111 protein-coding genes and 2 pseudogenes (1 of these 113 running past the window's edge) are annotated in these 113,045 nt (G+C 55.7%); 66 read left to right on the plus strand and 47 right to left on the minus strand.

Annotated elements, in window-relative coordinates; translation table 11 throughout:
• Window positions 1-155 precede the first annotated feature (155 nt).
• On the minus strand, window positions 156-944 hold the full coding sequence (locus BUC32_RS04450; RefSeq protein ID WP_073249894.1) for a helix-turn-helix transcriptional regulator: 789 nt from the start codon (window positions 942-944) through the stop codon (window positions 156-158).
• Between the two features lie 71 nt (window positions 945-1,015).
• On the opposite strand from BUC32_RS04450, the gene BUC32_RS04455 reads away from it, so the two are divergent.
• The 10 genes from BUC32_RS04455 (at window position 1,016) to BUC32_RS04505 (ending at window position 12,872) form a co-directional block, all read left to right on the plus strand.
• Complete coding sequence (locus BUC32_RS04455) at window positions 1,016-4,231, plus strand: 2Fe-2S iron-sulfur cluster-binding protein (RefSeq protein ID WP_073250478.1); 3,216 nt, start codon at window positions 1,016-1,018, stop codon at window positions 4,229-4,231.
• A gap of 75 nt (window positions 4,232-4,306) precedes the next feature.
• Window positions 4,307-5,167, plus strand: coding sequence for a crotonase/enoyl-CoA hydratase family protein (locus BUC32_RS04460; RefSeq protein ID WP_073249897.1), 861 nt, complete (start codon window positions 4,307-4,309; stop codon window positions 5,165-5,167).
• 264 nt (window positions 5,168-5,431) lie between these two features.
• Window positions 5,432-6,361, plus strand: coding sequence for an ABC transporter ATP-binding protein (locus tag BUC32_RS04470; RefSeq protein ID WP_073249901.1), 930 nt, complete (start codon window positions 5,432-5,434; stop codon window positions 6,359-6,361).
• Window positions 6,358-7,119 carry an ABC transporter permease gene (locus BUC32_RS04475; protein WP_073249903.1) on the plus strand — a complete coding sequence of 254 codons (762 nt, stop codon included), beginning with the start codon at window positions 6,358-6,360 and terminating at the stop codon, window positions 7,117-7,119. The genes BUC32_RS04470 and BUC32_RS04475 overlap by 4 nt, the downstream gene beginning before the upstream one ends.
• A gap of 109 nt (window positions 7,120-7,228) precedes the next feature.
• Entirely contained in the window at window positions 7,229-8,026 is a 798-nt protein-coding gene (locus tag BUC32_RS04480) for a S49 family peptidase (protein WP_073249905.1), read from the plus strand.
• A gap of 171 nt (window positions 8,027-8,197) precedes the next feature.
• Window positions 8,198-9,148 carry a calcium/sodium antiporter gene (locus BUC32_RS04485; protein WP_073249907.1) on the plus strand — a complete coding sequence of 317 codons (951 nt, stop codon included), beginning with the start codon at window positions 8,198-8,200 and terminating at the stop codon, window positions 9,146-9,148.
• 352 nt (window positions 9,149-9,500) lie between these two features.
• Window positions 9,501-11,375: an excinuclease ABC subunit UvrC gene (gene uvrC, locus BUC32_RS04490; RefSeq protein ID WP_073249909.1), complete on the plus strand. Its 1,875-nt coding sequence runs from the start codon at window positions 9,501-9,503 to the stop codon at window positions 11,373-11,375.
• 132 nt (window positions 11,376-11,507) lie between these two features.
• A complete protein-coding gene (gene pgsA / locus BUC32_RS04495) occupies window positions 11,508-12,167 on the plus strand; it encodes a CDP-diacylglycerol--glycerol-3-phosphate 3-phosphatidyltransferase (protein ID WP_073249911.1) in 660 nt (219 codons plus the stop codon).
• A 5-nt stretch (window positions 12,168-12,172) separates the two neighbouring features.
• Window positions 12,173-12,424 carry a molybdopterin converting factor subunit 1 gene (gene moaD, locus BUC32_RS04500; protein WP_073249913.1) on the plus strand — a complete coding sequence of 84 codons (252 nt, stop codon included), beginning with the start codon at window positions 12,173-12,175 and terminating at the stop codon, window positions 12,422-12,424.
• Between the two features lie 4 nt (window positions 12,425-12,428).
• Window positions 12,429-12,872, plus strand: a complete 444-nt coding sequence (locus BUC32_RS04505) for a molybdenum cofactor biosynthesis protein MoaE (protein WP_073249915.1) — start codon at window positions 12,429-12,431, stop codon at window positions 12,870-12,872.
• 296 nt (window positions 12,873-13,168) lie between these two features.
• Here the strand turns inward: BUC32_RS04505 and BUC32_RS04515 are convergent, their stop codons facing one another.
• From BUC32_RS04515 to ubiA, 8 genes are all read right to left on the minus strand, one after another.
• Window positions 13,169-13,450 (minus strand): hypothetical protein, encoded by a 282-nt coding sequence (locus tag BUC32_RS04515; protein WP_073249920.1) that lies wholly within the window; start codon window positions 13,448-13,450, stop codon window positions 13,169-13,171.
• Window positions 13,451-13,526: 76 nt separating this feature from the next.
• Window positions 13,527-14,642: an alanine/ornithine racemase family PLP-dependent enzyme gene (locus tag BUC32_RS04520; RefSeq protein ID WP_073249922.1), complete on the minus strand. Its 1,116-nt coding sequence runs from the start codon at window positions 14,640-14,642 to the stop codon at window positions 13,527-13,529.
• A complete protein-coding gene (locus tag BUC32_RS04525) occupies window positions 14,639-15,838 on the minus strand; it encodes a DUF1611 domain-containing protein (RefSeq protein WP_083599249.1) in 1,200 nt (399 codons plus the stop codon). The genes BUC32_RS04520 and BUC32_RS04525 overlap by 4 nt, the downstream gene beginning before the upstream one ends.
• 835 nt (window positions 15,839-16,673) lie before the next feature.
• Entirely contained in the window at window positions 16,674-17,027 is a 354-nt protein-coding gene (locus BUC32_RS04535; protein ID WP_073249924.1) for a hypothetical protein, read from the minus strand.
• Window positions 17,024-17,329 (minus strand): hypothetical protein, encoded by a 306-nt coding sequence (locus BUC32_RS04540; RefSeq protein ID WP_073249926.1) that lies wholly within the window; start codon window positions 17,327-17,329, stop codon window positions 17,024-17,026. Before BUC32_RS04540 ends, BUC32_RS04535 begins: the two co-directional genes overlap by 4 nt.
• Window positions 17,330-17,771: 442 nt before the next feature.
• On the minus strand, window positions 17,772-18,095 hold the full coding sequence (locus BUC32_RS04545; RefSeq protein WP_073249928.1) for a hypothetical protein: 324 nt from the start codon (window positions 18,093-18,095) through the stop codon (window positions 17,772-17,774).
• Window positions 18,082-20,079: an OmpA family protein gene (locus BUC32_RS04550; RefSeq protein WP_073249930.1), complete on the minus strand. Its 1,998-nt coding sequence runs from the start codon at window positions 20,077-20,079 to the stop codon at window positions 18,082-18,084. Before BUC32_RS04550 ends, BUC32_RS04545 begins: the two co-directional genes overlap by 14 nt.
• A 59-nt stretch (window positions 20,080-20,138) precedes the next feature.
• Window positions 20,139-21,116, minus strand: coding sequence for a 4-hydroxybenzoate octaprenyltransferase (gene ubiA, locus BUC32_RS04555; protein WP_073249932.1), 978 nt, complete (start codon window positions 21,114-21,116; stop codon window positions 20,139-20,141).
• 12 nt (window positions 21,117-21,128) lie between these two features.
• Here ubiA and BUC32_RS04560 point away from each other — a divergent pair, with 12 nt between their 5' ends.
• From BUC32_RS04560 to BUC32_RS04575, 4 genes are all read left to right on the plus strand, one after another.
• Window positions 21,129-21,854, plus strand: a complete 726-nt coding sequence (locus BUC32_RS04560; protein ID WP_073249935.1) for a 16S rRNA (uracil(1498)-N(3))-methyltransferase — start codon at window positions 21,129-21,131, stop codon at window positions 21,852-21,854.
• The gene (locus BUC32_RS04565) at window positions 21,851-22,726 is read left to right on the plus strand and encodes a GNAT family N-acetyltransferase (RefSeq protein WP_139280634.1); all 876 of its coding nucleotides are present in this window, start codon (window positions 21,851-21,853) and stop codon (window positions 22,724-22,726) included. The genes BUC32_RS04560 and BUC32_RS04565 overlap by 4 nt, the downstream gene beginning before the upstream one ends.
• The gene (locus BUC32_RS04570) at window positions 22,723-23,232 is read left to right on the plus strand and encodes a hypothetical protein (RefSeq protein ID WP_073249939.1); all 510 of its coding nucleotides are present in this window, start codon (window positions 22,723-22,725) and stop codon (window positions 23,230-23,232) included. Before BUC32_RS04565 ends, BUC32_RS04570 begins: the two co-directional genes overlap by 4 nt.
• 66 nt (window positions 23,233-23,298) lie before the next feature.
• Window positions 23,299-24,669, plus strand: coding sequence for a glutamate--cysteine ligase (locus BUC32_RS04575; RefSeq protein WP_073249941.1), 1,371 nt, complete (start codon window positions 23,299-23,301; stop codon window positions 24,667-24,669).
• A 53-nt stretch (window positions 24,670-24,722) separates the two neighbouring features.
• Here BUC32_RS04575 and BUC32_RS04580 read toward each other — a convergent pair whose 3' ends face one another.
• The 7 genes from BUC32_RS04580 to BUC32_RS04610 form a co-directional block, all read right to left on the minus strand.
• A complete protein-coding gene (locus BUC32_RS04580; RefSeq protein ID WP_073249943.1) occupies window positions 24,723-25,265 on the minus strand; it encodes a DUF805 domain-containing protein in 543 nt (180 codons plus the stop codon).
• Between the two features lie 134 nt (window positions 25,266-25,399).
• On the minus strand, window positions 25,400-26,008 hold the full coding sequence (plsY, locus tag BUC32_RS04585; protein ID WP_139280635.1) for a glycerol-3-phosphate 1-O-acyltransferase PlsY: 609 nt from the start codon (window positions 26,006-26,008) through the stop codon (window positions 25,400-25,402).
• Window positions 26,005-27,282 carry a dihydroorotase gene (pyrC, locus tag BUC32_RS04590; protein ID WP_073249945.1) on the minus strand — a complete coding sequence of 426 codons (1,278 nt, stop codon included), beginning with the start codon at window positions 27,280-27,282 and terminating at the stop codon, window positions 26,005-26,007. Before pyrC ends, plsY begins: the two co-directional genes overlap by 4 nt.
• Window positions 27,279-27,830, minus strand: a complete 552-nt coding sequence (locus BUC32_RS04595; protein ID WP_073249947.1) for an aspartate carbamoyltransferase catalytic subunit — start codon at window positions 27,828-27,830, stop codon at window positions 27,279-27,281. Before BUC32_RS04595 ends, pyrC begins: the two co-directional genes overlap by 4 nt.
• The gene (locus tag BUC32_RS04600; RefSeq protein WP_245815131.1) at window positions 27,827-28,267 is read right to left on the minus strand and encodes a hypothetical protein; all 441 of its coding nucleotides are present in this window, start codon (window positions 28,265-28,267) and stop codon (window positions 27,827-27,829) included. The genes BUC32_RS04595 and BUC32_RS04600 overlap by 4 nt, the downstream gene beginning before the upstream one ends.
• The gene (locus tag BUC32_RS04605; protein WP_073249949.1) at window positions 28,264-28,824 is read right to left on the minus strand and encodes a hypothetical protein; all 561 of its coding nucleotides are present in this window, start codon (window positions 28,822-28,824) and stop codon (window positions 28,264-28,266) included. The genes BUC32_RS04600 and BUC32_RS04605 overlap by 4 nt, the downstream gene beginning before the upstream one ends.
• 101 nt (window positions 28,825-28,925) lie before the next feature.
• Window positions 28,926-29,882 carry an aspartate carbamoyltransferase catalytic subunit gene (locus BUC32_RS04610; RefSeq protein ID WP_073249951.1) on the minus strand — a complete coding sequence of 319 codons (957 nt, stop codon included), beginning with the start codon at window positions 29,880-29,882 and terminating at the stop codon, window positions 28,926-28,928.
• Window positions 29,883-30,067: 185 nt separating this feature from the next.
• Between BUC32_RS04610 and BUC32_RS04615 the strand changes: the two genes are divergently transcribed.
• From BUC32_RS04615 to BUC32_RS04635, 5 genes are all read left to right on the plus strand, one after another.
• Window positions 30,068-30,850 (plus strand): uracil-DNA glycosylase, encoded by a 783-nt coding sequence (locus BUC32_RS04615; RefSeq protein WP_073249953.1) that lies wholly within the window; start codon window positions 30,068-30,070, stop codon window positions 30,848-30,850.
• Entirely contained in the window at window positions 30,847-31,134 is a 288-nt protein-coding gene (locus tag BUC32_RS04620; protein ID WP_073249955.1) for a hypothetical protein, read from the plus strand. The genes BUC32_RS04615 and BUC32_RS04620 overlap by 4 nt, the downstream gene beginning before the upstream one ends.
• A gap of 9 nt (window positions 31,135-31,143) precedes the next feature.
• The gene (moaB, locus tag BUC32_RS04625) at window positions 31,144-31,686 is read left to right on the plus strand and encodes a molybdenum cofactor biosynthesis protein B (protein WP_073249957.1); all 543 of its coding nucleotides are present in this window, start codon (window positions 31,144-31,146) and stop codon (window positions 31,684-31,686) included.
• Between the two features lie 93 nt (window positions 31,687-31,779).
• Window positions 31,780-33,243, plus strand: a complete 1,464-nt coding sequence (locus BUC32_RS04630) for an efflux RND transporter periplasmic adaptor subunit (RefSeq protein WP_073249959.1) — start codon at window positions 31,780-31,782, stop codon at window positions 33,241-33,243.
• A 6-nt stretch (window positions 33,244-33,249) separates the two neighbouring features.
• The gene (locus BUC32_RS04635; RefSeq protein WP_073249961.1) at window positions 33,250-36,651 is read left to right on the plus strand and encodes an efflux RND transporter permease subunit; all 3,402 of its coding nucleotides are present in this window, start codon (window positions 33,250-33,252) and stop codon (window positions 36,649-36,651) included.
• Here the strand turns inward: BUC32_RS04635 and BUC32_RS04640 are convergent, their stop codons facing one another.
• A complete protein-coding gene (locus BUC32_RS04640; protein ID WP_073249963.1) occupies window positions 36,652-37,458 on the minus strand; it encodes a protein-disulfide reductase DsbD domain-containing protein in 807 nt (268 codons plus the stop codon).
• Between the two features lie 179 nt (window positions 37,459-37,637).
• Here BUC32_RS04640 and BUC32_RS04645 point away from each other — a divergent pair, with 179 nt between their 5' ends.
• Window positions 37,638-38,192 carry a YqgE/AlgH family protein gene (locus tag BUC32_RS04645; RefSeq protein ID WP_073250491.1) on the plus strand — a complete coding sequence of 185 codons (555 nt, stop codon included), beginning with the start codon at window positions 37,638-37,640 and terminating at the stop codon, window positions 38,190-38,192.
• 75 nt (window positions 38,193-38,267) lie between these two features.
• On the opposite strand, the gene BUC32_RS04650 is transcribed toward BUC32_RS04645, so the two are convergent.
• Window positions 38,268-39,254 (minus strand): L-threonylcarbamoyladenylate synthase, encoded by a 987-nt coding sequence (locus BUC32_RS04650; RefSeq protein WP_073249965.1) that lies wholly within the window; start codon window positions 39,252-39,254, stop codon window positions 38,268-38,270.
• A gap of 77 nt (window positions 39,255-39,331) precedes the next feature.
• Between BUC32_RS04650 and BUC32_RS04655 the strand changes: the two genes are divergently transcribed.
• The 5 genes from BUC32_RS04655 to BUC32_RS04675 all read left to right on the plus strand — a co-directional run bounded on the left by BUC32_RS04655 (window position 39,332) and on the right by BUC32_RS04675 (window position 43,462).
• Window positions 39,332-41,050: an acyl-CoA dehydrogenase gene (locus BUC32_RS04655; RefSeq protein ID WP_073249967.1), complete on the plus strand. Its 1,719-nt coding sequence runs from the start codon at window positions 39,332-39,334 to the stop codon at window positions 41,048-41,050.
• Window positions 41,047-42,093 carry an MBL fold metallo-hydrolase gene (locus BUC32_RS04660; RefSeq protein ID WP_073249969.1) on the plus strand — a complete coding sequence of 349 codons (1,047 nt, stop codon included), beginning with the start codon at window positions 41,047-41,049 and terminating at the stop codon, window positions 42,091-42,093. The genes BUC32_RS04655 and BUC32_RS04660 overlap by 4 nt, the downstream gene beginning before the upstream one ends.
• Before the next feature lie 6 nt (window positions 42,094-42,099).
• Window positions 42,100-42,561 (plus strand): DUF6173 family protein, encoded by a 462-nt coding sequence (locus BUC32_RS04665; RefSeq protein WP_073250493.1) that lies wholly within the window; start codon window positions 42,100-42,102, stop codon window positions 42,559-42,561.
• An 85-nt stretch (window positions 42,562-42,646) separates the two neighbouring features.
• Window positions 42,647-42,781 carry an aa3-type cytochrome c oxidase subunit IV gene (locus BUC32_RS04670; RefSeq protein ID WP_073249971.1) on the plus strand — a complete coding sequence of 45 codons (135 nt, stop codon included), beginning with the start codon at window positions 42,647-42,649 and terminating at the stop codon, window positions 42,779-42,781.
• Window positions 42,782-42,814: 33 nt separating this feature from the next.
• The gene (locus BUC32_RS04675) at window positions 42,815-43,462 is read left to right on the plus strand and encodes a hypothetical protein (RefSeq protein WP_073249973.1); all 648 of its coding nucleotides are present in this window, start codon (window positions 42,815-42,817) and stop codon (window positions 43,460-43,462) included.
• 12 nt (window positions 43,463-43,474) lie between these two features.
• On the opposite strand, the pseudogene BUC32_RS04680 reads toward BUC32_RS04675, so the two are convergent.
• Window positions 43,475-43,801 (minus strand): annotated as a pseudogene (locus BUC32_RS04680) (AzlD domain-containing protein).
• A pseudogene (locus tag BUC32_RS21200) lies at window positions 43,798-44,410 on the minus strand (AzlC family ABC transporter permease). The pseudogenes BUC32_RS04680 and BUC32_RS21200 overlap by 4 nt, the downstream one beginning before the upstream one ends.
• Before the next feature lie 152 nt (window positions 44,411-44,562).
• Here BUC32_RS21200 and BUC32_RS04690 point away from each other — a divergent pair.
• From BUC32_RS04690 to BUC32_RS04705, 4 genes are read left to right on the plus strand one after another with little or no spacing between them, the layout of a single operon-like run.
• On the plus strand, window positions 44,563-45,456 hold the full coding sequence (locus tag BUC32_RS04690; RefSeq protein ID WP_073250495.1) for a formate dehydrogenase accessory sulfurtransferase FdhD: 894 nt from the start codon (window positions 44,563-44,565) through the stop codon (window positions 45,454-45,456).
• Window positions 45,457-45,504: 48 nt separating this feature from the next.
• Window positions 45,505-46,122 carry a molybdenum cofactor guanylyltransferase MobA gene (gene mobA, locus BUC32_RS04695; protein ID WP_073249976.1) on the plus strand — a complete coding sequence of 206 codons (618 nt, stop codon included), beginning with the start codon at window positions 45,505-45,507 and terminating at the stop codon, window positions 46,120-46,122.
• A 3-nt stretch (window positions 46,123-46,125) separates the two neighbouring features.
• Complete coding sequence (gene mobB / locus BUC32_RS04700) at window positions 46,126-46,617, plus strand: molybdopterin-guanine dinucleotide biosynthesis protein B (RefSeq protein ID WP_073249978.1); 492 nt, start codon at window positions 46,126-46,128, stop codon at window positions 46,615-46,617.
• On the plus strand, window positions 46,614-47,873 hold the full coding sequence (locus BUC32_RS04705) for a molybdenum cofactor synthesis domain-containing protein (protein ID WP_073249980.1): 1,260 nt from the start codon (window positions 46,614-46,616) through the stop codon (window positions 47,871-47,873). Before mobB ends, BUC32_RS04705 begins: the two co-directional genes overlap by 4 nt.
• 83 nt (window positions 47,874-47,956) lie before the next feature.
• Here the strand turns inward: BUC32_RS04705 and BUC32_RS04710 are convergent, their stop codons facing one another.
• Both BUC32_RS04710 and greA read right to left on the minus strand, forming a co-directional pair.
• On the minus strand, window positions 47,957-48,979 hold the full coding sequence (locus tag BUC32_RS04710) for a hypothetical protein (protein WP_073249982.1): 1,023 nt from the start codon (window positions 48,977-48,979) through the stop codon (window positions 47,957-47,959).
• A gap of 24 nt (window positions 48,980-49,003) precedes the next feature.
• Window positions 49,004-49,474, minus strand: a complete 471-nt coding sequence (greA, locus tag BUC32_RS04715; RefSeq protein WP_073249984.1) for a transcription elongation factor GreA — start codon at window positions 49,472-49,474, stop codon at window positions 49,004-49,006.
• A 256-nt stretch (window positions 49,475-49,730) separates the two neighbouring features.
• On the opposite strand from greA, the gene BUC32_RS04720 reads away from it, so the two are divergent.
• From BUC32_RS04720 to BUC32_RS04730, 3 genes are all read left to right on the plus strand, one after another.
• Window positions 49,731-51,380 (plus strand): electron transfer flavoprotein-ubiquinone oxidoreductase, encoded by a 1,650-nt coding sequence (locus BUC32_RS04720; protein ID WP_073249986.1) that lies wholly within the window; start codon window positions 49,731-49,733, stop codon window positions 51,378-51,380.
• A gap of 158 nt (window positions 51,381-51,538) precedes the next feature.
• A complete protein-coding gene (locus tag BUC32_RS04725; protein ID WP_073249988.1) occupies window positions 51,539-53,248 on the plus strand; it encodes a tetratricopeptide repeat protein in 1,710 nt (569 codons plus the stop codon).
• Window positions 53,238-54,083, plus strand: coding sequence for a 4-(cytidine 5'-diphospho)-2-C-methyl-D-erythritol kinase (locus BUC32_RS04730; protein WP_073249990.1), 846 nt, complete (start codon window positions 53,238-53,240; stop codon window positions 54,081-54,083). The genes BUC32_RS04725 and BUC32_RS04730 overlap by 11 nt, the downstream gene beginning before the upstream one ends.
• A gap of 74 nt (window positions 54,084-54,157) precedes the next feature.
• Here BUC32_RS04730 and BUC32_RS04735 read toward each other — a convergent pair whose 3' ends face one another.
• Window positions 54,158-55,159 (minus strand): polyprenyl synthetase family protein, encoded by a 1,002-nt coding sequence (locus BUC32_RS04735; RefSeq protein WP_073249992.1) that lies wholly within the window; start codon window positions 55,157-55,159, stop codon window positions 54,158-54,160.
• A 55-nt stretch (window positions 55,160-55,214) separates the two neighbouring features.
• Here BUC32_RS04735 and BUC32_RS04740 point away from each other — a divergent pair, with 55 nt between their 5' ends.
• The 3 genes from BUC32_RS04740 to BUC32_RS04750 all read left to right on the plus strand — a co-directional run bounded on the left by BUC32_RS04740 (window position 55,215) and on the right by BUC32_RS04750 (window position 56,537).
• Window positions 55,215-55,430, plus strand: a complete 216-nt coding sequence (locus BUC32_RS04740; RefSeq protein ID WP_073249994.1) for a putative signal transducing protein — start codon at window positions 55,215-55,217, stop codon at window positions 55,428-55,430.
• Between the two features lie 5 nt (window positions 55,431-55,435).
• Window positions 55,436-56,203, plus strand: a complete 768-nt coding sequence (locus tag BUC32_RS04745) for a tRNA1(Val) (adenine(37)-N6)-methyltransferase (RefSeq protein ID WP_073249996.1) — start codon at window positions 55,436-55,438, stop codon at window positions 56,201-56,203.
• Window positions 56,204-56,372: 169 nt separating this feature from the next.
• Entirely contained in the window at window positions 56,373-56,537 is a 165-nt protein-coding gene (locus BUC32_RS04750; protein WP_073249998.1) for a YdcH family protein, read from the plus strand.
• Here BUC32_RS04750 and yddG read toward each other — a convergent pair whose 3' ends face one another.
• Both yddG and BUC32_RS04760 read right to left on the minus strand, forming a co-directional pair.
• A complete protein-coding gene (gene yddG / locus BUC32_RS04755) occupies window positions 56,538-57,401 on the minus strand; it encodes an aromatic amino acid exporter YddG (protein WP_073250000.1) in 864 nt (287 codons plus the stop codon).
• Entirely contained in the window at window positions 57,398-58,345 is a 948-nt protein-coding gene (locus BUC32_RS04760) for a transcriptional regulator GcvA (RefSeq protein ID WP_073250002.1), read from the minus strand. The genes yddG and BUC32_RS04760 overlap by 4 nt, the downstream gene beginning before the upstream one ends.
• A 108-nt stretch (window positions 58,346-58,453) precedes the next feature.
• Between BUC32_RS04760 and BUC32_RS20625 the strand changes: the two genes are divergently transcribed.
• Window positions 58,454-58,612: a hypothetical protein gene (locus BUC32_RS20625; protein WP_175556897.1), complete on the plus strand. Its 159-nt coding sequence runs from the start codon at window positions 58,454-58,456 to the stop codon at window positions 58,610-58,612.
• Between the two features lie 175 nt (window positions 58,613-58,787).
• On the opposite strand, the gene phbB is transcribed toward BUC32_RS20625, so the two are convergent.
• From phbB to BUC32_RS04775, 3 genes are all read right to left on the minus strand, one after another.
• Window positions 58,788-59,510, minus strand: coding sequence for an acetoacetyl-CoA reductase (phbB, locus tag BUC32_RS04765; protein WP_073250005.1), 723 nt, complete (start codon window positions 59,508-59,510; stop codon window positions 58,788-58,790).
• A 191-nt stretch (window positions 59,511-59,701) separates the two neighbouring features.
• Window positions 59,702-60,880, minus strand: coding sequence for an acetyl-CoA C-acetyltransferase (locus BUC32_RS04770; protein ID WP_073250011.1), 1,179 nt, complete (start codon window positions 60,878-60,880; stop codon window positions 59,702-59,704).
• A gap of 148 nt (window positions 60,881-61,028) precedes the next feature.
• Entirely contained in the window at window positions 61,029-61,871 is an 843-nt protein-coding gene (locus tag BUC32_RS04775; protein WP_073250497.1) for an EAL domain-containing protein, read from the minus strand.
• Window positions 61,872-61,982: 111 nt separating this feature from the next.
• On the opposite strand from BUC32_RS04775, the gene BUC32_RS04780 reads away from it, so the two are divergent.
• Entirely contained in the window at window positions 61,983-62,567 is a 585-nt protein-coding gene (locus tag BUC32_RS04780) for a DNA-3-methyladenine glycosylase I (protein WP_073250014.1), read from the plus strand.
• 4 nt (window positions 62,568-62,571) lie between these two features.
• Here BUC32_RS04780 and BUC32_RS04785 read toward each other — a convergent pair whose 3' ends face one another.
• The 4 genes from BUC32_RS04785 to BUC32_RS04800 all read right to left on the minus strand — a co-directional run bounded on the left by BUC32_RS04785 (window position 62,572) and on the right by BUC32_RS04800 (window position 66,052).
• Window positions 62,572-63,501, minus strand: coding sequence for a sterol desaturase family protein (locus tag BUC32_RS04785; protein WP_073250017.1), 930 nt, complete (start codon window positions 63,499-63,501; stop codon window positions 62,572-62,574).
• Window positions 63,498-63,887, minus strand: coding sequence for a hypothetical protein (locus BUC32_RS04790; protein WP_073250020.1), 390 nt, complete (start codon window positions 63,885-63,887; stop codon window positions 63,498-63,500). Before BUC32_RS04790 ends, BUC32_RS04785 begins: the two co-directional genes overlap by 4 nt.
• A gap of 160 nt (window positions 63,888-64,047) precedes the next feature.
• Window positions 64,048-65,217: an aminotransferase class V-fold PLP-dependent enzyme gene (locus tag BUC32_RS04795; RefSeq protein ID WP_073250022.1), complete on the minus strand. Its 1,170-nt coding sequence runs from the start codon at window positions 65,215-65,217 to the stop codon at window positions 64,048-64,050.
• 238 nt (window positions 65,218-65,455) lie between these two features.
• Window positions 65,456-66,052 carry a TlpA disulfide reductase family protein gene (locus tag BUC32_RS04800; protein ID WP_139280637.1) on the minus strand — a complete coding sequence of 199 codons (597 nt, stop codon included), beginning with the start codon at window positions 66,050-66,052 and terminating at the stop codon, window positions 65,456-65,458.
• Window positions 66,053-66,078: 26 nt separating this feature from the next.
• On the opposite strand from BUC32_RS04800, the gene argH reads away from it, so the two are divergent.
• The 4 genes from argH (at window position 66,079) to BUC32_RS04825 (ending at window position 72,538) form a co-directional block, all read left to right on the plus strand.
• Entirely contained in the window at window positions 66,079-67,470 is a 1,392-nt protein-coding gene (gene argH, locus BUC32_RS04805; RefSeq protein WP_073250025.1) for an argininosuccinate lyase, read from the plus strand.
• Window positions 67,471-68,185: 715 nt separating this feature from the next.
• Entirely contained in the window at window positions 68,186-68,503 is a 318-nt protein-coding gene (locus BUC32_RS04815) for a DUF2834 domain-containing protein (RefSeq protein WP_073250501.1), read from the plus strand.
• A gap of 170 nt (window positions 68,504-68,673) precedes the next feature.
• The gene (gene lysA, locus BUC32_RS04820; protein WP_073250031.1) at window positions 68,674-69,939 is read left to right on the plus strand and encodes a diaminopimelate decarboxylase; all 1,266 of its coding nucleotides are present in this window, start codon (window positions 68,674-68,676) and stop codon (window positions 69,937-69,939) included.
• 31 nt (window positions 69,940-69,970) lie between these two features.
• Window positions 69,971-72,538: a TIGR02302 family protein gene (locus BUC32_RS04825; protein WP_073250034.1), complete on the plus strand. Its 2,568-nt coding sequence runs from the start codon at window positions 69,971-69,973 to the stop codon at window positions 72,536-72,538.
• Between the two features lies 1 nt (window position 72,539).
• Here the strand turns inward: BUC32_RS04825 and BUC32_RS21295 are convergent, their stop codons facing one another.
• Window positions 72,540-73,802: a zinc-ribbon domain-containing protein gene (locus tag BUC32_RS21295; protein WP_245815132.1), complete on the minus strand. Its 1,263-nt coding sequence runs from the start codon at window positions 73,800-73,802 to the stop codon at window positions 72,540-72,542.
• A gap of 152 nt (window positions 73,803-73,954) precedes the next feature.
• On the opposite strand from BUC32_RS21295, the gene BUC32_RS04835 reads away from it, so the two are divergent.
• Genes BUC32_RS04835 through BUC32_RS04850 form a run of 4 tightly spaced genes read left to right on the plus strand, consistent with a single transcriptional unit; the run spans window position 73,955 to window position 76,866 of the window.
• Window positions 73,955-74,632, plus strand: coding sequence for a cell division ATP-binding protein FtsE (locus BUC32_RS04835; protein WP_073250037.1), 678 nt, complete (start codon window positions 73,955-73,957; stop codon window positions 74,630-74,632).
• Window positions 74,629-75,534: a cell division protein FtsX gene (locus tag BUC32_RS04840; RefSeq protein ID WP_073250040.1), complete on the plus strand. Its 906-nt coding sequence runs from the start codon at window positions 74,629-74,631 to the stop codon at window positions 75,532-75,534. The genes BUC32_RS04835 and BUC32_RS04840 overlap by 4 nt, the downstream gene beginning before the upstream one ends.
• Window positions 75,534-76,274 carry a lysophospholipid acyltransferase family protein gene (locus BUC32_RS04845; RefSeq protein WP_073250043.1) on the plus strand — a complete coding sequence of 247 codons (741 nt, stop codon included), beginning with the start codon at window positions 75,534-75,536 and terminating at the stop codon, window positions 76,272-76,274. Before BUC32_RS04840 ends, BUC32_RS04845 begins: the two co-directional genes overlap by 1 nt.
• Window positions 76,261-76,866, plus strand: coding sequence for a pyridoxamine 5'-phosphate oxidase family protein (locus tag BUC32_RS04850; RefSeq protein WP_073250045.1), 606 nt, complete (start codon window positions 76,261-76,263; stop codon window positions 76,864-76,866). Before BUC32_RS04845 ends, BUC32_RS04850 begins: the two co-directional genes overlap by 14 nt.
• A 16-nt stretch (window positions 76,867-76,882) precedes the next feature.
• Here the strand turns inward: BUC32_RS04850 and BUC32_RS04855 are convergent, their stop codons facing one another.
• Complete coding sequence (locus BUC32_RS04855; RefSeq protein WP_073250048.1) at window positions 76,883-77,821, minus strand: LysR family transcriptional regulator; 939 nt, start codon at window positions 77,819-77,821, stop codon at window positions 76,883-76,885.
• A 72-nt stretch (window positions 77,822-77,893) separates the two neighbouring features.
• Between BUC32_RS04855 and BUC32_RS04860 the strand changes: the two genes are divergently transcribed.
• On the plus strand, window positions 77,894-78,154 hold the full coding sequence (locus BUC32_RS04860) for a hypothetical protein (RefSeq protein WP_139280638.1): 261 nt from the start codon (window positions 77,894-77,896) through the stop codon (window positions 78,152-78,154).
• A gap of 54 nt (window positions 78,155-78,208) precedes the next feature.
• On the opposite strand, the gene lpdA is transcribed toward BUC32_RS04860, so the two are convergent.
• From lpdA to mdh, 9 genes are all read right to left on the minus strand, one after another.
• Window positions 78,209-79,609 carry a dihydrolipoyl dehydrogenase gene (gene lpdA, locus BUC32_RS04865; protein ID WP_073250054.1) on the minus strand — a complete coding sequence of 467 codons (1,401 nt, stop codon included), beginning with the start codon at window positions 79,607-79,609 and terminating at the stop codon, window positions 78,209-78,211.
• Window positions 79,610-79,721: 112 nt separating this feature from the next.
• Window positions 79,722-80,459 carry a hypothetical protein gene (locus tag BUC32_RS04870; RefSeq protein WP_073250057.1) on the minus strand — a complete coding sequence of 246 codons (738 nt, stop codon included), beginning with the start codon at window positions 80,457-80,459 and terminating at the stop codon, window positions 79,722-79,724.
• The gene (gene odhB / locus BUC32_RS04875) at window positions 80,459-81,955 is read right to left on the minus strand and encodes a 2-oxoglutarate dehydrogenase complex dihydrolipoyllysine-residue succinyltransferase (protein WP_073250060.1); all 1,497 of its coding nucleotides are present in this window, start codon (window positions 81,953-81,955) and stop codon (window positions 80,459-80,461) included. Before odhB ends, BUC32_RS04870 begins: the two co-directional genes overlap by 1 nt.
• Window positions 81,956-81,958: 3 nt before the next feature.
• Window positions 81,959-84,919, minus strand: a complete 2,961-nt coding sequence (locus tag BUC32_RS04880) for a 2-oxoglutarate dehydrogenase E1 component (protein ID WP_073250063.1) — start codon at window positions 84,917-84,919, stop codon at window positions 81,959-81,961.
• Between the two features lie 11 nt (window positions 84,920-84,930).
• On the minus strand, window positions 84,931-85,566 hold the full coding sequence (locus tag BUC32_RS04885) for a hypothetical protein (RefSeq protein WP_139280639.1): 636 nt from the start codon (window positions 85,564-85,566) through the stop codon (window positions 84,931-84,933).
• 152 nt (window positions 85,567-85,718) lie between these two features.
• Window positions 85,719-86,600, minus strand: coding sequence for a succinate--CoA ligase subunit alpha (gene sucD, locus BUC32_RS04890; RefSeq protein WP_073250069.1), 882 nt, complete (start codon window positions 86,598-86,600; stop codon window positions 85,719-85,721).
• 5 nt (window positions 86,601-86,605) lie between these two features.
• On the minus strand, window positions 86,606-87,802 hold the full coding sequence (gene sucC, locus BUC32_RS04895; RefSeq protein WP_073250072.1) for an ADP-forming succinate--CoA ligase subunit beta: 1,197 nt from the start codon (window positions 87,800-87,802) through the stop codon (window positions 86,606-86,608).
• A 152-nt stretch (window positions 87,803-87,954) separates the two neighbouring features.
• Window positions 87,955-88,839 (minus strand): glycosyltransferase family protein, encoded by an 885-nt coding sequence (locus tag BUC32_RS04900; protein WP_073250075.1) that lies wholly within the window; start codon window positions 88,837-88,839, stop codon window positions 87,955-87,957.
• Window positions 88,839-89,801 carry a malate dehydrogenase gene (gene mdh, locus BUC32_RS04905; RefSeq protein ID WP_073250078.1) on the minus strand — a complete coding sequence of 321 codons (963 nt, stop codon included), beginning with the start codon at window positions 89,799-89,801 and terminating at the stop codon, window positions 88,839-88,841. The genes BUC32_RS04900 and mdh overlap by 1 nt, the downstream gene beginning before the upstream one ends.
• Window positions 89,802-90,006: 205 nt before the next feature.
• Between mdh and BUC32_RS04910 the strand changes: the two genes are divergently transcribed.
• Window positions 90,007-90,213, plus strand: a complete 207-nt coding sequence (locus tag BUC32_RS04910) for an SHOCT domain-containing protein (protein WP_073250081.1) — start codon at window positions 90,007-90,009, stop codon at window positions 90,211-90,213.
• Window positions 90,214-90,262: 49 nt separating this feature from the next.
• A complete protein-coding gene (locus BUC32_RS04915) occupies window positions 90,263-91,003 on the plus strand; it encodes a sulfite exporter TauE/SafE family protein (RefSeq protein ID WP_073250084.1) in 741 nt (246 codons plus the stop codon).
• A 12-nt stretch (window positions 91,004-91,015) separates the two neighbouring features.
• Here the strand turns inward: BUC32_RS04915 and BUC32_RS04920 are convergent, their stop codons facing one another.
• Entirely contained in the window at window positions 91,016-91,327 is a 312-nt protein-coding gene (locus BUC32_RS04920; RefSeq protein ID WP_073250086.1) for a hypothetical protein, read from the minus strand.
• Window positions 91,328-91,501: 174 nt separating this feature from the next.
• Here BUC32_RS04920 and BUC32_RS04925 point away from each other — a divergent pair, with 174 nt between their 5' ends.
• The 13 genes from BUC32_RS04925 (at window position 91,502) to BUC32_RS04985 (ending at window position 103,199) form a co-directional block, all read left to right on the plus strand.
• Entirely contained in the window at window positions 91,502-92,356 is an 855-nt protein-coding gene (locus tag BUC32_RS04925) for an HpcH/HpaI aldolase/citrate lyase family protein (protein ID WP_073250088.1), read from the plus strand.
• Between the two features lie 32 nt (window positions 92,357-92,388).
• Entirely contained in the window at window positions 92,389-92,937 is a 549-nt protein-coding gene (locus tag BUC32_RS04930; RefSeq protein WP_073250091.1) for an NnrU family protein, read from the plus strand.
• Window positions 92,938-92,941: 4 nt separating this feature from the next.
• A complete protein-coding gene (locus tag BUC32_RS04935) occupies window positions 92,942-93,145 on the plus strand; it encodes a DUF1737 domain-containing protein (protein ID WP_073250094.1) in 204 nt (67 codons plus the stop codon).
• Window positions 93,146-94,177, plus strand: coding sequence for a MaoC family dehydratase (locus BUC32_RS04940; RefSeq protein WP_073250097.1), 1,032 nt, complete (start codon window positions 93,146-93,148; stop codon window positions 94,175-94,177).
• Between the two features lie 359 nt (window positions 94,178-94,536).
• Window positions 94,537-94,920, plus strand: a complete 384-nt coding sequence (gene sdhC, locus BUC32_RS04945) for a succinate dehydrogenase, cytochrome b556 subunit (RefSeq protein ID WP_073250100.1) — start codon at window positions 94,537-94,539, stop codon at window positions 94,918-94,920.
• 10 nt (window positions 94,921-94,930) lie between these two features.
• Entirely contained in the window at window positions 94,931-95,302 is a 372-nt protein-coding gene (gene sdhD, locus BUC32_RS04950) for a succinate dehydrogenase, hydrophobic membrane anchor protein (protein WP_073250103.1), read from the plus strand.
• Window positions 95,303-95,318: 16 nt separating this feature from the next.
• A complete protein-coding gene (sdhA, locus tag BUC32_RS04955) occupies window positions 95,319-97,124 on the plus strand; it encodes a succinate dehydrogenase flavoprotein subunit (protein WP_073250105.1) in 1,806 nt (601 codons plus the stop codon).
• 10 nt (window positions 97,125-97,134) lie between these two features.
• Window positions 97,135-97,845, plus strand: coding sequence for an FkbM family methyltransferase (locus BUC32_RS04960; protein WP_083599250.1), 711 nt, complete (start codon window positions 97,135-97,137; stop codon window positions 97,843-97,845).
• Window positions 97,846-97,890: 45 nt separating this feature from the next.
• Window positions 97,891-98,670: a succinate dehydrogenase iron-sulfur subunit gene (locus tag BUC32_RS04965; RefSeq protein WP_073250111.1), complete on the plus strand. Its 780-nt coding sequence runs from the start codon at window positions 97,891-97,893 to the stop codon at window positions 98,668-98,670.
• A gap of 104 nt (window positions 98,671-98,774) precedes the next feature.
• Entirely contained in the window at window positions 98,775-99,497 is a 723-nt protein-coding gene (locus tag BUC32_RS04970) for a ZIP family metal transporter (protein WP_073250114.1), read from the plus strand.
• 92 nt (window positions 99,498-99,589) lie between these two features.
• Window positions 99,590-101,227 carry an FAD-binding dehydrogenase gene (locus BUC32_RS04975; protein ID WP_073250117.1) on the plus strand — a complete coding sequence of 546 codons (1,638 nt, stop codon included), beginning with the start codon at window positions 99,590-99,592 and terminating at the stop codon, window positions 101,225-101,227.
• An 83-nt stretch (window positions 101,228-101,310) separates the two neighbouring features.
• Window positions 101,311-102,276 (plus strand): D-cysteine desulfhydrase family protein, encoded by a 966-nt coding sequence (locus tag BUC32_RS04980; RefSeq protein WP_245815133.1) that lies wholly within the window; start codon window positions 101,311-101,313, stop codon window positions 102,274-102,276.
• 80 nt (window positions 102,277-102,356) lie between these two features.
• Window positions 102,357-103,199, plus strand: coding sequence for an urea carboxylase-associated family protein (locus tag BUC32_RS04985; RefSeq protein ID WP_407695241.1), 843 nt, complete (start codon window positions 102,357-102,359; stop codon window positions 103,197-103,199).
• 78 nt (window positions 103,200-103,277) lie between these two features.
• Here the strand turns inward: BUC32_RS04985 and BUC32_RS04990 are convergent, their stop codons facing one another.
• Window positions 103,278-104,600, minus strand: a complete 1,323-nt coding sequence (locus BUC32_RS04990; protein WP_073250126.1) for a serine hydroxymethyltransferase — start codon at window positions 104,598-104,600, stop codon at window positions 103,278-103,280.
• 104 nt (window positions 104,601-104,704) lie between these two features.
• Between BUC32_RS04990 and BUC32_RS04995 the strand changes: the two genes are divergently transcribed.
• Window positions 104,705-105,577: a LysR family transcriptional regulator gene (locus tag BUC32_RS04995; protein WP_073250129.1), complete on the plus strand. Its 873-nt coding sequence runs from the start codon at window positions 104,705-104,707 to the stop codon at window positions 105,575-105,577.
• Here the strand turns inward: BUC32_RS04995 and deoD are convergent.
• Window positions 105,557-106,261 carry a purine-nucleoside phosphorylase gene (gene deoD / locus BUC32_RS05000; protein ID WP_073250131.1) on the minus strand — a complete coding sequence of 235 codons (705 nt, stop codon included), beginning with the start codon at window positions 106,259-106,261 and terminating at the stop codon, window positions 105,557-105,559. The genes BUC32_RS04995 and deoD overlap by 21 nt on opposite strands.
• A gap of 146 nt (window positions 106,262-106,407) precedes the next feature.
• Window positions 106,408-108,375, minus strand: a complete 1,968-nt coding sequence (locus BUC32_RS05005; RefSeq protein ID WP_073250134.1) for a protein meaA — start codon at window positions 108,373-108,375, stop codon at window positions 106,408-106,410.
• A gap of 251 nt (window positions 108,376-108,626) precedes the next feature.
• Between BUC32_RS05005 and BUC32_RS05010 the strand changes: the two genes are divergently transcribed.
• The 4 genes from BUC32_RS05010 to BUC32_RS05030 form a co-directional block, all read left to right on the plus strand.
• Window positions 108,627-109,985 (plus strand): 1-acyl-sn-glycerol-3-phosphate acyltransferase, encoded by a 1,359-nt coding sequence (locus BUC32_RS05010; RefSeq protein WP_073250137.1) that lies wholly within the window; start codon window positions 108,627-108,629, stop codon window positions 109,983-109,985.
• A 153-nt stretch (window positions 109,986-110,138) separates the two neighbouring features.
• A complete protein-coding gene (ccrA, locus tag BUC32_RS05015) occupies window positions 110,139-111,425 on the plus strand; it encodes a crotonyl-CoA carboxylase/reductase (protein ID WP_073250140.1) in 1,287 nt (428 codons plus the stop codon).
• A 387-nt stretch (window positions 111,426-111,812) separates the two neighbouring features.
• Window positions 111,813-112,532, plus strand: a complete 720-nt coding sequence (locus BUC32_RS05025; RefSeq protein WP_073250146.1) for a helix-turn-helix transcriptional regulator — start codon at window positions 111,813-111,815, stop codon at window positions 112,530-112,532.
• An 85-nt stretch (window positions 112,533-112,617) separates the two neighbouring features.
• Window positions 112,618-113,045 carry the 5' portion of an acyl-homoserine-lactone synthase gene (locus BUC32_RS05030; RefSeq protein ID WP_073250149.1) on the plus strand. The gene runs 217 nt beyond the window's last position, so only the first 428 of its 645 coding nucleotides appear in the window; its start codon is at window positions 112,618-112,620; the stop codon falls past the right edge of the window.

The following is a 113,045-nucleotide window of genomic DNA, read 5'->3' on the forward strand; positions in this document are numbered from 1 at the left end:
TCGCAGCTGATAGCCCTTGTTTTGCTGAAGCTACCAGTTGAAGTGAGGCCTGCAGCGGGAACACAAACAACAAACCCGCATCCCCAGAGCGCCATAGAATTCCAAGGCTTGGGCAAAATCGCCCGGGCCTATTTCTTTTCTCAGCTCCGCCAACCTTACACCATGTCGTTCAGTACAAGGGCCGCGATCTGCATGGCTGAGGTGACGCCAAGCTTGGCATAAGCGCGGCGGCGCAGAGTGCGGACGGAATTGTCGGAGATACCGAGCGCCAGTGCAGTTCCCGCAACGCTGATGCCTTTGAGAACCATGTCGCAAACCTCGGCTTCGCGTGGGGACAGGCTGCCAAAATGCCCAACGCCCCGTTCCTTTAGGGCAGAGACTCGAGATTCCAGAGAATAATGAAACGCCTCAGAGCCAATGATCCTGTGGCGCAGGCCAATCAGTTCATGCACTAGCGGTAGAATTCCAGACAGTCGCGCGACCTCGTCCTCGTTCAGCCATCCGGCGTTTTTGCCGCGAAGGTAAAAGGACAAAAAGCCACCGCCTTCAAAGCGAGAGGATACAGTGATCCGTTCGATTACCCCGTCGCGCACATAGATCGGCGCGCGCGGGTCATCCGGGCTGGGGCGCCAGCGTTCGATGGCCAAACCATCAATCTCAGCCGCCCGAATGCGACGAATAATATCGTCCTGAAGGGCCTTGTTTGACAGGATTGCCTTGGCGTTTCGATTGAACCAATAGCCACTCATGTCACCCGCCCAAATCGACAGAACCGGCGCCGGGCGGGACATGTCGGGCACATAAAATGCACCCACATTGGCAATGTCTGCGGTCTGCCGGATATAACGCATGACCGCATCTCCAAACCCGGGTTGTGCAACCGAGGCCGTTAGCGTTGCCACATCATCGCGAGCCAGGGGGCGTGGAGGAAAGATGTCACTCATCAGGGTGACAGAATGCAGTGGTAAACTTGGGCTAGTCAAGAAGATCAACACCAAAGATGAACGAGTCCCTGATGTCCCAGATTTTTTCGACCAAGAAACGCCCGGTCCATTTAGGCCCCTATCCTCTGGAACGACTGGTGCGGTGCGCGATGCCTAGCTTTGAGGGACTGACGCCTTTTCAACCTTTGAGCTTTCACAGACCCGAACAGCCGGAAAGCATCGTCAATGCGATGGGCGAGTTTCAGGCAATGATGGACGCGATCCGGGATGGGTTCGTGAACAAAGCGATGGCGGCAATTCCCAGCGATCCGCAAGAGCGCGCAGATCACCTCAAGGCCTTTGGCTATTTCAGCGATGCCTCAATGGTGACAACGGGCCCGTTGCCTATTGAGGCGCTTCTTCCGGTAGCAATCCGCAACCCAGATATTGATCGCCTGTCGCATGCGCTGAAGACCCGTCAGACCAAAACTTTGGCCAGCGGCATCGACGTGATCATGGCGGATCTCAAAGACAGCATGCAGACGGCCCCTTCGACGATTGAAGGACACAAACACGCGATTGTCTTTTTGTATGAGCATCTGCGTGATCCAAAACCCGAGGAGCCCGGCAGCGATTGGATTCTGGGCGCTCAGGATCACCGTGCTTGCATACGAGCAACCGAAACCGCCGTGGTAATGGCCAACTACATCCGACTTCTGGGGTTTGATGCCCGCGCGCACACGGCGACATCGACAGATGTCGATCTGGGCAAGCTGGCGGTGGCCTCTGGTATGGTCACAGTTGAGGATGGGCATCTGGTAGCACCTTGGCTCGGCCAAAGGTTTGGGCTGGCAGTCATCACAACCGAGATGGACATCGCGCATGACGCGCCTTTGGTTCCGATGGCGCAGCAATCCAAGGCCGCGTTGGGCGGGCTTGGCTGGAAGCTGGGCGCCGGTCACGCCAAATCGGCGTTCAACCGGGATCCCTTTGCCAAACGCCGATATGTGGACGGCGCGCACCCGTTTGAAAACCTGAAACGGGTGGATGAGCCGACCACGTATATTGATGAAGCCAATGTGGCCCGGGTGCCGAAGCGCGCTGACATGTTTGCACGCGCACAGTTTGGGGACATGGGCAGGAACAACCAAAACGCCGCCAAGGGCGGGCATTATGCCCGAAAATCTGCACCCAGTTTTGCCCAACGCCGTGCGCTTGGCGCCTTTGTTTTGTTGCAGGATGGCCCGTCCAATGCCGAAGGTACCCGACCTACGGACACCGAACGCAATGCTGCCAACTTGAAAGCGGCCAGTTACTTTTTGGGTGTCGACGCTGCCGGAACCAGCCGTTGTCCCGACTGGGCATGGTACAGCCATGATGCTGCAGGAGAGGTCCTTGACCCGCCGCATGATCAGGCCCTGAGCATGATTATAGATCAGGGTTTTGAGACCATGGAAGGTGCTTCAGGGGATGACTGGATTGCGGTCAGCCAATCCATGCGCGCCTATTTACGGTTCTCGCTGTTGGGTGGGGTCATTGCCCAACAAATTCGCAATCTCGGCTACAAAGCCAAGGCCCATACAGTGATGGATGGCGAAGTACTGCAACCGCCTTTGTTGCTGCTCGCCGGATTGGGAGAGGTCAGCCGTATTGGTGAAGTGATCCTGAACCCTTATCTGGGGCCGCGTCTGAAATCGGGAACTGTGACTACAGACATGCCCATGGCACATGACAAGCCGATTGATTTCGGATTGCAGAACTTTTGCGAGAACTGCAACAAATGCGCGCGTGAATGTCCGTCGGGGGCGATCACCGCCGGTCCGAAGCTGATGTTTAATGGCTATGAGATTTGGAAATCGGACAGCCAGAAATGCACAACATACCGTATCACGCAGCCGGGTGGCGCGATGTGTGGCAGATGTATGAAAACCTGCCCGTGGAATTTGGAAGGGTTGTTCGTACAAAAGCCGTTTCGCTGGGCGGCGATGCATATCCCCTCGACCGCGCCGGTTCTGGCCAAGTTGGACGACATGGTCGGCAATGGCCAATTGAACGACGTCAAAAAGTGGTGGTGGGATATCGAGCTGGATGAAACCGGTGGGTACCGCGAACCAAAACAACCGGTAAACCGCCGTTCATTGCAACGAAGCCTGGACCTCAAATACGAAGACCAGACTTTGGCCGTCTATCCAGCACCGCTGGCACCGCACCCGTGGCCTTATCCGTTTCCGATGGACCGCGAGGCAGGCATTCAGGCCTATGAAACGATGATTGGCGCAGAAGAATACAAAGCCCGGCTAGCGTCAGGCGATAGCAGTGTGGTGCATCAATACACCGTGCCAAGCGTTGACGATGCCCCGGTGATCCGCGTGGAATTGTCCAAAGTTGAGAAGATGACGGGCGATGTCACCAAGTACGAGTTTTCATCCATGGATGGCAGTGATCTGCCAGAATGGAGTGCGGGTGCGCATTTGGACATCCTCGTCGCGCCGGAATTCCTGCGGCAGTATTCGATGTCGGGCGATCCGGCAGATCGCAGCAAATATCAAATCGGCGTGCTGCGCGAAGATGAGGGGCGGGGTGGGTCGCTGCTCATGCACCGGATATTCGACGAAGGCCGAAAGGTGTTTGTTTCCAAGCCGATCAACCACTTTGAGCTGGAGGAAGCCGCGACCAAAACCTTTCTGATGGGGGGCGGAATTGGCATCACGCCGATGATTGCCTTTGGGCATCGCCTTCATGCTTTGGGACATGATTTTGAGTTGCATTATTCGGCGAGCAAGAAAGACAGCGCCGGGTATCTGGCTGATTTAGCAGTGGTTCCATGGGCTGAGAATCTTCATTTGCATTTCTCGGATCAGGGCTCTCGCGCCGATTTGGATCAAGTGCTGGGCGGCTATCAGGAAGGCTGGCATGTCTATACCTGTGGGCCGGATCGCTTCATGGAAGGGGTAATGCAGGCAGCGGAACGTCAGGGTTTTCCAGAAGACGCGCGACATCTGGAATATTTCAGCGTTCCTGAGCAACCGGAATATGAGAACTTTGCTTTCACCGCCAAACTTGCCAAATCGGGTCGTGAGTTGCTGGTGCCTGCAGACAAGGATTTGTCTGATGTGCTGATGGAAAACGGTTTTCATGTTGATGTAAAATGTTCGGACGGCATCTGTGGCGTCTGCAAATGTGGGTTGGTCTCTGGTGATGTCGAGCATCGCGATTTTGTCTTGTCCAACAAGCAACGCGAAACTTCCATCATCACCTGCCAAAGCCGTGCCGCAGAGCCTGATGGCGTGATCGAGATTGATTTGTAACGTCGCTGCGTCATCTGACAAAAGACTGGGCAGCCGGGGTTAATCCTGCTTTCCTGCCCTCAGGGAGGGGCCCAGATGTCGCACGTACTTTATGAAAAAGATGGTCGAATTGGCCGCATCAAGCTCAATCGTCCTGAGGTGATGAACGCCATTTCACTGGAAATGCCGGGTCAGATCGCGGCAGCAGTGGCCGAGGCAGACGCCGACCCAGAAGTGCATGTAATTGTGCTGGCAGGGGCTGGTGAGGCCTTTTGTGCAGGCTATGACCTCAAAGCTTTTGCCCAAGCGGGTGGCACCAACCCGGGCGTGCAGGAGATGCCGTGGGACCCGATCAAAGATTATCAATTCATGTGGGCCAACACGCAGGATTTCATGAGCCTGTTTCGGGCAATGAAACCGGTGCTGTGTAAGGTGCATGGATTTGCCGTCGCCGGCGGCTCCGACATTGCCCTCTGTGCGGATCTTACGATCATGGCCGAGGACGCGCAGATTGGCTATATGCCTGCGCGCGTTTGGGGGTCGCCGACGACACAGATGTGGGTCTATCGGTTGGGGATGGAAAAAGCCAAACGCATGTTGCTAACGGGTGACAAAATCACGGGCTGCGAAGCCGCTGACATGGGGCTGGTGCTCAAAGCCGTGCCCGCAGATCAGCTGGATGACGAAGTGGAAGCCATTGCGGCTCGCATGGCATCAGTGCCGATCAATCAGCTGGCCATGCAAAAGATGGTCATCAATCAGGCAATTGAAGCGATGGGTCTGAATGAAACTCAACGGTTGGCGACGCTTTTTGATGGCATTACCCGCCATTCCCCCGAAGGTATGAATTTCAAGACGCGTTCGGAACAGGTAGGCTGGAAGCAGGCGGTTCAAGAACGGGATCAAGGGACATTTGATTGGACCCAAAACCAAGATATTCCAAAAACCAACCGCTAGACGAGCACCAGGCACCGGGCTACTTTTACTTTGAGCAGGAATGAGGGTCTCACTATGCGTACGTGTGATTGCCGCGGAATCGCGGTTCTGGACTCTGAGCTCTGGAAGGCACTGGCCCGCGCAATAACTCTTGCCCTTCGCGTGCCGGGAACCAAAAAATTGATGAGCAGTTGATCCTGCATGAGCGCACAGGGTGTTCTCTCGAAATCATCGTGTGATCCATGCGTGAGGATGATATCCTGATGCGCGAACAGGAGGGATGCCATGACGGCAATAGTCGAAATCCGTAATTTGCGGAAAACTTATGCAGGTGGCTTTGAGGCGTTAAAAGGCGTTTCGCTGAAGATTGAGGAAGGTGAAATTTTGGCCCTGCTTGGGCCGAACGGTGCAGGCAAAACAACTCTGATTTCAACCATTTGCGGCATCACCAACCCTGGTGGTGGCTCCGTGACAGTCAACGGCCATGATGTGGTGGCAGATTACCGGAACGCGCGCCGTGTGATTGGATTGGTCCCGCAAGAGATCAATCTCGAACCCTTTACCAAAGTGATCGACACGGTGAAGTTCTCGCGCGGGCTGTTCGGCAAGCCTCGGGACGATGCCTACATCGAAAAAATCCTGCGCCAGTTGTCGCTTTGGGACAAAAAAGACTCCCGATCCATGGAGCTGTCGGGGGGCATGAAACGCCGGGTGCTGATCGCCAAGGCACTGGCCCACGAGCCGCGCGTGTTGTTTCTGGATGAACCAACCGCTGGCGTTGACGTCGAGTTGCGCAAAGACATGTGGGAGATTGTGGCTGAATTGAAAGCCAACGGTGTGACCATCATCCTGACCACGCACTACATCGAAGAGGCCGAAGCGATTGCAGACCGGGTGGGCGTAATCAGCAAGGGTGAATTGCTGCTGATCGAAGAAAAAGACGCTCTGATGGCGCGGTTTGGTCAAAAACATCTTCAGATTGACCTTCAGGATCCAACTTCTGAAATCCCCAAGAGTCTATCAGATTATGATCTGACGTTGTCCGATGACGGAGGTTGTCTGCAGTATAACTATGACACACGCGGTGAACGCACGGGTATCACCCAACTGTTGAACGACATTGCCGCTGCAGGGCTGGTGTTGCGCGACTTGCGCACAGAAGAAAGCAGTTTGGAAGAGATTTTTGTGTCTTTGGTCCGGGAGGAAGTCGCATGAACTGGGCCGCTGTCCAAGCAATTTATGTCACGGAAATGCATCGGTTTTTCCGCACTTTGGCACAAAGTTTTGTCTCTCCTGTGATATCAACATCCTTGTATTTCGTGGTGTTTGGAGCCGCCATTGGCAGCCGTATCCAAGAGGTAGAGGGCGTCAGCTATGGCTCATTCATCGTACCTGGATTGGTAATGCTGTCGGTGATAACCCAGTCGATTTCCAACGCGTCCTTTGGAATATATTTCCCTAAATTTATCGGCACGATTTACGAATTGCTTTCGGCGCCGGTGAATTTTTTGGAAATTGTGTTGGGTTTTGTCGGAGCGGCGGCGACCAAGTCGTTGTTTATCGGGTTGGTGATCCTTGCCACGTCGACCTTGTTTGTCGATATCGAGATACAACATCCTATCGCTATGTTGGCATTTCTGGTGCTGACCTGCCTGAGTTTTGCATTGTTGGGATTCATTATTGGCATTTGGGCGGGCAACTTTGAACAGTTGCAGTTGGTACCACTGTTGATCATCACACCACTGATTTTCCTTGGGGGATCGTTTTACTCGATCTCGATGCTGCCAGCGATTTGGCAAAAAATCGCACTATTCAATCCGGTGGTTTATTTAATTTCGGGGTTCAGGTGGTCGTTCTTTGGCATCGCAGATGTGCCGATTGGCATCAGCCTTTTGGCAATTGCAGGCTTTACCGGACTTTGTCTTGCGGCAATCTGGTGGATCTTCCGCACCGGTTGGCGGATCAGGAGCTGAAGGGAATTGGCAGAAAATTTGTGGCAAACGCAGGGTTTTTCTGCCACGCACCATCTTTCCTGCCACTCGCGCCTTGTGTGTGTGGATCAGCGCTTTTAAATGCCACTGCATGAAACGCTGGATCCCATTCGTCAAATCGCCGCCCACCGTGGCTGTTCTGCGCCTTTCCGGGGCGATTGGAACAGGTAGCCGCGGGGCCTTAAATGATCGTGCATTGGCACCTTTGATCGAAAAGGCATTCAAACGCGGCAAACCGGCGGCTGTCGCACTTGAGATCAACTCGCCGGGTGGAAGCCCGGTACAGTCTTCGCTGATCGGCGCGCGTATTCGGCGATTGGCGGAAGAAAAAGACATCCCTGTGATCGCTTTTGTGGAAGACGTCGCAGCCTCGGGCGGCTATTGGCTGGCTGCTGCTGCGGACGAGATTATTGCCGACGAAAGTTCGGTTGTCGGTTCCATCGGCGTGATTTCAGCAAGCTTTGGCGCACAGGTTTTTCTGACCCGTCACGGGTTAGAGCGGCGTGTTCACACGGCGGGGAAATCCAAATCCATGCTGGACCCGTTTAGCCCCGAAAAACCCGATGACGTCAAACGTCTCAAAAGCATGCTGGAACAGATCCACGCCCACTTTATTGGCCATGTCAAAGCGCGCCGTGGGCCCAAGCTTGATAATGCGCCTGAGATTTTCACCGGCGAAGTCTGGGTTGGTCGCGAAGCACAAAAGCGCGGCTTGATTGATGGTATCGGCCATTTGGTGCCGATCTTGAAAGAGCGTTACGGCAAGGACGTGCAACTGCGTCGCTATGAGGCGCGCAAACCGTTCTGGCAGAAATTCGGAGCAAGCGTTGCAGAGGATGCCCTTGCGGCAATAGAGGAACGTGCAGAATTCGCACGTTTTGGCCTGTGACGTGATTTTCAAGATTGTCACCCTTTTCCTGGTTGCCATGGGCGTCTTGGCGATGTTCGGGAAACTGACCTATCCGGGCAAAAAACGCCTGGATGCGGCAAAGTGCAAGAAATGCGGACGCTTTAAAATCGGGAAAGGGCCATGCCCCTGCCAGAAGGGTAAGGCATAAGCATGGTTTGGTTGTATGCGGGTCTTGGGCTGATCATTTTGCTTCTGGCAGGTGACGCGCTGGTGCGTGGTGCCGTAAACCTCGCATTGCGTCTCGGTATTCCAGCTCTGATCGTCAGTCTGACCATTGTGGCTTTTGGCACCTCGGCGCCCGAACTGTTGATATCAATCCAAGCAGTCCTAAAGGGTGTGCCTGGTATTGCTATTGGTAACGTTGTTGGGTCCAACACGGCCAATATCCTGCTGGTCTTGGGCTTTCCTGCCATTCTGGCTGTACTACACACCTCATCCTGTGAATCGCGTAAAAGCTTTAAGCAAATGATCGTGGCTTCACTGGTGTTCATCGCTCTGGCGTTTCGCGGCGTGTTCGATATTTACAGCGGCACTATTTTGCTGACGATGCTGGCCTACATCCTAATTCACGCGGTGAACGACGCCAAAAACCATCGCCGTGCTTGTGGCAATGGTAGCAACGAAGACGAACCCGAAGGCGCCGACCCGGACATGCCGTGGTGGAAAATCATGGTGTTCCTTGGGCTTGGTTTGATTGGTCTGCCACTTGGAGCGGACCTTTTGATCGACAGCGCCGAGATTTTGGCGCGCCGGTTCGGGGTCAGTGAATCTGTGATTGGTCTGACCCTGGTTGCCTTGGGCACGTCCTTGCCCGAGCTGGCCACAACCACGATGGCTGCTTTGCGTCGTCAGGCTGACGTAGCGCTGGGCAATGTCATTGGGTCCAACATGTTCAACTTGTTGGCCATTATCGGCATTGCGTCCTTTGTCGGGCCGTTGCCGGTGGACCCATCGTTCTTGTGTTTTGACCTTTGGGTCATGCTGGGGGCGTCGATCCTGTTAGTGCCGTTTGTGTTTTTCAAGCAAGACATCAATCGTGTCTGGGGTATCGCTCTGACGCTGCTCTACGTTCTTTATATTGTTTGCGTTTTCTTGTTCTAAGGCAAATGCCGAACCCGGCCCAGATCGGTTGGTACTGACAAAAACTGACAGGAAAATATGAACCTAAGCTGCAAGTTTTGCACCTCTTGCCTTGGGTGTTACAAAAGAGTTACATTTTTCCTAATGTTTTCAGGCATTTGGCGAGACTAAAGTTTTTTACCCTTTGTTTTCAATGGCTTGGAAAAGCGCCCATTTTTTAGGCAAATCCTCGAAAGGGCCCAAAAACAACAAAAATTTCAGGATGCCGTAAAGATATCTTCAGACTTATCCACAGGAATCGTGGACATGTTTTCTCTTGCGTGAGCTTGATGAAGATTGCAGGGCGCGCCAAAGAATCATATCTCAGTGAGTGATGACCCAAGCCCCAGACCCAGCCGAACAAAACCCAACCGGTTATGCCTGTATCCAGAGCTATTTGAAAACGCTCGATGGCTCGCCCGGAGTCTATCGGATGTTGGATAATCAGGCCCGGGTCCTGTATGTCGGCAAGGCGCGAAATCTGAAGGCGCGTGTGTCAAGTTATGCGCGCGCCACAGGGCACTCTGGTCGTATTGCGCGGATGATTTCAGAAACCTCGTCGATGATGTTTCTCACGACGAAGACCGAGACCGAGGCGCTGCTGTTAGAGCAAAACTTGATCAAGCAGCTGAAGCCCAAATACAATGTGTTGTTGCGGGATGATAAAAGCTTTCCCAATATTCTGGTCAGCCGCACACATGTTTTTGCGCAAATTAAAAAGCATCGCGGCGCAAAGAAAGAAAAGGGTAGTTACTATGGCCCATTTGCCAGCGCGGGTTCGGTGAACCGAACGCTCAGCCAGTTGCAAAAAGTGTTTCTGCTGCGCAATTGTTCTGACGCGCAATTCGAAAGTCGCACGCGCCCGTGTTTGTTGTATCAAATCAAGCGCTGTTCGGGGCCCTGTGTGGGAATGATTTCCGAGGTGGATTACGCCGAAAGTGTTGGAGATGCAGAAAGATTTCTGTCTGGCCGGTCGACCCAAATCCAAGAGACATTGGCCAAACAGATGCAAGCCGCTTCTGATGCGATGGAGTTTGAACGCGCAGCATCTTTGCGGGATCGCATCCGTGCGCTGACGCAAGTGCAGACCACCCAAGGCATCAACCCGCGCAGTGTGGCTGAAGCGGATGTAATCGCGCTTCATCTGGAAAACGGGCAAGCCTGTGTGCAGGTGTTCTTTATCCGGGCCAATCAGAACTGGGGCAATCGTGACTACTACCCGCGTGTTGGGGCCGAGATTGAGGCCGACGAGGTTTTGGAAGCCTTTATTGGTCAGTTCTATGATACCAAAGAACCGCCACGACAGTTGATCCTGTCTCATCCGATTGAAAACACCGACTTGATGGCTGATGCCTTGGCGCAAAAGCTGGGTCGCAAGGTTGAGATTGTTGTGCCACAGCGTGGCGAAAAGGCCGAGTTGATTGCAGGGGCCGCGCGCAATGCCCGCGAAAGTTTGGCCCGCAAGATGGCCGAAACCGCGACACAAGCCAGATTGCTGAAAGAATTGGCCGAAGCGTTCGATCTGGACGGGCCACCCAAACGAATTGAGGTTTACGACAATAGTCATATTCAGGGCACCAATGCGGTGGGGGCGATGATTGTCGCAGGCCCCGATGGGTTCATGAAAAACAGCTATCGAAAGTTCAATATCAAAGGGGATGACCTAACCCCCGGTGATGACTTTGGCATGATGAAGGAAGTGCTGATGCGCCGCTTCAAACGGTTGCTCAAGGAAGACCCGGATCGCACAGAAGGGCACTGGCCTGATCTGCTGCTGATTGACGGTGGGGCAGGACAGGTGTCGGCCGTGGCTGAGATCATGCGTGATATGGGAGTCGAGGATATTCCAATGGTGGGAGTCGCCAAAGGTGTAGACCGCGACCATGGCAAGGAAGAGTTTCACAGGCGTGGCGAACGCCCCTTTGCCCTGCGCCGGAACGATCCGGTGCTGTACTTTGTTCAACGCTTGCGGGACGAAGCCCACAGGTTCGCGATTGGCACCCATAGAGCCAAGCGGGCCAAAGCAATCGGGGCCACGCCGTTGGATGATGTGCCGGGTGTCGGGGCCACTCGCAAACGGGCTTTGCTGGCGCACTTTGGCAGCGCAAAAGCCGTCAGTCGCGCAAACCTTGCGGACCTGAAAGCCGCAGATGGTATTTCGGATGCATTGGCTGAAACGATCTATGATTATTTTCACGAAAAAGGATGAGCAAGATACTCTCGCCTTTTCGGGGTCTGGCGACCTCTGCCAGTGGCTAGGCGCGGCCTCGCTTGGCTCGGATTGGCACAAATGGCGGCGTTCGTGCTTTCCCCGCCCAACGAGTCAGGTTAGGAATAACTCATGAAATGGAACATCCCAAATATCCTGTCTGTAATGCGGCTTGTCGCGGCCCCTATGCTCGCGGTTATGTTCCTGTATTTCACACGACCTTACGCTGATTGGTTCGCGCTGTGTCTGTTTATCGTCGCCTCTGTGACGGATTGGTTTGACGGCTATCTGGCGCGTGCCTGGGGCCAGGAAACCAAAATGGGTGCGATGATCGACCCGATAGCGGACAAAGCCATGGTGGTGATCGCCCTGATGGTGATTGTGGGCTATTCATCCATGTCACCCTGGTTGGTTCTGCCGGCTACGGTCATCCTGTTCCGCGAAGTTTTTGTTTCTGGCCTACGAGAGTATCTGGGCGACGTAGCTGGTACGCTTAAGGTCACAAAGCTGGCCAAGTGGAAAACCGCAACCCAGATGATCGCAATCACTTTTCTTTTCGCCCAGGGCGTATTTGAACACTATCTCGGCATGTCGACATTGGGCATGGATGCAGACATCGTTTCCCAAATCCTTGGGGGCGAGATCAAAGACAGCCATGGATTGATGTGGAAACTGGACGGCATGGTTTGGTCCGGATGGGCCGGAATGGTGCTTTTGTGGGTTGCGGCTGCTTTGACGGCCATTACCGGGCTTGATTACTTCCGCAAGGCGGCGCCGCATCTGAAGGATTGAATGGCATGAAACTCGATATTCTCTATTTCGCTTGGGTGCGTGAGCGGATTGGGCTGCCAAAGGAAAAGCTTGAAACCAGCGCTGCAACAGTCATGGACCTCGTTGAAGAGTTGCGCACCCGGGAAGAGCGATATGCCATGGCGTTTTCAGATTTGACAGCGCTTCGGGTGGCGATTGATCAGGAACTGACCGACTTTGATGCGGCCTTGGACGGCGCGCGTGAAGTGGCGTTTTTCCCCCCCATGACCGGAGGCTGAGGCCATGCGCATTGCTGTGCAATCTGACCCCTTTGATCTGGGAAAAGAATCCGAAGATTTTGCTGCGGGTCACACCGATATGGGCGCGATTGTCACCTTCGCAGGTGTTGTGCGAGATATTGAGGGCGACACGCTGGATCGCATGGTGATTGAGCATTACCCTGGCATGACCGAAAAGGCGCTGATAAAGATCGCGTCTGAAGCCCAAGAGCGTTGGAGCCTTGGCGACGTGCTGGTGATTCACCGCTACGGCGATATGCGACCCGGCGACAGGATCATGATGGTGGCCACAGCGGCACCACATCGCAAAGATGCGTTTGAAGCCGCCGAGTACCTTATGGACTATCTGAAGTCCCGAGCCCCCTTTTGGAAGCAGGAATTTACCGCTGACGGAGTGGAATGGGTTTCTGCCAAGAGTGAAGATGAAGACGCGTTGGGGCGCTGGTAAGCTTGGACTGAATGCCTGCTTTGAGCCCCAAACTGAAAAGTGTTGCAACTCGCACTGACGGCCCAAAAGGGCGGATTGCGAACATTCTTTGCAAGAAGGTAGTGGGGCAACCGTCGGGACAAGAGCTAGTTTCCGTTGCACTAGTGCCACTGGCCGAATTTCTGCTGCAAATTACCAGAGTTGTGGAAGAACTTATGCCGATCGGTTCAGTCTACAGGAAACAAGAAATTGTCTGACTGACGCAATGTCGCGTTCGAGTTGCAGATTGCTGGTTGACGCAAGGCCAGTTCCAAATTTTAGAAGTCATCAAATTCCGGGACAATGCCGAGCCTTACAAGGAAACTTGGCATTCCAACTTCGCCACTGTTTTGGTCCTCGCGAACCATATATGCATCGGCACCCACGCAATCTTCGGACTGAGCTTCTCTTTCGGCTCTGTTTTGTGCCTCTGACGCCGAGGTGTATTCAAATTGCTTAGCAATTTTCAGACTTGTTTGCCCATCACGCCCGGGCTTGTGTTCCACATATGTTTGGCAGATGTAGTGAACTTTTTCTGAGTTATGGTCTGATTTCGTCATAGCTGGATCCTTGGGCAGAGTAGTGGCGCGAGTATTGTCAGAAAGAAAAAATGTGCCCCTCCAAGGAAAGGCAGCCTTACACGAGCGTCAAAGTTGGGCGGCTGTGCTTCGTGGAAATCGACTTCAACAGTGGCGCGTCTCCAAGCAACCTTATGGCGATGTTGGGCGCGGCCATTGCCCGCATCAATGCGCCGTAGTTCATGTGGAATTTCACCTCGTTTCCAACGTGCAAGTGAGATTTGGGGTTCGTTATAATGGTATGGTCGCTTGTCGCGCCGACAAACCTGATACACACAGGCATTGTCAATCCGCTGAGATCCGTATCCTGAACCCCAAGAGCAAGGATAGAACGCGCGTTCTGAGAGTTTTGTGCAACGAGGTGTCGAGCGTCAAAACAAGGGCCCCTGTCTGCCACAGAAGCTGGGTTTGTTTTGGTTTCGATAACCTCGGCGATAAGAATAAAGGCATCCGTGTAAAGGCCGGAAATTTGTTTGCCTGTTACTGGGTCTACGCCCAAAAGAATGGCCTCACCCAACCGCAGTTCATTGATGCGTCCAATGTGACTTTGGCCCATCGCCCAAGGCAAATTGGCGGAGTTCCCACCCGAAACAATTTCCAGAGGTGCTTCGCGTCTCCGGTCAATTGACATCGCAAGCTTAGACAAATTGGCCATTTGTGTTGCATCGGGTACAAGACCGCCAAGACAAGCAAAATTGGCTCCGATCCCTTTGAGTGAAACACCCGGCATCCCGTCAACTTCTTTCGCAATCACACCAAGATGATCTGGAGAAATCCCTTCACGCATATCGCCCATTTCGACCATCAGAATGACCCCGTGGGTTTTTTGTGCTCGGACGGCTGCTGCAGAAAGGCCTGCTATGACGGACAATTCGGTATTGCAGCTGGCTTCACAAACCGAGACGACTTGTTCCACCTGGCTTAGCATCGGCGTGCGGATCAACGTGATCGGTGCCTTGATGCCCGATTTACGCATCTTACCGACATTGCTGATCCGCGCATCTGCAAGGCCCAAAGCCCCCCCACCAATCATCGCCTGGGCGATAGCCGCATTTCCGCAAACAGCTTTTGTTACACCCAATACAGCAATACCAAGAGGCTCTAGACGCTTCACAAGGCTTTGCGTGTTGTGGCGTATCTTGGCCAGATCAACTTCGATGCGGGGTGCATTCATTCAGCAGCCACCTCTGGCTTTTGATGCAGTCCTGGAAATGCAGACAGAACGAACCGGACCAAATGCTCAGTTGGACACGCAAGAGCATCGGTAACTGGCAATTCAAGCCTTTGACTGTATGCCGTGATGGCGGTTGTGATCGCTGCCTCTGACATACCTTCGTGATTGATCGTTAGGCCGATCACCTTGGTATCGGCAAAGGATTCTATTAGGGCAATCTCAGTTGCAGGGTCAGGCATGGGCATATCGGGAAAGTCGCAACGATGTACGCGCTCAGGAGCGTGTTGAAGGATGACCGCGTCGGGTTGGCTGCCCCGCAGAATGAATGCCGACGTGCAAAAAGCCGGATGGCTAAGGGCCCCTTGGCCTTCAATCAGGATAACATCCGGTTGTTCACCGTCAGATGCTGCGACGATGGCGCCCTCCAACTCTCCACAACAGAACTGAGGTGGAACCGCGTCCATTGCCACACCATATTTTGCACCCTGCATAAGCCCCGTCTGACCGGTGCCAACAAGAACGGTTTTGATGTTCAGAGCATTCAAAGCCTGTGCAAGAACGGTTGCAGTTGTCCGTTTACCTATGGCGCAGTCGGTGCCAAGAACGGCGATTCGAACCGCTTGGACATCCGCAACACTACCGTCAAAAAGGCGCATGTCTTTGCTGAGTTTTGGTTTGCGAATGTCGCGGATGGTGACACCGTTAGACTTGGCAAACTTTGCAATTTCAGTGTCATCACTCAGGTATTCATGTAACCCGCTGACAATGTTCATGCCAAGGGCAATGGCATCCAAAACGACATCCCTGTCTGTCTCGGACAGCTTGCCGGTGGAAGGCGCCATTCCGTAGATCATCGTATTGGGAATCGCTGGCTCATGGACAACCGCAGCTTCGAGGGTCGAGAATATGGGCACATTGTTGATGATACCGTCCAGAATCTGACCGCTATCTGACCCGCCATATTCGCTATCGATCACCGAAACGATGCGGTAGGCCTGCGAGTGTCGGACAAGTCCATTTGCCGTTTTGCCGTCAATCTTTGAAAAATTCCCTTCGCAATACACAATCGCAGTGGGTGCTTTAGAGATATGTAGTTTGGGTGTGATGTTCGCAGAAGCGACAAGATTGCAGAAAGGTGTTTGTTTACCCTTGGCATTCCCCAAAGTGGTGGGCGCTGCTTCAATTTCATGTTCCATAATTAATCCTTTGCATTGCTAACGCACCGAGCTTGTCCACCGGGCAAACAAGCAGGCAGGTTTTTGGAGTCGTGAGGGCAAAACCGAAGTTTTGCAGGCCTAGTTATTCAGGACGCACTGGCCTTTGGATTTCTGGAAATTCCTGTGACATTCCCATCCATTGCCCGATCGGTCGAGGTGGGAATTTTCAGGCAAGCCAATGACTTCGCATCCGCCATTTGAGGCTGAAAAGCCACGCTCACACTTCCATCCAGGTCCATAACTTGCGGCGTTAAAATATGCGTTCTGTGGAATGACCACCGCCTCGCATTTTCCGTCATTACGAAGGAAACCACGCTCGCAAACCCATCGTTTTCCCGAGCCAGATGCGTTCAGGTATGCGTTGTCTGGCACAATGATTTTAAGGCACTTACCGTCAATTTTCTGATACTCTCGCAGACAATGCCACCTCTCACCCGATGGATCCAAATAACCACCTTCGGGCACCACAACCTTCACGCAGGAAGACTCTCGAGTTCTCCGGAAACCATGAAGGCAGCTCCATCCTTCTCCATAAGATCGGAACGTTAAGTAGGCGTTTTCTGGCACAACAATGGCCACGCATGTGTTTTCATGGGGTCGAAAAGCAACGTCACATTCCCACCCACTTCCGTAGGACTTGGCGTGCGCGTTGTCTGGCATGACGCCAGTAGAAGATTGCGCAAGTACTGGGCTGATCACAAGAAACGACAGGCAAACTGTTAATGTCCAAACCGAAACCCAGGACGTTGTGCCAAAGTGCCTTGGTATTGTAAGGCGTGCTGAAAGTGCAGCACGCCTCAGATGAAGAATGGCCCTAGGACGCATCCAAATCCAGCCCCTCAATACAGGCAACCGCAAGATCAGAGTTTGGCTTTTCAGTTCCGGGAGGTGTTGCCCAACCAGCTTCCATGACCGCCTTGCGACGGGTATATCCAGTGGCCTTTCGAATTGTTGCCAGTTTCCCGATCCGATCAGGATCGGAAGCAGCCATATCCAGACACATTGGCACCATAGCTTTGGTCACTTCTTCGTTGGCAAAGGTTTTTGCCATTTTTGTGGCGGTACCGCCGGTTGTCCATCCGCCCCAAGAAAAGCCTAGGAAAGTCGCGGCAATAGCGCCGACAACGACGCCGTAAACGCCGGGTTTAGTCCATTCAGGTAAGTTCATTTTTGATCCTTTGACGGAGAAAGCGCCGCCTCACTGTTTTTTTGATTGTTTGAATTCAGTTGGTCCTGCATCAGAGCGGTCTCAAGATCGCGATGATCTACTTTGAGAAGCTCAGGGTCGCCATTCCGCCCAAGAACTAAGAGGTGTGTTGCAATCCTTCGGGATGCCGTAAAACTACTCCCCTCCAGTACGTCATCTTCAGCAAACACTTCGTAATTGCCTGCAGGTAGTGCATCTTTGTGCTCGCCAATCACAAACGGGTAAAGAAACGTCACAAAGGACGCGGTCGTGCTCGATGACATCGGCAGCCTTCCAATACGCTTGGCCCCCAAAAAGGGCTAAGACACTGAATTTTCATGATGGAGGGAAGCAACTTGGCTCGGCAGGCAAAACGCCTGAACAGCTGAAAACGACTATCCCTTGCAAGAGATACATAGAGGATTACTTCCATTTTTACAATCGAAAGTAATTTCGGCAGTTGCGTTCGGGCTGTATGCTGTTCGTTTTCGCTGAAGTGCTAGTGTTTGAAAATAGATCATTTTTCACACTGTTGAAGGTGTAACGGAAAGTTTTCACCTACAGAATTACAATGGCTGCGCTATGGCACCGGTAAACGAAATGAATGCCGGTTTTGAACCGGAAGTACCAATCAAATCGATCAAGGTTAATGACCGTTTTTTCCGTTTAGCGGACCTTTGAAACACCACGAACTCTCAGAAACAGGCCCCATTTACTGACCGCCTGTTAGCCATTAGCACGCTCAATGTGGCTGCGCATTTCTTCGGCTTCGTGGCGTGCATCGCGCAGACCTTCCATGGCGGCGGACAACTCAGCTTCGGTCTGGGCCAGCTGGTTGGTCAGCTCAGCTTCGCGCTGTTGCAGATAAGTGATTGCTTGATCGCGGGTCTCTTCTGCTTCGTGCAATTCCTGGCTCATACGCTCGAGCTGGTCGACATCCGCCTGAGACACACGGGTGAAGCGGTGGATCAGCCAGTTGGCAAACCACCCCATGCAGAACGCCACGAAAAGAATGATCGCAGTGGTGATGATAAACTCAATTCTGGTCATCGGTGGTCTCCTGCTGGGTGGTCTCTGCAGCGTCTTGTGTCGTTGTGTCAGAGGCAGCCGCGTCGGTCGTTTCTGCCGTGGCCGTTTCACTCGTGTCGATTGACGGCTCCGTACTTGGTGCGGGAGCAGATTGCTCGGCTTCTTCCAGCGCCGTGGTTTCTTCCACGATTGGTTCAGGACGCACCAAAACAAACTCAATGCGGCGGTTGGCCTCGCGACCCTCCTCGGTCTCATTGTCAGCGATGGGTTGGCTTTCACCATACCCTTTGGCCGAATAGCTGCTGGTCAGCATACGCCGTTCATGCAGTGCATTCAGGACTGACTGAGCACGCGTTTGGCTGAGCGCCTGGTTCATTTCTTCACGGCCCTGACTGTCGGTATGGCCTTGAATCTCAAGTTTTACGTCGGCGCATTCCGTCAGGACTTCTGCAATTTGATCAATAATGGGCTCTGCACTTTCATCCAGTGTGCCGGACCCCGGTTCAAACGTAATCTTTTGGTCTTTGAGGACTGCCCGCGCAGCCAATTCGCATTCTTCTGGTGTGGGCAACTGCGCGACCGGGTCAAGTTTTTCCTGATAAGCAACGTCGATGCTGTATTTGTCCGATTGCGACAGGCGGCTCGAAAGTAGCTGAGAAATCCGTGCGTTTGCTTCCGGGTCGCCGGTTTGCCCGCGCACTGCAAGGCTGTCAGGCGTGATTATCAGAGCGCCATTGTGCAATTCTGACAAGGCATCTAGTCCCGCCATGACCCGCAAAGTCCAGGTGGCAGGCAGTGCGTCGTCCAAACGGGCGGCCATATGCACAGCCTCGCTCCCGAACCGCGCGCGTGCATAGTTTGATGCGGTGTCGCGGCTAAGATCATCTGGCAGCCGCCCACGCAATTGCAAAAGACCTTCGGGACTAAGCGTCGCTGTGAACTCGGGAATACTGCCTTCTTCGGTTACGACTTCTGGTTCGGGCAAGGTCGAGTGCAGGGCGAAAACGTCTGGTAAAGATGTTTCCATTTCACCGATGACCCGGTCGAAAACTGCTTGATCCGTTCCTTCCAGAGCAACCAAGGTGATATCGGCGTCTGAAAAGGTGACTGACCCGCCGCCAAGCCCGGCGACGCCATTTAACGCAATGACAACGGCATCGGCCCAAGCAGGGGTCGGTACGCCTAACCCGATTGTGCAGCTTACTCCCGTTGCAAGACCGGCAACCTTGGCAGTCTCGATGATGCGCCTTTGAGCGTCTTCGGTATCCGCCGAGCAGGCGTCAAATCGCGCACCGTTCTCGTCTTTGACGAAGCGCAAAGTGAAGGGGGTGATCACAGGCCGAGGGGCGGTGATTGCCAGCGTAAGTTCCAGATTGGCCGAGGCTTTGCGGCGCAGTTTGGCCTCGATCTCGTCGCGATGTGCACGGCTGTCGCTCATGGCGGTGACGGACACGCGACCCGCTTCGATCGAGATTTTAGCGCGTGGCAAAAGCTGTAGCGCGTTCAGTGCAAAGGTCGTGGCCTGTGTCCAGCCTTCAGGGTGTCTGTAGTCGGCGGTTTCCAGAAAATCCGTGATCTTGGGGTCGCCATCCAGTTTGCGCAACGCCTTGAGCATTGCGGCGCGATCCGAGCTTTCCGGGATCAGGCCGATCAATTGAATGCCTGAATCATTGCGAAGGATCTCGACTGAGAAACGAGGTGGCGCGAGATCGGCTGTGGCCTCGACCTGCATATTGTCAATCACGCGAGCAGCGTCGACAATGCCGCCAGCGGTTGAGATGGCGCGGAACCGATTGGCCTCGGTAGGGGCCACGCCGGTCAGAAATACCTGCAGGCCTTCAGCGTGGACCTTGGCCCACATCATATCCTTTTCCTCAAGCGCATCTTTGACGCTACGCCGGGATGTTTCCTCGATCAGGTCGGCCGAAAAGGTGGCCGCAACGAGGCTGATTATGGCGGCAAGGCCAAACGTCGAAATGACAATAAGAAGTGATGACAGGCGCATACGGGTCGATTTACTTTTGTTGGTGGGGCCTTGTTACGACGCGGCGGCGGCGCTTGCAATCACAGGAACAGCGCTACGGCGAAAAACAGCAAAGGGATCAGGCCCGTATCACGGTTTGACCGGAACAAATACAGCAGGACCTCTGGGTTTTCTGTGTTGAGGCGTCGCATCTGCCATTGCATGTGCCAACCCATGACCCATGTGCCTCCAAGCGCGACCAGCAACGACAAGGGGCTTCTGTCGGCGGCGGACAGGTAGACAGCCAAAGCCAGCAAGGTGACCGTCAGGATCAGAAATCCTTGCAGCCATTGCGGGGTCTTTTCGGCAAACAGTCGGGCTGTGGATTTCACGCCGATCAGGGCGTCATCTTCGGTGTCCTGGTGGGCATAAATCGTGTCATAGAACAAGGTCCACGAAATACCCGCAACATAGAGTACTACAGCAGGCCATTGCAGCGTGCCGGTGTGTGCCGTCCAGGCCAGCAACGCGCCCCAGTTAAATGCGAGTCCCAAAAACACCTGAGGCCACCAGGTAAAGCGCTTTGCAAAGGGGTAGACCGCGACCGGAAGCAGGGAAAGAACCCCAAGGGAAATGGCATTTCTGTTAAAGGTAAACAAGATGCAGGCAGCTATCAGAGCTTGCACGGCCATCCAGATGCCAGCCTGTTTGGCGCTGACCTGGCCCGAAGGAATAGGGCGTGACTGGGTGCGCTCGACCTTGCCATCATAATCCCGATCAGTGATGTCATTCCATGTACAGCCAGCCCCGCGCATCAGCCAAGCCCCCATGCCACAAGCCACGGCGATCCACAGATCAAACAAAGATGCCTGACCATCGGACAGCATTGCCAGCAAAAGTCCCATCCAACAAGGTAGCAGCAGCAACCATGTGCCAATGGGACGGTCTGCACGGGACAATCGCAGATAGGGACGGGTTTTTTGGGGGGCAATATGATCCACCCAGTTTCCGGTCACTGCGTCGGAAACCTGACCACCCGTTTCGGGAGAGGGCTCTGGTGTTGAGGGCGTGTCGACCATATGTAGGATTCCATGAAACAGGCAAAAGTCAGATTGTATGTAGAACATGCCTTGGGGACAGGGCAATCGGTTCCTCTGGAAAGAGGTCAGGCGCATTATCTGTTTGGGGTGATGCGCATGGCGGTGGGTGATCCGGTTTTGCTGTTCAATGGACAAGATGGCGAGTGGCGCTGTATCGTCGCTCAGGCGGGAAAACGGGGTGGTGTGTTGGTCTGTGAAGAGCAAACCAAGCCTCTGCAAATGCCGCCGGATTTATGGCTGTTGTTTGCGCCGATCAAAAAAGCCCGCACAGATTTCATCGTGGAAAAAGCTGCTGAAATGGGGGCCGCGCGTATTCTGCCAGTCCAGACAGATTTCACCAATTCCGAACGTATTCGACAGGACCGCTTGCAAGCGCATGCGGTTGAGGCCGCTGAGCAATGCGGCGGGACCTTCGTGCCCGAGGTCGCCGATCTGCAAAAACTTGATCGCCTTTTGGCGGATTGGCCCCAAGACCGTCAGTTGATGTTTTGTGACGAGGCCGAGGTGGGCAGCGCCAAGCGATTGGGTGACGCGACAGGCGACAAATGGGCGATCCTGATTGGCCCCGAAGGTGGGTTTTCGGAGGTCGAACGCAAAAGACTTACAGCTCATCCCAACGCACACATCGTTGCGCTTGGCCCGCGCATCCTGCGCGCAGATACGGCGGCTGTGGCAGCCATGACACTTTGGCAGCAAGCCCTGGGAGATTGGGTTTGATCCGCAAGGCCCGACCGGAAGACACCGATGCGATTTGGGAATTTCTCGCCCCCCGCCGCGCTACGTCAATGTTTCTGTCTGGCAACCTGACCGACCATGGAATCAATACAGAAGGGCAGCCCAAGTCCAATACTGTTTGGGTCGGCATCAAGAAAGGCCGTGTTAAGGCTGTCTTTGGGTTGACCGAATACGGATACCTCGTTTTTGAAGCAGGTGCCTTTCAGGCAAACTGGACCCACACACTTCGAGAGCAGATGGCGGGGCGAAAAATTCGGGGCATGAACGGAACATGGGACCAATTCACCGCGGTACGAGACGCATTAGGGCTGGGCGGGACAAGTGGGCCGTTTGATGTGCGCCAGCCACACTATCACCTCCGGCTTGAAGATTTGACAGTGCCCGCAGGGGATAGTGAATTGCGCGACATACGCTCCATTGATTTGCCGCTTTTGCGAGATTGGCGGTTTGCGGCAAATGTTGAAGTGATGTCTGTACCTGAAACCGGCGAGTCGCGGGCAATGGCCGTCAGATATGCGGACGAGTTGCTGGAAACAGATCGGGGCCGGTTGTTGTGGGCCGGGGATACCCCAGTGGCAATGACGGCTTTCAACGCTGAAACTGAATCTTGCGTACAGGTTGGATCGGTCTACACCCCGCCCGACCAGCGCCGCAAAGGTTATGCGCGCCGAGCTGTGGCACTTCATTTGCACCAAGTGCGTCCCAAAGGGGTTGAGGAAGCCATCCTGTTCGCCGCCAGCCAAAATGCGGCGCGTGCCTATGAGGCAATCGGGTTTTGTCAGATCGGTGACTACGGTGTCGTCGATTTTAGCGAGCCACAGATCGTTGCAACACATGCAGAGGTGCTGACATGAGTTTCATCCGCCCCGAAGCCCGCGCAGCAATGTTACGCTGGCGTGAGACGATGTTGGGCTTGCTGGTTGTGCTGCTGGGCCTTTATTGGGCCACCGGGTTTGGCATTTTGAAATGGGTCGGGGTGGCTCTGTTGGTTGCCGGAACAGGCTTTGTGCTGGCGGGTGTGCAACGGGCACGGTTTCGTGGCGCGCAGGGTGGTCCCGGGGTGGTTCAGGTGGATGAACGGCAAATCACCTATTTCGGCCCCCTGGACGGTGGTGCGGTGGCGATCGACGATCTGAGCGGCGTGTCGCTGGATGCGCGCAGTGATCCGCCCATGTGGGTGCTGCGCCAGCCGGGCCATCCTGAATTGCATATTCCGGTCAATGCGAAGGGCACAGACGCCTTATTCGATGCTTTTGCGGCCCTTCCCGGCATCCGCACCGAACACATGCTGACCCAACTTAAGCAAAAACCGGATCACCCTGTCGTGATCTGGACAAAACACGCCGCGCGGTTGCATTGACACCGCTGGCGTTTTTCATCACCACTGATCTAACACGCGTATCCAACAGGGCCGGAGACCTCCCCCATGTCCATTCCTCAGTCCGGCGGCGGACCCATCGAACATCACTCACAACTGGCGGAGTATCTGGAAGAGGGCTGTAAGCCCCGCCAAGACTGGCGCATTGGCACTGAGCATGAGAAATTCGGCTTTTGCAAAGACACGCTGAACCCGCTGCCTTATGAAGGCACGCGGTCGATTGAGGCGGTGCTCAAAGGCCTGCGAGACGGTCATGACTGGAGCCCCGTTGAAGAGGGTGGCAAGCTGATCGGGCTGGAAAAAGACGGCGCCAATGTTTCGTTGGAACCGGGCGGGCAGCTGGAGTTGTCTGGCGCTCCGCTTGAGACAATCCACCAGACTTGTGACGAGGTGAACCATCATCTCGCGGACGTGAAAGACATCGCTGACAAAATCGGTGTGGGTTTTATTGGATTGGGCGCAGCCCCTATCTGGTCGCATGATGACATGCCGCTGATGCCCAAAGGTCGCTACAAGCTGATGGACGCTTATATGCAGCGCGTCGGCACCATGGGACGCGATATGATGCGTCGCACCTGCACTGTGCAGGTGAATCTTGATTTCGCCTCCGAGGCGGACATGGTGAAAAAATTGCGTGTGGCTTTGGCGTTGCAACCTGTGGCGACAGCCCTATTCGCCAATTCGCCGTTCTTTGATGGTAAACCCAATGGCCACAAATCCTGGCGTAGCCGGGTGTGGCGCGATTTGGATCCGGCCCGTACTGGCATGTTGCCCTTTGTGTTCGAAGAGGGCTTTGGGTTTGAAGCTTGGGTGCAATATGCGCTCGATGTGCCGATGTATTTTGTCTACCGCGATGGCAGATACATTGATGCGCTGGGCATGTCGTTCCGCGATTTCCTGAAAGGTGACCTGCCGGCATTGCCCGGAGAGACGCCAACGCTCAGCGATTGGGCTGATCACCTGACAACGGCCTTCCCCGAAGCGCGGATCAAGAAATACATGGAGATGCGCGGCGCTGATGGCGGCCCGTGGCGTCGCCTTTGTGCACTGCCCGCGTTCTGGGTCGGGTTGATGTATGATCAGTCGTCATTGGATGCTGCTTGGGATTTGGTCAAAGGCTGGAGCGCGGAAACCCGCGAGGCGTTGCGGGTGTCGGCCAGCAAGGACGGGCTTCAGGCGCAGGCAGGCGACGTCAAGATGCATGATCTCGCCCGTGAAGTTCTGAACATTTCAGAAGCAGGCCTGATTGCACGGGCCAAACCCGGTGCTGGTGGTCTGGTGCCAGACGAGACCCATTTCCTAAATGCTTTAAAAGAAAGCATCGACAGCGGCAAAGTGCCAGCGGACGAATTGTTGGATCACTACCACGGGGATTGGAACGGTGATCTCACCCGGATTTACGGCGAATTCAGCTACTAAGAAAACGGGGCCATGCAGGCCCCGGTATTCTATTTGATGGATGATGATCCCAGTTACTGGGTTTGCAGAACCCTTGCGCGATAATAGTCGCGAACTTCTTGTTTGCGGGCAACTTGCATTTCCTCTGACGGTTCATCGTGCAGACGATCCAGACAGGCATAACCCTGCATTGGATCATGCCTCGCTTTGGACGTGCCGGTTCTCCTAACTCTGCCATTGCGCTGCGCGGGCCCATAGTAGTTGTCATCCCGCTCGGAGGGCAGAACCATCAACACCAAAAACCACAAGCCGCCCACAAAGGGCACAAACACGATGAAATACCAAAATCCAGACCGGCCGGTGTCATGCAGCCTTCGTATCGCCACGCTTAAGTTCGGAATCATGGTCAGTAAACCAAAGACGAAAGAAGAATACCCTAATGGATTCAGTGCGACAGTTTCCGCATTGGTGATCTTGATTACGTCCGCAAAGATGCATCCTGTCATGATCAGGAATTGAAACAAAGACCACCACCAGAATTCGGCGCGTGTGGCTCTGCCTGTGAAATTGAGTGACTTGAACACAGCCGATTCAACGGCTGCAATTGGTCCCAACATGGCGGATCTCCGGTACAAATAATCTACAAGAGGTGTCCCACCAGAAATCGGCACAAAAATGGCATCAGACGTACGATTGCGAGGCGCCGACCTGTTTCCCCCTTAAATTGTACGGTATTTTGGGTTAAGAGCCGTTATTTTTTACCGATTTTCGGTTCGGTACCTGCCTTGATACGGGAAATATTTTCGCGGTGACGCCAAAAAATCAGAAGCGTTGTTATGACGCCGAGAAGAAAGATTTCACCTCTTCCCAGAACCAACATCCAAAGGGTTGAACTGGCCGCAGCCATCAGGGCCGACATCGATGAAATGCGCGACACGATTGCCGTGACCAGCCACGTCAGACAACAGGCGATACCAACAGGCCATGCCAGCGCCAGCATCAACCCCAAAAAGGTCGCAACACCTTTGCCGCCCTTAAAGCGCAGCCAAATCGGATAGCAGTGGCCGACAAAAGCCATAAGGCCGGCAATCTGAGCGGCACTATCGCCAGCGATACAGCGCGTGATCAGCACGGCGGCGGCCCCTTTGCCCCCATCCAGCAACAAAGTTGCGGCGGCGGCGGGTTTGCTGCCCGTGCGCAACACATTTGTGGTGCCGATATTGCCCGACCCGATTTCGCGCAGATTTCCCAACCCAAATAACCGGGTTACGATCATCCCAAATGGGATCGAGCCCAAAAGGTAGCCAAATGCACCCCAGATCAGGAGTGCAGACAAGGCTGGGGTCATATCGGCCATCATTGTCTCCGGTAAACGGCCGCGCCGGCCACGTAAGTTGCCAGCACCTTACCCTGCATCTGGCGTCCGTCAAACGGTGTGTTCTTGGACTTTGAATTGAGCTTGAACCGATCCAGAATAAACGGCGCATCTGCATCGAACAGCACCAGATCGGCAGGTGAACCGACCTCAAGCCGCCCGCCGGGCAGGCCCAGGCGGTTGGCCGGGTTCAGCGCCATGGCCCGCCACAACTCGGGCAAGCTCAGATAGTCGTTGTGATAGAGTTGCATTGCAGCAGGCAGCAGGGTTTCCAGAGCGACGGCCCCACTTGCTGCCTCTTCAAAGGGCAGACGTTTGCTTTCTTCGTCCTGCGGCGTGTGCATCGATGAAATAATGTCGATCAACCCGGACTTGACCGCATGAATGATGGCGATCCGGTCATCTTCGGATCGCAGTGGCGGCTTGATTTTAAAGAAGGTTCGATAGTCGGCCACGTCCAACTCATTCAGTGTCAAATGGTGGATCGATGTGCCCGCGGTGACGTCAAATCCATTGGCCTTGGCGCGCTCCAGAGAGGGCAGCGCGCGGGCGCAGGTGATCTGGTCGGCGTGATATTTCACGCCCGTCATTTCGACCAAGGCGATGTCACGGTCCAATCCCATACGTTCGGCCATAGGGCTGACGGCGGGCAGGCCGCGCAGGGATGCGAATTTGCCACTTGTGACCGCCGCGTCCTTGGACATTCCAGGTTCTTGCGGATGCGAGATTACCAAAGCTCCAAGTGAGCGCGCATAGGTCATCGCGCGCGACAGCACTTTGGTGTTGGTTACAACGTGATCGCAATCGGTAAAGGCCACGGCTCCGGCATCCAACAGGAACCCGAATTCGGTCATTTCGCGCCCTTCACGCCCCTTGGTCAGGGCAGCCATGGAGACCACATTTACTGGCGCTGCCTGATTGGCGCGCCGAGTGGCAAATTCAAGCGTTTCCGGGCTGTCGACAGCAGGAATGGTATCTGGTCGGGTCACCATGGTCGTGACGCCCCCTGCAGCAGCGGCCAGACCTGCGGTTTTAAAGCTTTCTTTGTGGCGTTCACCCGGCTCGCATACTTTGACACCAATATCGACGATACCCGGCGCCAAATACTTTCCGCCGCAATCAACCACTTCAGCATCCTCGGGCAGGTCGACTTCCGCGCCCACGGCTTTGATTTTACCGTCCTGAACCAAAAGACTGCCAAGTGTGTCGGTTAAAGTCTTGGGATCAATCAAACGTGCGTTGGTGAAGAGTGTGGTCATCGGTCCATTTCTCCGTCTTCCCGGTCTGCCTGCCGGTGTCTTTTCTGCACGTCCCGCATCATGCGATAAACGTCTTTGCCACCTTCAATTCGCTCAAAGCCAACCTTTACCTGGCGCGTCCCATTTTTTGTGCGTCGGGTTCTCGTGGCGAAAAACAGGCTGTCCGGCGGGCCTTCAGTCAGGCTCAGCATCGTATCCTCTGTGATCGGAAAAGAGTCCAGAGTTTTGCCGCGCACAGGTAGCGAACTGGCGATAAATGCACGCTGATCCGTGAGCGTGTACCACGTGTTGCGCCGCCTGTACGCGCTCCAGACCATCGGGCCACCCGTCAGGCCAAGGCCAACGGTGAAATGGATCAGGCCGAACATCCAAAAGAACCCGCCTGCCTGTGATGCCATGATCATCCAGAACAAGGCAAATCCGGCAAAGGCGAGCCCAAACAGGCTGGTGGCAACATTGGCAATGCTGACCGTCACTGCGCCATCAGGCCGCCCCTGCCAAAGGATAGTCTCACCGTCGTCCAGTATGCCTTTCCAACCGTCAGTCATAGTCGGCCTCCAACTTGCACGGCCTTGATCTGGCGGATCGTCTCAGTTGGGTCACCCTGATACTTGACCAGATACTTGTCGCCTGCATTTGTGACCACCTGTACGACACTGCCCATCTTGTTGAGCGCTTTGATCTCACCCAAACGGATCACCCGGTCCATCGGCCCCAAAATACGTTCATTGGTTAAATCCCAGCGCACGGACAATTCTTCGCTCATCATGTAAAAGCCCCGAACAGCCACGGCAAAAAGCCCGCCGATCGCGCCTGTCCAGACATGTGGGTTGCCCAGAGCCCACAAGATCACCATGCCGCCCGCCATCGCAAAAACCGCCATCCACGTGTTGGTGCGCGTATAGGTCGCCCGATCTGCGCGAAACGAGGTCAGCACCTCTTCGCCATCGTTCAGCGGGGTGTTGGGGGTCATGCGGGTGGTCATCGGGTTACTCCATAGATCACGGCAGCAAGGAAAAGCGCGACAATTGGCAAGGCAAGCAGAGCCCAAATCAATGTCAGATGTGGGCTCGGGTGGGCTGGCGCGGCTGGTGCAAGGATGCCTTTGGCCGCTTCAGACGGCAGAGGTGCAAAAACAACAGGGGCTTTGTCTTCGCGGTAGGTTCCAATCCAGCGCAGTGGAGCCCGCGGTGTCAGGGTTTGGGCAATGCCGTCAAATGCCGAAGAAAAGACGATCAGAACATGCCCCGTAATCGCAGAGAGCCGTGCCGCATCTTGTGCGACGTCTACCTCAGAAACTCCAAGGCCTTCGGTCATGTAGCCCGTCAGGCCAAGGTCTTCGAGGCTGGCGATATCACAAAATTCGATAAAGTCTTCGTCCAAGTACGTGGGATCCAGTGCATCCCACAAAGGCCAGCTGGATTGTTCGCCATCTTTGTCGAATGACCGGGTGCGGAACAAGGTAATCTCTTCAGGGGGAAGGTCCACTGAAAACAGGCGAATAAGGCCGTTTTCGGTGGGTGTGACTTCCATGCGTGTCATCCGCCAACCCATATCACCAGACCCACCATGGCAAACATGACGATCAACGCCACCGTTGCCACACGGCCCGACATTTTGGGATCTTTAGGGTCTTCCATCCGTTACACCTCTACCGGCTGGTTTCTGCGTTCCGCCCGCAAATTGCGCGCCAAAAGGTCCATCGCCGCCATGCGCACGGCAACACCCATCTCAACTTGTTCCTGAATGACCGAGCGATTGATGTCGTCGGCAATCTCTCCGTCAATTTCAACGCCTCGGTTCATTGGGCCGGGGTGCATAACGATGGCATCGTCTTTCGCGTGGCTCAGCTTTTCTGCGTCAAGACCGTAGCGGTGGTAGTATTCGCGTTCGGACGGAATGAACCCGCCATCCATACGTTCTTTTTGTAGGCGCAGCATCATCACGACATCAACGTCTTGCAGCCCTTCCCGCATATCCTCAAAAACCTCGACACCAAATTCGCCAATTTGCGAGGGCATCAGAGTTGGTGGGCCAATCAGACGAATACGGTTTTCCATCTTACCCAGCAGGATCAGATTTGATCGCGCCACGCGGCTGTGCGCGATGTCGCCGCAAATGGCGATGTTCAAGCGATGCAGTCGTCCTTTGGCGCGTCGAATGGTCAGGGCGTCCAGCAAAGCCTGGGTGGGATGTTCATGCCGCCCGTCGCCCGCATTCAACACTGCACAATTCACTTTCTGCGCCAGCAAATCCACGGCTCCAGAATGGGGATGGCGCACCACCAGCAAATCGGGGTGCATGGCGTTCAGGGTCATGGCCGTATCAATTAGGGTTTCACCCTTTTTGATCGAACTGGCCTGCATCGCCATATTCATCACATCCGCGCCCAGCCTTTTGCCCGCCAATTCAAAACTGGCTTGTGTGCGGGTCGAATTTTCAAAGAACATGTTGATCTGTGTAAGACCGGTCAGGGCATCAGAATGCTTCACATCGCGCCGGTTCAGATCGACATATTGATCTGCCAGATCAAGGATCGCGGTGATCTCATCAGGACGAAGATGCTCAATCCCCAGAAGATGCTTCTGACTGAACCCCATGATCTGCTCCTACCCTGATTGTGCCTTGCTTATAGAAAGGGCAAACCGCCTCGGCAAGCGGATCTCTCGCAGCTTCACTTTTTCGAAAATACTCCGGGGTGAGCGTTGTTTTTGCAACGCAAAGATAACGTGAGGGGCAGCGCCCCTCTCTTTCCCCTCCTTGTGCAACTGGGTAAGGTGACGCCATGGAATCGGCTCTCGACTATTATACGGCACGGGCCCTGCTGGAATGGCAGGTCGAACTTGGCGCAACCGAGGCCATTTTGGATGCACCGGTTAATCGTTATGACACGCCTGCGAAAATCTCAAAACCCGCACCTGCCGCCGCCGCTCAATCTGTGTCGGTCACTCAACCAGACATAGACCCGGTGCAAATCGCCCGCGAAGCAGCAAATTGCGCGACCGACTTGGATGGATTGCAGGCCGCGCTGGCAGGTTTTGAACATTGCGATCTGAAACGCGGCGCCCGCAATCTAGTGTTTGCCGACGGCAATCCGGCTGCGCGCGTGATGATTATCGGCGAAGCACCGGGGCGCGACGAGGATCGCGAAGGCCGACCATTTGTCGGTCGCGCAGGTCATCTGTTGAATCGGATGCTGGCTGCCATTGATATGGGCCGCGTTCACAATCTGTCGGCGCAATCGGTCTATATCACCAACGTTCTACCGTGGCGCCCACCGCAAAACCGCGCCCCCCAGACCGAAGAAATCGCCATGATGCTGCCGTTTCTGCGCCGTCACGTTGAAATTGTGGCACCTGATATCATTGTCCTGATGGGAAATATCTCCTGTTCAGCAGTTCTGGGCAAACGTGGCATCACCCGCCTGCGCGGCAACTGGACCGAAGCGCTGGGCAAGCCAGTTTTGCCAATGTTCCATCCCGCTTATCTTCTGCGCCAACCCACGGCCAAGCGCGAAGCCTGGGCCGATCTGTTGAGCCTTCAGGCCAAATTACGAGACCTTGTATGATACGTTGGCTTGCCGCAGCTTTTCTGACGCTCGGCTCAGCCGCGCAATCTGACCCGCTTGGAGCCAATGACTATGCCAGCAACGCTTTTCCGCCTGCTGAGCCTGTAGATTTGAAAAATCGGTTCGCATCACTTGTTGCCCAAAGCCGCGACCAGATTACACAGTGTTATCCCGGTGGGGCCATGGTCGAGTATGCCGAGGCATTTCTGGGGTCTGAGGCTGAGGCGTTGTTTGCAGCAGCGCTCGCAAAGCCCCGCCTGCCAGTGACACAACCCTGCCTCTGAGGACCAAACATGCCCCGCTTCGACGACACCAAAGACTTTCTTCCTGTTCGTATCGCCGTACTAACGGTCTCAGATACGCGAGGCTTGGATCAGGATAAGTCCGGCGATACGCTGGTGGGACGCATCGAAGCGGCCGGCCATATTCTGGCAGATCGCAAGATCATCCGGGACGAGCGCGACCAGATTGCCGATCAGCTACGTACATGGTGCGCCAACAAAGACATCGATGTCATTATTTCAACAGGCGGCACCGGTCTGACCGGGCGCGATGTCAGCGTCGAAGCGCACCGGGATGTCTACGAAAAGGAGATCGAAGCCTTTGGGACGGTCTTTACCATGGTGTCGATGAACAAGATCGGTACTTCTGCGGTTCAGAGTCGGGCGACTGGGGGTGTGGCCAATGGCACTTATCTGTTTGCGTTGCCCGGATCGACCGGCGCCTGCAAAGATGCTTGGGACGACATTCTGCAGTATCAGCTGGACTACCGCCACCTGCCTTGCAATTTCGTGGAAATCTTTCCGCGCCTTGATGAACATATGCGACGGAAATGACGTATTCGTGCATAAAAGCTTCAGGCCCTTGGCAAACAAGGAAATTACCCCAATTATAAAGGGTGGACCCACGTCAGCGGAGACCGAAGCCTTATGCGATTCCTGAGACAAAGCCTGACTGGCCTGTTCCTGCTTGGGCTGACGATTGCTTTGATGCTGGTCGCAGGTCAGATGATCTATGGGGCTGTATCCGAAAGAATGGCACGCGACAGCGCGGCACCTGAAGGGCGCGAACGCGTGTTTGCGGTGGGCGTGCAGATCGTCGAACCTCAAAGCATCGCACCGGAACTGGTTGCCTTTGGCGAAGTGCGCAGCCGCCGCAGCCTTGAGGTGCGGGCCAAGTCGTCGGGGTCTATCATCACGCTGTCTTCTGACTTTGTGGATGGTGGCGAAGTTGCTCTTGGTGAGACTCTTTTGCAGATTGATCCGACCACTGCCGAATTTTCCTTGAGCCGCGCCAAGAATGATTTGCTGGATGCCGAAGCCGAACAACGCGATGCGGACCGCAATCTTGAATTGGCCAAGGCCGAACTTGAGGCCACCGAAGCACAGACAGCGCTGCGCCTTAAGGCGCTGGCCCGCCAGAGCGACCTTTTAGAGCGCGAAGTGGGCACCACGGCTGCGGTTGAGGCGGCTGAACTGGCCGTTGCCGCCGCCAATCAGACCGTTGTGACGCGCCGCCAATTTGTGGCGCAATCCGAAGCACGTGTGGATCAGGCCGTAACGCGGCTGGATCGGGCGCGCATCGCCCTGGCCGAAGCCGAACGCGCATTGGCGGAAACTAAGATCCACGCCGGTTTCACTGGAACCCTCTCTGAAGTGACCGTGGTCAAGGGGCGCCTGGTTGCGATAAATGAGAAACTGGCGACATTGATTGATGCCAATGCCTTGGAAGTCGCGTTTCGTGTGTCCACGCCGCAATACGTGCGTCTGTTGGACGAAAACGGGCGGTTGCCCGCCGCCGAAGTCACCGTGCTTCTGGACGTGATGGGACAGGACTTAAGCGCAACAGGTGTTGTCAGTCGTGAAAGCGCGGTTGTCGGCGAAGGCGAAACGGGTCGCCGTATTTATGCACGCCTTGATGCGCCGCGTGGTCTAAAACCCGGAGATTTCGTGACTGTTCGCCTACGCGAAGCCGAGATCATGAATGTGGTGAAATTGCCTTCAGCAGCCTTGGATTCCCAGAACCGTGTGATGGTCGTGGGGGGAAACGATCGGCTTGAAGCGGTGCAGGTAACCTTGCTGCGTCGACAGGGGGATCACATTATCCTTGAAGCCACTGGGCTTGCCGGCAAGCAGGTTGTAACGCGTCTCACACCTTTGCTGGGGCCGGGCATTCGCGTCAAACCGCTCGTGTCTGGTTCGGTCGAAGCCATAGCGCCAACGGCTCCTGCAATGGTGGCTCTTGATGACGACGCACGCGCCCGGTTCATTGCGGCTATCGAATCCAACACGACGATGCCTGCCGAGCGTAAGGCACGGGTTCTGGACCTTCTGGCTCAACCCGAAGTCCCGGCCGGGCTGATTGAACGGCTTAAGTCGCGTTCGGGGGGCTAGGGAGCATTGCGCACCATTTCAGCTCCTGCCAATGGCGTTCTGTCGTATTTCACGCGACATGGTACGGCAGCCAACCTGTTGTTGGTGGTGCTGATCGTTGCGGGGTTGCTGGCCGCGCCGCGCATGCGGGCACAGTTTTTCCCCGACGTGGTGATCGACAATGTCAGCGTTTCGGTGACATGGGAGGGTGCCGGAGCTTCTGATGTTGATGCCGCCATTGTGCAGGTTTTGGAACCTGCCCTGTTGTCTGTGGAAGGTGTTGAAAGTACCGCTTCGCGATCCTTGGAAGGCAGCGCTCGCATTACTCTGGATTTTGAACCCGGTTGGGATATGGCGCGCGCGGCGGATGACGTTCAAACAGCGGTCGATGCGACAACCACGCTTCCGGATGACGCTGATGATCCCAAAGTGAAGCGCGGAGCTTGGCGTGATCGGGTGACTGATGTCGTTATAACTGGCCCGGTCGATCCTACCCAATTGGGCCGCTACACCGATGAATTTCTGACCCGACTGTTTGCAGCCGGTGTCACCCGTACGACCATTCGCGGCGTTGCGGCCCCTCAGACAATAATCGAAGTGTCGACTGTCGATCTGATGACCCATGATGTCAGTATCGAAGAGATCGCCATTGCAATTGCACAAGAGGTGAACACCGATCCCGCAGGGGACGTTGAAGGGGCCAATGCACGCGTGCGAACCGGTGTTGAGAAACGTGCACCGGATCAAATTGCGGCAATTTTGTTGCGATCAAATCCGGATGGATCAAAGCTGACGATTGGCGATGTCGCCACCCTGAGGGTCGAAGGCGTGACCCGCAATCGGTCATATTTCGTGGGCGAAGACCCGGCGATGTCGATCAGGGTGGATCGGAGCAGTCAAGGTGATGCCATTGCCATTCAGGAACGTGTGGAAAACGTGGCAGCCGAGATGCAGACCACCCTGCCAAAGGGCGTGACCGTGCAGCTCACCCGCACCCGTGCCGAGGCTATTACCAGCCGTCTGGACTTGCTTTTGGACAATGGTCTGATGGGATTGGGGCTCGTGGTGGCGCTGTTGTTCCTGTTCCTCAACGCGCGCACCGCCATTTGGGTCGCTGCAGGCATTCCTGTGGCGATGCTGGCGACGATTGCGCTGATGTATGCCTTTGGGCTGACCATCAACATGATCTCGTTGTTTGCCTTGATTATCACTCTGGGTATCGTTGTGGATGATGCGATTGTGGTGGGCGAACACGCTGATCACCGCGCCCGAAATCTGGGGGAACCGCCGATGATCGCGGCTGAAAACGCTGCTCGTCGCATGGCGATGCCGGTGTTCTCAGCGACTTTGACCACAGTGATTGCCTTCTTTGGATTGACGGCGATTAGTGGTCGATTTGGCGAAATGATCGCCGATATACCCTTTACCGTGATTGTGGTGCTGTTGGCCTCGTTGGTGGAATGCTTTCTGATCCTGCCACATCACATGGCCCATGCATTGGCGCATTCGGCCAAAGATCACTGGTATGACGCGCCCAGCCGCGTCGTGAACCGGGCGTTTCGCTGGTACCGATCTCGTATTTTTCGTCCGGTCATGGGGCTGGTCGTGTGGGCACGCTATCCTGTGTTGGCTTTGGCCACGGTTGTTTTGGCCAGCCAGTTGGCCCTGTTTGTCAGCGGTGATGTCAAATGGCGGTTTTTCAACTCGCCTGAACGCGGGTCTGTCACCGGCAACTTCTTTATGCTGCCGTCGGCCACACGTGAAGACACGCTGGCGCAAATGCGCGAATTACAGCGCGCCACCGAGGCGCTGGGCAAAGAATATGAAGAACGTTACGGCCGCAATCCGTTGGATTATGTGTTGGCCGAAGTGGGCGGAAACTCCGGCTACGGGCTGGCCGGTGCAGAAACGCTGGACGATGATCTGAAAGGCGGCATTGGCATTGAGTTGATTGATGCAGACCTGCGCCCCTATTCCAGCTTTGCTTTTGTCGGAGAGCTGCAGGAGCGTGTTGGCAAACACCCCTTGTCTGACACGGTCAGCTTTCGTGGATGGCGGTCCGGCCCAGCGGGTGACGCTCTGGATGTTCAGTTTTTCGGGGCAGAGGCTGCCACGCTGAAACAGGCATCCGAGTCATTGAAAACGGCGGTCACTCAATATCCCGAAGTGTCGGCGGTTGAGGACAATCTGGCCTATGACAAAGAAGAATTGATCCTTGAGTTGACACCGCAGGGCCGCGCCTTGGGCTTTAATATCGATGGCTTGGGCCGGGTGTTGCGCCATCGGCTGAATGGGCTTGAGGCAGCCACCTACCCGGAAGGACCGCGCAGTGCTGCAATCAGGGTTGAATTACCTAAGGATGAGCTGACTGCGAATTTCCTTGAAGGCAGCCTGATGCGCACACCCGCCGGAAAATACGTACCACTGGCGGATTTGGTGACCGTTGAACGGCGCACTGGGTTTTCTACCGTGCGTCGCGAAAACGGCATTCGGGTGGTCAGTGTGACCGGGGATATCTCGGAAGATGACCCCGCGCGTGCCGAAGAAATTTCGAACCTCTTGCGTACAGAAATCCTGCCTGAAATCGCCAGCCAGCAACAGGTTGAATGGCGACTTGCGGGATTGGCAGAACAGGAAGACGAGTTTCTGAGTGACGCCTGGCTGGGATTGCTCATGTGCCTGACAGGTATCTATATTGTGTTAGCATGGGTCTTTGCCAGCTGGGTGCGCCCTATGGTGGTGATGGCGATTATTCCCTTTGGGCTGGTTGGCACGATCTATGGCCATCACTTTCACAATGTACCTTTGTCGATGTTCACGGTTGTGGGTCTCTTGGGATTGACCGGGATTATCATCAACGATTCTATTGTGCTGGTATCCACGGTCGATGAATACGCGAAAACCCGTGGTTTGGTGCCGTCAATCATCGACGGGGCTGCGGACCGATTGCGCCCCATGATGCTGACATCAGCCACAACCGTTCTGGGGTTGGCACCCCTGTTGTTCGAACGCTCACAACAGGCGCAATTCTTGAAACCCACCGTGATCACATTGGTTTATGGTCTGGCCTTTGGGTTGTTTCTGGTGCTGCTGGTGGTGCCAGCGCTGATCGCCGTTCAGTCAGATGTGGCGCGCCAGATTCAGGCCCTACGTCGCAGCGTGCGTAGCATTAAGTTGCGCCTTTTGATGGGAGTGTCTGCTGTGCTTTTGATGGCATGGCTGGCAGCAACCGTCGGGTATTCTGTCGTCACCGGAGGCGTTTATCCAGGGCTTGCTTCGGTCTTGCCGATGCTGGCCGGGACGCCAAACATTGCCATGGTTGTGGCAGTTTTCTTTTTTGGTGCATGGGCGTTAACGACAGGTATCTTTGGACTCGCAGCATTGCGCATGGCCTTGTGGCGGCGCCGACACGCCTCTGTGGGCACCTGATCAGCCTGCTGAACACCCTTGGATGTCAACCGCGTGGCGCTTGCCCAAAACCGTGAACCTGAGCGTCGACCGGTTCACCATGAAGCTGTCTCCATTCACATGCATCAATTCGCTTTTGGCCACTAGAACCCCGCCTTCGCGGTGAGTTTTCGCCTCGGAAACCCAGACAAGCGGATTGTCGGTCTCGATCACAGCAATCTCGTCCCCACCTGTACTGGGCAGATGCAATCGTGCGGTCACCATCAGGCCATCGGCCGACGTCGATATCCGGCAGGATGCCTTTTTGACACCGGCCTCGGATTTGGTCAGAGGACGAGAGGCAATGGCGGCGGCAATAATCGGGTCACGTTTTCCGGTGTCCTTAGGAAATTTGGCGGACACTTTCAGACGTTGAGGCACGCAAATGTCGCGACACACACCGATATCCATTACCGCCTTAAAGCGGACCTGCTTGCCATCCTTCTTTGGCGTGATGTGAACGGGCAAAATCAACTCTTCTTTATAGCCGATCGAGCGCATGCCATTTTGCGAAAACACCTCGGGGGTTGGCCAAGTGACGCCCACAGATTGCACGTTGCTTGATCCGGTCCAGTCAAAGCTTGGCGGGATGCCCGCATCTCCGGGAGCGCGCCAATAAGTTTTCCAGCCAGGATTAAGGGTGATCCGGATGGCAGCGATCCTGCTGCCGTCTTTTTCCTGCCAACCAGGTAGCACTTCAGCTTGCACGACACGGTCGAAAGATTGTGCAATCACGGGCAGGGCAAGGCCGGTCAGGCATAAGGCGGTCAGGATCAGGCGTTTAATCATGTTTCCTATGTGGGCGATTGGTCGTTCAATGCCAATTCACTTTCGGGCGAGAAAAAGTGCGCAGTTTGTAACATCTGCCGCGCCATAGCGCCGCGAGGGGCTTGCACGATGCGCGTTGCACCCGCATCTTGGGGGAAGCAGAAGGAGCGGTTTGCTTGAGTAAAGAACCCGACCAAGACCTGAACCTGACCGGCAAAATCCTCATTGCCATGCCCGGAATGGGAGATCCTCGGTTCGCCCACTCGGTGGTGTTGATGTGTGCCTATTCTACAGACGGTGCAATGGGACTGATTGTGAACAAATCCGTCGAAGGCATGAGCCTTGATGCCTTGTTGGACCAGCTATCGATTGAACATGAAGGGCAGGCAGGAACCGCAGGGCTGTATTTTGGAGGGCCGGTTGAGACCGGGCGGGGATTCGTGTTGCACACCCCGGACTATCACTCGAACCTTTCGACCATGGACATTGATGGGCGGTTCGCGATGACGGCCACGCAGGACATCCTTGAGGATATTGCTTCTGGTGGCGGGCCGTCCTCGGCGCTTGTGGCGTTGGGGTATAGCGGGTGGGGGCCGGGTCAGCTTGAAGCCGAGATTGCTGCCAATGGGTGGTTGATTGCTGAGCCTAGTCAAGCATTGGTGTTTGAGGAAGATGACGCAAAAATCTGGTCAGAAGCGATGAAGTCTCTGGGAATCGATCCGATTACCTTGTCTGCCACTGCAGGTCGCGCATAAGGGGCGCTGCCCCTCACGCCGTCTTTGCGTGGCAAAGACAGCGTTCACCCCGGGATATTTTAAACCAGATGATGATCAGGGGCGTGGTGCAGCTGCGCGGCGCAAACGATCATTGATGGCGCGCCCAAGCCCGTGGTTTGGGATCGGAGAGACAGCAATGGTTTGAGCCGCCAGTGCGTCCATCGCGTGCAAATGACCAAAGAGATTGGCTGCAGCCTCAGTCAGATCTCCTGCGGGCGAGAGATTTACGGTGGCCTCTACCGGACCAAACCCAAGCAGCATCTCGCCCTCACGCAGGTCGGTCGCATTGAGACGCACAGGGGCGCCGGGGGCATAGTGAGATGTCATTTGACCGGGTGCGGTCAGCGGGTCGCTGGATTGATACACATCAATCGGGCCACCAAGAGCGGCTTCGATCGCTTCCAGAGGCAGGCCTCCGGGACGCAGAAGTGTTGGACCCTCGGAAAGGCCGACAATGGTGGATTCCAAACCAACGTCGCAGTCGCCTCCGTCCAGAATGGCGGCAATCCGTCCGGATAGTCCTGCCTCGACATGAGTTGCGCATGTGGGGCTGATTTTGCCTGAAGGATTGGCAGAAGGTGCCGCGACCGGACTGCCAAAAGTATCCAACAAGTGACGCGCAACGGCGTGTTCCGGAATGCGTATGGCCAGGGTTGGCAGGTCAGCGGTGACCAAAGGGGATAGGCCAGACCCGGGGCGGATCGGCAGAACCAATGTCAAAGGACCGGGCCAAAAGGCGCTGGCCAGCCGATCGGCTTCGTCGGTCCAGACAGCATAGGTTTTTGCGACAGCCACTGATGGAACATGTACGATCAGCGGATTGAAACGCGGACGTCCTTTGGCCTCAAAAACGCGGGCGACGGCCATGTCGTTGCGCGCGTCTGCTCCAAGCCCATAGACAGTCTCTGTCGGGAAGGCGACAAGCTGGCCTTTGGCCAAGGTTGCAGCTGCCCGCGCATAGCCGTCCATGTCTGGTTTGAGGATTTGTGTCTCCACGTCGCGATCTCCTGTGACGCTGCGTTTCTCTGGGACAGCGCCCATCGGCCCCTTACCTTAGGGCGCAAAGCTGCATACAAGCGCCAGCGCACAATGCCAAGTCGCAACATTAGGAGACCGCCATGTCATTTCGAGCCCCTGTATCCGACTATCAGTTCCTGTTTGAACATGTCGTTGGGCTGGCGGATGTCACTGCGACCGATCGCTTTGCCGAGGCTGACAAAGACGTTATAGATGCCATCCTGACCGAAGCGGGCCGCATGTGCGAAGAGGTCATGTACCCGGTTCAGCGCAATGGCGATCTGGATGGGGCTGTGTTGGAAAACGGTGTTGTACGCACCTCCAAAGGATTTGCCGAAGCCTATGGTCAGGTCGCTGAGGGGGGCTGGATTTCGACCAGTGCGGACCCTGAGTATGGCGGTATGGGCCTACCGCACACGATCACCACAGCCGTCAATGAAATGATGAGCGCGGCCTGCCTGTCTCTGCAGTTGAATCCGCTGATGACCCAAGGCCAGATTGAGGCACTGGAGCACCACGCCAGTGATGAAATCAAGGCTGTCTATTTGCCCAAACTGATAACAGGTGAATGGTCAGGGACGATGAACCTGACAGAACCACAAGCAGGATCGGACGTCGGCGCGTTAAGTTCCAAAGCCGAACCAAATGGCGACGGGTCTTTTGCCGTAACAGGGCAAAAGATTTTCATCAGCTGGGGTGATAACGATTTTACCGACAATGTCTGCCATCTGGTTCTGGCGCGTTTGCCAGACGGTGTTCCCGGCACTAAAGGGATCAGCCTGTTTATCGTGCCGCGTAACATCCCGGATGAAAACGGCGAACCGGGTGTGGCCAACAGCCTCAAGGTGGTGAGCCTAGAGCATAAACTGGGCCTTCACGGATCACCCACAGCGGTGATGCAGTTTGACGGCGCCACTGGCTGGCTGATCGGCGAGCCGCACGATGGGATGCGCGCCATGTTCACAATGATGAACAACGCCCGTTTGGGTGTTGGATGTCAGGGCATCGGGGCGGCTGAAGGCGCATACCAACATGCGTTGGGCTATGCGCTGGAACGCAAGCAAGGGCGCACGCCCGTTGAGGATGGTTCAGGTACCATTGTTGACCATGCCGATGTCCGCCGGATGCTGGCTACGATGAAAGTCGAAATTTTTGCCGCTCGCGCAATTGCTATGTCCTGCGCCGTGGCGATTGACATGGGCACTGCCACCGGTGACGGCGAATGGAAAGCCCGCGCGGCATTCCTCACACCGATTGCCAAGGCGTTTGGAACGGATACCGGCATCGCCGTATCCGAGATGGGGGTGCAGGTCCATGGCGGCATGGGCTTCATCGAAGAAACCGGCGCCGCGCAATATGCACGCGATGTACGGGTTACAGCGATTTACGAAGGCACCAACGGCATTCAATCGATGGACCTCGTGGCGCGCAAGTTGATGGATGGAGGCGAAGCCGCCTATCGCCTGCTGGATGAAATCGAGGCACATGCCGAAGACGCTCGTACCAAAATGCCTGAGCTGGCCGAACCCGTCTGGGAAGCCACCGAAACCTTGCGCGAGACGACCGAATGGTTGGTGACTCAAGGTGATCTGAATGACCGGTTCGCTGGGTCTGTTCCCTTCCTCAAAGGCTTTGCCCGTGTGTTGGGCGCGCATTTCCATCTAAAAGCGGCCATGGGCGAAGGTGAAAACGGTGCCCGCAGCAAGCTTGCACGTTTCTACATCACCCGTATGTTGCCTGAACATGTGGGTCTGTTGGCCCATGCGGTGCGTGGCGCCGACGACCTTTATGCAATCAGTGTGGATGACCTCAGCGCATGAGAGATGATTTGACGGGGATTCGTTACCCATGGGAAGAAGCCCCGGCAGAGGGTGAAGCGATTGAAGTGGCCAAAGGCGTGTTGTGGATACGCCTTCCGCTGCCGATGGCTTTGGATCACGTGAACATCTATGCGCTGGACGAAGGCGACGGGTGGACCGTGATCGATACCGGGTTTTCGTCCAAGCGCTGCAAGGATATCTGGCGCGGATTAATGGAAACTGGGCCATTGGCCGGCAAACCTGTCACACGTTTGATTTGCACACACCACCACCCGGACCACATCGGACTGGCTGGCTGGTTTCAGTCAGAATATGGCGCCGAACTGTGGATGACCCGCACCGCGTGGTTGATGGGACGCATGTTGCAGTTGGATGAACAAGCCGTGCCGACGCAAGAAACGCTGAAGTTTTACCGGTCCTGCGGTATGGATGAAGAGGTTTTTCGCCAACGTGTTAGCGAACGCCCGTTCAACTTTTCGGATGTCGTTGATCCTATGCCTGTTGGCTATAAGCGCATCAAAGAAGGTGATATCGTCGAAATCGGTGGTCGCAGCTGGGATGTGCGGATCGGCAACGGTCATGCCCCTGAACACGCGACGTTCTGGAGCCGGGATGACAATCTTGTGCTTTCGGGCGATCAGATTCTGCCTTCAATCAGTTCGAACATTGGCGTCTATGCCACGGAACCAGATGCCGATCCGGTAGGAGAGTGGCTCGAATCCTGCGAACGCCTGGCCAAGTTTGGCCGCCCGGATCACCTTGTCCTAGGCGGCCATAAGTTACCGTTTACGGGACTACAGCTTCGTATGAAGCAATTGGCTGATAACCATTACGGCGCATTGGACCGGTTGTTGGAACATCTGGATACGCCCAAAACCGGCGGCGAATGTTTCCTTCCGATCTTTAAGCGCCATATCGGCGGATCGGCCTATGGGCTTGCACTTGTCGAAGCGATTGCCCATCTCAATCATCTGTATCATGTTGGAAAAGTGACCCGCACCGCCCGAGAGGGCGGGGCGTGGTTGTGGCAACGTAAGGGGTAGACCATGATGGGTGATGAGATTGAGACCAGCGCAGAAGCTGCTGAAGCTGCCGCGATGCCGCGTCGACACGAAGTGCATGCGGACCCTGAAGTTGAGCCGTGCAAAGACATTCCAGAGTCGGTTTCTCAGACACCTGTAGCCCAGAAAAGCCCAGCGGAATGGGCCTACGAGCGGTTAATCCTTTATATCCAGAACTTTGAAGAACAGCTCGACAACGAGCACGAAGTTGCCATGGGCTTTGCCGGCGGTGAGACAGGTGTGCTTCGGATCGAAGGCATGGGCTTTTTCGACCCGGATATGATCACTTTTTATGGCTCGGATTCGATGGGGGTGAAGACCCAGTTGATTCAACATGTCAGCCAGCTTTCGGTGATGCTTCGGGCACTACCCAAAGAGGTTGAAAGAGAGGCCCCTTCACGGATTGGGTTCCGTTTGGCGGCCGATCTGGCCAAAAACAACGAAAAGTGACGCGTTTTCTATGCGATTGACGTGGTGACAGGCCCGCACGAATCCAGTATTCAACGATGAACGAATACTATTGGAAGGCGCGACAATGTCTGATCACAAACACGGCTCTATGAACACAGACGTTCAGGAAAAAACTTTTTCAGGTTTTATCAAGGCATCCACCTGGGTGGCAGGGCTGTCAATTGCAGTTTTGATTTTCATGGCTTTGGTAAACAGCTAAAGCCCCGGTAACTCTGTTACGGGCAGTAAGTCCATGACTAGATTTTTGCGTCTTTGCACTGGCCTTTTGATCGCGATGTCTTTGGCAGCCTGTGCTGTCAACAAGGACAATGCGTCCGACGAAGAAATCCGCGCTGTGGCCTATAGCGACGGCGGCCAACCCAGGTTGACTCTTTATACGATGGTCAGCAATGACACCGGGTCCGGCGCGCATACATCACTTTTGATCAATGGATCGCAACGCGTTGCCTGGGATCCTGCCGGTAGTTTCCGCGCAGAAGGCATCGTCGCGCGCGGCGACGTCGTCTACGGCATGTCACCCAAAATGGTCGATTACTATACGCGCTATCATGCGCGTGAGACCTATCATGTCATCATTCAGGAGTTGGATGTCAGCCCCGAGATCGCCGAACAAGCGTTGCGTACCGTTGCAAGCTACGGTGCTGTCCCCCAATCGCAGTGTGCCCTCAGCACTTCGGCGATTATGCGGTCTTTGCCAGGTTTTGAAGCACTTCCCAGCACCTATTATCCTAACAAGCTCGAAGAGGCGTTTGCCCAATATGGCCCGACCCGCAAAGAGCTTTGGGAATACGACGCGGATGACAAATCCAAAGTTTTGCAGGAATACAATTCCGAACTGGTTGCTCAGCAACGCGCTGCTCGCGAAAGTGCCAGCGAATAACCGTGTCAGGGATTAACCGAACACATTAATCGCACCGTGAAGCGTCATAGCTCCACCGCTGTTGGCGACAGCACATTCTTTGTGAAGTATCCCAGCGTCAATGTCACCGATGCCGCACTTAATCGGGTTGGGTCAGGCTACCCATCCGTTGCGTCAGGCCACATGGCCAACGGAGCAACAAGCCCCGGTAGGATTGCCACGGCTGTCATAACGCAAGTGGCGCAACACCCAAGGCGGCATTGCGCGGTCTCCGACAAGTCCGGTAAGTAAAAACCGCATGCCAAATCTGCCCAGCCCCATCAAAATGATGACAATCCACAATTGGATTCGGTCTATCATTGGGCTGCCCTCTGCGAGGACCAGACGTCGGTTCGCGGGCCGGCCATCATGCCCCCAAATCCGGCGTCCATCAGGCCGAGATTATACGGTACTCAGGCGAGACTGAGCGCCAGAGCCACAGAAACCAAAGCCGCCATGACATGCGCGCCTGCGCGCAGCATTGGGCCGATCATGGCTCAAAAGGTTATTGGCACGGCGAAATCCAGCGCCAGTTCTGGCGGAATTGATTTACCCACCAAGGCGCCGATAGGTGTGAACAGATACCAGTTCGGGCAAATGGGCGTCACGGTTCCCATGAAATAGACCCCTTTTTCGGGCCTGGTCATTCTGGGTTTGTTTTCAAACTCCAACACACTTAGCGCATGGGACTGATCCTCAGTGAAATAGGCCAGAATGGCGCGATGCCACATCGGGCTGCACCCAAATTAAGGGGCAATGACGCTGAATACATCGCCATTCGCAGTTTCACAGCCAAGCAGAAGCCAACACAACGACTGAGGGGGCATTTTCATTCATCAGTTGTAGAGCGGTGAACTGGACCGCGCCCGCGATAACAACATTCGAAAAGGTCATTGTCTCGAACACCGACAGAACTGCTTCGATGGCCATTGCCCCGAACTAGGTCGAAAAGGGGATAATCACGACAATAATCGGTGCGCTGTCGCGAAATCATTTCCAATATGCCGATTTGATGCTGGAGGAAGCCATCGCTTGATCCTAGATTGGGTTTGTTCAACCGCCCTTGTGCCATCGGCTTGGAGATGCAATTGGCCCCTACATCACAAACCACTGACTATCTGATCGCGCCTCAACCCAGCAACAAGGGATTGACCCGTGTGGTGCAAGGCACGGATCATACAGGCGCAGCTGCCGAAACCTCGGTGGTCGAGGAGCGCCCGCTGACGATTTTTCTCAATAGCCGCGAGATTGTAACCGCCATGACCATTGGCGATTACCCCGAATATCTTGCGCTTGGGTTTCTACGCAATCAGGGAATGCTGAGCGACGCCGATGTGGTCACGGGCATCGATTTTGACGAAGAGTTAGAAACCGTGGTTGTGCGCACGGCAAAAGAGACCGACCACGAAGACAAGCTGAAAAAGAAAACCCGCACATCTGGTTGTGCGGTGGGTACCGTGTTTGGGGATATGATGGAAGGCTTGGAAGGACTGACATTACCACCCACCCAGGCGCGCACCTCAGACCTTTATGCACTTGCGCACAAGATCAACCGCACGCCCTCGCTGTATCTCGAGGCCGGCGCAATTCACGGGTCGGTACTATGTCAGGGAGATCGGCCGCTGGTCTATATGGAGGATGTTGGCCGTCACAATGCGGTCGACAAAATCGCCGGTTGGATGTTTGACACAAAAACAGAAGCGGCAGACAAGGTGCTGTACACCACGGGACGTCTGACCTCGGAAATGGTGATCAAGACGGCCCTTATGGGCATTCCTGTTTTGGCGTCGCGGTCTGGCTTTACGGCCTGGGGTGTTGAGATTGCTCAAAAAGTTGGCCTTACTCTGATTGGCCGTATGCGCGGGCAAAGGTTCATCTGCCTGTCCGGCGAAGACCGTTTGATCCGTGATGTGGACCCAGCCACTGTGCCGGATGACGCCAAAAAAAGCCGGCGCAAATCAGCTGGAGACGACTAGCTTCATGTTTCACCATTTCAAAAATACTCTCGTTGGAGGCAAGCTCGCATGAAACAACCTCTCGGAGTGATTCTGGCTGGCGGGTTGTCATCCCGTATGGGGGGTGGTGACAAAGGGCTTCTGGATTTGAACGGGAAGTCTATCCTGTCTCACGTGATTGAAAGACTTGAACCGCAGACGGCTGGTGTCGCGATCAATGCCAATGGCGACCCGACGCGGTTTTCCAATACGGGGCTGTCCGTGATCCCCGATAGCATCTCCGATTTTCCCGGCCCACTGGCTGGGGTCCTTGCTGGGCTCGACTGGGCCGCGGCGCAAGGGGCGGAAACCATTGTGACCGCCGCCGCGGATACACCGTTTTTCCCATGCGACCTGGTACCGCAATTGATGCTGGCGACCGAAGGCATGCAAAATCCTCTGGCTCTCTCGGCTTCGCGTGATCCTCAGTCCGATAAACTCTGGCGTCAGCCAACCTTTGGTCTTTGGCCCGTGGCTTTGCGCGACGATCTGCGGACGGCTCTTCAGGACGGTTTGCGCAAAGTTATCCTGTGGACAGATCGCCACAACGCGGGCCTCGTGGAATTCCCGGTGGGTCGGGTGGACCCGTTCTTTAACGTCAATACGCCGGACGAGCTTGCACAGGCACGTTTCTTGGCAGAAGGGTAGCGGATGCGGGTTTTTGGAATTACCGGCTGGAAAAACACTGGTAAAACCGGCCTGACCGAACGGTTGGTGGCTGAGTTTACGTCTCGCGGCTTCACGGTTTCCACGCTGAAGCATGCACACCATAGCGTCGACGTGGATCAGGCAGGCACCGATAGTTTCCGCCACCGCAGCGCAGGTGCCCATCAGGTGCTTTTGGCGTCTGAAAACCGCTGGGCTTTGATGACCGAACACCGTGCTGCCGCCGAACCTTCGATGGAAGATCTCGTGGCGCAATTGACTCCGGTCGATATTGTTCTCGTCGAGGGCTTCAAACGGGCTCGCCACCCCAAGATCGAAGCGCACCGGGTGGCGGCCAAGCAGCCTCTGATCGCGCCAGGCGATGCCACTGTACGGGCCATAGCCACGGATACGCCGCTCGACATCGATCGCCCGCAATTCGATCTGAATGACACTTCATCCATTGCCGATTTTATTCTGAGCGAGACCACGTCGTGACCCTTACACCCCCACCTTTGAAAGATGATTGTTTCGCGCTGCCCGCTGGCACTCAGTGGACCGCTGTAGATGACGCACTGACCTCCCTGAGCGACCGGTTGCATCCAGTCACGGGAATTGAAGTCTTACCTCTGGAAGCCGCACTGAACCGTGTGCTCGCCGAGGACATCATCGCCCAACGCTCGAACCCTCCACTGCCCAATTCGGCGGTCGACGGGTACGGCATGCGACACGTCGATATTATTGATGGCCCTCAGGCGATGCCTCTGGTCGCGGGGCGCTCTGCCGCCGGTCAGCCATTTGAGGGCGCTTTACCTCCGGGTCACGCAATTCGCATTCTGACGGGTGCGACGCTCCCCAAAAAGGTCGATACAGTCATCCTGCAAGAAGACATCACCACCGATGGTCAGCAAATCGCCTTTCATGGCCCTCTGAAAAAAGGTGCAAATGCCCGAAATGCGGGTGAAGACGTTGCCGCAGGCGCTCAGATATTGCCATCCGGCCGTATCCTGACCCCGGCAGACCTGGCATTGCTGGCGGCAACAGGCGTCGCACAAGTACCGGTTCGAAAACTCTTGCGTGTTGCGATTGTCTCAACCGGAGACGAATTGGCAGAGCCCGGCGACCCCGCCCGCCCGGATCAGATTTACGATGCCAACCGACCAATGTTACGGGCCATGTGCCAACGCTTTGGATTTCATCCTGTGGATTTGGGACGCGCACCAGATGATCGCGAAGCGTTGCGCGGATTTCTGGATGCGGCGGCTGAACAATCGGACGTGATCCTGACATCCGGCGGCGCGTCTGCCGGTGACGAAGATCATCTTGCTGCGCTTATGAATGAAACCGGGGCAATGTTTTTGTGGCGCATGGCCATCAAACCCGGCCGCCCGCTTGCCCTGGGCCTGTGGCATGGCACTCCGATATTCGGACTGCCGGGCAACCCGGTGGCTGCAATGGTGTGCACATTGATTTTTGCGCGTCCGGCCATGGGCTTGCTTGCGGGGCAAAACTGGCATGACCCTCAGCGCCTGTCTGTGCCCGCAGCCTTTGCTAAATCCAAAAAGCCTGGGCGCCGCGAATATCTGCGTGCCCGACTGCGCAACGGCAAAGCCGAGGTGTTTTCCTCTGAAGGATCAGGGCGGATCAGCGGGCTGTCCTGGGCTGAAGGTCTGGTGGAACTGCCGGATGGCGCACTGGAAATTTCAGAAGGTACTCTGGTAACCTTCATCCCTTACAGCGCGTTTGGTCTCTGATCATCTTTTGGCACTAAGCATCCCGGGGTGAGCTTCGCCTTTGTATTGCAAAGGTGATGTGAGGGGCAGCGCCCCTAAACCCGTCAGTCAAAAATTCCAGCCACCCGACCCAAGAGCATAAATGCCCGTGCGGTGCGCGTGTCTGATAAGGCGGCAATATCGCTGTCCGAAGCCGTTTCTTCAAATTCGACGAAAGTTTTATCAAACCGGCGTAAAAAATGATGCGTCGCGTCGCGGAAGATCGTGTCCTGTTTCATACGTCCTGCCGTAAGCGCCAGCGAAGACCGATCGCGGATGCCACCAAGCTGGGCGATCACCCGACCACGTTCTCCTGCTGCAAAACGGCGCCATATCTCGGGGCGAGCCAGATCAGGGCGCAGATCATCCATATAGATACCGTCTTGACTGAGCAGGGTCAGCACGTCTTGGGCTGCCTGAATAAGCTGGGATGCGCGCCGATCCTTGAGCGCTTTGCGCAGGGCTGAGAACCCGGCCTTGTCTTCTGCGTTCTCGGGAAAGTTCAGCGCACTTATGAACACATTGCGATCAATCGGAGGGGACAGATCCTCGGCCGGTGTGCCGAGTGCCAGCAATCCCTGATCCTCGGTATCTACCTGTGTGACTTCTGGTTCGGGGGTTTTGCGAATGCCCTGATCGCGCTCACGAGACGAGGTGAATGTTGCTAGTGCGGATTCGGTTTTGCGTTGTGCGGCTGCAATCTCGTCGAGCTTGCGAGAAACCGTCGGTTCACTAGAGGCTGACTGGATAGAGCCTTGCGCCTGTGCCACATAGGTGCGGCGCATGGCGTCAATTGCCGACTGAAGGCGTGTGCTTTCCTCGCGCATGATCCGACTTGAGCGTGCGGCAGTTGCGGCCACCCAAATCATTGCGACCGGCATGAAAATGGCCAGCATCGTCATCACAAACCTGAGGGAATCGATTTCGCCGGTTTCGCTGCCGCCAAGCACCACAAAGAAGATCGCCGTACCACCCAACCACAAAAGCGATACCGCAACGGCAATTACCTCGATGCCGGTGACACTGGCGATCGAAGGTTTTTCGTAAATCCCCAACGGAGTGGGTTTGCTGCCGGACTCGTCACTCATAATCACTCCTGGATCTGTCTTGCGCTAAATGTAAGCGACGGACATCACCTCGTAACTCTTTTCGCCACCAGGTGTACGCACTTCTACGCTATCACCTTCTTCTTTGCCAATCAGCGCCCGTGCAATGGGCGATTTGATGTTCAAAAGACCTTTTTCGACGTTGGCTTCGTGTTCGCCAACGATCTGCCAGGTTTTTTCTTCATCTGTATCTTCATCTATCAATGTCACGGTCGCGCCAAATTTGATCGATCCCGACAGCGTTTTGGGATCAATGACATCCGCAAGCGAAATGACGCCCTCGAGTTCTTTCACGCGGCCCTCAATGAACGAATGCTTTTCCCGGGCTGAGTGGTATTCGGCGTTTTCGGACAAGTCGCCATGTTCGCGGGCTTCGGCGATCGCTTGGATGATAATTGGCCGCTCGACTGTTTTCAGATTCTTGAGTTCCGCTTCCAGTGCGACAAACCCGCCGCGCGTCATTGGTATTTTTTCCATGGGTCGATCCCGATCTTCGCGTAGGGCACAGTTCGTGCGCCACCACCGTGTTACCTGTTCTTAACCCGAGACTGCCCCGAGCAGTCTTTCAAAATCAAGGGACTGGCGGCAATGCAAGGGCAAATACGCGAATTCCTATCATTAGTTGGCGTTTTGCAGCATTTTGCCGTCGGGTTCTGATTGACGTTTTGTTGCAAGACGCGCTAGCAACTGCGAAAGAATATTTCCGCCAGCCACCGGAAGAAGGGAAGCCAAAATGGCCGATATCGAACGCGAAGCAATGGAATACGATGTTGTCATCGTTGGTGCAGGACCTGCAGGTCTGTCTGCAGCGATCCGTCTCAAGCAACTGGACGCCGATCTGGACGTCGTTGTGCTTGAAAAAGGCTCGGAAGTAGGCGCACATATCCTGTCTGGTGCGGTGCTGGACCCCTGCGGTCTGGACAAGCTGATGCCCGACTGGAAAGACAAGGGCGCACCGCTCAACGTGCAAGTCAAGAAAGACAATTTCTACATGCTGGGTGAAGCGGGCGAGATTCGCATTCCCAACTGGCCAATGCCCCCTTTGATGGACAACCATCACAATTACATCGTGTCGATGGGCAACGTCTGCCGCTGGATGGCTGAACAGGCCGAAGAACTCGGCGTCGAGATTTTCCCGGGCATGGCTTGCTCTGAACTGGTTTACCGCGAAGACGGATCGGTCAAGGGCGTGGTTGCCGGTGTATTTGGTCTTGAAGCTGACGGATCAATCGGTGAAGGCACAGAACCGGGCATGGAATTGCACGGTAAATATGTGTTCATCTCGGAAGGCGTGCGTGGGTCGCTCGCCAAAGAAATCATCGGCAAATACGATCTTCAGGCAGGCAAAGAACCACAGAAATTCGGCCTTGGCATGAAAGAAATCTGGGAGATTGACCCGGCCAAGCACAAAGAGGGCACCGTGACCCACACAATGGGCTGGCCTTTGGGTGGCAATGCTGGCGGTGGATCGTTCATCTATCACATGGAGAACAACCAGATCTTCATCGGTTTTGTGGTGCACCTGAACTACAAGAACCCGCATCTGTTCCCTTACATGGAATTTCAGCGTCTGAAGCATCACCCAATGGTTGCTGAGCTTCTGGAAGGCGGCAAGCGCGTGGCTTATGGTGCGCGGGCGATCTCCGAAGGTGGGTTCCAGTCGATGCCGAAAATGACCTTCCCCGGCGGCGCCTTGTTGGGGTGTTCGGTCGGTATGGTCAACGTGCCGCGCATCAAGGGCAACCACAATGCGATGCTTTCTGGCATGGCTGCTGCCGAAGCGGCTGTGGCGGCGATCAAAGATGGTCGTTCGGGTGATGAGCTGCCAGATTATGAGACCGAAGTACGCACGGGTGCGATTGGCAAAGATCTGAAGAAAGTTCGCAACGTTAAACCGATCTGGTCCAAGTGGGGCCTGACGGCATCATTGATGCTGGGCGGTCTGGACATGTGGACCAACACATTGGGCTTTTCTTTCTTTGGCACCTTGGGCCACGGCAAGAATGATGCGGACGCAACGCAGCCCGCCGACAAGCACAAAGTCATCGATTATCCGAAGCCCGATGGCAAATTGTCCTTTGATCGCCTGACCAACGTCTCGTTTGCAATGACCAACCACGAAGAAAGCCAACCTTGTCATCTGCAATTGGCTGACCCCGATGTACCGGTCAACGTGAATCTTGCGAAATACGCCGAACCGGCACAGCGGTACTGTCCGGCTGGCGTGTACGAGATTGTCGAAGAAGAGGGCAAAGACCCGCGCTTTGTCATCAACTTCCAGAACTGCGTACACTGCAAAACCTGCGACATCAAAGACCCAAGCCAGAACATCACCTGGGTCACACCCCAAGGGGGCGACGGTCCAAACTATCCGAATATGTAATCTGGACCGCAGATTGTCTCCAAAGGCCACCTTCGGGTGGCCTTTTTCAATTGTTTTGCGCAGAGACCCGCAACCAATGCGCAATCCCGTGATCTGCCATTGCCGTTTCTCCCCTTGCGCACTACTTTCCTTGGGACTGCTTATTCAGGGAGCCTCGTGTGGCCACGTCCTTAATCCGAAAATTGTCTCTTTCATTGCTTTTGGCGACAACGGCCCTTCCGGTTCAGGCCGAAGGATTGTCCGGGGCCTATCTTGCTGCTCGACAAGCGACAATAAACAGCGACTATAATGCGGCGGCGCGGTATTATACGCGCGCATTGGCCGGTGACCCGTCCAACCCGGTCATTCTGGAAAGCGCCGTGTTGTCCTATCTGTCCTTGGGGCAATTGGACACAGCTCTGCCGGTGGCCCGAAAAATTGTGAATGACGGCCTGAAAAGTCAGTTGGCAAATATGGTCGTGTCCGCCGGTCAGATCAAGCAGGGCGACTATGTTGATCTGCTGAAAGCCCTTGAAGAAGGCGAAGTAATTGGGCCTCTTGTGGACGGTTTGATGACTGCCTGGGCTCATATAGGCAATGGCAACATGTCCCTCGCACTTGAAGCCTTCGACAAGGTTGCTGAGGAACCCGGGCTCGGTGGTTTTGCAGCCTACCACAAGGCGCTCGCTCTGGCCTCGGTTGGGGACTACGAGAGCGCTGAGGCAATCTATTCTGGTGACAACAACGGTGCCATCCAAAGTACGCGGCGCGGCGTTATGGCTTTGGTGGAAATACTCAGCCAACTGGATCGCAATGCAGATGCTCTTGCCCTTTTGGACAGCGTCTTTGATGGCCATCTTGATCCTGACCTTGCCAGCCTGAAAGCGCGTCTCGAATCCGGAGAGTCTCTGCCTTACACCCATATTCACAGCGCATCCGACGGCATGGCCGAAGTGTTTTACTCTTTGGGTAGTGCGTTGGAAGCCGAAGCCAGCCCGGACTACACGCTGCTGTACACACGCATTGCACAGTATTTGCGACCAGACCATTTCGAAGCCTTGTTGCTGACCGCTGGCCTTCTGGAACAGCTTGAGCGCTATGAACTGGCGACAGAGGCTTACAAATCCGTGCCTGCGGATCATCCCTCTTACTATGCCGCCGAATTAGGGCGCGCAGAAGCGTTGCGTCGCGATGATAATCCAGAGGCCGCAATTGAGGTTCTGGAGCAACTGGCTCGCAGTCATGGCGATCTGGCGATCGTGCATTCCTCTTTGGGTGATCTGTTGCGACAACAGCGCAATTTTGAAGCTGCGGTTGAAGCCTATGATCGCGCTTTGGAAATCTCAAACGCCAGTGATCGCAGCCTTTGGTTCCATTATTACGCGCGCGGCATTTGCCACGAACGTCTGGATCACTGGGAGCAATCCGAAGCTGATTTTCGCAAAGCGCTGGAATTGAACCCGGAACAACCGCAGGTTCTGAACTACCTCGGCTATTCGCTGGTCGAAAAACAGACCAAGCTGGATGAGGCACTTGAGATGATTGAACGCGCTGTCGCTGCGCGACCGGAGTCGGGTTATATTGTCGACTCTCTGGGTTGGGTTTTGTATCGACTAGGCCGCTATGACGAGGCAGTGGATCACATGGAACGCGCCGCCGAGTTGATGCCCGTCGATCCCGTGGTGAACGACCATCTTGGCGATGTTTATTGGGCTGTGGGCCGCATTCTCGAGGCTGAGTTTCAATGGCGCCGGGCGCTGTCATTTGTGGATGAAGAAACCGAAGAAGAAGCCAAGCCAGATCGTATCCGCCGCAAGTTAGAGATCGGATTGGATCAGGTTCTCGAAGAAGAAGGCGCAGACCCCTTGAAGGTGGCCAATGACGGTTGAGGCCTTTGCCCCTGCCAAAATCAATCTGACACTGCATGTCACCGACCAAAGATCTGATGGATACCATCTGTTGGACTCGCTGGTGACTTTTGTGGATGTTGGAGACGCTGTCACTGTCGAAAAGGCAGAAAAGTCGACACTGACAGTCACCGGGCCTATGGCCGCAGGCGTGCCAACCGACTCTCGCAATCTTGTGCTGCGTGCGGCGGAAATGCTTGGAGTTCCCGCGAAGATTACTTTGAACAAGCATTTGCCAGCGGCGGCAGGTATCGGTGGCGGCTCTTCTGACGCTGCGGCGGCGCTGCGGGCACTGACGACCTTGTACAATCTGGCGCTGCCGTCTGTGTCTGACCTATTGTCACTGGGGGCAGATGTACCGGTTTGCGTGCCAGCAACTCTGGCCCGCATGACAGGTATCGGTGAACAAGTCGCACCGGTGGTCAATGAACCTGTCTGGCCGATGATCCTGATTAATCCACGAGTTTCTGTGCCTACCGGACCTGTGTTTCAGGCATTGCCCAGCAAAAACAACCCGCCGATGCCCGAGGATTTCCCGGATTGGAAAGACTGGGACACTGCGGCGGCCTGGTTGACGACGCAGCGAAATGATCTCGAAGCGCCCGCCATTGGCGCCCAACCCTCCATTGGGCAGGTTTTGACTGAACTGCACGACAGCAAAGGTTGCGCTTTGGCGCGAATGTCAGGGTCAGGCGCGACCTGTTTTGGTATTTACTTCGACGATGATATTCGCGATCGCGCCTTGAAAAAACTGCGCGGCGACTTTCCAAATTGGTGGATCATGCCAACCAGACCGCTTGGACACCCAATGGCGTAACCTCAAAATCTTTTGGCAAACAATATCCCGGGGTGAATTGGCCGCAGGCCAAGAGGGGCTGGCCCCTGACCCCTTTAACTCACGCGGGCAACCACATAATCTGCGATATCACTTAGCAAGCTGCGGATTTTGTGTTCAGGCAAAGTCGCGATTGCGGCCTTGGCCTTTTCGGTCCATTTCAACGCATCCTGTCGGGTGGCTTCCAGAGTGTCATGCTTGTTTAATAAGGATAGTGCGTGGTCCAGATCGCCTTCGTCTTGCTTGCCCTTTTCGATGGTTTTTACCCAAAAAGCGCGCTCGGTGTCGTCAGCCTTGGCGACAGCTTTGATCACCGGCAAGGTGAGCTTGCGCTCCCGGAAATCATCGCCGACATTCTTGCCGGTGGCTTTGGTGTCACCTTGATAGTCGAGCAAATCATCAACAATCTGAAACGCGATCCCAAGCGCATCACCATAGTCATAAAGCGCTTGTACATGAGCGGGATCAGCATCTGCGATGACGCCGCCAACTTCGGTGGCTGCCGAGAACAGAGCGGCCGTTTTTCCGCGAACAACCTGTAGATAAACACTCTCATCGGTTCGCAAATCTTGCGCTGCGGTCAGTTGTAGAACCTCGCCTTCGGCAATCGTGGCCGAGGCATTGGACAGAATGCGCAAAACGTCGATTGATCCGGTTTCGGTCATCAATTGGAATGACCGCGAAAACAAATAGTCGCCAACCAGAACCGATGATTTATTGTCCCACAATAGGTTTGCGGTGGGCCGACCGCGCCGTTGGGTGCTTTCGTCAACCACGTCGTCATGCAACAGCGTTGCTGTGTGGATGAATTCCACGGTCGCCGCGAGATGCACATGATAAGGCCCGTCATAGCCACAAAGCTTGGCCGCTGCGAGCGTCAGCATCGGACGCAGCCGTTTGCCACCCGCGCCGACCAGATGGGCGGTCACTTCAGGAATACGCGGTGCGTGTTCGCTTGCCATGCGATCTTGAATCAGGTCGTTCACGGCTGCCATATCGTCAGCCAGAACAGCGCTCAGCGCCTCATGCGGTTTGGTTGCAGCGTGGTCCAGACCCATCACACTCCCGTCACAGGTCTCGACAATATGCCCGACCTACCTTTACATCCACAGTATGAAAGAGCTTCTGCGCAGCAACGACCCGACGATCATCGCCTTTGCCTCAGCCCTTCTTCAGGGAGAGGGTATAGACTGCTTTGAAATGGACGTAAATATGAGCATTCTCGAAGGTTCCATAGGAATTTTTCCGCGCCGGATGATGGTGCGCGAAGCTGACCACGAACGAGCACGCAAAGTGATGCGCGACAATGAGATTCCGTTGGAAAACTGAACCGAATGATCCGCCACACGCGCAATGCTTTTCTGGATGGCCGTTTGACCATCTGCCAACCCGCCAAGGGCTATCGGGCAGGCGTTGATCCGGTGCTTCTGGCCGCGTCTATACCGGCCACAAAGGGTCAATCGGTGCTGGAGTTGGGCTGTGGTGTGGGGACAGCCTCGTTGTGTCTTGGGCACCGTGTCCGGGGATTGGCGTTGTCCGGGGTCGAGCTGCAGGAGGACTATGCACAGTTCGCTCGCTGCAATGCGGCTGAAAACGGTCAGTCTCTGGCGGTGTTTTGCGCCGATTTGACCAATCTTCCGTCAGAGCTGCGGCAAAAGCGATTCGACCATGTGATTGCAAATCCCCCCTATTTTGACCGTCAGGCGTCGACTGTGGCGCAGGATAGGGGACGAGAAGTGGCCTTGGGAGAAGATACCCCATTGGACGCCTGGATTGAGACGGCGTCAAAACGACTTGCCCCCAAAGGTTTTGCGACTTTTATCCATCGCGCCGAAAGGTTGCCTGATTTGTTGTCCGCGATGATGTTGCGACTTGGGTCCATCGAAGTGCTTCCGCTACAGCCCCGGGTTGGGCGGGACGCCAATTTGGTGCTTGTTCGTGCACGCAAGGGGGGGCGCGCCGCGTTTCGCCTGCACGCCCCGGTTTTGTTACATGAAGGGCGCGCGCACGACGGTGACCGGGAAAGTTATACGCCCCGGGTGCGCAGAGTGCTCCGCGATGGAGATGCGCTGCCTTTTCTGGAACACCCTGAAAAAACTTGATCTTTTAAAGGGTTGAGTAGCGGACTTTGGCGCATCAAGAGCGGGTTAACGACCCGCCCCATTGGAAATCCGCAAAACAGCCACCATTTTGTTGCATATGTGGCGTGACAGATCGAAGAAATTGTGCTGCACTACCAAAGGTAACAACCATTTTGAGAGGAGGACTGCCATGAGCGTGAGCTCGCATCTGGAAGAACTGAAACGGAAACACGATAACCTCTCGTCGCAAGTAGAAGCCGAGCAAAGAGCCCCGGGTTCCAGCGACTTTGATATTGCTGAAATGAAGAAGCAAAAACTGAAAATCAAAGAAGAGATCGAGCGTCTGTCAGTCTGACTAGCTCCGCAAGCTGGCGCGCGCGGCAATCACCGCACCACCAGTAATCAATAAGGTCGCCGCGCCCAGCATCCAGCTGGGCTCGGCCACACCCGCGCCTACCAAAACCAGAGTGGACAGCAGTGGGGCTGCATAGGATGCGGTGCCCAATAGTTGAATATCACCTCGTTTCACCCCAATATCCCAGACATAAAACGCCAGCCCAACAGGGCCAAGGCCCAGTCCAATGGCGGACGCCCACCCTAATGCGCCCTGCGGCCAGACAGTGGTTTCGACCGCGATATGCATGAGGGCTGACAAGATCGCCGTGGCCACGCAAAAGATTGCCACGGTCTCGGTTGGTGCGTCGCCCAATTTGCGCGACATCACAGAATAGCCCGCCCACGTCAGAGCACAGGCCAGTGCCAATAGATAACCGGGCAGGGCGCTCGCATCAAAGCCGCTGCCACCACCCTGAATGATCAACGCGGCCCCCAGAAAACCGCAAACGGCCCCAATCAGGTGGCCTGCCCGTAAATTTTCGCCGGGCAACAGGCCAGACAGCAAAACAATCAGTAGGGGCCACAGATAGGCAATCAGACCAGCCTCAGCGGCCGGAGCGAGCCGTAGGGCACTAAAATACAGCGCGTGATAGCCGAAAAGGCCAATTGTGCCAAAGGTATAGACTTTCCAGCTAACCTGACGCAGTCGTGCAAACCCACCCGTTCGTGCAATCCAGATCAGCCCAATCGTGCCGCCAATCGTAAAGCAAATTGCGTTTAGCAAAAGTGGGGGTGCCGGGGCCGTGCCGACAGTGAACAATGCCAGAAGTGCCCAAAGCAAAACGGCGATGAAGCCGATCAGGGTAGCGCGATTGCGGGTCATGCAGGGACGTCCTCAATATGTGTCAGGGTGAGCGATTCGGTGACGTTTGACATCTTGGCGATTTCGTCCAAAATCCACTGGTGAAAAGCGGCGATATGAGGCCTGTTCTCGGCCCCTTCTCGGCACACGAACCGGAAGCGCGCCTGGAGCTCGATGGCGCGTCTAAACGGTGTAACGAGACGGCCTTCGTGAATGTCTTTTACAGCAAGGGCGCGGCGACCGAGGGTCACGCCAGCGCCTGCAAGAGCGGCGTCCACGGCGTGATCGGCGCCGGTGAAGCGTGGTCCGTGGGTTGCGTCGATGTTAAGACCCATCATCCGAAACCACGCGGCCCAATCCGTCTGCGGTGACAAGAAAGCAATCGAGTCATCATGCACAAGGGTGGCGTGTTTCAGCGATTGAGGAGTTGGGAAACGTTCGGCCATTTCAGGGGTCATGACGGGCGTGACCCACTCGGTTTCCAATGGGAAAGAAACTAACCCGGGCTCTTTTTTGTCCATCCCAAAGCGAATGGCAACGTCGACTTCGTCACGACCAAAATCCAACGCGCGCAAGGTCGCCGTGAAGCGCAGATCGATCTCGGGGTGCGCACGGGCAAACTCAAAGAACCGTGGGGCCAGCCATTTCGCAGTAAATGCGGGCCCGGCCGTCACCATCAATGTGGTTTCGTTGCCAATTCTCTGTGCGGCCCGCCATGCGGCGTTAAGGGATTGAAATCCTTCTTTTATTCCCGGCTGTAAAGTGCGACCTGCTTCCGTTAACTCTACCGCCCGATTGAGACGCAGAAAAACGGGGGTGCCCAGATGCTCTTCCAAGGATTTGATCTGAAAGGACAAGGCGGCAGGGGTCACGTGCAATTCATCCGCCGCCATGGCAAACGACATGTGACGCGCGGCAGCCTCAAAGGCGCGCAGGGCGGTCAGTGGAGGAAGGCGATCCTGCATTTCAGTTAAGTACACCTTAACTGAAGACATGAAAAGTCTCGTTTGTGAGATGTGTCCAGGACCGCCATATTGCGGGCAGTTCAGACACGCTTTTTAGGAGGCCACGACATGATCGAGATCGCACACACCACACAGATGCAACAGGCCTTCAAAGCCGCTCATGCTGAGCGTGGGCAGGCCTTGCTGAAAATCCTGTCCTGGGCCTTTCGTTCCCGCAATTTTCCGCTGCGCCAATCGGCACTTACGGAACCTTCCCGCTGCGCCTGAGGTGATTGGCACTTACGGGATGACATGGGGTCGCTTTCTTAGGGAGTGGCCCTTTTGTCTGTTTTGTACAAAATATTTTGAGCGAATAACCGTTTTGTACAAAACTTTGGACCACGGGAATGGCACAAAAAAAGGCCGCCCTAAGGCGGCCTTTGAAATACTTTACCGGGGCAGATCAGACGAAGAACTGCGCACCGTTGGCCGAGATGGTCGAGCCATTGATGAAGCCTGAATCGTCGGCAGCGAGGAAGGCCACGCAGCGGGCGATTTCTTCGGGTTCACCCAAACGACCAGCCGGAATGCCAGCCACGATCGAATCGCGGACTTTTTCAGGAATCGCCATGACCATTTCGGTGGCAATATAGCCGGGGCAGATGGCGTTGGCGGTGATACCAGCGCGTGCGCCTTCCTGGGCCAGCGATTTCACGATGCCAAGATCACCCGCTTTGGTGGCGGCATAGTTCACTTGTGCGAACTGACCTTTTTGACCGTTGATCGAAGAGATCACGATGACGCGACCAAATTTGCGCTCGCGCATGCCGGGCCAAACAGGGTGCACAGTGTTGAACACGCCGGTCAGGTTGGTGTCGATCACTTCTTTCCACTGCTCAGGTGTCATGCGGTGGAATGGCGCGTCGCGTGTGATGCCAGCATTGGCGACCACGATGTCGATCGGGCCCAGATCGGCTTCGACCTGAGCGATGCCAGCGGCGCTGCTTTCATAGTCGGCAACATTCCACTTGTAGGTTTTGATGCCAGTGGCATCCGTGAACTTGGCGGCAGCTTCGTCGTTGCCAGCATAAGTCGCTGCAACAGTGTAGCCTTCTTCTTTCAGTTTCTTTGAAATGGCTTCGCCAATACCGCGCGATCCGCCGGTGACTAGGGCAACTCTTGCCATGATGTATCTCCTGTTCTGATGAATTCCGTTGGTAATTCTGTTACGCAAGAAACCCCTGACGTGCAACATTATTGCGCGTGCAATTTGCCGCAGTGCAGCTATTTCTTGCCGAAAGTGATAAAAAATGAGGCACTGATAATGAAAAAGGCGCCGCGGGGGCGCCCTTTACTGGTTCTATCGAGAGGGTAGAATCAGGGGCGCTCAAGGCACATAGCCACACCCATACCGCCGCCGATGCACAGAGTTGCGAGACCCTTTTTGGCGTCGCGGCGTTTCATTTCAAACAACAGCGTGTTCAAGATACGCGCGCCGGATGCACCGATTGGGTGACCGATGGCAATCGCGCCGCCGTTGACGTTCACGATGGCCGGATCCCAGCCCATGTCTTTGTTCACGGCACAGGCCTGAGCGGCGAAAGCTTCGTTGGCTTCGACGAGGTCGAGGTCGCCAACAGCCCAGCCAGCTTTGTCCAAGGCTTTGCGCGATGCATAGATCGGGCCGACGCCCATGATCGATGGATCAAGACCAGCAGTGGCGTAAGATGCGATGCGTGCCAAAGGCTCGATGCCGCGTTTTTCAGCTTCATCGGCACTCATCAACAAAGCACCAGCGGCGCCGTCGTTCAGGCCCGAAGCGTTGGCCGCTGTGACCGAACCGCCATCGCGCACGAATGCCGGACGCAGTTTTTGCATGGCTTCCATAGTGGCGCCGTGGCGGATGTATTCGTCCGAGTCCACGATGATGTCGCCCTTGCGGGTTTTCACTGTGAAAGGCGTGATTTCGTCGGCGAATTTACCAGCCTTCTGGGCGGCTTCAGCCTTGTTTTGCGAGGCAACGGCGAATCCGTCTTGCTGATCGCGGCTGATGTCCCACTGATTGGCGACGTTTTCAGCCGTTTGACCCATGTGGTAGTTGTTAAAGGCATCCCAAAGGCCGTCACGGATCATCGAGTCGATGTATTTCATGTCACCCATCTTGGTGCCTGCACGCAGATGCGCCACGTGAGGCGAAAGCGTCATGCTTTCCTGACCACCAGCGGCCACAATTGCCGAGTCACCCAGTTGGATGTGCTGGGCCGCCAAAGCGACAGCGCGCAGACCGGAGCCACAAACCTGATTGATGCCCCAGGCGGACGCTTCTTTGGCAAAGCCAGCGTTGATGTGGGCCTGACGGGCCGGGTTTTGGCCTTGTCCGCCGGTCAGAACCTGACCAAGAATTGTTTCCGAGACGTCTGCAGCGTCGACGCCAGCGCGCGCGACAAGGGCTTGCAGCATGGTTGCGCCCAGATCATGTGCGGGCGTATTGGCGAACGATCCGCCAAAGCTGCCGACAGCGGTCCGTGCTGCCGAGGCGATAACTACGTTGGTCATGTGTGTGTCCTCTACCAAATGACTGGGCGAAGGTGTCCCGTATCAGGCGCAAAGAGCAAGCGCCCGCGCGTTCCTTCGGTGGGCTCAATAGCAGTTTCGCCGCAATGCGGCAACGGACAGTATGCCTCAGGGAAATTTTGTTGCGTCGTTACGCGACGGCTTTGTTCTTTTTAGAAGCCTTCCACGATGGCGAAACGGTGGGGGCGCCAAACAAGAACCCTTGCAGGCAATCAAACCCCAATTGCGTCAGAACCTTTGCTTCTTCGGGGGATTCGACACGGCTTGCGACCGTATACATATCAAAACTACGGGCGATCGCGGCGATGCCGGCAGCAATCACCTGATTTTCTGAGTCATTGTGAATGTTGCGAGTGAACTGCCCGTCAAGTTTGAGGATATCAAAGAAGAAATCCTTAAAATACCGAAACGAAGTAAACCCGGAGCCAAAGTCATCCAGAGCAAAAGAAATGCCCTTTGCCTGAAGCTCGTCCATAAAGTCGATAACCAATTCCGGGACATGAATCGCTGAGGTTTCGGAAATCTCAAGAATAAGCCGCTCGGCGACATGTGGGCGTTTGTTCAATCCACGTTTGAGGGTTTGCGCCCATCGACTGTAGCCAATCGAACGCGCCGACATGTTGACCGAAAGACGCAAAGACGGTTCCGCGGCAAGGTTGGCCAGGCCCAGTTCAAGGGCGAGACAATCCAATTGGCGCCCTGTTTCGGTGTCTTCTACTGCGCCCATGAAATCCTTGGCAGGAATCACCCGCCCGGTTTCATCAAGCACCCGGATCAGACCCTCGTAAAAGGCTGGAGTTTTCATGTCTGCCGCACTGACTACGGGCTGAAAGGCCAGCATCACCTGTTTATGTTGGATCGCCTCTTGGACCATCGCCAAAGCCCCCTGGTCGCGATTGGTCACGGCAAAGTCCAATGGTGTTTCATGTCCGGGCGGGACGTTGGCCTTTTTGCGTTTTTGCTGGCGACCCATAGCAAGCTCCTGTGCAAGCTGTTGTTGCAGTTCGCGCCAGATTGTCGCCAAATCTATAAACAGCGCCTTAAAGCCGCTATTTGAGTCGAATTAACGAGATAGGGGGTTTCGATGAGTGAGCGTTGCGGCTGGGTCGGGTTGGAAGACATCTATGTAGAGTATCACGACACCGAGTGGGGCGTGCCGGAATATGACAGTCGAACGTTGTGGGAAAAGCTTATCCTTGATGGGTTTCAGGCGGGGCTGAGCTGGATCACGATCCTCAAGAAGCGTGACAATTTTCGCGCGGCTTTTCAGGGGTTTGACCCGAATATCATCGCGACCTGGGGTGAAGAAGACGTGCTGCGATTGTTGCAGGATAAGGGCATCATTCGCCACCGTGGCAAGATCGAGGCAACCATCGGCAACGCCCGTGCCTGGCAAGAGATAGAAGCCCGAGAAGGCTTTGATCGGTTCCTGTGGAAATACGTGGATTATGTGCCGTTGCAGAACACATGGCAGACGCAGGCAGAGGTGCCCGCCTATACGGAATTATCCACTCAAATTTCCAAAGATTTGAAGAAAGCTGGGTTTCGGTTTTGCGGCCCCACAATTGTCTATGCCTTCATGCAGGCGATGGGCATGGTGAACGATCATCTGATGGAGTGCCCGTGTCACGCGCCTGTCAACGCGCTGCCAAGGCACGACTTTAACTAAAGGATCAGGAAAACCCCGGCGTACCTTTGTCTTCGGGATGCTGTTTCAGGTGCGCGGCCTTCATCTTTTCTGCATTCACGCGTTTGCCATCATGTGACCAACCGGGCGGTGCGACCGCGTAGAGCAGGCGTTCACGCAGAGTCAGGCCGGGGCGGGCCATGTCTTTGAAGATGGCGAGCCATTCGTGAAAGGCGACGCGCAGGGGATTAAAAGTCCCCAAATTGTGCACCAGCCCATAATCCACGCGCTCGCGGTCCAGCTCAGGCACAAAGGTGCCGAACATCTTGTCCCAGATGATAAACACACCCGCATAGTTGCAGTCGAGGTACCGCGGATTGCGGCCGTGGTGAACACGGTGATGGCTGGGGGTGTTCATGATGGCCTCGAACCAGCGGGGCATTTTGCCGATGGCCTCGGTGTGAATCCAGAACTGATAGATCAGGTTGAGCCCGCCACAAAACAGCACGATAGCCGGGTGAAACCCGAGCAGGATAAGGGGCGCGCGTACGATCATCATGAATGTGAACGTGCCGGTCCAAGTCTGCCGCAGGGCCGTGGTGAGATTGTAGTGCTGGCTGGAATGGTGGTTTACATGCGCGGCCCACACCCAACGGATGCGGTGCCCGAACCGATGCACCCAATAGTAACGCAGATCATCCAGCACAAAACAAAGGGCAATGATCCACCAGGACGACCCCAGGTCCAGCGGCGTCGCTTTCCACAGGACCATGAAAAAACCCCATGCGATAAAGCCAAGAAGAATGCCGCTGACCACGCTGCCTGCGCCCATGACCAAGGATGTCACCGCATCTTTGGTCTCATACCGCCCGCCACGGCCTTTGATGCTGATCCACAATAGCTCGATCAGGATGGCGGCGATGAAAAACGGCACCGCGAGATTGGTGACATCGGGGTAACTGAGTTGATCGGTCATGCGTCGTTTACCAGTGTTTTCCAGGTGCTGAGATTGGGTTCTCTCAAAACTACATCCACATGTGGCGCGGCAAAATCCGGCATGTCAAAAGACAGCCCTTTGGAGGTTTCGCGCACGGCGGCCCGCTTTATGCCCCGCGCAACAGTGTCATCGCCAAAGCACCAGACGAGGCCCGTGTTGTTGTGGGTCGTGACCAAAGCCGCTTTTCGGTCATTGCTGAGGAGCGCGGAAACCGGCACCGAGTTTGGAAAAGCACGTTTCCACGCCGCCAGTGCGTCGGTCTCGTTGGTGAGGGTCCTGGGCGCTGTCCGGCCCATGAGGTGCAGCAAAACCGCAATCCCGATGATGCCGATCACCACCATTGGCCCCAGAATATGCAACGGCATGGTCTCTCTCCCTTGGGGCGATAAGGCCAAAGGGTGCGCGTCGTGTCAAAGGTGGCGTGGGGTCAAGATAGGCCGCAGGTTAGGCGGGGCGGCTTGAGAACGTCGGCTCTGCGCGGGCAAAGCTTCTGTTCTCAAAGACACATCGAAGGTTTGCTTTCGGCTATGCCCTTTTGACCGCTTCGACAAATCGGGCGATCTCATCTTGCGTGTTAAAGTAATGTACCGAGGCTCTTGTCATCGACATGAGGCCACGCGGTTCAAGATCAAGACGCGCATAAGGCATTGCAGAGACCGACACATTTATCCCGTCGGCGCGGAGACGCTCCTCAACAGCGGCGGGTTCAGCTCCGGCCTTTGTGAATGTGACAATCCCACATTTCTGCTGACCCAGATCATGCACAGAAACACCTTTTATGCCTTCGAGCGCATCACGTAGATCCTGGGCAAGCATCGCCACCCGCGTTTCTATGTTTGAGAGGCCAATTTTTCGCGCATACCGTACCGCTTCCATCAGGCCAACGCGGCCAGCGACGTAGCTTTCCCAATTCTCAAATCGCTTTGCACCATCAACAAATGCAAAGTTGTTCGCTTCGGTCCAATTTGCAGACAGGAGGTCAATGAAAGGTGGGTCGATCTGATCGATGATGCCCTTTCTAACGTACAGAAAACCTGTCCCTCTTGGACCTCGTAAAAACTTCCTACCCGTTCCTGACAGGATATCGCAGCCGATCTCGGCGACATCTACGTTGATTTGCCCGACGGATTGGCAGGCATCCAGTAAGTACAGAATACCGTGTTTTCGCGCGATTTTTCCAACCTCGGCGGCAGGATTCACCAAGCCGCCCTGCGTCGGAACATGCGTTATCGCCACCAACTTCGTCTTTGGGCCTATCATGCCATCCAACGCATCGACATCAATCTGGCCGAACTCATCTGAAGGCACGAGATCAATCTCAAACCCAAGTCGGCGTGACTGTTGCAAAAGCGCGAGGTAATTGGACGCGTATTCGGAACCGTGGGTGATGACCCTGTCTCCGGGTTCCAAATGCAGACCGTAGAACGCCATGTCCCAGGCGCGGGTCGCATTCTCGACAAACGCGATCTCATCAGGATCGGCGTTCAGAAGGCCTGCGAATTCGGTATAGAATGCTTGTAAGTCGCCTTGTGCCCGCCTTTCAGCTTCGTATCCGCCGACCTCGTTCTCGTCGCGCAAAACACGCTGCAGCGCGCTAAAAACCGGCGTGGGCATGAGCGACGAACCTGCATTGTTGAAGTGCAGAACCTTTTCGCAACTCGGAGTATCCAAACGAACTTTATTAATATCTATCATGCCGTACTTTCTTTTCCGCGAGATGTAGCAACGCAAGAGAATGAAAACAACTTATTGGAGCGGGGTCACCAGGTTTCGGGCATTCGCTACACCGCAGAGTTTTGGCGCAATGGACTCAAAGCAGACCCTGATCGTGTTTTGGCTAAGTAACACTTGAGTGCCCGCCCCGAGCGCAAGCGAGGCCATGCCCAACTCTTTTGAGGGCATCTTTGATGGCACTCTAAAAGGGGCGGGAGGGCTAGCGGGTGGTTTTTATGACGTTTTCAAGGATCGCTTTGGCCGAGGCCCCGGACCAGTCGGCGTCGCCGGTCATGCGGGCGATCTCACGGCCCTCGCGGTCAATCAGCACGGTGGCGGGTAGGCCAAGGACGGACATTTCGCGGGAAATTTCCTGTTTGGGGTCGCGGTAAAGCGGCAGGTTGTCGACGCCAATGTCATCAAAGAACTTTTGCATGGCGGGCGGCGCGTTGCGGCCCGTGGCCAGTGTCACCACCTGAAAATCCTCGCCGCCCAATTCACGCTGGAGTTCTGCCAGCATGGGCATTTCTTTGCGACAGGGCGCGCACCATGTGGCCCAGAAGTTCAACAGGACCACCTGGCCTTGGTAATCTGCCAAAGATTTGGCGCTGCCGTCGACGGTGGTAAAGGGTTTTGTCGAGGTCGCGCGCACCTCGGAATGGAAGTTTAGCTTCTTCATGTCCCCGGTCCGAAGGGCGGCGGCGGCGCTCATATCCGGGGCAGCGCCACTGGTGGCCGGGTCGCGCATCGCAACAAAGGCGATCGCTGCAATTGCACAGGCGGCAAGGGCCATGTAAACCAGCACGGACTTCGACATTTATTATTCCCTCCAAAGGGCAGATCATGACCAAAGACACCTCGAACCAGATGTGGGGCGGCCGTTTTGCCGCGGGACCGGACGCGATCATGGAGGCAATCAATGCCTCGATCGGGTTCGATCAGCGGATGGCAGCACAAGACATCGCTGGCTCTCGGGCCCATGCGGCGATGCTTGGCCAGACGGGCATCATCACAGATAACGATGCCGACGCCATTCGGGAAGGCCTGCTCACCGTCTTGTCAGAGATAGACAGCGGAAATTTCGCGTTTTCCACGGCGCTGGAAGATATTCACATGAATGTTGAGGCGCGCCTGAAAGACCTTGTTGGCGAACCGGCGGGACGTTTGCATACTGGCCGGTCACGTAACGATCAGGTGGCAACCGATTTCAAGCTATGGGTGCGCGACCAGATGGACGCCGCCATTTCAGGTATCAACGCGCTGATTGGCGCACTTCTGGCGCAAGCCGAAGCCGGGGCAGACTGGGTGATGCCGGGTTTTACCCATCTGCAGACCGCTCAACCGGTCACATGGGGGCATCACATGATGGCCTATGTCGAAATGTTTGGCCGGGACATGAGCCGTTTTGAGGATGCGCGCAAACGCATGAACGAATCGCCTTTGGGTGCAGCAGCACTGGCAGGTACGTCTTTCCCGATTGATCGGCATATGACAGCCGAGGCGCTGGGCTTTGACCGTCCGGCAGCCAATTCGCTGGATGCGGTGTCGGATCGCGATTTTGCGCTGGAGTTTCTCGCGGTGTCTTCAATTTGTGCGATGCACTTGTCGCGCTTTGCCGAAGAACTGGTGATCTGGTCCTCGGCGCAGTTCCGCTTTGTGACCCTGTCGGATCGCTTTTCAACCGGATCGTCCATTATGCCACAAAAGAAGAATCCGGATGCAGCCGAGTTGATCCGTGCCAAGATCGGCCGGATTTTTGGCGCGAACACTGCGCTGATGATGGTGATGAAGGGCCTGCCGCTGGCCTATTCCAAGGACATGCAGGAAGACAAAGAACAGGTGTTTGATGCCGCAGACAACCTGATGCTGGCGCTGGCCGCGATGCAGGGTATGGTCAAAGACATGACGGCCAATTGCGACAGTCTTGAGGCGGCGGCGGGCAGTGGTTTTTCAACCGCAACCGATCTGGCCGATTGGCTGGTGCGGGCGCTGAACATGCCGTTTCGCGACGCCCATCATGTCACAGGTTCACTGGTAGCCATGGCTGAATCCCGCAACTGTGATTTGCCGGACCTCAGTCTGGAAGATATGAAATCTGTACACGAGGCCATAACGGCGGACGTGTTTGAAGTTTTGGGTGTGCACAACTCGGTGGCGTCTCGTACGTCTTACGGAGGAACGGCACCTGAGCAAGTTAAAGCGCAGGTCGCTTTGTGGAAGGACCGGATCAGTTGAGAATACTTGCGAGCCTTTCCAGTTTGATTTTTGTGGCGGCCTGCAACACAGGTGGCACGTATTATCCTGAGTATCCGAGCTCGTCCAATGCGGCCTCAACGCCGCAAACCGGGATCACCGTCAGCGGGTCTGCCAGGATAGGTGGCGTTTACGGGCCGAAGTAGAATTCTTGACAAAATGATGCACCAAGCCAGCTGATGATGTGCGATAGGAGAGCAAGATGAAGACTGTTGTTATTTTAATTGGAGCTTTGCTTGTTTTGTCAGCGTGCCAAACGACAACTCAGCAGCCCGCTCGTCCCGGATATAGTGCAAGCGGCACCTGCATGGGTGGCGCCAATTGTGGCTGGGGCCGGTAACCTCTGAACACATGCGATCATAGTTCGGGGTCTTTTCCGGGCAGCGAGAAACGTGTAAAACTTGATTTTGTCACATCTGCGAGGACAGAATCATGCGAAATGTTGCGGCCTTGGGTTTGGTTGTGTTTTTGGCCGCTTGCGGTGCCGACGGTGAACCTGTGACCCCCACGATGAATAGTCATATTGGTGTCACAAGCGACGGAGTCTATGGGTCCACAACGATTGGGATCCATGATGGACCAATCTCTATTACAATTGGTGCTTCGAATGGATGCTATCGCTGTTGGTGAGGCACCTGATTTTTTGCTGAAAGCGCGAATGGCCTAGTTTCTCATGACGGAACCAAAGGATAAACGAATGTCATTGTTGCGGCTGATGTATTTGGGATTGGCGATTTGGGGGGCCGTGCACCCTATGTACCATTTCTTGCCGTGGCTTCAGGAAAATAACTTTGATATCAATGCCTTGATCTCGGCCTGGAAAGCCAATGCCGCTGTAGCCGGCCTGTATTGGGACCTTGTCATTGCGGCCGTTGCCCTGACAATCTGGGTGCTGGCCGAGGTGGCCGTGCGGCGCAATTGGCTTGCCTTGATCGCCATTCCGGTGACGTTTGGGGTTGGGGTAAGCTGTGGTTTTCCGCTGTATCTGTTTTTACGCTCGCGTCCCATTCGCTAGGGTCAATTGAGCGCCTGACGGCGCGCAGGATGTCTCGTCAACAGACCAGAGGTCTGTTGTCTCGGACGGCCTCTGGCAGGAGTATTTTTTACAAGGTGAAGACGGGTTGTTGAACCAGTCGCCCCCTGTGTCTATGAGAAACGGGATTGTACCGTGGGACGGGACCGAACATGGATCATTTTCTATATCGTGATGGCGCGCTTTTTGCGGAAGACGTGCCGGTGGCGGAGATTTCGGCAGAGGTCGGCACGCCATTTTACTGCTACTCCACGGCCACGCTGGAACGTCATTTCCGTCTGTTTGACGAGGCGCTGGAGGGGATGGAGCATCTTGTCTGTTATGCCATGAAGGCGGCCAGCAATCAGGCGATCCTGAAAACTCTGGCGGCGCTGGGTGCGGGCATGGATGTGGTGTCTGGCGGAGAATATGCCCGCGCGATTGCGGCGGGTGTTCCGGGGGACCGCATTGTGTTTTCCGGGGTTGGAAAGACGGACGGCGAAATTCGAGCCGCCCTAAGTGGCGGCATTCGTCAGTTTAACGTAGAATCCGAGCCGGAAATGGCGGTGATTAATCAGGTCGCGGTCGAGCTGGGGGTAGTTGCCCCGATCACGGTTCGGGTGAACCCGGATGTGGATGCCAAAACCCATGCCAAGATTGCCACCGGGAAGTCCGAAAACAAGTTTGGCATTCCAATCAGTCGCGCCCGCGAGGTCTATGCCCATGCTGCCAGCCTGCCCGGTCTGAAGGTGATCGGGATTGATGTGCACATTGGCAGCCAGCTCACCCAGTTGGAACCGTTTCGGCAGGCCTATCAAAAGGTGGCAGAGTTGACAGAAGTGCTGCGCGCTGACGGACATGACATTCATCGTCTCGATCTGGGTGGGGGATTGGGTATTCCTTATACGCGGTCAAATGATGCGCCGCCGTTGCCGACGGAATATGGCGCGCTGATCAAAGACACGCTGGGCCATCTGGGGTGTGAGATTGAGATTGAACCGGGACGTCTGATTGCGGGCAATGCGGGTATCATGGTCAGCAAAGTTATCTACGTAAAAGAAGGCGAAGGGCGCGCGTTCATGATTGTGGACGGGGCGATGAATGATCTGATTCGTCCGGCCATGTATGAGGCCCATCATGACATTATTCCGGTGGCCGAAGCTCTACCCGGCGAAGAAAAACAAACCTATGACATCGTCGGGCCGATCTGTGAATCCGGAGACACATTTGCCAAGGAACGCACTATGGAGCCGGTGTCTGCGGGCGACCTGATCGCGTTCCGAAGTGCCGGGGCATATGGTGCTGTGATGGCCAGCGAGTACAACTCGCGCCCGCTGATTCCCGAGGTTTTGGTCAATGGGGATCAATTTGCGGTTATCCGCCGACGTCCGACCTTGGACGAAATGATAAATCGAGATACCATCCCTGAGTGGCTGTGAGGCACAACGCCTCGGCACTTTGGGATGACGCATGACGGCACCGACCGATAGCCCTGAAAGGGTTTTGCAACGGCTTGGACGGGTTTTGGCGCTGACGCGTCTGGGCCTTTTGGCCGAATCTGTCACCCGCAGCTTCTGGCCGCTTTGGTCGTTGGTGTTTGTCACTTTGGCGGCGTTGATGATGGGGGTGCAGGAGACCTTGAGGCTTGAGGCCCTTTGGACTGTGGCCTTGCTCATTCTTGGGGCAACCCTGTGGTTTTTATGGCGTGGCTTGCGCCAGCTTCATTGGCCATCCAAACAAGACGCTTTTGAGAGGCTGGATAAGACATTGCCGGGGCGGCCTTTGCAGGCCTTGCAGGATCAACAGACAATTGGGACGAATGATGCAGCGTCCAAAGCCGTTTGGCGGGTGCATCAGGCGCGTATGGCGCATCAGGCCGCAGGCGCCCGTGCCCCGGAACCGGATCTGAGGGTTGCAAGGCTGGATCCTTTTGGTCTTCGGTATGTCGCGTTTTTGGCTTTGGTTGTGGCAATATTGTTTGGTTCAGTGGCGCGTGTCAGCAGTGTGACTGATGTGGCCATGGGGGGCGCCGTCGCAGTCACGGGGCCTTCTTGGGAGGGCTGGATTGAGCCCCCTGCCTATACCGGAAAGCCGGCGCTTTACCTGCTGGACCAGCCAGAAGGGAAACTGACCTTGCCTGAGGGTAGCCGCATTTTGATGCGTCTTTATGGTCAGGTTGGCGCTTTGACGGTGTCCGAGACCGTGTCGGGGCGCATTGACGATGTGCCAAGTGCCGCGGAGGCCGAGCAGGATTTCACGGTGATGCAATCGGGCATTCTGGAGATCGCGGGCGACACTGGGCGTCGATGGGACATTACCATGCAACCGGACGCGGCCCCCAAAGTGTCGGTCGTTGGATCGGCTGAGGTTTCGGGCCGCGGAGAGCTGTCTTTGCCTTTTGCCGCGTCGGACGACTATGAAGTTACCGGTGGAACAGCGCGAATCACTTTGGATTTGTTGCAGGTGAACCGCCAGTTTGGTCTGGTCGCATTGCCCGAGTCGGTAGACGTGATTGAGGTGCCTCTTCCCTTGCCAATTTCTGGCGACCGCAGTCAGTTTGAAGAGGCTTTGATTGAAGATTTCTCAAAGCACCCCTGGGCACATTTACCGGTAAAGATAACGCTGAGTGTGACGGATGCCAAAGGGCAGGTGGGCGAGGCATTGCCTCTGGCAACCCCGTTACCTGCGCGCAGATTTTTTGATCCGTTAGCGGCTGCAGTGGTCGAATTGCGCCGCGATCTGTTGTGGTCACGGGAAAATGGCCCAAGGGTAGCGCAATTGCTAAGGGCCGTGTCTTACCAGCCTGACGAGGACATGTTTCCCGATGAAACGTCTTACCTCAGGATGCGAACAATTTTGCGCCGCCTTGAGAATATGCTGGCGTATGACGGCTTTGGCGAAACACAGCGTGAGGAGATTTCCGAGGCGATGTGGAAACTGGCGCTGATGCTGGAAGAGGGCGACCTGAGCGGAGCACTTGCTCGAATGGAGCGCGCGCGGGATCGGCTGGCAGAGGCCATGAAAAATGGGGCCAGCGACGAAGAAATTGCCCAACTGATGCAGGAATTGCGCGACGCAACTCAGGATTACCTGCGTGAACTGGCGCGGCGTCAGCCTGAGGATGGTGGCCAGCAAAATCCACAGATTTCAGAAAACACCATGACGCTGGACCAGCAAGACCTGCAGGACATGATGGACCGTATTCAGGAGTTGATGGAACAGGGTCGTATGGCCGAAGCAATGCAGGCTTTGGATGAATTTCAACGCATGATGGAAAATATGCAGGTCACCCAAGGTCAAGGAAACGGAGAGCCCAGTCCCGGTGAGCAGTCTATGCAGGACCTGTCAGATACGCTGCGTGAACAACAGGGCCTGTCAGATCAGGCATTTCGAGATTTGCAGGAACAGTTCAACCCAAATGCCAACAAAGGTCAGTCGCAGGGGAATGAAGGTCAAAGTGGCGGAGAAGGCCGGGGGCAATCGCATGATGGCACCGGACAGGGCCGTGGCAATGAAGGTCAGGATGGCGAAAGCGGGCAAACCCCCGGTCAGGGTAGCCTTGCAGATCGCCAACAGGCGTTGCGTCAGCAGTTGGAAAACCTGCGTGAACAGATGCCGGGCCGAGGCAGCCCGGAAGGCGACGCCGCAGCCGAGGCTTTGGGTCGCGCCGGAGCGGCGATGGATCAGGCCGAGGACTCGTTGCGTGGTAATGATCTGGCGGATGCAATTGATCAGCAGGCGCGGGCCATGGAAGAGATGCGGGAAGGCATGCGCAATCTCGGTGAAGCGATGGCGCAACAACAGCAGGGACAAGGCCAGCAAGGTCGCGAGCAAGCCGGAAAAGGCAATTCCGCTGATCCTTTGGGGCGCAATCAGGGTGCCAGAGGTCCAGCAGGGACGGACGATGGCCTTTTGCAGGGCGAAGATGTCTACCGCGAAGCGCGACGGCTTTTGGATGAGATTCGCCGCAGAGCGGGCCAGGGGGATCGCACAGAAGAAGAGCGCGGCTATCTGCAACGCTTGCTCGAGCGGTTCTGACCTAGTCTACGTTAGTGCCTGAGGCTTCTGCTTTGGTGTTCAACCACAGCATGCCGCCGGTCACAAGCGTGTCCAGCCAAACCCGCGCACCATTGGTTTTCTCCATGAAAACAGTCAGCGCAGGTTCAGTTGCCGGATAGGCTTTGGCAATTTCGCGGTTGTAGGAATAGGCCAACAGCATCAACGCCGCCACCACCAGCATGACCAGAATGCCAAGTCTGAATCCGTTGCGGCGGCGGGCCTTGGTTGGCACAACGCCAGCCGTGCCGACGCTTGCGTTGCGGTCATCTGTGGATCGCAAAGTCGAATTGATTTCTTCGATATCCGGCAAGAGCTCACGGCGCGATTGATGCGCGGCTGGGTCCAGCTCAGGCACAGATTTGGGCTCAGAGTCTGTCAGGCCACGAATGCGCAGCATGCGGTTGCGCGCCTCAGCTGCCCGTTGGTCACCGTCGTCAAGCCGGTCATCAAGGCCAAGTTCTTGCTGCATCTCCAGCGATTCTTTGACATCGGCCTCGCGGGCTTGAGTTTCGAATTCGGCCTCTTGGCGCAGAACGTCCGCAATCGCTGGATCGATGGCACGAGGTGCGGGCCGTTCGCCATCTGCAGTGTCTTCGTCCACTGTATCGTGGTCGGTGTCCTGTTCGGTCTCTGGTTCCGCTTCGTGGTCGAAAGGTTCGGCGCTGCTGTCTTCTAGTGACTGAGAGAACTCTGGTTCTGCAGAGTCGTCAGACTCTTCTGTGTCGTCTGCAAAAGACCACTCGGCGGCGTTGTCGGCTGCGACATCTTCCCAGTCCGGTTCGCCGTCTTCGTCGGTTTCTTCCGAGACGTCATCGTCGCTGTCATCGTCACTGTCATGGCCTTCGTCCCTGTCTTGGGGCTCTGGCTCAGAAGGCGCGTCGCCGAATTCGTCTTCGTCTTCGGTGTTTTCAAAATCGTCTTCTTGCGGCGCATCCTCTTCTTGGAGTGCGCTGTCGTCTTCAAACGACATCTCAGGAGGTTGAACTTCGTCTCCCTGGACTTTGTTTGCAGGATCTTCAGCCGCGTCCCGGGCGACGATCTCTTCTTGTTCGGTGCCCTCGGGTGACCACCCAAGATCAGGAACCGAGCCGCTGATTTCTTCGGCAAGCTCGATATCTTCGTCTGGATGAATCTGAAACCAGGTATGTCCACAATTTGAGCACTGCACATCGCGCCCGGACGTTGGAATCACTTCCAAAGGGACTTCGTATTGTGCACCGCAATTCGGGCAGCTCAGCCGCATGATGTTCCCCTGATTATCCCCTGATCCACCATTATGTGACCAACCATATGGCGTAACTTTGCGCAGTGAAAGATAAAAGCCGCGCTGCGATGGATTGAAACCGGGCCGATGCTCAGGCACAACAGGGCTGGAATTAGTATGGGGCAGGGCCTTTGATTGAATTGGAAAACATGGCTTATGGCTATGGCGGCGCGGAACTTTTAAGCGACATTTCCCTGAAATTGTCTCCGGGATCGTTCCATTTTCTGACTGGACCTTCCGGATCAGGCAAAACCACCTTTCTGAAACTCTGTTACGGTGCGTTAACGGCAACCTCAGGCGAGGTGCGCCTGTTTGGGCAAGATGTGCGGACGATGAACCGGGACGATCATGCTTTGACGCGCCGCCGGATCGGTGTGGTGCATCAGGATTGCCAGTTTTTGGATCACTTGCCGATTGCAGACAACATCATGCTACCGCTGAATGTGTCTGGCCGTGATGATCTTGAGGATGTGGCCAACCTCAAAGAGTTGATGGGCTGGGTTGGATTGGGCAAACGCGGCGACGCCTATCCTCCAACACTTTCGGGCGGCGAACGCCAACGGGCGGCGCTGGCGCGGGCGGTGATCATGTCGCCGGATGTGGTGCTGGCAGATGAGCCGACCGGCAACGTCGATTGGGAAATGTCCCAACGTCTGTTGCAATTGCTGATCGAGCTGAACCGGATGGGTAAAACCATCATGATTGCCACGCATGATATGAACCTGATCCGGGCCGCCAAGAACAACGTGCAAGCCCGCGTGTTGCGCATTGCCAATCGCAAATTGCAACTGGCGGGGGCGGATCTATGAGCAAGGTTGTGGACCATCTGAAGGGGGTATTTTCTGGCGACGCACAAGCCGACCGGGTTGTCCCGCCATCGGGTTTTACGGCGCGGCTGACCAGCTTTGCCGCCGCGACCATGGCGTTTCTGACCGTATTCGCGCTGGCGTTGTCGATGGCATCCGGACGCCTTGCCATGAAATGGGGAGACGAGCTGACGCATAGTTCGACGCTTCGGATTTCCGCGCCTGCGGGCCAGATGGCAGACCAGACAGCTGCCGCCTTGAGATTGCTGGAAACCACGCCGGGTGTTGCAACCGCACGCGCCCTGACAAGTGATGAACAACGCGCTCTGCTTGAGCCCTGGTTCGGTCCTGACTTGCCGATTGATGCGCTGCCTGTGCCGCAGTTGATCGAGATTCAGGAAACGGATGAAGGATATGATGCGGCAGGCTTGCGGTTGCGCCTGCAGGCCGAAGTGCCGGGCGCCGTGCTGGACGATCACACCCGTTGGCGCAAACCTTTGCAGCAAGCTGCGGGTCGGTTGAGAATGCTGGGTTGGGTGTCGATCCTGTTGATTGGGGCCACCACTGCCACCATGATCACTCTGGCCGCCAATGCAGCTTTGGCGGCAAATGCGCAGGTGATCTCGGTTTTGCGGCTGGTCGGCGCACGGGATGATTACATCGCTCAGGCTTTTGTGCGCCGCTTTACGCTTCGGGCTCTGGCAGGGGCCGCGATCGGGACCGCAGCTGGGCTTATTGCTGTCATGATATTGCCTGCAGCCCAAGAAAAAGGTGGTTTTCTGACCGGTTTGGGCTTTCAGGGAATGGGGTGGTTCTGGCCACTGCTGATCCCGCCACTGGCCGCAATTGTTGCATTTTTTGCCACCAGAGCCGCCGCCCGGCGCGCCCTCTCGGAGTTGACCTAATGGGATACGCGTTTCAATGGCTGCGGTCGTTGCTGTTTGTGGGGCAAATCTATCTGATGATGCCCATCATTGGTCTGGCGTTCGCACCGTGGGCCATGTTCAGCAAATATGGCGCGCGCCTGTGTTGTAAAACCTATTCGCGCTGGGTGTTCTTCACCGCGCGTTGGATGGTCGGCATTCGCGTGGAAGTGCGTGGCACCCCACCATCTGGAGAAGCGCTGATTGCGGCCAAACATCAGTCGTTCCTTGATATCATGATGATTTTTACCGCTCTGCCGACGGCGAAATTCATTATGAAAAAGGAAATCCTGAACACGCCTGTGATTGGCCAATATGCGCGGCTTTTGGATTGTGTTGCGGTGGACCGCGGCAAACGCGGCGCCGCCATCGACAAAATGGTCAATGACGTCAAAAACGGTGATCAGGAAGCAGGCCAGCTGATTATCTATTCCCAAGGCACCCGGGTCGCCCCCGGCGCCAAGCGTGATTACAAAATTGGCACTGGAGTGCTGTACGAACAGTTGAATCAGACCTGTGTGCCTGTGGCTGTAAATGTTGGTGTGCTGTGGCCTCGCAAAGGCATTATTCGGAACCCCGGAGTGGCCGTTGTAGAATTTCTGGAGCCAATTGCTGCTGGTTTGCCGCGTGAAGAATTTATGGCCACTCTGGAATCTCGTGTTGAAGCACGGTCAGACGAATTGATGCGCGAAGCGGGGTTCGATCCTGATGCGGTGGATTGAAGAAATCACGGAATTGGAGAACCTGTATGGCAAGCCCGGCGCGGCGGCTGTGCGAAAAGTGTCCGGCCAGCTGACACCAGAATACCGCAAATGGATCATGGCTTCGCGGTTCTGCGTGGTCTCAACCGTGGGGCCGAATGGCACGGATGGCAACCCACGCGGCGATGACGGGCCGGTGGTGCTGGAGCTGGACGACCAAACGCTGGCCATGCCTGACTGGCGTGGCAACAACCGCATGGACACAATCCGCAATATCGTCGAGGACGGGCGGATTTCGCTGATGTTCATGGTGCCGGGATCGAACACGATCGTGCGGGTGAATGGATATGCACGGATGACCGTCGATGATGACCTGCGCGCCCGGTTCGAGTTCAAGGGACGCCAGCCGCGCTCGGTCATCGTGATCCGGATTGGCGAGGTCTATACACAATGTGCCCGGGCCCCGATGCGGGCGCGGCTCTGGACCAGCGGCGATGAGAGCGAAGGACTGCCGACAGCGGGCGAGATTCTGGCCGAGATGACCGATGGGGCTGAGGGCGGCAATTCTTATGATGACGGCTGGCTGGAACGCGCGAAGAAGACGTTGTGGTGATCCGGAAAACGCTGATCTATTCAGTAGTCTGCCGCAGGTTTTCGGACAAATGTTCAATGAAAGAACGCACTTTTGCGGGCATGTAACTGCGATGAACGAACACGGCAAAAATCGATTGCGGCATTGTTTCATAGTCCGGCAGCACTCGTACCAACCGGCCGTCGGTCAGCATGTCTTCGACCAGATAATCGGCGATCAATCCGATGACTCTTCCGGACAGGATGGCGTTTCTGGCCGCATTGGGCGAGTTGACCACAAAGGCATCCGGTAAAGTGAATTCGAATGTCTCTCCGGCGTGAGACAGGGTGTTCACCCGCCCCCAGTTGCCACTGATTTGTTTGACCAGTCGGTGATTGGCCAGATCGTCGATATCCGCAGGATCCCCGTGGATTTCGATATATCCCGGGGTGGCGACGAACATCAGCTTTTGCGAAAATATTTTCCGGGCCTTTAGCCCGGATGAGACCAACCCGTCGTCGCCCCCTATGCGTATCGCCAGGTCAAAATGCTCTTGAACCAGGTCGACGGTGCGGTTGGAGATTTCCAGATCAACTTCGACCCCTGGATACTTGGCGAGAAACCCCGGAACAACCGGTGCAATTCTTTCCTGGCCAAATGCCACCACACTGCTGATCCGAAGTCGCCCTCGCGGATGGTGTTGTCTCTGGCGCAACTCGTCACTGACCGTGTCCAGCTCGTCAAGCAGAGCGACGCCACGCAGCAGAAAAATCTCGCCCTCTTCTGTCAGCCCCACTTTCCTGGTGGACCGCTGAAAAAGACGCACGCCGAGATCGCTCTCCAGCTCAGAAATCAGGCGGCTCACCGAAGGCGGAGATGAGTTGAGAGCACGGGCTGCCGCCGCAAAGCCACCCGTTTCGACAACGGATTTGAACACCCGGATTGCCTGAAGTTTGTCCATCTCGATTGATCCGGTTTTTGGAATGGTATCGTTCAATGATACAATATTCTGCCAAAATCCAAAATCCGTAAGCTGGTTCCACAGAGTAACGCAAACCCGGAGACAGTCATGTACGGAGAATATCAGTCACAATTGCTTGCACAGAATACAATGCAAAACGATCTGCCCGGCGGAGTCGCGCCGCAGCGGCACGAGCTTACAAAACAGCGGTATCGTGAGAAAAAAGCCGAGCGTTTGGAAATGGAAAAAGACGCGCGCCGGTGGCGTGTACTTCAGGCGCTGGCGCCTCTGAAAAAATCTGCCCGAGGTATCACGGCTCGTCTCGGCAAGATTGCAGTTCGGACAGGCGCAAATGCCGTCAGCCGTTGAGACATACCGCAATTTACAAAGGGGCACCCGTGCGAGGTGCCCCTTTATGGTAGGTCAGCTGTGGATCGCGCCGTCGCCACAGGCAAGCGCGGCTTCTCGCACCGCTTCCGAATAGGTCGGGTGGGCGTGACAGGTGAGCGCAATGTCCTGCGCTGAGGCACCAAATTCCATGGCCACACAAAGCTCGTGGATCATGTCGCCCGCTGCCGGGCCGATGATTGCAGCCCCCAGAACGCGGTCCGTTTCCTTGTCGGTGATGATCTTCACAAATCCACCTTCGGCCTGATGCACGGCTTTGGCGCGGGCGTTGCCCATGAACATGAACTTGCCGATCTTCAGCTTGCGGCCTTCGGCCTTGAGGGCGGCTTCGGTTTGACCCACGGTGGCGACCTCGGGCGTGGTATAGACCACGCCGGGAATCACGCCGTAGTTCACGTGGCCATGTTTGCCCGCGATCACTTCGGCGACGGCCATGCCTTCGTCTTCGGCTTTGTGGGCCAGCATCGGGCCTTCGATCACGTCGCCGATGGCAAAAATGCCGGGGATGTTGGTGCGCCATTGGTCATCCGTGGCGATCTGGCCGCGTTCGGTCATTTTGATGCCAGCGGCATCAAGGCCAAGGCCCTCGGAGTATGGCTTGCGGCCAGTGGCGACGAGCACGACGTCGGCGTCGATTACCTGCTCATCGTCCGGGGCTTTTTTAGTGGCGTATTTGACTTTGGCCTTGGTTTTTGTGGCGTCCACGCCGGACACGGCCGCGCCCATTACAAAGGTGAGGCCCTGCTTTTCAAGGATGCGTTTAAAGCCGCGCTGCACGTCAGCGTCCATGCCGGGGCAGACGGCGTCCATGTACTCGACCACGGTCACTTCGGACCCCAGTCGCGCATACACCGAGCCGAGTTCCAGACCAATGACGCCAGCGCCGATCACGACCATTTTCTTGGGCACTTTGGGCAGGTCCAGTGCGCCGGTGGAGTCCACGACGACACCCTGGGCGTTGTCGACCTCAACACCCGGAAGCGAGGAGGGCACCGAGCCCGAGGCGATCACGATGTTTTTGGTGTCATAGGTGGTGTCGCCGACCTTGACTTTGCCGGGTGCTTCGATGCTGCCGTAGCCTTTGATCCACGTGACTTTGTTCTTTTTGAACAGAAACTCGATGCCGCCTGTGTTCTGACCGATGACGTCATCCTTGTAGGATTTCATCTGCTTCCAGTCGACCGAAGGGCTTTTGCCCTTGAGACCCATGTCAGCAAAGTTGTGCTCGGCCTCGTGCAACATATGGCTGGCATGCAGCAGGGCCTTGGAGGGGATACAACCCACGTTCAGGCAGGTGCCGCCAAGGGTTTCGCGACCCTCAACTACTGCGGTTTTGAGGCCCAGCTGGGCGCAGCGAATGGCCGACACATAGCCGCCGGGGCCTGCGCCGATGATGATGACGTCATATTGGGACATGGGTCAGGTTCCTTTGTTTTTCGACGTTGGTGTGCGTCGGTATTGGGTCGGTGCTTGTTCAAGCGTCTAGATACAAGTCTGGCTCGGATTCTTTGGACGAAACTGACAGAGTTCATATTCTCAAGAATTGTTTCACTTCTTCCTGATTGGATATTTCTTGAGCAGTGCGCACTAGTGTGTTGGCCTCTTCTTTGGGTAACAGTGCAAGGTAGTCTTTGGAGTCAGAAATCGTTTGGCTGACAGAGTTGGAAGCGAGGTTTTTTGAGCCCTGATACATCAAGAATTTGTCCATAACGCGTTCTGCTTTGGCCCATTCACCTATAGAATTGCACTTAGACTGGATAGCCTGATGCGTTTTAGAATATTCCCGTACTTCAAGGCTCTTATAAAATAGCCTCGCTCGCTCCAATGCGGGTTTTCCCTGAGGTATACCGAGCGCCCTAGCTGTGTATGTGTCAAACATCGGCCACTGATACTGGGTTGCAAACCACATGACTTTCGTCATACCGGACACGAAGAAGGTTTCCGACTGGCTACCGGATTTAGTTTTTTTGCGGAACTGGACACCTTGTTTTTTAGCTCGCTCAAGCACTTGTTTCCAACCAGGTTCATTGCAATTGGTTGGAATCTTTTCAGCCCACGAGTGACAGTTTTCTCGAACGTTTTCTTTAGTTTTAGAATTTATCGTTCTTGCAACAGAGAACTCACGGAGAAGGGAATCTAGCAACTGCTTTTGAACAGGCTTCTTCTCTTTGAATGCTCTAATATATCGCCACTCAGAACACCGATAGGTGCGATGATGCTCTGCGAGGGCGCAGAGCATCATGTGTTCAAGCTCGTCTTCTGACATTACAGATCCATCAACAAGCGGCGCGGATCTTCGAGCGCTTCTTTGACGCGGACGAGGAAGGTGACCGCGCCTTTGCCGTCGACGATGCGGTGGTCGTAACTCAGCGCGAGGTACATCATCGGGCGGATAACAACTTCGCCGTTGATCGCCATCGGGCGGTCCTGAATCTTGTGCATCCCGAGGATACCCGATTGCGGGGGGTTCAGGATCGGCGAGGACATCAGCGAGCCGTAGACGCCGCCATTAGACAGCGTGAACGTGCCGCCCTGCATTTCAGCCATCGACAGTTTGCCGTCACGGGCACGGCGGCCTTTTTCGGCAATCGCTTTTTCGATCTCGGCGAACGACATCGCATCTGCATCGCGGATCACGGGCACCACAAGGCCGGTTGGTGTGCCGGCGGCAACGCCCATGTGCACAAAGTTCTTGTAGACGATATCGGTGCCATCGATCTCGGCGTTGACCTCGGGGACTTCGCGCAGCGCGTGGCAGCAGGCCTTGGTGAAGAAGGACATAAAGCCCAGACGCACGCCGTGCTTTTTCTCGAACTGGTCTTTGTACTGATTGCGCAGGGCCATGACCTCACCCATGTCGACCTCGTTATAGGTGGTCAGCATGGCAGCGGTGTTCTGGCTGTCTTTCAGGCGGCGCGCGATGGTCTGGCGTAGACGGGTCATTTTCACGCGCTCTTCGCGGGCGGCGTCATCGGTGGACACGGGCGCGCGCGGAGCCGCGGCAGGTGCAACAGCAGGGGCGACGGCGGCAACGGCAGCGGCTACAGGAGCGGCGGCGCCTGCCACGTCTTCTTTCATGATGCGCCCATCACGACCTGATCCTTGGACAGACGTCGGGTCGATGCCTTTTTCGGCCATCAGTTTGTTCGCAGAAGGCGCGTTTTCGACGTCTTTGTTTGACGCAGGCGCAGGGGCAGCGGCAACGGCGGCAGGAGTCGAAGCCACAACACCGGAAGCTGAAATTACGGCCAGTTTGGCCGACGCATCCACTGTGGCGCCTTCGGCGGCAGTGATTTCGGTCAGAACGCCAGAGGTCGGAGCGGGCACTTCGACGGACACTTTGTCAGTTTCCAGCTCGCACAGCATTTCGTCTTGTTTGACGGTGTCGCCGACGGCCTTGAACCATGACGACACGGTGGCCTCGGTCACGGATTCGCCAAGGGTGGGCACCATGACGTCGACGCTACCACCGGATGCAGCAGCTGGTGCGGCCTCGGCAGCAGGGGCAGGTGCGGCGGCGGCGGCGTCACCCGCGACGATATTGGCCAGAAGGGCGTTGACGCCAACGGTGTCGCCTTCGGCGGCGACGATGTCGCCCATAACACCGGCAGAAGGGGCGGGCACTTCGACGGTGACCTTGTCGGTTTCCAGCTCGCAGAGCATTTCATCAACGGCAACGGCATCGCCCGGTTTCTTGAACCAGGTGGCCACAGTGGCCTCGGTGACGCTCTCGCCTAGGGTGGGGACGCGGACTTCGGTCATGGTTCAGTTTCCTTCCATGCTCAGCGCGGCATTCACCAGCGCCTCTTGTTGTGCTTTGTGTTGGCTTGCCAGGCCGGTTGCGGGCGACGCCGATGCGGGGCGACCTGCGTAGACCGGACGGGTGTGTTTGGCTTTAATACGAGTCAGGGCCCATTCGATATTGGGTTCGATAAACGACCATGCGCCCTGGTTCTTGGGTTCTTCCTGACACCAGACCATTTCGGCCCCTTTGAAGCGCTCAAGCTCTTTGATGAGCGAATGCGCCGGGAAGGGATAGAACTGTTCGATCCGCATCAGGTAGACATCGTCGATGCCGCGGTTGTCGCGTTCTTCAAGCAGGTCATAGTAGACCTTGCCCGAACACAGAACGACTCGCTTGATCTTGTCATCGGTCTTGAGTTTGGTGTCCGAGTTGCCCTTTTGCGCATCGTCCCAGAGAACGCGGTGGAAGGACGAGCCGGTCACAAACTCTTCGGCCTCGGAAATGCAAAGCTTGTGACGCAAGAGCGATTTCGGCGTCATCAGGATCAGCGGCTTGCGGAAGCTGCGGTGGATCTGACGACGCAGGATGTGGAAGTAGTTCGCCGGTGTCGTACAGTTGGCAACGATCCAATTGTCACCGCCACACATCTGCAAAAAGCGTTCCAGACGGGCCGAGGAGTGCTCGGGCCCCTGGCCCTCAAAGCCATGGGGCAAGAGCACGACGAGGCCCGACATCCGCAGCCATTTGGCTTCGCCGGATGAAATGAACTGATCGAACATGATCTGGGCGCCGTTGGCAAAGTCACCAAACTGTGCTTCCCAAAGGGTCAGCGTGTCAGGTTCCGCCAGCGAATAGCCATATTCAAAGCCCAGCACCGCGTATTCAGACAGGGCTGAGTCGATGACGTCATAGTGTGCCTGACCCGAGCGGATGTTGTTCAGCGGATAATACCGCTCTTCGGTGTCCTGATTGACGATGCCTGAGTGGCGTTGCGAAAACGTGCCTCGGGTTGCATCCTGACCTGCAAGGCGCACGGGGAAACCTTCGGTCAACAAAGAGCCATAGGCCAAGGCTTCGGCGGTGGCCCAGTCGATGCCTTTTCCGGTCTCAAACATCTTGGCTTTGCTGTCCAGCAAGCGGCCGATCGTTTTGTGGATTGGATAGCCTTCTGGCACGCTGGCCAGCGAGCGGCCAACCTCTTTGAAGGTCTCTTCCTTGATTGACGTCTGGCCGCGCTGATACACACCGTCTTCGCGGTTCATGCTGGACCAGCGCCCATCCAGCCAGTCGGCTTTGTTGGGTTTATAGTCTTTGCCGACTTCAAATTCGTCGTTCAGCTTGGCCTGGAACGCCGCCTTCATGTCTTCGATCTCGCCTTCGGGGATCAGACCGTCTTTGACAAGGCGTTCGGTGTAAAGCGACAGGGTGGTTTTGTGGCTTTTGATCTTTTTGTACATCACCGGGTTGGTGAACATGGGCTCGTCGCCCTCGTTGTGACCAAAGCGGCGATAGCAGAAGATATCCAGAACCACGTCTTTGTGGAACTTCTGGCGGAACTCGGTCGCGACCTTGGCGGCGTGGACAACAGCCTCGGGGTCATCGCCGTTCACGTGGAATATCGGGGCTTCAACCACCAATGCGTTATCGGTGGGATAAGGCGATGAGCGCGAGAAGTGCGGCGCCGTGGTAAAGCCAATCTGGTTGTTCACCACGATATGCATGGTGCCGCCTGCCTTGTGGCCACGCAGACCTGAAAGCGCAAAACATTCGGCCACAACGCCCTGACCGGCAAAGGCCGCATCGCCGTGCAGAAGGATGGGCATCACTTGGGTGCGGTCGTGATCGTTCAGCTGATCCTGCTTGGCGCGCACTTTGCCCAACACAACCGGGTTCACCGCCTCAAGGTGCGAGGGGTTGGCGGTCAGTGACAGGTGCACATTGTTATTGTCAAACGCGCGGTCTGACGATGCCCCAAGGTGGTATTTCACATCGCCCGAACCATCGACGTCTTCGGGTTTGAAAGAGCCACCCTGAAATTCGTTAAAGATCGCGCGGTAGGGTTTTTGCATCACGTTGGCCAGAACCGACAGGCGGCCACGGTGCGGCATGCCGATAACAATTTCTTTGAGACCAAGGCTGCCGCCACGCTTGATGATCTGCTCCATCGCGGGGATCAGGCTTTCGCCGCCATCCAGACCAAATCGCTTGGTGCCCATGTATTTGACGTGCAGGAATTTCTCAAAGCCTTCAGCCTCTACCATCTTGTTCAGGATGGCTTTGCGCCCTTCGCGGGTGAACTGAATTTCTTTGCCCAGACCCTCGATCCGTTCTTTCAGCCAACCGGCCTCAGCGGGGTTCGAGATGTGCATGTATTGCAGCGCAAAAGTGCCGCAATAGGTGCGTTTCACGATGTCGATAATCTGACGCATCGAGGCAATATCCAGCCCCAGAACCTTGTCGATAAAGATCGGGCGGTCCATGTCGGCGTCGGAAAAGCCATAAGATTTCGGATCCAGTTCGGGGCTGATCGCAGTTGATCGCATGCCCAGGGGATCAAGATCGGCCACCAGATGGCCGCGAATACGGTAGGCGCGGATAATCATCAACGCGCGGATCGAATCCAGAACGGCGCGCTTGATCTGATCGTCGGAGACCTCAACGCCTTTGGCGGCTGCCTTGGCTTTGATCTTGTCGCCTGCGCCTTTGATCTCGGCAGGTTCCGCCCATTCGCCCGTCAACGCACCTGTCAGATCATCGCTGGGCTGTGGAGGCCAGTCACCACGCGCCCATGAGGGGCCGGAGGCTTCGGCTTTGACGTCCAGTTCGGCGTCGCCCAGCTGGCGGAAAAAATCCTGCCATGCTTCATCGACCGCATTGGGGTCATTGGCAAAGCGGGCATACATCTGTTCGAGGTACTCCGCATTGTGCCCCTGCATAAAGGAAGAGGCGTGGAATTGGTCGTTGGGGCTTTGGTCGGTCATTTTGCGAAGCCTCACTTCTTGGTTTGCTTTTGAACAAAAAAGGCGGTTTCGACCCGGGCAGGTCTTCCCCAGATTTCATTCATGGGTTCCAGATAACGCGCAACCTGGACGGCCATTCTTGCGCGTTTCGGAGGTGTGCCGAGCGCTGAGCTATACTCGCCATAGGCAATATGCGCTTCGGAGTTTGCTTGTTTTATGCCCTTGCGATTAAAGCTCCTTACGAGCTTGTCAATTTTCGCATCGGTCTTCTTATCACTTGGTCCAGCGTAAACGCATTCAAAACCCTGCTGGTTGCCCTTGGTCATGTTGAGAACAACAAGAACCGCCTCGGGATTGTCCGAGTCAACAAAAGCCATTGCCTTGTCGGTCGACGAAATCCATTTCTTGACTGCGCTTGTGTAGCTTTGGCCGCGTTTTTTGACTTCTGTCCAGTCAAGGGGTTCCGTTCCGTGCCCCACGTACAGGAGCCCAAAGCCATCAACAGAACGACGTTCGAAGCGCTTCCAATGCTTTTTCTCAAGTGTGTTCCAGCCGACGCTTTCCAGTGACTCGAAAAGCGCTGGACCATAGGCTTTGGCCTTTTCGCACACTTTCATTGTGTCAGTCGAAAGCCCCGCCAGAGCCTGCGTGGATAGCGTGGCCAGCACCACAGATGTTCTTAAAGCTCGGAAAAAGCTCTTTGGATGAAACGCCCGGCGGCAACGCCGGGCGGCGCCCGGCCCTCCCCACGGGAGGGCGCTTTGCACCCCCCCAGGGTCAGGCGTTGCCCTAAGTGCATATGCCGGACGGATTGGCATGCTTAGCCGATTGCCTTAAGCACGGCTTCGCCGAGACCAGCAGGGCTGTCAGCAACAACGATACCGGCCTCTTTCATGGCTTCGATTTTGTCTTCTGCACCACCTTTACCCCCGGCAACGATGGCACCGGCGTGGCCCATGCGGCGGCCGGGAGGTGCTGTGCGGCCAGCGATGAAGCCAGCGGTCGGCTTCCAGCGGCCTTTCTTGCGCTCGTTGGCGAGGAATTCGGCGGCTTCTTCTTCTGCGGAACCACCGATCTCACCGATCATGATCATCGATTGGGTTTCGTCATCCGAGAGGAACATGTCGAGGATGTCGATATGCTCGGTGCCCTTGATGGGGTCACCACCAATGCCGACGGCGGTCGACTGGCCAAGGCCGATGTCTGCAGTCTGCTTGACGGCTTCATACGTCAGGGTACCTGAGCGCGACACAACACCGACTGACCCACGTTTGTGGATGTGGCCGGGCATGATGCCGATTTTGCAGGCGTCTGGCGTGATAACGCCGGGACAGTTTGGTCCGATCAGACGGCTTGACGAGCCTTCCAAGGCACGCTGAACGCGCATCATGTCCAGCACCGGGATGCCTTCTGTGATACAAACGATCAGTTCCATGTTCGCATCAATCGCTTCGAGGATCGAATCCGCGGCGAAGGGAGGAGGCACATAGATCACAGAAGCGTTGGCTTCGGTTTTGGCCATGGCTTCGTGCACCGAGTCAAAGACGGGCAGGCCGAGGTGGTCAACACCACCTTTGCCGGGGGTCACGCCGCCAACCATTTTGGTGCCATACGCGATGGCCTGTTCAGAGTGGAAAGTGCCCTGCGAGCCGGTAAAGCCCTGACAGATTACTTTTGTGTTTTCATCAACAAGAATTGCCATGGGTCTTAACCTTTCACCGCTTTCACGATTTTTTCTGCACCGTCGGACAGGTTGTCAGCAGCGATCACATCAACGTCTGAGTTGTTGATGATGTCTTTGCCGGCTTCGACGTTGGTCCCTTCGAGGCGCACAACCAGCGGAACCTGCAGGCCAACCTCTTTCACCGCAGCGACAACGCCTTCGGCGATGACGTCACAGCGCATGATGCCGCCAAAGATGTTCACCAGAATGCCTTTGACCTGTGGGTCAGAGGTGATGATCTTGAACGCTTCTGTCACTTTCTCTTTGGTGGCGCCGCCACCGACGTCGAGGAAGTTGGCAGGTTCAGCACCGTAGAGTTTGATGATGTCCATGGTGGCCATCGCGAGGCCCGCACCGTTCACCATACAGCCGATTTCACCGTCCAGAGCGATGTAGTTCAGGTCGTATTTGGACGCTTCCAGCTCTTTGCTGTCTTCTTCGGTCTCGTCACGCAGTTCTGCAATGTCAGGGTGGCGATACATGGCGTTGCCATCAAAGCTGACCTTGGCGTCGAGCACTTTGAGATCGCCGGTGCCGTCGAGAACGATCAGCGGGTTGATCTCGAGCATCTCCATGTCTTTCTCGACGAAAGCACGGTAGAGGTTGCCCATCAGAGCCACACATTGTTTGACCTGCGCGCCCTTAAGGCCGAGCGAGAATGCAATGCGGCGGCCGTGGAAAGCCTGGTAGCCGGTTGCAGGATCAACTGAGAAGGACAGGATCTTTTCAGGGGTCGACGCGGCGACCTCTTCAATGTCCATGCCGCCTTCGGTCGAACAGACGAACGAAATGCGCGATGTCTGGCGATCGACCAGCAGTGCGAGGTACAATTCGTTTTCAATGTCGGAACCGTCTTCGATGTAGATGCGGTTCACTTGTTTGCCAGCCGGGCCAGTCTGGTGGGTCACAAGGGTGCGGCCCAGCATCTTTTTGGCTTCTTCAGCGGCTTCTTCCACCGATTTGGCAAGGCGGACACCGCCTTTTTCGCCAGCGTCAGCTTCTTTGAAAGACCCTTTGCCGCGACCACCTGCGTGGATCTGAGCTTTGACAACCCAAAGCGGGCCGTCCATCTCACCGGCTGCGGTTTTAGCGTCTTCGGCCTTAAGGACAGCACGTCCTTCAGAAACCGGGGCGCCGTAGGAGCGAAGCAAAGCCTTCGCTTGGTATTCGTGGATGTTCATGGAACTGTCCCATCTTGCTACGATTGCTGCGATATAGGCACAAGGTTCCTGAGTTTTTAAGGGGTTTTTGGTGTTTTAGTGAATTTTTTTCCATTTGTGATCACAGGTAAGATGGGTGTGATCACAAAATTAATGCATTCAAATGCATCTCTTCATTGCCTGCCAAAACTGGCGATTCTCCCGAGCCATGTTAGCAGTGTTTGTTTCCAACTTGCTTTGCCTGCAAAGGCTTTTGCATCGGCATGGACCGGAATGCCGGGGAATTTGTCGCAAAATGGCTCGGTTCTTGTGGCAGGGCGGTTGGAATTCAGGGTTTTGTCGCGCAAAAGCCATTCTTGCAGGTGCTGTTCAAAATCAGGCCCCACCAATTCCGCCAGAGTTTGAAATTCCTGACCGGAGTTCAGTCGCATTAAGTGTAAGCGAGAGCTGTGGATGATCCTTGGTGCCATCGTGCGGCTGTCCAGACTGCGGATAAGGTCTGCATCAATAACATTGTATTGCGGAGGCAGCGTTGCGATGCGCAAATCGCTATCAAATAGCAATTCACGCAGTATGGGCTGGTCGATGATGGATGGGGAATTCTCAAACTCTTCTTTCCAACGGTATATGAAACGATCCGCTCTGTCGGATTTTCGAATGCCCAGAACGCCGCTGTTGTACTGCGGAAAGGCTGCGGGAATGGGTTTGCTGTGCTGACGCAAAGTGTGAGAGGCGACGTTGAGCCGTTGGTCATGAGCCGCCGCTAGATCGAAGTGACCAAGCACGTCAAAGATATCAGCGATCGGAGCGATGACAAAGAGGTCGGCGTCCAGGCAGATCGTTTTGTCGAAACGTGATCGCAACAAGGCTTCGAACCGGGGCCGTGTAGCGGGCGCGTTGAGAGGTGTGATTTGAGAAAAAACAGGGTCCGTACAGTCCTGATCTGTGAATAGGTCGATCGGAATGTTCGGATGGTGCTCGGCAACTGTGGCTGCGGCTTGTCGGACCAGACTGGTGTAGTCTGGCCCTGTTACGGCAAATACGAAACCGTTTGTCATTAGCTCAAGGAGCCGTCGATACCTTTACAAGCTTCCATCAGGCCCTGAACCGCTTTGACAGAGGTGTTGAAGCCGTCTTGCTCTTCTTTGTTGAGCTTGATGTTGATGACTTTCTCAACACCACCGGCACCGATGATGGTGGGAACGCCCACATACATGTCCTTCACGCCAAGGTCGCCATCACAGTAGGCGGCACATGGCAGAACGCGCTTTTGGTCCTTGAGGAAAGCTTCGGCCATCTCAATTGCCGAGGCAGCAGGTGCGTAGAAGGCCGAACCGGTTTTCAACAGACCAACGATTTCGGCGCCACCGTCACGGGTGCGCTGAACCATTGCGTCCAGTTTCTCTTGGGTGGTCCAGCCCATGTCGATCAGGTCAGGCAATGGGATGCCGCCAACAGTCGAATAGCGTACCGAAGGTACCATTGTGTCGCCGTGGCCACCCAGAACAAAGGCGGTGACGTCGCGCATTGAGACGTTGAATTCTTCGGCAAGGAAGTGACGGAAGCGTGCCGAGTCCAGAACGCCAGCCATGCCGCAAACCTTGTTGGTTGGCAGGCCCGAGAATTTTTGCAGGGCCCAGACCATCGCATCAAGCGGGTTGGTGATGCAGATGACAAATGCGTCTGGCGCGTGGGCAGCAATGCCTTCGCCAACAGACTTCATAACTTTCAGGTTGATGCCCAGAAGGTCATCACGGCTCATGCCGGGTTTACGTGCCACACCTGCGGTCACGATGCAGACGTCAGCACCGGCGATCGCGGCATAGTCGCTGGCGCCAGACATTGCGGCGTCGATTTTCTCGACTGGGCCGGATTCGGCGATGTCGAGGGCTTTGCCCTGAGGCAGGCCGTCAGCGATATCGAAAAGAACAACGTCACCCAGTTCTTTGATAGCAGCGAGGTGAGCGAGCGTGCCGCCGATATTACCTGCGCCGATGAGGGCAATCTTGGGTCTGGCCATAGGAAGAGTCTCCGGTTCGGTTGGATTTTCGCCGCTGGCTTAGGCGGGAATCGCCTCTGACGCAAGTGTTCGCAGGCGCGGCGAAGGGATGCACCACAACCAGAAGCATAGAAAACTTGTTGAACTTTAAGGGCCTAAGTGACTTGCAGGGCGCGCCGGACCGGACTAAAAAAGTTAGGAACGCGAAGTTTGAGGGATACTTCTAATGAGATCGATCACGAAAATTGTATGTGCATTGGCTATCGTTGGCATGACCGTTTCGGCATGCGGCAATGGTGGCAACACCACCAATCAGGTTCAGACCACCACGGTTGGCCAAGAGCTTGAGGCGCTGGAAGTGGCCTATGCCAAAGGTCTGCTGAACGAAAAAGAATACGAAGACCAGCGCAAGAAGATTTTGAAGAAAAAGTAAGAACCGTTGAAGCCTGATCGTCTTTGGCCCCTTAATCCGGGCGCGCGGCATGGCTAATTTGACGTTGCTGTATTTTCTGATGGCTGCAGCCACGGTTTTTGCTGGTATATCAAAAGGCGGCTTCGGATCCGGAGCCGCCTTTGCCAGTTCTGCAGTTCTGGCATTGATCCTGCCGCCTGCTCAGGCCCTTGGGATCATGTTGCCATTGTTGATGTTGATCGACGTGGCGACCTTGCGACCTTATTGGCGTGGCTGGAGTTGGCCCGAAGCGCGACTTCTTATTCTGGCAGGTATACCCGGTGTGGTTTTGGGGGCGGCTCTTTTTTCGGTTGCCAACGATGACGTGCTGCGGGTTTTGATTGGCGCAGTTGCCTTGGGCTTTGTGGCCTATCGGCTTTGGCCGCTTTCTGCGCCGCGTGGAGAAATGCCACTTTGGGCCGGATGGATTGCCGGGCTGGTGGCTGGGTTCACCAGCTTTGTGAGCCATGCCGGCGGCCCCCCGGTTGCGGTCTATTTACTGTCTCGGGGCCTCTCCAAAACGACCTATCAAGCCACCACTGTTCTAATCTTCTGGGCGATCAACGTCGCCAAGGCCGTGCCATATACTTTTTTGGGTGTGTTCACGCTTGAAACGCTGAAAATAGACCTGTGGCTTGCGCCGTTTGCGTTGGCTGGCGCCTGGCTCGGAGTCAAAGCCCATCACATGGTGTCTGATCGTCTGTTCTTTGGGCTGACTTATGCTATGCTTTTTGTGACGGGCCTTAAGCTGATTTGGGACGCGCTAACCTGAGACCAGTGGTGGTCAGGCATCTTCGCCTTTGACGGGCAAGGCTTCTGCCAAAGTCTCATATGCCAGTCCCGAAGCGACCAGACAAGTTGGGCCATCAGGAAACGTCACTATGATTGTCCAGCTGCCGGTTTCGCTGGCAAATACTTCGACAACCGCGTTGTTGGCACCAAGACCAATGGACTGGCGGGTTTCACCGTAAGCATTGCTCAATCGCTCCAATACCACATCACGAGGGGCGCAATTGCGATTTTGCGCCGCGACCTGATCTGCCGCCAAAACCAATAGGCCCAAGCCCATGGTTGCTTTCAAAAACATATCTTTCATTGCTCTGCTCTTTCCGCAGGCTTTGATGCCCGCATTTGCAAAGCCTGCCTGAAGGGGTGGCAAAACCGCGTTAATGCAGCGTTCGAAGCAGGTCCTTCTGCGCTGCAGCAATTTCCTCTTGAATTTTTTGCGAAAATCAGGGCACTTTCCCGCAACTTTATTACGGAGAGACTCATGGATCAGCGCGCACGCCCCTTTCGTTCGGTATTATATATTCCTGGCTCGAAAGAGCGGGCTTTGGAAAAGGCCAAGACGCTGCCGGTTGATGCGATCATCTTCGATCTCGAAGATGCGGTGTCCGTGGATGAGAAAGAAAACGCCCGGAACACTTTGAAAGACGCGCTTGCTGCCGGGGACTATGGCAACAGAATGCGGATTGTACGGATCAATGGTTTGGATACGCAATGGGGCGAAGCTGACGCTAAAGCAGCTGCGGAGATGGATTGCGATGCGGTTTTGTTGCCCAAAGTGGAAAGCGCAGCCCAAGTAGACGCCTTGGCGGCCTTGGTCGGAGACAAACCAATCTGGGCGATGATGGAAACGCCGCGCGGCATGATGAATGCAAATGAGATCGCGGCGCATGCCCAATTGACGGGTTTTGTCATGGGAACCAATGATCTGGCCAAAGAATTGCAGTGCCGGTACCGCGCCGATCGCCTGCCGATGCTGACGTCATTGTCTTTGTGTTTGCTGGCGGCCAAAGCCGAAGGAATCGTGATCGTCGACGGCGTTTATAATGCGTTCAAGGATAACGAAGGTCTGAAAATCGAATGTGAACAGGGGCGCGATATGGGGTTTGATGGCAAGACGTTGATTCACCCGGCGCAGGTTGATGTGGCCAATGCATCCTTTGCTCCAACCGATGATGAAATTGATCTGGCGCGCCGTCAGATTGCCGCTTTTGAAGAGACCGAGGCAGCAGGTCAGGGCGTCGCGGTGGTGGACGGCAAGATTGTGGAAAACCTGCATGTGGTCACCGCCAAAGAGATTCTTGCAAAAGCAGATGCAATTGCCGCGCTGGACGGCTAAACCGGCCCTCAGAACAGAACAGGGAAAATACTATGACACTTTTGGTTCTTGGGGTCGTGCTGTGGATTGCGGCGCATTTCTATAAACGTCTGATGCCCACCGCGCGGGCCAGCATGGGAGATAAGGGCAAAGGTCTGATTGCGTTGCTGATTTTGGTCAGTGTGGTGCTGATGGTGATTGGCTATCGTGGTGCAGACTATGTCGATGTTTATAATCCACCAGCCTGGGGCATCCATGCCAACAACCTGCTGATGCTGATCGCGATCATTTTGTTGGGTTTGGGAAATTCCAAAAGCCGGTTCCGTGGAGCGATGCGCCACCCGATGCTGGCCGGTGTGCGGGCCTGGGCCTTTGGCCACCTTTTGGTGAACGGCGATCTGGCGTCAGTTATCCTGTTTGGTGGGTTGTTCCTGTGGGCCTTTGTTCAGGTACCTTTGATCAACCGGGCCGAACCCGAGTGGACAAAACCCGAACCGGGAACGCTGGTGGGCGATATCCGCCTGTTAGTTATCGCGGGTGTTCTTTTGGTTGTGATTGCTTTTGTCCACAACTGGCTGGGCTATCCGGTTTTCCCGGGGTAACGCGATGAAACTCTATCGGTTCCTCAGCGAAGAAGACACGTCTGCCTTCTGTCACAAGGTGACGGACGCAATGAACAAGGGCTGGGAGCTTTATGGCTCCCCGACCCAGACTTTCTGTCAGCAAACCGGCGTGATGCGCTGTGGGCAGGCAGTGACAAAAGAGGTCGAGGGCACATACACCCCCGACACCAAACTAGGAGAGCACTAGATGGCCAAGACCAATCCGGGCCGGTTTTTCGAAGACTATACGATGGGCCAAGTGATCGAACACGCAGTGCCGCGCACTGTGTCGGGTGGTGAAAGAGCGCTGTATCACGCGCTGTATCCCGCGCGTCATGCTTTGTACTCGTCCGACGCTTTTGCGCAGGCCAACGGTCTGCCGAAATCGCCAATCGATGATCTGGCGGCATTTCACGTGGTCTTTGGCAAAACTGTTCCGGATGTGTCGCTGAATGCGGTGGCCAACCTTGGCTATGCCGAAGGGCGCTGGTTGAAGCCTGTCTATGAGGGCGACACGCTGCGGTCGACATCCGAAGTTATTGGTCTCAAACAGAACTCGAACGGCAAAACCGGGGTGGTCTATGTGCGTACGCGGGGCATGAACCAAAACGACGAGGTCGTGATGGAATATGTCCGTTGGGTGATGGTGCGCAAAGGCAATGTGGATGCGCCAGCACCCGAAGCCGTCGTGCCCGAGTTGTCCAAGGTGATTGACCCTGCCGATCTGGTGATCCCTGAGGGTCTTGATTTCACCAACTATGATTTCACATTGGCGGGCGAGCCGCATCGCTGGGGTGACTATGAAGTCGGTGAAACGATTGACCACGTGGATGGTGTGACGCTGGAAGAGGCGGAACACATGATGGCGACACGCATTTGGCAAAACACGGCCAAGGTGCATTTTGACGCCACTTTCCGTCCCGACGGCCAACGTCTGATTTATGGCGGTCACATTATCTCGCTGGCGCGTGCCTTGTCGTTCAATGGGTTGGCCAATGCGCAAATGATCGTGGGCCTGAACGGGGGGGCACATGCCAATCCTGCGTTCTCGGGATTGACGGTCAAAGCCTGGTCCGAGGTTCTGGACAAGGCTGAGACAGATGTGCCTGGCGTTGGTGCCATTCGTTTGCGTCTTGTGGCGACCAGAGGTGGCGATCCATTCCAGCTGCGTGGGGATGACGGTAAATATCTGCCGGATGTGCTGCTTGACCTTGATTACTGGGCTTTGATGCCGCTTTGATACGTCTATAGCGGCCAGACTGCCACGTTTGGTCCAGTGAATTATATGGCGATAGTGTGAAATGGGTAAGCGGGCATACGATTGCGCGTTGATCTTGAAACTCGTGGTCACAAAAAATGCACCGGCACTCGTCGCTCAGGACATGTCGTAATTCCCGACTCATGCGACGCAAAGGGAACTTTACGCCGCCGAAAGCCATGGTTTCGTTGTTTGTGATCACGAATTTTGCCCAGTGATCACAAAATCTGAAAAATTTCAGAAATTGCGCCAAAAAACCGCGCCTTTAGCGCTGCCACAACAGTGACATGAGACGAAATTCCTTTAGTAAGGACTAGAGAGAAACCGAAAGGATTCAAAAAATGGCTGATGTGAACCGGGGCAATCGCCCGCTTTCACCGCATTTGCAGGTTTATCGCCCTCAGGTGACATCTGTGACATCTATCTTCGCCCGGATCACGGGGGTTGCCCTGCTTGGAGCGACTATCCTGGTCGTCTGGTGGTTCTTGGCGGCTGCGTCAGGGCCTGAGTATTTCAATTTCGTTAACGGGCTGATGACCTCGTGGTTTGGCGATCTGGTTATGTTCGCAGCGCTTTGGGCAGTTTGTTATCATTTCTTGTCTGGTCTGCGTCACCTGTACTGGGACGCAGGGCGTGGCTTTGAAGTTGCATTTGCCGAAAAGATGGCATGGGGCGTGATCTTTGGATCCGTGATCCTCGCCGTTCTTGTCGCTTTGGTTTTGTAAGGAGGCTCAGATGAATTTTCTGACCGACCGTAAACGCGCTGTACATCGTGGCGCATCGAACACCGGCACCGAAGTATTTTGGGGTCAGGCAATCAGCGCCGTGGGCCTTGCCGTTCTAGTACCGCTGTTTGTGATTACTTTTGGCTGTGCACTTGGTGGCACATATGAGGAAGTGATCGCTTATTACCAGCGTCCATTCCCAGCGATTATTGCGGGTATGTCGCTTACTGTGGCGATGATCCATTTCCGCCACGGTATTCAGGTGGTGATCGCAGACTACACGCGGGGACTTCCTAAGAAGTCGCTTATCATCATTTGCACTTGCATCGCCTATGCCACCGCAGCCACCGGGCTGTTCGCGCTGGCACGCATCGCCCTTTAAGCTCTGGAGCTGAGACATGGCTGCTTACGAATACGAAACACACGAATATGACGTGGTCGTGGTTGGCGCCGGTGGCGCCGGTCTGCGGGCCACCCTTGGGATGGCGGAACAGGGTTTGCGCACCGCTTGCGTGACCAAGGTTTTCCCGACACGCTCGCACACGGTTGCCGCCCAAGGCGGTATCGCGGCGTCGCTGTCGAACATGGGCCCCGACCACTGGCAGTGGCACATGTATGACACCGTCAAAGGCTCGGATTGGCTGGGTGACACGGATGCGATGGAATACCTCGCTCGCGAAGCGCCCAAGGCGGTTTACGAGCTGGAACACTACGGCGTGCCATTCTCGCGCACCGAAGAGGGCAAGATTTATCAGCGCCCCTTTGGTGGTCACACGACCGAATTTGGCGAAGGCCCCGCGGTGCAACGTACCTGTGCCGCCGCCGACCGGACGGGTCACGCGATTCTGCATACGCTCTATGGTCAGTCGCTGAAGAACAACGCCGAATTCTACGTCGAATACTTCGCCATTGATCTGATCATGTCGGAAGACGGTCAGTGTCAGGGTGTTGTCTGCTGGAAGCTCGACGACGGCACCATGCATGTCTTCAACGCCAAGATGGTTGTACTGGCGACCGGCGGTTATGGCCGCGCCTATTTCTCGGCCACATCGGCCCATACCTGCACCGGTGACGGTGGTGGCATGGTGGCGCGGGCGGGTCTTGCGCTGCAAGACATGGAGTTTGTACAATTCCACCCGACCGGCATCTACGGTTCCGGCTGTCTGATCACCGAAGGTGCGCGCGGGGAAGGTGGCTATCTCACCAACTCGGAAGGTGAGCGGTTCATGGAGCGGTATGCGCCCCAGTACAAGGACCTTGCCCCACGTGACTATGTTTCGCGTTCGATGACCATGGAAATCCGCGAAGGACGCGGTGTTGGCGACGGCAAGGATCACATCCACCTGAACCTCAACCATTTGCCTGCCGAGGCACTGGCCGAACGCTTGCCGGGTATTTCAGAAAGCGCCAAGATTTTTGCCGGTGTCGACGTCACCAAAGAGCCGATCCCGGTTCTGCCGACCGTGCACTACAACATGGGCGGTATCCCGACCAACTATTGGGGTGAAGTTCTGAACCCGACCGCGGATGACCCAACAGCAACTGTACCCGGCCTGATGGCTGTGGGCGAAGCAGGTTGTGCGTCTGTACACGGTGCGAACCGTCTTGGCTCAAACTCGCTGATCGATCTTGTTGTGTTTGGTCGCGCCGCTGCGATCCGTGCTGGCAAGGTTGTAGATGCTGAGGCTCACAACCCGGTTCTGAATCAGGCATCAGTCGACGGCGCGTTTGATCGCTTTGACGGGTTGCGCAATGCCAAAGGTGGCACGCCTACTGCGGAACTGCGTCTGGAAATGCAAAAAACCATGCAGGAAGATGCCGCGGTGTTCCGCACCGACAAAACCCTGAAAGAGGGTGTCGACAAGATGACGGTGATTGCTGGCAAGATCGACGATCTGCATGTCACTGATACCTCGCTTGTGTGGAACTCGGATCTGATGGAAACGTTGGAACTGACCAATCTGATGCCGAATGCGATGGCGACCATCGTTGGTGCCGAGGCGCGCAAGGAAAGCCGCGGGGCGCATGCCCACGAGGATTATTCCACGCGCGACGACGAAAACTGGCGCGTACACACGGTCAGCCACGTCGATGGTGCCAAGGTCGACCTTAGCTATCGTCCGGTGATCGTGGATCGTCTGACGACGGAAGACGAAGGTGGTATTAGCCTCAAGAAAATCGCGCCCAAAGCGCGGACGTTCTAAGAGGCCATTGATGCGTACTGACCTGATGCAGGACACACTCAAGGATTTGAAGCAGAACCGTCTTGAAGCGGTTCCGCACAAAACCACGAGTCCGTATCTGCGCGGGTATGAATTCAGCCCCGATGTTGTGTTTGATGTCGGGGTCGAAAATGGCACCGGATATTTGTATCACGCCTATCCCGACGCCCATCATGTGTTGATAGATCCTCTGAGCGAAAGCCGGGACGCAATCGCCAAATCCGGCCTGGCTGTCAGCCACGATTTCCACTGCTGTGCAGTGGGCGAGACGCCGGGTGAAGCGGTTTTGAACATCCCAACAGTCAAACGCGGCACGCGGCTGGCGATGTCGTCACTGACCACGCGCACTGACAAGATGTCACAACGTTTCCTTTCGGTTGAAGAACGTCAGGTGCCGGTCCGCCGTCTGGATGATATCGCGGCAGATTACACGGGCCGTTTTGGTCTCAAAATCGACACCGAAGGTCACGAGATGCAGGTTCTTCGTGGTGCAACCGCCATGTTGGATGCCTGCGAGTTTGTTATTCTTGAACTATCGCTTACGCAACGCTTTGAGGGCATCAACCCTCCGAGTGAAATCTTTGCTTTCCTGGCCCAACACGGGCTTGAATATCGGGATGTTCTGGCCGTGTCGAATACGACATGGAAAAACCCCCGACCACGTCATCAGGATGCGCTCTTTACCCGATGGGAAAGCGCATGACATATTTCAATCGCCACCGTGCCCCGCAAAACCGAGAGGTCAGCCATGGTTGAATTTACACTCCCGAAGAACTCTAAGATTACCACAGGCAAGACTTGGCCAAAGCCAGACGGCGCGACCAATGTCCGCAAGTTCCAGATTTATCGCTGGAACCCGGATGATGGGAAAAACCCGTCGGTCGACACCTATTTCCTTGATATGGACAAATGCGGGCCAATGATTTTGGACGCGCTGATCAAGATCAAAACCGAGGTCGATCCGACACTGACCTTCCGCCGGTCTTGCCGCGAAGGCATCTGTGGATCTTGCGCGATGAACATTGACGGGATCAACACGCTGGCCTGTATCTACGGGCTGGACGAGGTCAAAGGCGACGTGAAAATCTATCCGCTGCCACACATGCCAGTGGTCAAGGATTTGATCCCCGATCTGACCCATTTCTATGCCCAGCACGCCAGCATCATGCCGTGGTTGGAAACCAAGACCAACCGCCCCGCCAAAGAGTGGAAGCAGTCAATCGAAGACCGCAAGAAACTGGATGGACTGTATGAATGCGTGATGTGCGCCAGCTGCTCGACATCTTGTCCCAGCTATTGGTGGAACGGCGACCGCTATCTTGGGCCAGCCGCCTTGCTGCATGCCTATCGTTGGATCATCGACAGTCGCGATGAAGCCACAGGCGAGCGTTTGGACAGTGTCGAAGACCCGTTCAAACTGTACCGGTGTCACACCATCATGAACTGCGCCAAGACCTGTCCCAAAGGTCTGAACCCGGCGAAAGCCATCGGCCAGATCAAAAAGATGCTGGTAGAACGCAACATCTGATATCAGCAACACGAATTTCAAAAGGCCCGTCATTTTTGGCGGGCCTTTTTGTTGACCTGTGGGGCCATGGCCGATGATGATAAAGCCAACATAGAACAGGACACATGATGCATTTCCCTGATGATCTGATGGCAGCACTTGTGTTGGCCACTCTGGCCGGGCTTTCGGTGCCTGCCGGGGCTGCGCTGACCTTTGCCGAAAAATGGGTGCCGCACGGCGCAGATCAAAGCCTGCGCCATTTCGTTACGGCGTTCGGCGGTGGTGCTCTGATCTCCGCCATTGCTTTGGTTCTGGTGCCGGAGGGTGTTGAGCGGTTGCCGCCTTTCTGGGCCGTCGCCTGGTTTGGGCTGGGTGGCCTGGCGTTTTTGATCGTGGACCGGGCTTTGGCAAAAACCGGCAGCCATGCGGCGCAGTTTCTTGCCATGTTGCTGGACTACCTGCCCGAGGCCATGGCGCTTGGGGCTTTGCTGGCCGCGGATCGGGCTGTGGCTGTTTTGATGGCGGTTCTTATTGGGCTGCAAAACCTGCCGGAAGGCTTTAACGCGTTTCGCGAAATGCGGGAAAGCGGTATGCCTCAGCGTCGCGCCATTTGGCTTTTCTTGCTGATGGTGCCTGTTGGCCCGGCGGCGGCGGCCTTGGGCATGCTGGTGTTGGCTGACTCTCCCGGCGTTCTGGGGGCGGTGATGATGTTTTCCTCAGGTGGCATTCTGTATCTGTTGTTTCAGGATGTGGCCCCGGCTGTGCCGATGAAACACAGCTGGCTTCCACCCTTTGGAGCTGTGGCTGGGTTCATGCTGGGCCTCGCGGGGCATCTGGCAACCGGGTAATGTCCCTGTTTCAGAGCGCTTTTGCTTTACGTCAGGTTTTGATTGGCGAAACTCACCTGTCTGGCTAGCCTTCCTCCAATGGAGGATGCGCTATGGCAGATGTGATCGTAATCGGGGCTGGGCTGGCCGGTATTGTGGCCGCAAGTGAGGCCGTTTCGCGTGGTCGCAAGGTCTTGCTTTTGGATCAGGAGGGCGAGCAATCCTTGGGCGGGCAGGCGTTTTGGTCACTGGGCGGTTTGTTCATGGTCGACACACCCGAACAGCGTCGCATGGGCATCAAGGACAGTCAGGATCTGGCGTTAAACGACTGGATGGGCTCTGCCCAATTTGATCGCCCCGAAGACGCCAATCCCCGCAAAGTGGCCGAGGCCTATCTGGATTTCGCTGCCGGAGAGATGCGCGGCTGGCTTGCCGAACGTGGATTTCGTTGGTTCCCGGTGGTGGGTTGGGCCGAACGCGGAGGAGAGCAGGCGCATGGGCACGGCAATTCAGTGCCGCGCTTTCATATCACCTGGGGCACAGGGCCGGGCACGGTGGCCCCTTTTGAGAGATTGGTGCGCAAAGCCGCAGATGAAGGCAATCTCACCTTTGGGTTTCGCCATCGCGTGACCAACCTGATTGTTGAAAACGGCGCCGTGGTAGGCGTGTCCGGTCAGGTATTGGCCACAGATGGCGCGGAACGCGGCAAGTCCACCAATCGCGAGGTATCGGGCGATTTCGAACATCGCGCACCCGCGGTCATCGTAACAACCGGCGGCATAGGCGGTGATCATGACATGGTGCGCAGTTACTGGCCCACGGATCGGCTTGGACCTGCCCCGAAACGCATGGTGGCAGGGGTTCCGGACTATGTCGACGGCCAGATGCAACGCGTCACTGAAGCGGCAGGGGCCGCGCTAATCAATGGCGATCGGATGTGGCACTATACCGAAGGTCTGGCCAACTGGGACCCGGTCTGGCCCAATCACGGCATTCGCATTTTGCCCGGTCCATCGTCTATGTGGTTTGATGCGCTTGGCGCGCGTATGGAAGCGCCGTTTCTGCCGGGGTTTGACACGCTGGGTACGTTGAAGCGCATCCTGTCGACAGGACATGAGCATAGCTGGTTCATCCTGACCCAAAAGATCATCGAGAAAGAGTTTGCCCTGTCCGGGTCCGAGCAAAATCCAGACCTGACGTCCGGCAAATGGTCAGCGGTCTTGAAGGCGCGGATCATGGGGAAAGGTGCCCCTGCCCCGGTGGAGGCGTTCAAGAAACATGGCGAAGATTTTGTCGTCGCCGAAACATTGGAAGAACTGGTGGCGGGCATGAACGGTTTGGCTGATGTGTCTTTGGATGTCGCCAAAGTTCGCCGCCAGATTGAGGCCCGCGATGCGCAGATCGAAAACCCCTTTGCCAAAGATGCGCAGGTGACTGCCATTCGTGGAGCGCGGGCCTATCGGGGAGACAGGTTGATCCGCACAGCCAAACCCCATCGCATTCTGGATCCTGCGAATGGCCCGTTGATTGGCGTGCGTCTGAACGTTCTGACCCGCAAATCTCTGGGCGGATTGCACACGGATGTCACCGGGCAGGTTCTGCGCCCGGATGGTTCGGCCTTTGAGGGGCTGTTTGCCGCCGGAGAAGTGGCGGGTTTTGGCGGTGGCGGCTACCACGGCTACAATGCGCTTGAAGGGACGTTTCTGGGCGGCTGTATCTTTTCGGGACGCGCCGCGGGGCGATCAGTTTAATCTGGCTTGACAAAAACGAGTATTCAGCGCGCAACTGAGGAATGACGATTTCAGATATACTCGCCAGGTTTCCAAGGGCGCGGATGGGCCATCTGCCTACACCGCTAGAACAGTTGAAAAATCTGGGCGCAAACTTGGGCTGTGATCTGTGGGTCAAACGTGATGACTGCACCGGAATTGGCTTTGGTGGCAACAAAATCCGCCAGTTAGAGTTCTATCTGGGCAAGGCCGTGGCAGAAGGTGCCACGCAGGTTCTGATCACCGGGGCGATACAGTCGAATTTCGTGCGCGCGGCGGCCGCGATGGCTGCACGGCTCGGGATGGGGTGCCATATCCAGTTGGAGGAACGGGTGCCGGGTGTAAGCGCGCTGTATCGCAGCAATGGCAATGTGTTGCTGGACCAGCTGATGGGGGCGACGCTGTACAGCTATCCCGACGGCGAAGACGAAGCCGGTGCAGATGCCCGTTTGGGAGAGATAGCACAACAGTTACGAACCCGTGGGGAAATCCCATTCATTGTGCCCTTGGCGGCAGATCAGCCACCGACAGGCGCGCTGGGGTATGTCGATGCGGCGCAGGAGCTGCTGACACAAGGTGAAGAATTCGATGAGATTTTTGTGGCCTCTGGCTCGGCGCTGACCCATTGCGGATTGTTGATGGGGCTACGGTTGGGCGGCGACAAAACACCGGTCAACGGTGTCTGTGTGCGTCGCGAGGCGGGGTCTCAGGCCCGTCGAGTGCAACAACGCTTGGACGATCTTGCACAACTGTTGAGTCTTCCCAATCCGGTTGAAACCAAAGATATCGGACTAGATGACATCGCGCTGGCTCCGGGGTACGGGCAGATGTCTGCGTCCACGAAAGAGGCGATTGCCCGCACGGCGAAAACCGAAGGCCTGTTTCTGGATCCGGTCTACACGGGCAAAGTCATGGCGGTGTTGATTGCACGATCCAACCAGTTGCGTGGCAAGAAGGTGTTGTTTTGGCACACTGGTGGCCAGCCCGCGCTGTTTGGTTATGCCGACGCATTTGCGAGCCACGACACCTGACGGAGCTAGAGCGTACAAGTTTCTTTACAAGATGCGATAAACTTCGCACTCCTAAACGATCCAGTATGCGAGGAATTGACGTGACCAAACCAGCAGACGCCGCCGCCCGTCAGGCCATTGAGCCTGTGATTTGCTATCCCAATGACACGTTGCCGACACCGCCGATGGCGCTTTATGACGCCGCGCGTAAGGGCGCTAAGAAGGTAGCCGAAGTGCTTGTGCCTGCGCGGGATGCGGCGTGTTTTCGGGTGGCGGCTGGGCAATTCTTTCGGATCAGCTCGGTCGAGGGATCTCAGGTGGGTGATCTGAACCTTTGGAATGCCAATGATCTGTGCGAGAAGTTCTATTCGGGTAAAACACGGGCGTTGCATGGCACCCATATCACCACGGGTGAACGCATGTGGTCATCGTTTCCACATCTGCGCCCAATGGCAACAGTCACGACGGATACGTTGGGCTGGTATGGAATCGACCCGTATGGAGGATCGGTTCATGATGTCATTGGCACGCGTTGCGACCCGTATACTGGCAATCTTTTGGCGGGGACACAGTATCACCATTGTTGTCATTCCAACCTGACCCGTGCGCTCGCCTTTGGGGCTGGCCTGTCACTGGTCGAGGCCGAAAAGCATGTGCACGATGTGCTGAACGTCTTTATGTGCACTGGTTTCACCCGCGACACCGGACAATATTTCATGAAGGCCAGCCCGGTGCGCCCCGGAGATTATCTCGAGTTTCTTGCCGAGATTGATTTACTCGGTGCCCTCAGCGCTTGTCCGGGCGGGGATTGTTCATCCGAGCACAGCTCTGACATGGCGGCCTGTTTTCCACTATTGGTTGAGGTGTTCGAGCCGGAACCCGGCGCGCTAGAGGGATGGCAAAGTCCACCACACAATCAGTATGATCGCAGCCACGGGCGGTAGGTAAGGGGCGTTGCTCCTCACGTCGCCTTTGCAGGGCAAAGACCACGCTCACCCCGGAGTACTTTAAAATGGTGAAGGTCATGGGTGCATGAAGTGCAGCGAGTCAAAACTTTGCCGCCATGCGGCCACTTCAGGCGCGAGGCTCGCCGGGTCATTCGCGCGCAGGGCCATTGTGATTAACCGGGCAAGCTCGGGCGCGTCCTGTGCTGTCATACCCCAACGTACAAGTTCGGGTGTGCCAATTCGCAACCCGTTCATGTCGCCATCAACCGGATCAATCGGCAGGCCGATGCCGCAAGCCAGAAAACCCGCCTTGCGCAGGGTTTTTGAGGCTGCCTGACCGCCACCAAAACCTGCGGCTTCGATTGCAAACTGGTGGGATAGTGTCGCTCCGTGCCGGGTTTGAAACACCGGAAGTCCATTGGCGCTCAGTGCTGCGGCCAGTGCTTTGGACATGTCGATCATTGCGTCGGCATAGGCTTCGCCAAAATCGCGCCAGTCCAGCAAGGTCACCGCCAGAGCGGCAGATTTTGCGGCGTCAAAGTTGGCTGTCATGCCCGGAAAGGCGATTGCATCGAGCCGCTCGGCGATGTCGGCATCGTTGGTGACAATCAGCCCAGAGGGTGGGCCGCCAAGGCTCTTGTAGGTGCTCATGGTCATCAGATGCGCGCCTTCGTCAAGCGGGTTCTTCCAGGCTTTGCCTGCGATAATTCCACATTGATGCGCCGCATCGAACAGAACCTTTGCCCCAATCGTGTCAGCAATCTCGCGGATTTCACGCACCGGGTGTTCACATAGGTTTAGCGAACCTCCGATTGTGATCAACTTGGGTTTTTCGGTACGTACCAACTCTGCGAGGGCCTTGAGATCGACCGTATACCCATCCTTGTCGACCGGAGCAGCGTGGCTTTGTAGCCCGTATAGGCCGGCGCACCCATCAGCATGATGTGTCACGTGGCCGCCAATCGGGGCAGGGGGAGCAATAATTCTGTCGCCGGGATTTGCCAGCGCCATAAAGGCATAAAGATTGCCAATAGCACCTGAGGGCACGCGAATTTCGGCGTAGTTTGCCCCAAAAACTTCGGCGCTGAGTTCGGCGGCAATCACTTCGATTTCTTCAATGGCTTCGAGACCCATTTCGTATTTGTCTCCGGGGTAGCCCAGCGAAGGACGGCTACCAAGGCCGCTGGCCAGCATGGCCTCGGCGCGCGGGTTCATGACGTTGGTCGCCGGATTCAGGTTAAAACAATCGCCTTCGTGAATTTGGCGGTTTTGCTGCACCAGAGCATCAAGGTGCGCGTTGAGGGCTGCGCTGGATGTTGTGGACGTCTTTTTAGCGATATTTTGCACAAGTGCTTCACAGTGGGCGGGCACCCAAGGGCGGCTAGTAAGATGAGTCATGTCAGGTCTCCGGTTGTCGGCTTACCAGCACTGAACACCCAAGACCCCTTTCGCGCAAACCAGTTTTCATCTATTCTAGGCATAGAAAAACTAAGGCTCATGCCATGCCCGTCAAACCACCACGCCCACCGTCGCCGCCACTAACCGCCTTGCGATCTTTCGAAGCCGCTGCTCGTCTTAATGGGTTTACCCGAGCAGCGGATGAATTGTGCGTGACACCGGGGGCCATTGCCCAGCAAGTGAAACAGCTTGAGCAATGGGCGGGTGCGCCTTTGTTTGAGAGGCAAGCGCAAGGCGTCGTCCTAACAGAAGCCGGCGGCATGGTTTTGCCAGCCATGACACAGGCATTCGATCAGATAGGAGAGGCCGTGCGCCAGTTGCGGCAGGCCACCAGCCCGAACCGTATTCAGCTGGCTGCCTTACCCTCGGTTGCCCAGTTGTGGTTGTCGCCACGACTGCCAGCGTTGCGGACGGCGATGCCTGATCTCGTTTTGTCAGTCACAGCTATGGAGACGCCCCCAAACCTTGGGCGGGAACCTTTTGATCTTTCGCTGTTCTTTATGGAGGAGGGAGGGGCGGCTATTGCGCAAGATGTGCTCTTCCCGGTGTGCTCACCGGATTTGGCGGCGAAGGTAGATAGCATCGATGACCTGAACGTTTTGCCATGCTTGCACGACGCGACCTGGGCAGAGGATTGGGGGCTATGGCTAAGCAGCTTTGGAGCAGATCATATCACACCGCGTGGGCCTGTGCATTCGCTCTATGCTTTGGCGGTTGACGATGCCTTGAATGGTGCAGGTATTTTGATGGGGCACGGACCACTTGTGGCGCGGCATCTGCAGAGTGGGGCGCTTGTTGCGCCGTTTACCTACCGACTTTCGCGTCCGGCCCATTTGGGGATTGAGACGCGCGCGGGCATCTTGCCCGCACCGCTTAAGGAACTGGTTGATCTGTTGTCAGGCAAAAGCCGCCTCTAGAGCGATTTCGACCATGTCACCAAAGCTGCTTTCCCGATCTTGTGAGGGCAAGGCTTCGCCGGTCAACAGATGATCGCTGACGGTCAGAACCGCCAAGGCACGGCGTCCGTAACGCGCGGCCAGATTGTACAGCTCTGCGGCTTCCATCTCGACGCCCAGAATGCCGTGACGGGTCATTTGTTCGTTCAGGTCCGGGCGTTCGTCATAAAAGACGTCACCAGAGTAAATTCCGCCAACATGGGTCGGTGTTCCTTTGGCTTCCGCGGCTTCGACAGCTGCCTTCAAAAGGCTCCAGTCGGCGCTGGGGGCAAAGTTGAACTCTTTGAAAATGCCAAGCGACGGGGTCGAGATGCTGGATGCCGCCATGGCGATGATCACATCGCGGACTTTTACACTGTCTTGCATGCCACCGCAGGATCCAATGCGGATCAAAGTTTGCGCGCCATAGTCACGGATCAACTCATTCACATAAATCGATAATGACGGCATGCCCATGCCCGAGCCATGAATGGTAACCCGGTTACCTTTCCATGTCCCCGTGAACCCCAGCATGCCGCGCACTTCATTGACGCAGACAACATCAGAAAGGAATGTCTCTGCAGCCCATTTGGCGCGATAGGGATCGCCCGGTAGAAGGACGGTTTCGGCAATCTCGCCGGGTTTGGCGCCGATGTGGACTGTCATGGGTCATTCTCCTTGTTCAGAAGACGCAGGATATCAGCCCAAAGTCCGGGATCAACGCCAATTCTTCACCTTGTCAAAAATACTCTCGCCGAAGGCAAAAGCCCCGGGCCATGGCCCGGGGCTTTGCACGTCAAACTAAGATCTTTTTACTCGGCAGCAACGGCCTTGGGATCAACCAAAGTTACCACGTCCTGCATGATGGTGTTCAGCTCAAAATCTTTGGGCGTGTAGACGCGGGCGACACCCATGGCACGCAGGCGATCTGCGTCATCGTCTGGGATGATGCCCCCCACAACAACCGGGATATCGCCCAAGCCCGCCTCTCGCATGCGATCCATCATGTCCTCAACCAGCGGAATATGAGATCCGGAAAGGATTGAAAGACCAACCACATGCGCCTTGGTCTCAAGGGCCGAGGTCACGAGTTCTTCAGGTGTCAGGCGAATGCCGTCATATTCAATGTCCATGCCACAGTCGCGAGCACGGAACGCGATTTGCTCGGCACCGTTTGAGTGGCCATCAAGACCCGGCTTGCCGATGACGAATTTAAGACGTCGACCCAGTTTGTCCGAAACTGCGTCGACCGAGTGGCGGATGTCGTCCAACCCTTCGGTTTTGTTGGACGGGGATGCAGAAACACCAGTGGGGCCCCGATACTCGCCATGCACACCGCGCATTTGAGCGGCCCATTCACCTGTGGTGACCCCCGCTTTGGCTGCAGCGATTGAAGCCGGCATCACGTTGTCACCATTTTGCGCAGCCGCGCGCAGATCAGCCAGAGCGGTTTGAGCCGCCGCTTCGTCACGTTCATCGCGCCATGCGTTCAGGCGATCAATCTGTTCTTGTTCAACAGCAGGGTCGACAACCATGATGCCGCCATCGCCGGTCATCAGAGGGGATGGCTCGCCCTGTTGGAATTTGTTGACGCCGACGACGACAACTTCACCTGCCTCAATGCGGTTCAGGCGTTCTGCGTTGGAATCGACAAGACGCGATTTCATGTAATCGATGGCGCCAATGGCGCCGCCCATAGAATCCAGTGTCGCCAACTCGTGGCGTGCCCCGTCTTTCAGGGCGTTTACCTTGCGATCCACGGCCGGGTTGCCATCAAACAGATCATCGTATTCCAGAAGGTCCGTCTCGAATGCCATGATCTGCTGCATGCGCATCGACCACTGCTGATCCCATGGACGCGGCAGGCCAAGCGCTTCGTTCCATGCCGGGAGCTGCACAGCCCGCGCACGGGCGTTCTTCGACAGGGTCACGGCCAGCATTTCGATCAGTATGCGGTAGACGTTGTTTTCAGGTTGCTGTTCGGTCAGGCCCAAAGAGTTCACCTGAACGCCATAACGGAAGCGGCGGTGTTTGGGGTCGGTCACGCCGTAGCGTTCCAGACAAATCTCATCCCACAGTTCGACAAAGGCGCGCATTTTGCACATCTCGGTGACGAATCGAATACCTGCGTTCACAAAGAACGAAATCCGCGCGACCATTGGACCGAAATCTTCGGGGGCCACACGGGGTTTCAAAGCGTCCAGAACAGCGATGCCTGTCGCCAAAGCAAAAGCCAGCTCTTGCTCGGGTGTCGCGCCCGCTTCTTGCAGGTGATAGGAACACACGTTCATCGGGTTCCATTTAGGCACGTTAGTATAGCAATATTCGGCCACATCCGCGATCATCTTGAGCGATGGTTTGGGCGGGCAGATATAGGTGCCACGCGACAGGTATTCCTTAATCAGGTCGTTTTGCACGGTGCCTTGAAGCTTGGAGATATCCGCGCCCTGTTCTTCGGCAGCAGCGATATACAAAGACAACAACCAAGGCGCGGTGGCATTGATTGTCATCGACGTGTTCATTTGATCCAGCGGGATTTGGTCAAACAGGGCGCGCATGTCTCCTAGATGGCAGACCGGTACACCGACTTTGCCGACTTCGCCGCGCGCCAGAACATGGTCGCTATCGTAACCGGTTTGGGTTGGCAGATCGAAGGCGACCGAAAGCCCGGTCTGGCCCTTTTCAAGGTTCGAGCGATAGAGCGCGTTCGATGCTTTGGCGGTGGAGTGTCCGGCATAGGTTCGGATCAGCCAGGGGCGGTCTTTCTGCGGCTGCGACATGGGGCGTCCTCTTGAATCGGTGCGGTAACTTTGTTGCGTCAGAGCGTAGATATTCGAAATATCATGCACAAGTCAATTCGCTGCATCGCGGCAAATTCCTTTTGCATGCACAGAATGCAGCATTGCCGCATACCAGATAATCCATCTGGAATTGCAAACAGCATTGGGTATGGTCCGGGAATTACAATAAGAGCAACAAAAACGTTCATTTTTTCATTTACCCGCAGGCGTCGTCCTGTAAGGGTCCGGGGATGACATCGACAGTCGAACTTCCTATTTGGCTTTTTGTGCTGATTCTGCTGTTTGCCGCAGTCACAGCGGCCAGCCACTTATTGTTCCCGTCTGTGCGGTGGTTTTTTCGCCGCCGGATGGAACGGGCCGTTTCGCGATTGAATCAAAGGCTCGAGCGGCCCATTGAGCCATTCAAGCTCGCGCGGCGACACGATATGATCCAGCGTCTGATGTACCACCCTGACGTAACACAGGCGATTGTAGAGCACGCCCGCAAGCAGGGCATTCCTGAGAACGTCGCCTTTGAAGAGGCCAAACGCTACGCCCGCGAAATTGTACCGTCGTTCAGCGCTTCGGCCTATTTTGGGATCGCAATTCGATTGGCACGTTTCATAAGTCAGTCATTGTACCGGGTGCGTCTGGCCTATTTCGACGAAATCGGCCTGCAGAATATCCCTAAGGATTCAACAGTCGTGTTCGTGATGAACCACAGGTCCAACATGGACTATGTGCTGGTGACGTATCTGGCCGCCGAGCGTTCGGCCTTGGCCTATGCTGTGGGGGAATGGGCGCGGGTCTGGCCATTGTCGCGATTGATCAAGGCAATGGGCGCATACTTCATCCGTCGAACATCGCGTAATGCGCTCTATCGTAAGGTTTTGGCGCGGTATGTGCGGCTGGCCACAGACGGAGGTGTGACACAGGCAATGTTTCCCGAAGGCGGGTTGTCGCTGGATGGGGCCCCCCGCGAGCCAAAGCTGGGGTTGCTGAAGTATATCACCGACGGTTTTAACCCAGATGTGCGCGATGTGGTGTTTGTGCCGGTGGCGTTGAACTACGACCGTGTGTTGGAAGACCGTATCCTGCTAGAAGCTTTGGGGCGGGGCGGAAAAGGATTTCGCGCCAAGATCAGCGTGATCGCGGGGTTCTTTCTAAAGCACATCTGGTTGCGGATTCGCGGCCGCTACCACAAGTTTGGCTATGCGGCCGTCAGCTTTGGTCACCCGCTGTCTCTGGCAGAGTTCAACAAATCCACTCACATCGACATGACCGAAGACCTCGCACGTGAACTTAAGCATCGGATCGAAGACGTTGTTCCGGTGTTGCCTGTGCCCATGGTCGCGTCGATTATCGAAGATGCCGAGACCCCAATTTCACGCGCGGCTGTCGAAGCCCGATTTGCCGGTTGGGTGGTCAAATTGAACGATGCGCATATTCACCTGCCGCGTGATGATCTGAGTTACGCCACAGAAGTCGGGTTACGTATGCTGATTGAGCGGCGGATGATTATCAAAAAGAACGGCTGCTTCGCACCTAACCCCGAGCAGACCGAAGCCTTGGCATTTTACGCCAATTCCATCCGGCATCTGCTCAAGTAGATTTGCAGTTGCAGCAAGATTTTCTGCAACTGCTCGGTCATAAAGTTACAAAATACTCCGGTTTGCAGTTGCAATATTTCAAAGCCGTGGATATTTCAATTTCAGAAACCGCGATTCTGCATCGCGGCACAAGTTCAACATCAGGAGACAAAAATGGCTCTGGACACCGACAGCGGGATTGCCGCCTACGAAGCCCCCGAAAAGGATCTTTACGAGGTCGGCGAAATGCCCCCGATGGGCTATGTACCTAAGAAAATGTATTCTTGGGCGATCCGTCGTGATCGTCATGGTGAACCTGACAAATCTTTTCAGGTCGAAGTTGTCGATACCTGGCAGGTCGATAGCCACGAGGTGCTTGTTCTCGTGATGGCTGCGGGCGTGAACTATAATGGTGTCTGGGCCGGCCTGGGTCAGCCGATTTCACCGTTTGACGTTCACAAGCAAGACTACCACATCGCCGGTTCTGATGCTGCGGGCATCGTTTGGGCCGTGGGTGACAAAGTCAACAACTGGAAAGTGGGCGACGAGGTCGTGATCCACTGTAACCAGGATGACGGTGACGACGAAGAATGTAATGGGGGCGACCCGATGTTCTCGCCCACTCAGCGGATCTGGGGCTATGAAACTGGCGATGGGTCGTTTTCGCAGTTCACGCGCGTTCAGGCGCAGCAATTGATGCCACGTCCCAAGCACCTGACTTGGGAAGAGTCCGCCTGTTATACGCTGACATTGGCCACGGCTTATCGCATGTTGTTTGGTCACCACCCACATGAGCTGAAACCTGGCCAAAACGTTCTGGTCTGGGGGGCGTCAGGTGGTCTGGGCTCTTATGCGATCCAATTGGCCAACACTGCCGGCGCAAATGCAATCGGCGTGATTTCCGATGAAAGCAAGCGCCAGTTTGTTATGGATCAGGGCGCCAAGGGTGTCATCAATCGCAAAGATTTCAAATGCTGGGGCCAGCTTCCGATTGTGAACAGCCCCGAATACAATGAGTGGCTGAAAGAAGCGCGCAAGTTCGGCAAGGCAATCTGGGAAATCACCGGCAAAGGCGTCAGCGTCGACATGGTGTTTGAGCACCCCGGAGAAGCCACTTTCCCGGTTTCAACACTGGTTGTAAAAAAAGGTGGGATCGTTGTGATTTGCGCCGGTACTTCTGGGTTCAACACCACATTTGACGTGCGCTACATGTGGATGCACCAAAAGCGTCTGCAGGGCTCGCACTTTGCCAACCTCAAGCAAGCTGCCTCTGCCAACCGCCTGATGGTTGACCGCCGCTTGGATCCCTGCATGTCAGAAGTCTTTGAGTGGGATGAGATTCCTGCGGCACATATGAAGATGCTGAAGAACGAACACAAGCCGGGCAATATGGCCGTGTTGGTGCAAGCTCCGAAAACCGGTTTGCGCACTTTGGAAGACGTACTGGAAGCCGGGAAGTAGCCGATCCAATGCGTTAATATTGCCAAAAGGGTTAATGCCCGAATCACCCGCGATTCCCTTGCCGGACTCGCGGGTGATTTGCGTTTGAGGTGGGGTCTTTATTGCAAAACAACAACTTGCAAATTCAGGCCTCGCTATTTTGGGGGAGTGCAAAGCGGTGAATTTATGAGCGGACTATCCTCGTGGTATCCTTATGTTAACTTTTCGTTAACCACTCAGCCCGAGAATAAAAGATGAAGCACGAATGGATACTTGACGTTCTCGCAGATTTGGAAGCCTTCGCTCAGGCGAATGATCTGAACGCACTCGCCGAACAGCTGGATGAAACCCGGTTATTCGCGGCCTCTGAGATTGTTTTGGCATCCGATATGGCAGGGTTGGTGGTAAATGGGGATGATGCATCGCCGAGAACTCATTCTCGAAGCACTCGGGCAAGCACTCGGGCTTGAAGATTTGCAAGAGTCTATCGTCGCCCTGAGAAAACATTTTCGCGTCGATCACCTTGTCTATCACTGGGTTAACTCTGCTGGTGATCAATATGGCTGTGGGACCTATCCGAGTGATTGGGTTCAGCGATATCTGGATCAGGATTATCTGCGGGTCGATCCGGTCATTGTCGGCTGTTACCAACGATTTCACCCTGTCGACTGGAAGCGGCTCGATTGGTCTTCCAAACCGGCCCGCAGCTTTCAGGCAGATGCAATTGCACATGGAATTGGAAACCAGGGATTTTCGGTGCCGATCCGTGGACCCAACGGACAGTTCGCTCTGTTCACGGCCAGTCATCATTGCGGCGACATGGAGTGGGAACGGTTTACTGAGTCGAATCGGCGCGACCTGATCCTGATCGCGCATGAGTTCAATCAAAAAGCTCTGGAACTTGAACCGGGTCGAAAACCGGAAAAATCGCGAAATCTGTCGCCTCGCGAAATTGACGCCCTGACTCTGATCGCGATGGGGTACAGTCGCGCGCAAGTGGCCGAGGCACTTACAATTTCCGAGCACACGCTGAGGGTCTATATTGAATCAGCCCGCTCAAAACTGGGCGCTCTCAATACCACTCATGCGGTGGCTCGCGCGCTTAGCCGTGGTTTGATCATTGTCTGAATTGGTTAATTTTTTGGCGCGCGTTAGGACGTCGTTAACCCTGTCCCGTTAGCTCTTTTCTATATCGAAAGGGAGGGATGTAACGATGATCCGCTATGTTTATGCTAACGATCTTAATGATTTTCCCAGACTGAAACGCACGATGTTTCAGGACCGCGCGGACCAGTTCAAAGCCCGCCTTGGCTGGGAAGTCGACATTGATGACAAGGGGGAAGAACTCGACGAATATGACGGGCTCAACCCGTTGTACGTGATCTGGGAGAAACCTGATGGAACGCACGGAGGGTCGATGCGACTATTGCCGACAACTGGTCCTTGTATGGTTAATGACCACTTCCTAAATCTGACGGACGGGGTACGCATTTCAAGCCCTCTGATCTGGGAGTGCACACGTTTTTGTTTGTCCCGAACTGCCGAACCGCGCACCGCTGCCGCACTGATGCTGGCGGGAGGGGAGGTCATGAGCGGATTTGGTGTGGAACACTATGTGGGCGTGTTTGACGCGCGCATGGT

This window comes from Shimia gijangensis (assembly GCF_900142085.1).
Lineage (GTDB): Bacteria > Pseudomonadota > Alphaproteobacteria > Rhodobacterales > Rhodobacteraceae > Shimia > Shimia gijangensis.

What these genes read in the sequence shown, in the direction of transcription:
- BUC32_RS04450 (WP_073249894.1), bottom strand. Translation starts at nt 944, where the DNA reads ATGAGTGACATCTTTCCTCCACGCCCCCTGGCTCGCGATGATGTGGCA.
- BUC32_RS04455 (WP_073250478.1), top strand. Translation starts at nt 1,016, where the DNA reads ATGTCCCAGATTTTTTCGACCAAGAAACGCCCGGTCCATTTAGGCCCC.
- BUC32_RS04460 (WP_073249897.1), top strand. Translation starts at nt 4,307, where the DNA reads ATGTCGCACGTACTTTATGAAAAAGATGGTCGAATTGGCCGCATCAAG.
- BUC32_RS04470 (WP_073249901.1), top strand. Translation starts at nt 5,432, where the DNA reads ATGACGGCAATAGTCGAAATCCGTAATTTGCGGAAAACTTATGCAGGT.
- BUC32_RS04475 (WP_073249903.1), top strand. Translation starts at nt 6,358, where the DNA reads ATGAACTGGGCCGCTGTCCAAGCAATTTATGTCACGGAAATGCATCGG.
- BUC32_RS04480 (WP_073249905.1), top strand. Translation starts at nt 7,229, where the DNA reads ATGAAACGCTGGATCCCATTCGTCAAATCGCCGCCCACCGTGGCTGTT.
- BUC32_RS04485 (WP_073249907.1), top strand. Translation starts at nt 8,198, where the DNA reads ATGGTTTGGTTGTATGCGGGTCTTGGGCTGATCATTTTGCTTCTGGCA.
- uvrC (WP_073249909.1), top strand. Translation starts at nt 9,501, where the DNA reads ATGACCCAAGCCCCAGACCCAGCCGAACAAAACCCAACCGGTTATGCC.
- pgsA (WP_073249911.1), top strand. Translation starts at nt 11,508, where the DNA reads ATGAAATGGAACATCCCAAATATCCTGTCTGTAATGCGGCTTGTCGCG.
- moaD (WP_073249913.1), top strand. Translation starts at nt 12,173, where the DNA reads ATGAAACTCGATATTCTCTATTTCGCTTGGGTGCGTGAGCGGATTGGG.
- BUC32_RS04505 (WP_073249915.1), top strand. Translation starts at nt 12,429, where the DNA reads ATGCGCATTGCTGTGCAATCTGACCCCTTTGATCTGGGAAAAGAATCC.
- BUC32_RS04515 (WP_073249920.1), bottom strand. Translation starts at nt 13,450, where the DNA reads ATGACGAAATCAGACCATAACTCAGAAAAAGTTCACTACATCTGCCAA.
- BUC32_RS04520 (WP_073249922.1), bottom strand. Translation starts at nt 14,642, where the DNA reads ATGAATGCACCCCGCATCGAAGTTGATCTGGCCAAGATACGCCACAAC.
- BUC32_RS04525 (WP_083599249.1), bottom strand. Translation starts at nt 15,838, where the DNA reads ATGGAACATGAAATTGAAGCAGCGCCCACCACTTTGGGGAATGCCAAG.
- BUC32_RS04535 (WP_073249924.1), bottom strand. Translation starts at nt 17,027, where the DNA reads ATGAACTTACCTGAATGGACTAAACCCGGCGTTTACGGCGTCGTTGTC.
- BUC32_RS04540 (WP_073249926.1), bottom strand. Translation starts at nt 17,329, where the DNA reads ATGTCATCGAGCACGACCGCGTCCTTTGTGACGTTTCTTTACCCGTTT.
- BUC32_RS04545 (WP_073249928.1), bottom strand. Translation starts at nt 18,095, where the DNA reads ATGACCAGAATTGAGTTTATCATCACCACTGCGATCATTCTTTTCGTG.
- BUC32_RS04550 (WP_073249930.1), bottom strand. Translation starts at nt 20,079, where the DNA reads ATGCGCCTGTCATCACTTCTTATTGTCATTTCGACGTTTGGCCTTGCC.
- ubiA (WP_073249932.1), bottom strand. Translation starts at nt 21,116, where the DNA reads ATGGTCGACACGCCCTCAACACCAGAGCCCTCTCCCGAAACGGGTGGT.
- BUC32_RS04560 (WP_073249935.1), top strand. Translation starts at nt 21,129, where the DNA reads ATGAAACAGGCAAAAGTCAGATTGTATGTAGAACATGCCTTGGGGACA.
- BUC32_RS04570 (WP_073249939.1), top strand. Translation starts at nt 22,723, where the DNA reads ATGAGTTTCATCCGCCCCGAAGCCCGCGCAGCAATGTTACGCTGGCGT.
- BUC32_RS04575 (WP_073249941.1), top strand. Translation starts at nt 23,299, where the DNA reads ATGTCCATTCCTCAGTCCGGCGGCGGACCCATCGAACATCACTCACAA.
- BUC32_RS04580 (WP_073249943.1), bottom strand. Translation starts at nt 25,265, where the DNA reads ATGTTGGGACCAATTGCAGCCGTTGAATCGGCTGTGTTCAAGTCACTC.
- plsY (WP_139280635.1), bottom strand. Translation starts at nt 26,008, where the DNA reads ATGATGGCCGATATGACCCCAGCCTTGTCTGCACTCCTGATCTGGGGT.
- pyrC (WP_073249945.1), bottom strand. Translation starts at nt 27,282, where the DNA reads ATGACCACACTCTTCACCAACGCACGTTTGATTGATCCCAAGACTTTA.
- BUC32_RS04595 (WP_073249947.1), bottom strand. Translation starts at nt 27,830, where the DNA reads ATGACTGACGGTTGGAAAGGCATACTGGACGACGGTGAGACTATCCTT.
- BUC32_RS04600 (WP_245815131.1), bottom strand. Translation starts at nt 28,267, where the DNA reads ATGACCACCCGCATGACCCCCAACACCCCGCTGAACGATGGCGAAGAG.
- BUC32_RS04605 (WP_073249949.1), bottom strand. Translation starts at nt 28,824, where the DNA reads ATGACACGCATGGAAGTCACACCCACCGAAAACGGCCTTATTCGCCTG.
- BUC32_RS04610 (WP_073249951.1), bottom strand. Translation starts at nt 29,882, where the DNA reads ATGGGGTTCAGTCAGAAGCATCTTCTGGGGATTGAGCATCTTCGTCCT.
- BUC32_RS04615 (WP_073249953.1), top strand. Translation starts at nt 30,068, where the DNA reads ATGGAATCGGCTCTCGACTATTATACGGCACGGGCCCTGCTGGAATGG.
- BUC32_RS04620 (WP_073249955.1), top strand. Translation starts at nt 30,847, where the DNA reads ATGATACGTTGGCTTGCCGCAGCTTTTCTGACGCTCGGCTCAGCCGCG.
- moaB (WP_073249957.1), top strand. Translation starts at nt 31,144, where the DNA reads ATGCCCCGCTTCGACGACACCAAAGACTTTCTTCCTGTTCGTATCGCC.
- BUC32_RS04630 (WP_073249959.1), top strand. Translation starts at nt 31,780, where the DNA reads ATGCGATTCCTGAGACAAAGCCTGACTGGCCTGTTCCTGCTTGGGCTG.
- BUC32_RS04640 (WP_073249963.1), bottom strand. Translation starts at nt 37,458, where the DNA reads ATGATTAAACGCCTGATCCTGACCGCCTTATGCCTGACCGGCCTTGCC.
- BUC32_RS04650 (WP_073249965.1), bottom strand. Translation starts at nt 39,254, where the DNA reads ATGGGCGCTGTCCCAGAGAAACGCAGCGTCACAGGAGATCGCGACGTG.
- BUC32_RS04655 (WP_073249967.1), top strand. Translation starts at nt 39,332, where the DNA reads ATGTCATTTCGAGCCCCTGTATCCGACTATCAGTTCCTGTTTGAACAT.
- BUC32_RS04660 (WP_073249969.1), top strand. Translation starts at nt 41,047, where the DNA reads ATGAGAGATGATTTGACGGGGATTCGTTACCCATGGGAAGAAGCCCCG.
- BUC32_RS04665 (WP_073250493.1), top strand. Translation starts at nt 42,100, where the DNA reads ATGGGTGATGAGATTGAGACCAGCGCAGAAGCTGCTGAAGCTGCCGCG.
- BUC32_RS04670 (WP_073249971.1), top strand. Translation starts at nt 42,647, where the DNA reads ATGTCTGATCACAAACACGGCTCTATGAACACAGACGTTCAGGAAAAA.
- BUC32_RS04675 (WP_073249973.1), top strand. Translation starts at nt 42,815, where the DNA reads ATGACTAGATTTTTGCGTCTTTGCACTGGCCTTTTGATCGCGATGTCT.
- BUC32_RS04690 (WP_073250495.1), top strand. Translation starts at nt 44,563, where the DNA reads ATGCAATTGGCCCCTACATCACAAACCACTGACTATCTGATCGCGCCT.
- mobA (WP_073249976.1), top strand. Translation starts at nt 45,505, where the DNA reads ATGAAACAACCTCTCGGAGTGATTCTGGCTGGCGGGTTGTCATCCCGT.
- mobB (WP_073249978.1), top strand. Translation starts at nt 46,126, where the DNA reads ATGCGGGTTTTTGGAATTACCGGCTGGAAAAACACTGGTAAAACCGGC.
- BUC32_RS04710 (WP_073249982.1), bottom strand. Translation starts at nt 48,979, where the DNA reads ATGAGTGACGAGTCCGGCAGCAAACCCACTCCGTTGGGGATTTACGAA.
- greA (WP_073249984.1), bottom strand. Translation starts at nt 49,474, where the DNA reads ATGGAAAAAATACCAATGACGCGCGGCGGGTTTGTCGCACTGGAAGCG.
- BUC32_RS04720 (WP_073249986.1), top strand. Translation starts at nt 49,731, where the DNA reads ATGGCCGATATCGAACGCGAAGCAATGGAATACGATGTTGTCATCGTT.
- BUC32_RS04730 (WP_073249990.1), top strand. Translation starts at nt 53,238, where the DNA reads ATGACGGTTGAGGCCTTTGCCCCTGCCAAAATCAATCTGACACTGCAT.
- BUC32_RS04735 (WP_073249992.1), bottom strand. Translation starts at nt 55,159, where the DNA reads ATGGGTCTGGACCACGCTGCAACCAAACCGCATGAGGCGCTGAGCGCT.
- BUC32_RS04740 (WP_073249994.1), top strand. Translation starts at nt 55,215, where the DNA reads ATGAAAGAGCTTCTGCGCAGCAACGACCCGACGATCATCGCCTTTGCC.
- BUC32_RS04745 (WP_073249996.1), top strand. Translation starts at nt 55,436, where the DNA reads ATGATCCGCCACACGCGCAATGCTTTTCTGGATGGCCGTTTGACCATC.
- BUC32_RS04750 (WP_073249998.1), top strand. Translation starts at nt 56,373, where the DNA reads ATGAGCGTGAGCTCGCATCTGGAAGAACTGAAACGGAAACACGATAAC.
- yddG (WP_073250000.1), bottom strand. Translation starts at nt 57,401, where the DNA reads ATGACCCGCAATCGCGCTACCCTGATCGGCTTCATCGCCGTTTTGCTT.
- BUC32_RS04760 (WP_073250002.1), bottom strand. Translation starts at nt 58,345, where the DNA reads ATGCAGGATCGCCTTCCTCCACTGACCGCCCTGCGCGCCTTTGAGGCT.
- BUC32_RS20625 (WP_175556897.1), top strand. Translation starts at nt 58,454, where the DNA reads ATGATCGAGATCGCACACACCACACAGATGCAACAGGCCTTCAAAGCC.
- phbB (WP_073250005.1), bottom strand. Translation starts at nt 59,510, where the DNA reads ATGGCAAGAGTTGCCCTAGTCACCGGCGGATCGCGCGGTATTGGCGAA.
- BUC32_RS04770 (WP_073250011.1), bottom strand. Translation starts at nt 60,880, where the DNA reads ATGACCAACGTAGTTATCGCCTCGGCAGCACGGACCGCTGTCGGCAGC.
- BUC32_RS04775 (WP_073250497.1), bottom strand. Translation starts at nt 61,871, where the DNA reads ATGGGTCGCCAGCAAAAACGCAAAAAGGCCAACGTCCCGCCCGGACAT.
- BUC32_RS04780 (WP_073250014.1), top strand. Translation starts at nt 61,983, where the DNA reads ATGAGTGAGCGTTGCGGCTGGGTCGGGTTGGAAGACATCTATGTAGAG.
- BUC32_RS04785 (WP_073250017.1), bottom strand. Translation starts at nt 63,501, where the DNA reads ATGACCGATCAACTCAGTTACCCCGATGTCACCAATCTCGCGGTGCCG.
- BUC32_RS04790 (WP_073250020.1), bottom strand. Translation starts at nt 63,887, where the DNA reads ATGCCGTTGCATATTCTGGGGCCAATGGTGGTGATCGGCATCATCGGG.
- BUC32_RS04795 (WP_073250022.1), bottom strand. Translation starts at nt 65,217, where the DNA reads ATGATAGATATTAATAAAGTTCGTTTGGATACTCCGAGTTGCGAAAAG.
- BUC32_RS04800 (WP_139280637.1), bottom strand. Translation starts at nt 66,052, where the DNA reads ATGTCGAAGTCCGTGCTGGTTTACATGGCCCTTGCCGCCTGTGCAATT.
- argH (WP_073250025.1), top strand. Translation starts at nt 66,079, where the DNA reads ATGACCAAAGACACCTCGAACCAGATGTGGGGCGGCCGTTTTGCCGCG.
- BUC32_RS04815 (WP_073250501.1), top strand. Translation starts at nt 68,186, where the DNA reads ATGTCATTGTTGCGGCTGATGTATTTGGGATTGGCGATTTGGGGGGCC.
- lysA (WP_073250031.1), top strand. Translation starts at nt 68,674, where the DNA reads ATGGATCATTTTCTATATCGTGATGGCGCGCTTTTTGCGGAAGACGTG.
- BUC32_RS04825 (WP_073250034.1), top strand. Translation starts at nt 69,971, where the DNA reads ATGACGGCACCGACCGATAGCCCTGAAAGGGTTTTGCAACGGCTTGGA.
- BUC32_RS21295 (WP_245815132.1), bottom strand. Translation starts at nt 73,802, where the DNA reads ATGCGGCTGAGCTGCCCGAATTGCGGTGCACAATACGAAGTCCCTTTG.
- BUC32_RS04840 (WP_073250040.1), top strand. Translation starts at nt 74,629, where the DNA reads ATGAGCAAGGTTGTGGACCATCTGAAGGGGGTATTTTCTGGCGACGCA.
- BUC32_RS04845 (WP_073250043.1), top strand. Translation starts at nt 75,534, where the DNA reads ATGGGATACGCGTTTCAATGGCTGCGGTCGTTGCTGTTTGTGGGGCAA.
- BUC32_RS04850 (WP_073250045.1), top strand. Translation starts at nt 76,261, where the DNA reads ATGCGGTGGATTGAAGAAATCACGGAATTGGAGAACCTGTATGGCAAG.
- BUC32_RS04860 (WP_139280638.1), top strand. Translation starts at nt 77,894, where the DNA reads ATGTACGGAGAATATCAGTCACAATTGCTTGCACAGAATACAATGCAA.
- lpdA (WP_073250054.1), bottom strand. Translation starts at nt 79,609, where the DNA reads ATGTCCCAATATGACGTCATCATCATCGGCGCAGGCCCCGGCGGCTAT.
- BUC32_RS04870 (WP_073250057.1), bottom strand. Translation starts at nt 80,459, where the DNA reads ATGTCAGAAGACGAGCTTGAACACATGATGCTCTGCGCCCTCGCAGAG.
- odhB (WP_073250060.1), bottom strand. Translation starts at nt 81,955, where the DNA reads ATGACCGAAGTCCGCGTCCCCACCCTAGGCGAGAGCGTCACCGAGGCC.
- BUC32_RS04880 (WP_073250063.1), bottom strand. Translation starts at nt 84,919, where the DNA reads ATGACCGACCAAAGCCCCAACGACCAATTCCACGCCTCTTCCTTTATG.
- sucD (WP_073250069.1), bottom strand. Translation starts at nt 86,600, where the DNA reads ATGGCAATTCTTGTTGATGAAAACACAAAAGTAATCTGTCAGGGCTTT.
- sucC (WP_073250072.1), bottom strand. Translation starts at nt 87,802, where the DNA reads ATGAACATCCACGAATACCAAGCGAAGGCTTTGCTTCGCTCCTACGGC.
- BUC32_RS04900 (WP_073250075.1), bottom strand. Translation starts at nt 88,839, where the DNA reads ATGACAAACGGTTTCGTATTTGCCGTAACAGGGCCAGACTACACCAGT.
- mdh (WP_073250078.1), bottom strand. Translation starts at nt 89,801, where the DNA reads ATGGCCAGACCCAAGATTGCCCTCATCGGCGCAGGTAATATCGGCGGC.
- BUC32_RS04910 (WP_073250081.1), top strand. Translation starts at nt 90,007, where the DNA reads ATGAGATCGATCACGAAAATTGTATGTGCATTGGCTATCGTTGGCATG.
- BUC32_RS04915 (WP_073250084.1), top strand. Translation starts at nt 90,263, where the DNA reads ATGGCTAATTTGACGTTGCTGTATTTTCTGATGGCTGCAGCCACGGTT.
- BUC32_RS04920 (WP_073250086.1), bottom strand. Translation starts at nt 91,327, where the DNA reads ATGAAAGATATGTTTTTGAAAGCAACCATGGGCTTGGGCCTATTGGTT.
- BUC32_RS04925 (WP_073250088.1), top strand. Translation starts at nt 91,502, where the DNA reads ATGGATCAGCGCGCACGCCCCTTTCGTTCGGTATTATATATTCCTGGC.
- BUC32_RS04930 (WP_073250091.1), top strand. Translation starts at nt 92,389, where the DNA reads ATGACACTTTTGGTTCTTGGGGTCGTGCTGTGGATTGCGGCGCATTTC.
- BUC32_RS04935 (WP_073250094.1), top strand. Translation starts at nt 92,942, where the DNA reads ATGAAACTCTATCGGTTCCTCAGCGAAGAAGACACGTCTGCCTTCTGT.
- BUC32_RS04940 (WP_073250097.1), top strand. Translation starts at nt 93,146, where the DNA reads ATGGCCAAGACCAATCCGGGCCGGTTTTTCGAAGACTATACGATGGGC.
- sdhC (WP_073250100.1), top strand. Translation starts at nt 94,537, where the DNA reads ATGGCTGATGTGAACCGGGGCAATCGCCCGCTTTCACCGCATTTGCAG.
- sdhD (WP_073250103.1), top strand. Translation starts at nt 94,931, where the DNA reads ATGAATTTTCTGACCGACCGTAAACGCGCTGTACATCGTGGCGCATCG.
- sdhA (WP_073250105.1), top strand. Translation starts at nt 95,319, where the DNA reads ATGGCTGCTTACGAATACGAAACACACGAATATGACGTGGTCGTGGTT.
- BUC32_RS04960 (WP_083599250.1), top strand. Translation starts at nt 97,135, where the DNA reads ATGCGTACTGACCTGATGCAGGACACACTCAAGGATTTGAAGCAGAAC.
- BUC32_RS04965 (WP_073250111.1), top strand. Translation starts at nt 97,891, where the DNA reads ATGGTTGAATTTACACTCCCGAAGAACTCTAAGATTACCACAGGCAAG.
- BUC32_RS04970 (WP_073250114.1), top strand. Translation starts at nt 98,775, where the DNA reads ATGATGCATTTCCCTGATGATCTGATGGCAGCACTTGTGTTGGCCACT.
- BUC32_RS04975 (WP_073250117.1), top strand. Translation starts at nt 99,590, where the DNA reads ATGGCAGATGTGATCGTAATCGGGGCTGGGCTGGCCGGTATTGTGGCC.
- BUC32_RS04980 (WP_245815133.1), top strand. Translation starts at nt 101,311, where the DNA reads ATGGGCCATCTGCCTACACCGCTAGAACAGTTGAAAAATCTGGGCGCA.
- BUC32_RS04990 (WP_073250126.1), bottom strand. Translation starts at nt 104,600, where the DNA reads ATGACTCATCTTACTAGCCGCCCTTGGGTGCCCGCCCACTGTGAAGCA.
- BUC32_RS04995 (WP_073250129.1), top strand. Translation starts at nt 104,705, where the DNA reads ATGCCCGTCAAACCACCACGCCCACCGTCGCCGCCACTAACCGCCTTG.
- deoD (WP_073250131.1), bottom strand. Translation starts at nt 106,261, where the DNA reads ATGACAGTCCACATCGGCGCCAAACCCGGCGAGATTGCCGAAACCGTC.
- BUC32_RS05005 (WP_073250134.1), bottom strand. Translation starts at nt 108,375, where the DNA reads ATGTCGCAGCCGCAGAAAGACCGCCCCTGGCTGATCCGAACCTATGCC.
- BUC32_RS05010 (WP_073250137.1), top strand. Translation starts at nt 108,627, where the DNA reads ATGACATCGACAGTCGAACTTCCTATTTGGCTTTTTGTGCTGATTCTG.
- ccrA (WP_073250140.1), top strand. Translation starts at nt 110,139, where the DNA reads ATGGCTCTGGACACCGACAGCGGGATTGCCGCCTACGAAGCCCCCGAA.
- BUC32_RS05025 (WP_073250146.1), top strand. Translation starts at nt 111,813, where the DNA reads ATGGGGATGATGCATCGCCGAGAACTCATTCTCGAAGCACTCGGGCAA.